Origin of the sequence: Thermonema sp. (assembly GCF_026003375.1) — a bacterium.
Classification (GTDB): domain Bacteria; phylum Bacteroidota; class Bacteroidia; order Cytophagales; family Thermonemataceae; genus Thermonema; species Thermonema rossianum.
This window is the reverse complement of sequence record NZ_BPHD01000001.1, coordinates 806,052-921,394: the sequence shown is the minus strand read 5'-3', so window position 1 is coordinate 921,394 and position 115,343 is coordinate 806,052. Positions and strand designations below refer to the sequence as shown.

Sequence of the window (115,343 nt, the reverse complement as noted above, 5' to 3'; positions counted from 1 at the left end):
CTGCTTGGAGTGGCTGTTGGTTTTCCATGGTGCATGATGATTAAAGTCCGGATAAATGATGTTTGTATTGTTTTTAAATGCGGAACAAACCTACATTCTCTTTTAGTTCTTGTGCCACTTGCTTGAGTTTATTGCCTGTTTCGGCAATTTCGCTCATCTGTTCGCGCAAGGTAGTAGATGAATGCGCTATTTCTTTGGTGCCTGCGGCTGTTTCTTCCGATACCACCACTATTTTTTCGATGTTGCGCACCACAGAGTCGAGGCTTTGTCTTTGCTTACGGGTATCTTCCAAAATAGCACCTGCCAAGGCGAGGGTGCGGCTGCTCGATTCCTTAATCTCATGAAAGACTTGCTCCACTTCTTGGGTGGAAGCTATACCGCTTTGTACATTCCCTTTCATTTGTGAGATGGCTTTGGTAGCTGCCTGGGTATCTTTTTGTACTTTTTTGATTACACTCTCAATATCATCGGCCGACTGCTTGGATTGCTCGGCCAGCTTGCGTATTTCTTCTGCTACGACGGCGAAGCCACGCCCTGCGTCACCGGCGCGTGCAGCTTCAATGGCTGCATTGAGCGCCAACAGGTTGGTTTGTGACGCTATATCGGTAATGACGCGCAGGGTCTTGGTGATTTCTTCCGAGCTGTTGTTCAGAATATCAATGGTTTGAGCAGTCTGGTCTGCCGAATTATTGATGGCTTCCATGCTTTGGGTCAGGCGACCGATGGTTTTAATACCATTGACACAATCTTGTTCGCCTTTTTTGGCAGATTCGTGAATGAGTTCGGCTTTTTTGCCTATTTCATTGGAATCGTTATAGGTTTGTTCCAGCAGCTTGGATGCCTCGTCTGTACGGCGCACTTGGTCTTCGGCACCTTCTGACATTTGCGCTATGGCGCTAACCGTAGCTGTCAGGGCTTGTTGTGTGCGCTCGGCTTTCAGCAGCATGTCAGCCGCTGCCTGGTCTATATTACCTGCCTGCTTTTGTATGTTTCGAATGAGGTGGGCTATGTTTTGTATGGCGGTATTCAATGCTTGGGTCATCTCTTGCATGGTGCCGCGCAGGTTTTCTTCGTAGCGTATGCTCAGTTTGCCTTCAGCCACACTATGAAGCAGCTCTTTAATCTGTAAAATGGGGTTGCTGATATTATCAAGCAATTGGTTGATGCTCTGGGCAAGGGTGTGCCATACGCCTTGCAGTCCGTTCAGTGACAGGCGGGCTTGCAGATTACCTGCCTCGCCGGCTTGTGTGACTACTTCGGTAATGTTTGCCAGTATGTTGCGCAGGGTTCGCTGCAGGTGCAGGTTGGCTTCCACCATATCGCGCAGCTCCGCCTCTATGTCGCTTACGTCGAGTTTGAATTGAGCATCCAAGTTACCGGCACTCAACTCAGACAAGAAGCGGCTGGTTTCCATGAGCGCCTCCTGGAAGGCCGTAATATCCCGCCCGATGGCTATGATGCGAATAATTTCCCCGTTTTTATTATATACCGGTGAGTAAATGGCTTCTACCCAGAAGTGGCTGCCGTCTTTGCGGCGGCGGCGGGCTTTCAAACGAACCGATTCGCCCCGGATGACTCTTTGCAGGTTTTGCATGATGGCGGCACGCTCTTCTTCCGACAACTGCTCTTGGTACTTGCCCCCTTGCAGCTCGTCGGCACTGTAGCCGCTGAGCTGTTGATACACCTCGTTTACAAACAAAATATTGCCTTGCAGGTCGAATTCCACAAATACATTACCTGCATTGATGGCGCGTAATTGTGCTTCCAACTCGGCTTGTGATACTTCCAGTGCTTCACGCAGTTGTATTTCCTGCTCGCGCAGGGTTTGCAGCTCCTCCATGGCTTGCCGCATTTCTTCGTCCCGGGCTTGCAGCTCCTGATTTTTGACTTTTAGCTCTTCGGCTTGTCTTTTGCTTTTTTCTAAAGCTTTTAAAAGCACTTTTTCATTGGCTTCCATACGTTTTTTGGCAGCCTCCAGCTCTTTTTGCTTCTGCACCAGTATGTCTTGAGTTGCTTGCAGCTCTTCCAGGTTTTGCCGCAACTCTTCCTCTTGGGCAGTCAGGGCTAAATTACGCTCTTCCAGCTCTTGCTGTGCTTTAATTTCGGGTGTAATATCGTAAAGGATAACCAGTTTATAGCCTTGATTTTCAATGTCTATGGATTTTATTTGTATGCGAAAGGGCAGGGGCGAACCTTGCCCGGGCAGGCGCAATTGCTTGTTTTGGAGTGCTTCACTAAGTTCCCGGATGCTTTTTTCGCCTTCTTCAAAGAAAGGAAGCAGCGACTCTATGTTCTCTTGCTTGATTCCTTTGAGCAGGGATTCGGCTGCGCTGTTTTTGTGTATAATATGTCCTTGGGGGGTAGTGATAAGAACAGGAGCAGGCAGGGCATCAAAGATGGCTTCGCAGTGTGCCTTTAAGTCGATGGTGGTGGAGCTGTCAGAGATAGTGCGTTTCATAAGAGCCGGATATTTTAGGTTTGAACTACAATTTATAAAATATGTTATGGCGGCCGGGTTTCGTGTAATATTTAGGTGTAAAAAGTCAAGCGGCTTTGTTTGTCTTAAGCTAAGAAAAAAACAGGGAGGCTTCGAAGAAACATCCCTGTTTTTATGCATTTTTTCTGCTAAAAGTATTTATAGTTGAAACTTTTGTGCATTCTCTTTCAACTTAATAGAAATGGTTTGTAAGCGATCCCCGGTTTTGGCTACCTCTTCCATTTGACGGTTGAGTTGCAAGCTGGCACGGGCTACCTCTTGGGTGCCTGCGGCTGTTTCTTCCGATACGACCACTATTTTTTCTATGTTGCGCACCACTACATGCAGGTCTTCTTCTTGCCGGCGGGTAGCCTCCACTATCTCGGCGGCAAGGCCAAGTGTTTCGCGGCTCGATTCATTGATTTGGCTAAAGGCATGTGAGGCTTCTTCCGTGGACTTTATCCCTGCCTTTACATTGTCGCGCATGCTTTCTATGGCTTCGGTGGCAGCCAGAGTATCTTTTTGCACTTTGCGTACGACGTCTTCTATGTCATCGGCTGACTGCTTGGACTGCTCGGCCAGCTTGCGTATTTCCTCTGCCACTACGGCGAATCCACGTCCTGCTTCGCCGGCACGCGCCGCTTCAATGGCCGCATTGAGCGCCAGCAGGTTGGTTTGAAAAGCGATATCGGTGATGACGCGCAGCGTCTTTGATATTTCTTCGGAGCGTTGGGTGAGTGTTTCTATGGTCATGGCCGTTTGGTCTGCCGAGGTGTTGATGGCTTCCATATTTTTGACCAAGGTATTGATGACGGCAATGCCTTGGTTGCAGTTTTCTTGCCCGGTTTGTGCTACCCGGTTGATGAGCTCTGCTTTGGCGCGCATCTGATTGGCAGAAGACAAGATGTTTTCTATAAGCTTAGAGACCTCATCGGTACGGCGCACTTGGTCTTCGGCACCTTCTGACATTTGTGTGATGGCGCCGGTGGTGGACTCCAGCTGTTGTTTCATGCGTGTGGCTTTGTCGAGCATGTCTATGGAAGAGCCCTCAATGACCAAAGTGTGCATTTGTATGTTTTTTATGAGGTCATATGTGTTGCGAATGGCGGCATTCAATGAGTCGGCCATTTCTGCCAACACACCTTTGGCATCGCCACTGTACTGTACGTTCAGCTTCCCTTCGGCTACTTGTTTGAGCACTTCTTTGATTTCGATTACCGGCCGGCTGATGCTGTCGAGCAGGTAGTTGATGTTGTTGGCTAATTCGAGCCATACGCCTTGCAGGCTTTCGGTTTGAAGCCGCTCGTTGAGTTTGCCTTCGTGACCGGCAAGACGCATCACGCGTCCTACCTCTGCCAATATATTGGAAAGGGTGCGTTGAAGGTTGAGGTTGGCTTGAGCCATTTTTTGCAGCTCGTCGTCCAGCTCGTCGAGGTTGAGCTCAAAGTTGACATTTAAGTTCCCTTGGCTGATGGCAGTCAGGAAGTTTTGGGTAGCCAGCAGAGCTTCTTGGAAGCCGGTGATGTCTTTGCCTATCTTGATGATTTTGGCCACTTCGCCTTTTTCATCGTACACAGGCGCATAGCTGGCATCAATCCACAGAACTTTGCCGTTTTTAGCTTGCCGCTTTACTTTTTTGGATATGGCACGCCCCGACTTTACCTGCTGCCACAGCTCCATAAAGGCTTTTTTCTCTTCCTCGAAGGGAATCAAATCGAAGTAGGAGGTGTGGCGCAGCTCTTCTATGGTATAGCCGGTGATGCGAAGAAACAGCGGGTTGGCATCTACGATTTTTCCATTCAAATCGAAAGTAACGAAAATACTGCTTTGGTTGATGGCATTCAGCTGTGATTGCATTTCGGACTGCGAGCGTTCCAGCTCTTTGTACAGCTCAGCCTCTTTCTCGCGCACAGCCGTAAGTTCCTCTATGTTTTGGCGCAGCTCTTCTTCTTGGGCTTGTAGTAGTTCTGCTTTTTCCTGGCTTTCTTGCAGCAGCCGCTTGATTTCAGCCTCTTGGCGGAAGCGGTCGGTTACATCGCGCGAAAAGACAGACACACCGATGATTTCTTTGTCCTGGTAAATGGGGTTGATGTGATACTCACGGTAGTGCTTGTTCCCCTCTACAATACTTTCCATGATGAACTGCAGGCGCTCGCCTTGCAGGGCACGGTCGTAGTAGTTTTTCCATTCGTCTTTATGTTCGCCCAAAAAGTCAAGTACACAAGTGCCTTCTTGCATGCCTTCGTAAGGGGTGCCTCTGTAGCGTTTTTTTATTGCATCATTCATCAAAATGACACGGTACTCCCTGTCTAATAGTGTAATAGAGTCATCGGTGCTGTTGAAGAGGGCTTCGAAGTGGGCACGCTGACGTGCCAACTCTTTCTCTTGCTCTTTGGCTTTGGCAAGGGCTTTCTTGAGCACTTCCTCCTTTTGCTTGAGCAAGTCGTTTTGTCTCTCCAGTTCCAGCTGCTTGCTTGCCAGCACTTCTTGTGTGGTCTTGAGTTCTTCTATGTTTTGCTGCAACTGCTCTTCGCGTTGCTGCAGCTCTTTGTTCTTTTCGCGCAGGGCACTGTTCATGCGCTCGCGTGCCGTAACATCCTGAAAGACGCCGCGCAGTTGTATTACCTTGCCTTGCTTGGTTTGAGAAGGGGAAAGCGTAGAACTCAGATACATGCTGTCGCCCCCTTGCCGTATGGCTTTGAAAGTGAGGGTGCTGGATTTCTTTTTTGATTTTTTGGCTATGGCATCCTCTATATGCTCCCGGAAGGCTTGGTGGTAGTCTGTGTGTACGAACTTATCCAGCCACTGTTGAAGGGGCAGCCGGTATCCTTGTTGTTCGCGTGCGTCGGTGCGCAGCATGTCGAAAACACCGTCGCTCAGCTGCATTTCTTGTTTTTCCGTATCGAAAAACCAGGTAGCCATTTTGGCAACCTTGAAGGCTGCCCGCATATCTTCGCGCAGCTTCAATAAGCTTTCTTCAAGCTGTTTGCGCTCTTGGGCATCACGGATATGAAAAATATAGCTGCCTTGGCTTTCCAGATAGGAACCGCGCAGGATTACGCTGTGAAGTGTGTTGCCAAGGTGCAGGTCATACTCCATACCGGTGCGTAGTGGGGCTTGAAATTTCTGGTAGAAGTCGGCAATGGAACTGTAATTGCCCCCCAGCAATTGTAAGAATTGTTCGGCGCTAATATTTTTCCCTTGTAAAAAATCATCTATTGTAGCATTTTTAAAAACAAGCTTTCCTTCTTGATCGAAGACAAGAATTCCTTCCAACGAATTCTCTGCAATGAGTTGCCATAAGCTGCAATCGGCTTGTTCGCCTGCAGGCGGCGTGTTGTTTTTCCGTTTGGAAGGAATCAAGCGGTCACGTTTAATTTCTTTTCCTGATGCCATAACCGGTGGGGTTTAAATGTTCTTTTTGTTGGTTTTCAAATGGATAGGGTAGCTTTAGTATTTGATTTTTTCGGAAAATATTTTTTTGATTTTTTCTACTTTGGGTTTTACCACAAAGGTGCAATAAGGTTGTGCCGCATTGTTGTTGTAGTAGTTTTGGTGATAGTCTTCTGCAGGGTAAAAGGTAGTAAAAGGTTTGAGCTCTGTCACGATTGGGTCATTGAATATTTTGCTTTCTTCCAACCTTTGTATGAAATGCTCCGCTATTTTCTTTTGCTCTTCGTTGTGATACAGAATAATGGATCGATACTGAGTGCCTACGTCAGCGCCTTGACGGTTAAGTGTGGTGGGGTCGTGGGCTGTGAAAAACACTTCCAGCAATTCCTGATAAGAAATCTGCCGGGGGTCGTAATATATCTGACACACTTCGGCATGACCGGTAGTGCCGCTGCATACCTCCTTGTAAGTGGGGTTGGGCTTGTGTCCGCCTGCATAGCCCGATACCACTTTTTCGACACCTTTGATGCGCTGAAAGACAGCTTCTATACACCAAAAGCATCCACCACCAAAGGTGGCTATTTCCAAATGTGTGTTTTCCCGGCTCATAGTTGAAGTGTTTTGTTTTTGTGCAGGGGTTTGCCCGCAGGCAGCCCCTATAATCAAAGATAAAAAATAAAGTAGAATCGGTTTTTTGTTGAAAGGCATCATTTCTTGGCTTTTTTATTCAAAACAGCCTGCCGGAAACAAAAGTTTGCCGGCTAAGCATAGCCTTCGTAATTTTAGCGGCTGTCTAAAAGAGAATACTTATGCCTGTTTTTGACTATGCTATAGCCGCCTTGACCTTGGGTTTTATTGCTTATTTTTTCCTTAGTTTTTCGCCTGCTGTGCTTGAGCGTTGGCGTGCAAGAGGCGAAAGGGCATATGCCTATTATTTGGTGTTGTATCAGCGCTATATGGGCGTGCTGTGTTTGGGGGTGCTGCCGGCAGCAGGCTTGTGGTTTCTGAACAAGAGCCCGCTGGACTATGGTTTTCAATCGGGCATGACAGCCTATGACTTCATGTGGATTGGCGGCACTGCCTTGCTTATTTTGCCCATCAATTACTTCAATGCTCGCAAGCTCGATAATTTGGCTATGTACCCTCAAATCAGACTCAAAGAGTGGAGTTTGGCGGTCGTGTTGCATAATGCCATGAGCTGGGCTGCTTACCTGCTTGCTTATGAGTGGCTGTTTCGCGGGCTTTTCTTGATGAGTGCTGCCGCAGTATTGCCCATGTGGACGGCCATTTTGCTTACCACTTCTTTGTATGCCATCGCTCATATTCCCAAAGGACTCAAAGAAACGGTGGGGGCAATGCCCCTGGGCGTGCTCTTGGGCTACCTTACGTTGCAAACACACACCCTGTGGATTGCCTGGGGCATACATGTGGTGCTGGCATTAAGTAACTCTTATCTGTCTTTGTATTATCAGCCGGACATGCGCCTTAAACGGTGAAAGTGCACCGCTTGGCGAAAAACGTTTTGAGGGCATCAGTTGCCCTTCTGTTTTTCTTTTTGTATCATAAATGAAAAAATGAGTTTAATAAGAGCTCTTGTCAAGCCTGCATTTTACACTTGGGGTCTCGCTTTTTTGTTGTGTGCTTGCGCAAAAAAGAGGACAACGCCTTTGCCGGCGCTTGATTTGCAGTGTGTGGCGCCACCCATGGACCTGCAAGGCATAGAAGCTTGTTTTGCTGAAGATATTCCATGCGATACGCACCGGCTGACTACTTTCGACATTTTTCTGCCCGAAAGCAACGCCCCCACAGCATGCGTTGTGTATATACACGGTGGTGGGTTTTCGTCGGGCGATAAAAGCTGGATTTATGAAAGTGAAGAGCTGCGTGAAGATGTACGTGCATTTTTGAGGGCGGGGGTAGCCGTGGCTACCATCAACTACCGTTTACTCGAGTCGAATGAAAAAGAAGGAGTGCGCAAATGCTTAAATGATGCCAAGCGTGCTCTGCAGTTCATGCGTTATCACCACCGGGCTTTGAACTTAGACAAAGAAAAGTTCGTGCTTTGTGGCAGCTCGGCAGGTGGGGGCATTGCTCTTTGGCTGGCAACAAACGACGATTTGCAAGAAGTCAACCATCCTGATCCTGTTTTGCGCGAGAGTAGCCGTGTAAAGGCCGCTGCTTTGTATGCTACCCAAGCAAGTTATGACATTGAAGGGCGTTGGATACATGAAGTGTTTGCCGACTTTAATTTCTCTATGACAGATTTGACCATGCTTTTGGGGACTTCCAAACTTTTTCAAGTGTATGGCGTAGGCTCGTGGGAAGAGTACCAATCAACGGAAACCGCTTTGTATCGCACACAAGTTGACATGCTTGCTTTTTTGTCTGCCGATGACCCGCCCTTGTGGATTTACAGCACGGGCACGCCCAATGGACCGCCGGCGAATCAAAGTGCCTTGTATCATCATCCGTTTCATGCCCGTGAAATAAAGAAGTATGCCGATGCGGCAGGAGTTAAAAACATCTGCCGTTATGGTACGCCGCTTCTATACAGCGATGCTGATTTTCAAGACTATGTATCATTTTTATTGGCTTCTTTGAATGAGTAACCAAGGGCAGGTGCAAAAAAATGACGAACTTTCTGCCATCTTTTTAAATTGAAAGGCAAAAAAAATCAAGCGCTAAATTTTATTGATTGACCATGAGTAAAAAAATCATGCTTACCGGAGCCACCGGTTTTATTGGCGAACGTCTGACACGCCGCCTGTTGCAACAAGGCATGGAAGTGCGGGCGCTATGCCGGAATCCCAAAAAAGCACGTATGTTATTGCCACCGGAGGTTTCCATTGTTGAAGGCGACTTGGATGCCCCCGCTGCCCTGCAAAAAGCCATGGATGGCTGCGAGGAAGTGTATCATTTGGCCGCTTATGCCAAAGTATGGGATAAGGACCCGCAGGCTTTTTATCGTGTGAATGTGGAAGGGGCAGAGCGTGTGCTGCAAACGGCTTTGGCCTGTGGCGTGCGGCGTGTGGTGTTTACTTCCACTGCAGGTGTGTTGGGACCGTCGCCCGATGGCAAAGCCGTGGATGAATCGCAAAAGCCTGTGGTGTTATCTACTGAATATGAGCGTACCAAAGCAGAAGCCGAGCGCATCGCACAGCGTTATTTGGACAAAGGTTTGGAGATTGTCATCGTAAACCCAACGCGTGTTTTTGGACCGGGGCAACTGAACGACAGCAACGCCGTCACCAAGTTGATTGCTCTTTACAGCAAAGGCAAGTTCCGTTTTTATCCCGGCAGTGGGCATCAGTCGGGCAATTATGTTTATGTGGAAGACGTGGTGCAAGGGCATTTGCTTGCCATGGAAAAAGGGCGCATCGGCGAGCGTTACATATTGGGCGGGCACAATGTGTCTTACCGTGAGTTCTTCGACAAGGTGGCAGAAGTGTTGGGCAAGCGCTATCGTATGTTTCCCTTGCCTCTGTCTTTGATGATGGGCATTGCACGCTTTGAGCAGTGGAAAGCCGATACCTGGGGGCGCCCCCCCTTGATAACCCCGCCTTTCGTGCGGAAATACCACTACGATTGGCGGGTAAGCATAGAGAAAGCGCGTCGTGAGCTGGGCTATGAAGTAACGCCCTTGGAAACAGCCATAGCCGAAACGCTCCGTTGGCTACAAGCGGCCGTTTGAGGCAAGGGCTATTTTTTGCGTATGAGATAAATGCCGTCCCGTATAGGAAGAAGTACCTTCTCCACACGCGGATCGCAACTTACATATTCGTTGAACTCCATGATGCTGCGGGTGGCCGGATCTTTGGCTTGTGAGGCATCCACCACCTTGCCACTCCACAACACATTATCGGCAAGCAGGAAGCCACCCGGACGCATCTTGGGGAGTAAAAGGTCATAGTAAAGACGGTAATTTTTTTTGTCGGCATCTATAAAAGCCAAATCGATGGATCCGGGCAGTGTGGGAATAATATCAGCGGCATGCCCGATAAGCATTTGTATGCGGTCTTGCATACCGGCTTTTTGAAAAAAAGATTCGGCAAAACCTTTGAGTTCCTCATTGACATCAATGGTGATGAGCCGGCCGTTCTCTGCCAGTCCTTCGGCAAGGCACAGCGCCGAATAACCGGTGTAAGTGCCAATTTCTACTATCAATTGAGGTTTTATCATGTGCGAAATCAGGCTTAACAGGCGCCCTTGCAGGTGTCCTGAAAGCATACGTGGCTTAAGCACTTTTAGGTGTGTTTGCCGGTTGAGGTCATAGAGCACTTCCGGCTCGGCAGAGCTATGCCTTTCTGCATACTCTTGAATGGCTTTTGGTATGAAATCCATTGTGAATACTTGTTTTGCTTTTAATTTCTTGGAAAAGTGGAAAGATTTTTGTATATATTATGGAGTGTCGACTATCAAAATATTTTCAGAATCATGATTTACGTAGGAACCAAAGAAGAAAACTCCACTTTTATTGCTTTCATCTCCAAAAACAAAAAGCGACTGCAAGAAAAAGGCTTGAAATTCATCCGCAAATTCAACACGGAGCAGCAAGCCATTATGTGGGTAAATGAAAACTTCTTCGTTAATGAGAAACGGTATTTGTAAACTGTTCAATGTCTTTCTCTTGCAGTAAGAAACGTTTCCTGACTTCCGGGGAAGGAATCATACAGCTGTCTTTTTTGCCAAACCATCTATAGCGGTTGCGTGCAATGAGTTTGTAAACCACATCGCGCAGGGGTGCAGGAATCAGGCGCAAGATGCCCAGTGCTTTCCACCGGCCGCCCAGTCCTTCGCCTATGCGCAAGGCAGCTGTTGAGTGGGAATATATCTTGTCGTTGCTTAGCAATACCAAACTATCCAGGTAATCGTCCGGCAGGTGATAAGCCTTGAGCAGCTGTTTGCCCAATGCTTCCTGCAAGGGCACAAACAAATACCGCTTTTTTTTGTCATGGCGTATGATGAAATTGACACTGCTATTGCAAAAGTTGCATACGCCATCGAAAAGCACCAGCCGTTTGTCCGCTTGCCATAAGATACGCAGTTGTTCTTTTATCTGAGCAGGTGAATCCATCCTCTATAGGTTTTTTCAGAGTTTTGGGGGTCCACGCGCAAGAAGCGCACCTTGGCACTGTAGTAATACACGCCGGAAGGCAGCTCATTGCCGCCGTCGCTGTTGCCATCCGGATTATAGCGGCCGTCCCAGTTGATAGCCGGGTCGGAAGGAGAGTAGAAAACGCGTTTTCCCCAGCGGTTGACCACCTCAAATTCTATACTTTCCACAAACAACAGGGGCTCGAGGGGCGTGAACACATCGTTAATGCCGTCGCCATTGGGCGTGAATACATTGGGCAGCTGAAACTGAATACAGTTATCTATACATACTTCATTGCTGAAATCGCTTTCATTGCCTGATTGGTCAACGGCTGTCACCACGTAGCAGCCGGCCAGAGAGCTGAGCCCCCCATGGGTGAAGGTAAACTGTGTGCCGTTTACCTCGGCTATGGGCGTGCCATAATCGGCATCGATGGTTGGTTTATAGTAAATGCGGAAAGCCGAAATATTGGAAGGCTCATATTCGCAGCCGTTGAAGGTTTCACCACAGGTGCCGCTGCCGTTGTTGCCATTGTCGAGTGTCCATTGCAGTTGATTGCTGAAGGGAGGACCGGCAGAAAAGTCAAAGGTTTCACAATCTATGTTTTGAATAGTGAGCACAGGCGGGCAGGGCGGTATTTGGTCGTCGGGTTGCCCGTTGTTTACCTGCGAGCGATTCTGCAGGGGAACACTCAATGAGGGATATTCATTGGTGATATCGTCGTTGTAATAAGAACCGCGCGTAAGCACATAATAAAAATAGGTCGTGTTGTCTTGTCCGGCATCGGTATCGGTATAAATGCCATATTCCGTAACGGTAGGCATAAACTGCGCCAGCAGGCTAAAACTACCGCTTGTGTTCAGGCTGCGAAAAATATCATGGTTTTGCAAGGCATTGCTCCATGGGGTATTGTAGTCCCAGCGCAAGTCGATACAGTTGCTTTTGGGGGTTAAACGAAGCCACACGGTAGAAGCCACATCCGATGAATCGACGAACACGGCGCTGTTTGCATCGGTGGCATTGCCGAAAAAAGCGATGCGGTAATGATAACTTTTTTCGGCTGTGTTTAGCCCGTTGTCAGTAAAAGAGATAATATTACGGTCAGCCGGATTGACATTGTACAGGCTGAATACCGGCGTGTCTGTACTACCATCCAAGCCCTCGCCCCGGTAAACCACATAGCCAAAGGGGGCAGGAGGTGTACCGTTGGGAAACTGAAACGGCTGAATGAAGTTTACTTCTATACTGCCGTTGGTGGCATCTGTATTGAGCACATCTACTTTGGTAAACAAAGGTACATCAATGGCTAAGGCTACACACACTTCATCGGAAGCATAGCTTTCACCGCCGGCCGGTGGCGGAAAGACCGCAGAAATACGGTAGCTGTAGCGGCGTCCTATCTTCACGCTTTTATCGGTGTAAGAAGTGGCGGTAGGAGGCAGCTCGGCAATAGCCACATAACCTTGCCCATCGGGCGCACCGGTGTCGCAGTTCATGGGGTTGCCCGTAGAGCAACCGTCTTTACGCCATACAATGAGCTTTTGTGCTTTAGCAGCACACACATAGGGGTCCCATGTAAGGGTAATTTCATCGTTGGCATTGTCCACATTGGCTTGAAGGTTCACAGGCTTGGGACCTACCACTTTTATGTTCCATACTTTGATGTCCACAAGTGGGTCGCCTAAGCTGGGGGGCGGGTTGTCTTGAGCTTTGAACACTATTTGATAGGGTTGTGCGCGGATATGGTCGCAGGAAGGTGCCCACTGAAAGGTGCTACCATCGAAGGAGGCTTGTGGTGTGGGAAAGTTGCTGTCGAATACCTGTCCCGTAGCCGTGATTTGCACACTGTGGCCGTCGGGGTCGGTGGCTGTGATGGTCTCGTTGAGGGTTTCTTGTGTGGCAGCCACGCACGCATCCCCGGGGACTTGTAATAACGGGCGGCGGTTCTGTGTTTCGGTGACCACAATTTGCATGTCACGCACCACATAGCCCAAAAACACATAGCTGACCTGTCCTTGAGAGTTGACTACCTTACGCCATTCTTCAACCTTAATGGCAATATTGACACAAGAGCCGTTGGCAAGGCCGCCGGGTGCATCCCATGTGACGGTGCCGGTTACAGGGTCTATGCCGTAAAAAGGCGTGCCGCCCGATTCGGAAATAGCGCTTAAGTAATTATCCAGAGAGACGTAGTTTGCCACTTCTGTATCGAAGTCTTTTTTGGGAGTGACCAGCTTGAATGAAAGGCTGTCACCGTCGGGGTCATAGGCTGCGGGGTTGTGCAGGAATTTTTGTCCTAAGGCAGCCTGATCTACCGGAGGAGCCAGCAAGACGGGGCTGCTGTTAAGCCCCACAAATGGTTGAATAACCAGTTCGGACTCAACAAACAAATCGGTTTCCAAGGGATTGCTCATATTGACGGTACAGCCGTTGCGGAACTGCTCGCGGTAACCCAAGCGGTAGGTGCCTGCACCGGGGAAGGTATAAGTAAACACGTAGCGTACACGGGTGATGAGCGGTGCCACCTGCACTTCATCCAAGAGTGGGGCCGTCAGCGACACCCCCCCGGGCTGTATTACCAAAGTGGCTTCGGGGTCGGCGGGTACCCCGCGCGTGTCTCTATATACAATCAGGGTGATGCGGTAGGTGAGTGAGTTAGGGTCCAGTTGTGAGGCAGTGATTTGGCCCGCACGCAGGTGGGTGGCATGCAAGGTGCCCAAAGCCCCAAGCAATACAAGCCCTGTGAGAAGAAGATGGCGAAAGATGGTATGCTGCTGTTTCATAGTCGATAGTTAATACGCTGCCCAATGGAAGGGTAAAACCAAAACAAAACAAATTTACAATATGTTGCCATATTCGGAAACGAAAAAGGAGTTTGTTTAGATACATTCAAAATAAAACCATGCTTTTGCTTTCTATCGGGCAGTAGTGTAAATTTGGAGCGAACAATTAAAACAACTTTCCTAAACGGTTCATTTATACTTTAAAAAAGCTAAACAAAAAAAAACTATGAGTTGGATAGCTGAAACGCTCACGAGTTCGGTGGGGCGCAAAGTAATCATGGCGCTTACCGGCTTTTTTTTGATTCTCTTCATCATTGTGCACCTGTCGGGTAACCTGCAGCTGCTTTTGAACGATGGCGGAGAGCAGTTCAACAAGTACGCACACTTCATGGGGCACAACCCTCTGATTCAAACAGTTTCCATTCTGAACTTCACCTTCATTCTTCTGCACGTGATTACATCCATCATCTTGACGCGTCGCAACAGCGAGGCGCGCCCGGTGAAGTACCATGTGTCGCGCATGCAGAACAGCAGTACTTGGGCTTCGCGCAATATGGGCTTTCTGGGCTCTATTATTTTCATCTTCCTGGTAGTGCATCTCGCCAACTTCTGGTTCAAAATGAAGTTTGGTGGGGTACCCATGGTGGAATATGACGGAGTGCAGTATAAGGATCTGTTCACTGTAGTGAAAGAAGCCTTCCAACAAGAGTGGATAGTTATTGTTTACGTGGTGGCAATGGTAGCTTTGGGCTATCACCTCTCTCACGGTTTTATGAGCGCTTTCCGTACTTTCGGTTTGCATCACCGTAAGTACAACGGTTTTATCAAAGGACTGGGTATTGCTTTCTCTATTGCCGTAGCCATCGGCTATGCCATCATCCCTGTTATCATCTATTTCAGATACTAAGCAAACGATTAAAACAAGCAGACTATGAGCACTGTAGCAACTGATATAAAACTGGACGCTAAGATCCCCGAAGGACCCTTAGCCGAAAAATGGGAAAAACACAAGTTCAACATTAAGCTGGTAAACCCTGCCAATAAACGTAAATACGATATCATTGTAGTGGGTACAGGGCTTGCCGGTGCTTCGGCTGCCGCCACATTGGCAGAGCTGGGCTACAATGTAAAGGCATTCTGTTTTCAAGACAGCCCGCGCCGTGCTCACAGTATTGCGGCACAAGGGGGTATCAACGCCGCCAAGAACTACCAAGGCGACGGCGACAGCATCTTCCGTTTGTTCTATGATACCATCAAAGGGGGTGACTATCGTTCCCGCGAAGCCAACGTGTATCGCTTGGCGCAAGTAAGTGTTAATATCATAGACCAAGCCGTGGCACAAGGTGTGCCCTTCGCCCGTGAATATGGCGGCTTGCTTGCCAACCGCTCATTTGGTGGTGCACAGGTGTCCCGTACTTTCTACGCCAAAGGGCAAACCGGGCAACAGCTGCTGTTGGGTGCCTATTCTGCCTTGATGCGTCAGGTAGCTGCCGGCAAGGTGCAGCTCTTCCCCCGCACCGAGCTGCTGGATGTGGTGTTGGTCGATGGAAAGGCCCGCGGTATCGTTACCCGTAACCTGATTACCGGTAAGATAGAGTCTCACTCGGCACATGCCGTGGTGCTGGCAACCGGTGGATACGGCAACGTCTTCTATTTGTCAACCAACGCCATGGGGTCTAATGGTTCGGCTGCATGGCGTGCCTATAAGAAAGGGGCTTTGTTTGCAAACCCCTGCTTCACTCAGATTCACCCCACCTGTATTCCTGTGTCGGGGCACTACCAGTCGAAACTGACCCTCATGTCCGAATCGTTGCGTAACGACGGACGGGTATGGGTGCCCAAAACAGTAGAAGACGCCGAAAAAATTCGCCGGGGTGAACTGAATCCCAACGATCTGCCCGAAGACCGCCGCGATTATTATCTCGAGCGCAAATATCCTTCGTTTGGTAACTTGGTACCGCGTGATGTGGCTTCGCGCAACGCCAAATATGTGTGCGATGAAGGGCGTGGTGTTGGTTCTACCGGTTTGGCTGTATTCCTCGACTTCCGCGATGCCATCAAGCGCGACGGCAGAGCAGTGATTGAAGCCAAGTACGGCAACCTTTTCGACATGTACATGCGCATTACCGGGGAAAACCCCTACGAAGTGCCCATGAAGATTTACCCGGCCGTGCACTACACCATGGGCGGCTTGTGGGTAGATTACAACCTGATGACCACCATTCCCGGCTTGTATGCCATAGGTGAATGTAACTTCTCTGACCACGGTGCCAACCGATTGGGAGCCAGCGCTTTGATGCAAGGCTTGGCAGACGGTTACTTCATCTTGCCCTACACTATTGGCGACTATTTGGCACGCATGCCTTACGACAAAGTGCCGACTACTCATCCTGCTTTCAAGGATGCCGAGCGTGAGGTGGAAAACCGCATCAAGAAGCTGTTGAGCATCAACGGTAAGCGCACGGTAGATGAGTTCCACCGCGAGTTGGGCAAAATCATGTGGGATTACTGCGGCATGTCGCGTAATGCCGAAGGCTTGACCAAAGCCCGTGAAATGGTAGTGAAGCTGCGCGAAGAGTTCTGGTCTGACCTCAAGATGGTAGGCGTGAACGAAGAGTTCAACCAAACCCTGGAAAAAGCCTTGCGCGTGGCTGACTTCTTCGAATTGGCAGAGCTTATGATTATCGACGCCCTGCATCGCAATGAATCTTGTGGCGGTCACTTCCGTGAAGAATATCAAACGCCCGACGGCGAAGCCTTGCGTAACGACGAAGAGTATGCCTACGTGGCGGCATGGCAGTATACCGGTGACGGCAACGAGCCCGTCTTGCACAAAGAACCGCTGGTGTTCGAAAACGTGAAGCTAACCCAAAGAAGTTACAAATAACAAACCCCCAAGAGCTATGAAACTGACTCTCAAAATATGGCGTCAAAAAGATGCAAACGATAAAGGGCGTTTCGTTACCTATCAGGTGGACGACGTGTCGCCCGATATGTCTTTCCTCGAAATGCTGGATGTGCTCAATGAAAGCTTGATTCATAAAGGCGAGGACCCGGTAGCTTTCGACCACGATTGCCGCGAGGGTATATGTGGTATGTGCAGCCTCTTCATCAACGGTAAGCCGCACGGGCCTGAGCAAACCACCACCTGCCAGCTGCACATGCGTAGCTTCAAAGATGGCGATACCATTGTGATTGAGCCTTGGCGTGCCAAGCCCTTCCCTGTGGTAAAAGACCTGGTGGTGGACCGCAGCGCTTTTGACCGCATCATTCAAGCAGGTGGTTACATTTCTGTAAACACAGGTTCGGCACAAGATGCCAACAACATTCCTATTCCGAAAGACAAAGCCAGCGAGGCTTTCGACGCCGCTACCTGCATCGGTTGTGGTGCTTGTGTGGCAGCTTGTAAGAACGCCTCGGCTATGTTGTTTGTGGCTGCCAAAGTATCTCACTTGGCATTGTTGCCGCAAGGGGACCCCGAGCGGGCCATCCGGGTATCGAAAATGGTAGCCCAAATGGATGCCGAAGGCTTCGGAGCCTGCACCAACACCGGCGCGTGCGAAGCAGAGTGCCCCAAAGGCATTTCGGTGAAAAATATTGCGCGTCTGAACCGCGAATTCCTGCGTGCCAAGTTTATTGAAGAGGTGGACAAGCCTCTCGAAGAGCTGGCAGAAGGAGAATAAAAAAGTTGCAAACCATAAAATGGCGGCTTGTCTTCGGGCAAGCCGCTTTTCTTTTTTTAAGAAGGTGAAAAGGGCACTTTTGTGCTGTTGATAAAAAAATAAAAAGACAAAATGGCAGTTTTTATGCCTTTTTATAAGCGGGTATAATCTTTGAAGTTGTTTATTTACAAAAGGCAGGGTTTTCTTTAACTATTGGCTGCCTTTTGTTTACTTAAAAATAAAATACCAAAAAGGAGGAACAGGATATGGAATTTATCGATTACTATAAAGTGTTGGGGGTAGATAAAAACGCATCAGCCGACGAAATTAAAAAAGCGTACCGGAAACTGGCGCGCAAGTACCACCCGGACGTAAACCCCGACAATCCGGAGGCAGAAGCCAAGTTTAAGCAAATCAATGAAGCTTACGAAGTACTTAGTGACCCCGAAAAACGTAAAAAATACGATCAATTTGGGGCACAGTGGAAGCATGCAGACCAGTTCAATCAGCAATATGGCGGACAGGGCGGATACTACACCTATACCAATTTTGGAGACTCGGACTTTGGCGAATATTCCGACTTTTCAGACTTCTTTAAGACCATTTTCGGTGATATGTTCACGGGAGGCGGTGGGCGCCGCCGCACGCGCATGTCTATGAAAGGCGAGGATGTGCAGGCAACGGTTTCGTTGCCGCTGAGCGAAACACTAAGCACGCACAAACGCGTCATAGAGTTCAACGGAAAGAAATTGCGCATTACTGTCCCTGCCGGTATTAAAGACGGGCAGACCATCCGTATTAAGGGACAAGGCGGAGCGGGGGTGAATGGAGGTCCCAATGGTGACCTTTACATTACCTTCCATATTATACCGGATCCTCGTTTCCGCATAGAGGGCGAAGACCTGCACATGACGCATGAAGTGGATTTGTACACCTTGATTCTGGGCGGTGAAACCGAAATAGATACCCTTTACGGGCGTGTGCGGGCTAAAATAAAACCTGAGACACAAAACAACACCAAAATTAGATTGAAGGGCAAAGGATTGCCCAAATACAAACAAGAGGAGCAGAAAGGCGACCTTTATGTGACTTTACAGGCTCGATTGCCGCAGGGGTTGAGCGAGGAAGAAAAGGAGCTGTTCCGTCGATTGGCTGAGTTAAGAAAACAAAAAGCATAAACCTATGGCACGTATTCATATTCAACGCATTATAGAATATTATGAAGTGCCCGCTTCTGTGTGGGACGAGTTGGTTGATTTTGGCTTGATACCATTGGTACATACCGAAGAAGGCGATTTTGTAGAAGAGGATATGTTGGGGCATGTGGAACGGGTGTTGCGCTTGGCTTTAGATTTGGGCGTCAACAAAGAAGGTATTGAAATTATTTGCCGCATGCGGGAGGAGCTGAGCCGTGCCCGCCGCGAGCTGCTAAGCATGCGTTATCATGCCCGCTTGCCCCAAGACAACAACGGACGCCCCATGACTCATATGAATTAGCCGGTAAATGTGTTTTATGTAAAATGAAAAGAGGCTTCCCCATTCAACAGGGAAGCCTCTTTTCATTTTGTGCTCGCGGGGGGATTCGAACCCCCACGCCCTAACGGGCACCACCCCCTCAAGATGGCGTGTCTACCAATTCCACCACACGAGCTTTCTTTGGTAGCCTTTTGCGATGGCAAAGGTATAATGATTTTGCTAATCGTGCAAGCAGTTTTGATAATTTTTTAAACCAAAAGAGGCACCCGCAGGTGCCTCTTTCCGGATATGTAAGTGCTTAGTATCTGAGTACCATGGCTATGCGGTCATATTTGTCCAGCGTGCCGTCCGGCACAAAAATTACTTGCCCGCCAAACTGCAATACTGTTTCCACTATGTCATCTATCAGGTCGTCGATAACGCCCGGTGCTTTGGGGTCCACATCGAAAAACAGTTGGTTGTTTTCTATTTTGGCAGCTTGTTGGTAACTTTCTTCCACAAACAGCAAGCGCCCGCGCCCTTCTTGAGCGGTGCGATACACTTCATTGATGCCGGCAGCCGCTAACTTGTCTTTGAAGGCTTTTTCCAGTTCGCCAAGCATTTCCTGACGACGCTCTTTTAAAAACTGCTCTACGATGGCTTGGGCTTTGGGAGCTATTTCATGGGCTTTGGCATCGTCATAATTGCCTTCCACGCTGCCAATAATAAGCTGTGGATGATCGGCTACTTCTTTGTAATAGCCTATATTTTTGGCATCGCCTAAAAGTACCAAATGCCCGCTTTTGTTTTCTTTGTAGATTTCCCAGAACAGTTTATCGGCACGATTGAAGAATTCCTTGATTTTGTTTTCTACTTCATGTGCGTTGCCGCTATCAATTATTTTCTTCTCATTAAACTCGGGCTCCATCGGGAAACCGCCTTCGGTTACTTCTTGCAAATGGGTGCCTATACCTGCAAAGAGGCGCACTTTGGTTTTGCTTAGCACCATGGCATAATAGTAATCGGTTTTGTGCAGCGCACGCAGGATGTCGCGTATTTCAAAAGAGCCATCTACCACCGTGCGGGCTTCCGGGCTTACGGGCAGTCGTAGATACTCGCTTACCGAAGGGCTTACAAACAAAGCCAAGCCCTCAGTGTTGTATTGATGGTCAATTTGAGCTGCCAAGGCTTCCAGCTTATTGTAAAGCGCTTCTGCTTCTTTTTTATCCATCTCTTTTAAAAGACGCTCTTTCACCTCCTTCATGAGGTCTTTGAGCAAAACAGGGTCTTGAGCGTTGTCGGGGTGTGTGCGGTGCGTGGGCATGGTAATGGTTACACAAGGGAACTCACGCACTTGCGTTAATTCTTTCAACAACTTGGTGACTCGTTTGTTACTTACAGCAGTCATAGTAATTCCTCCTTTTTTAGTTGAACATGTTTTGTTTAAGATACCATCTGCCTTATACTACTTCAAAAAGTGTGCACAGGCGAACGGCTGTGTTATCTTGTCATTAAGCAAAAGGTTTTTTTGTCAAAATTTCAGTTTTGCTTTGGCAATAATGACAAATTTTCGTACCTTGCATAATATACAACTGCAATTTTCGATTTATATCTTCATTTCACCATTGACCAATATCATCTGCAAGTATTTTTACCCCATTTTCAATTTAATATTTATTCAATTATCATCATCAATTATTTGTTTTATGAGTCAATTCACTCCGGTTGCTTTTGCACGCAACCAAGCCAACGGATTCAGTACGGAGCTTCGCAAACGGGTGAAGCAGTACTTTCAGGAGAATCAACTGCCTAAGCAAGGTAGCTGGCCTGTGCATTTTAAAGCCATTCTCTGGCTTTCTGCCTATTTGGTTCCCTATTTCTTGATTCTTACCGTGGATATGCCTTTGTGGACAGCATGGCTATTGACCGTAGTCATGGGGATTTCCATGGCGGCTGTCGGTCTCAATACGATGCATGATGCCAATCATCAAACCTTTGCCAAAAGCAATCGCCTTAATAAGTGGGCGGGGGCAACACTTGCTCTTTTTGGGGGGAGTCCACTCAATTGGCGCATTCAGCACAATATTTTACACCACACCTTTACCAATATTCCTCATAAAGACGAGGATATATCAGTAGGGGGGCTGTTTAAGTTTACGCCTTCGGAAAAAACACGCTGGTTTCATCGCTATCAACATTTATATGCTCCTTTCTTCTATGCTTTGATGACCTTGGCATGGACTGTGCATAAGGACTTCCGCCAATTGGTAAATTACCATCGCATGGGTTTGCTGCACAGGCAGCGCACCACTTTTGCCAAAGAGCTGGTGAACAATATCTTGATTAAGCTCTTTTACTATGGCTACATGGTGGTACTTCCCCTGTGGGTGCTGGATATGGCGTGGTGGCAATGGTTGATTGGTTACTTGACCATGCATTTCGTAGCCGGTCTGTTGCTGGCACTGATATTTCAATCGGCACATGTAGTGGAAGAAACCGACAAGCCAATGCCTACCGAAGGACAGATAGAAGAAGAGTGGATGGTGCATCAGCTGCGCACGACTGCCAATTTTGCAACGAGAAGCCGCTTTTGGAACTGGTTCTCCGGTGGCTTGAATTATCAAGTAGAACACCATTTGTTCCCTAATATCAGTCATGTGCATTATCCGCGCCTGGCAAAGATAGTAAAGCAATGTGCACAAGAGTTTGGGGTGCCCTATCACGAAGCGCCTACATTTGCGCGTGCTGTCAGCTCTCACTTCCGCACTTTGAAGCAGTTGGGCAGAAGTTGAGCCTAAGGTTCAGGATATAAAAAAAGGGCTGTTCCCCGCGCGGAGAACGGCCCTTTTTTTGTACTTGTGGCTACGAATTTTTTCGCACCAACTCCACGGGGTTATCGGTGCTGAGCAGTAGTTGCAACACGTTCACTGCATGTTCTACTTCTTCGCGGGTGGTGTACCGGCTGAAAGAGAAGCGGATAGCCCCACGTTCGGCGGGATGCTTGATGGCAGCCAGCACATGAGAGCCCTTCACGGCACCGCTGGAGCAGGCACTACCGCCCGAAGCGGAGATGCCCTGCAGGTCTAAATGAAACAGCAACATGTCGTTGTGCGGGGAAGGGGGAAGCGAAATGCTCAATACCGTGTAAAGGCTGTTGTCGGTGTTGGCGCTGGTACCATTGAACGAGACGCCCGGAATCTTGGCGCGCAGCAGTTCTATCATGTGCTGCTTGACGCTTCGGATATGCCGGGCATGTGCCTGCATGTGCTCCTGTGCCAGCTCCATGGCTTTGCCTAAGGCTACAATGCCCGCCACGTTTTCCGTCCCACCGCGCATGTTGCGCTCTTGTGCACCGCCGGTAATGAGCGGGTGCACTTTAGATTTTTTGCGCATATACATGAAACCGATGCCCTTAGGCGCATGAAATTTGTGGCCGGAGCCTGCAAGGTAGTCTATTGGTATTTTAGACACATCGATGGGGTAATGTGCCATGGTCTGCACGGTATCGCAATGATAAAAGGCGCCGTAATGCTTGCATATGTCGGCAATCTCTTCAATGGGGTTCAGGGTGCCTATTTCATTGTTGCCATGCATGAGCGATACCAGTGCCTTAGGGTGCTTCTCTAAGAGTTGTTTTAACTCATGCAGCGAGATACGCCCCTGTTCGTCTACCTGCAGCAGATGCATTTTTACTACTCCTTGCGCTGCCAAGTCTTCTACGGTATGCAGCACGGCATGATGTTCGGTAGGAGAAGTAATAACGTGCTGCAAACCGTGGGTGCGCACGGCACTGCGGATGGCGCAGTTATCGGCTTCGGTGCCGCCGGAGGTGAATATGATTTCGGCAGGCGAAGCGCCCAGATATCCGGCTATTTGTTTGCGCACACGCTCGATGGCCGCCCGGGCTTGCCGCCCGTGCCAATGGGTAGAGGAGGGGTTGCCGAAGGTGTCCCGCAGAAAAGGCAACATGGCATCTATTACCTCGGGAGCAACAGGGGTGGTGGCTGCGTTATCTAAATAAATACGTTTCATGGAGTTCTTTCGTTTTTCTATTCTCTGCTGATTTGCCGGAGTTCCTTGATGTCTGCCATGAATTTTTCCACAAGATTCTCCGCAATGCTTTGTGTGGGTGCCTCCGCGTAAATACGTATGATAGGCTCGGTATTGGAACGGCGCAGATGCACCCAGGCATCGTCGAAGTGTATTTTCAGCCCATCGATGGTGCTGTGTGGTTGGCGGGCATACTTTTCTTGCAGTGCCTGCAATACAGATTCCGGATGCAAATCTTCACTTAATTCTATTTTGTTCTTTATCATGAAGAAATTGGGGTATTGTGCCCGCAAGGCAGATGCCTTTTTTCCTGATTTTGCCAAGTAAGACAAAAACAGCGCTATGCCCACCAGGGCGTCACGCCCGTAATGCAGTTTGGGATAGATGACGCCGCCGTTGCCTTCGCCGCCAATGGTGGCACCTGTTTCCTTCATTTTGGCAACAACATTTACCTCGCCCACAGCCGAGGCATAATAGGGCAGCTGTTTGCGTGCGCAAACAACTTTTAATGCCTGTGTGGAAGAAAGGTTCGATACTGCCGGACCGGGCTCGTGCTGCAGCACATAGTCGGCAACAGCCACAAGTGTGTATTCTTCACCAAAGGGGCTGCCGTCTTCGCAAAAGAGCGCCAACCGGTCCACATCGGGGTCAACGGCAATGCCTATGTCGTAATTTCCTTTGGCAAGGGTGTGGCTCAATTCACTCAAGTGCTCGGGAAGCGGCTCCGGGTTGTGGGGGAAGTGCCCGGTAGGTTCGCCGTACAACACTTTGATTTCTTTTACACCCAAGGCTTCCAGAAGGCGCGGCACGGCAATGCCACCCACTGAATGCACGGCATCAACAACGACACGGAAGCCGGCTGCGCGGATAGCCGCCACGTCCACCAAATCAAGTGCTTTGATGGCTTCTATGTGGTACTCTAAAGCCTGCTCATAGGTGCTGTAGCTCCCCAATTGATGCACTTCGGCATAATGAAAATCACCGCTGTTGGCTTTTTGAAGAACGGCTTCGCCGGTGGCTGCGTCTATGAATTCGCCTTCTGCGTTCAACAGCTTAAGGGCATTCCACTGAATGGGATTATGACTGGCCGTGAGGATGATCCCCCCTTGGGCTTTGAGGTGAGGTACTGCCATGGCTACGGTGGGCGTGGTAGCCAGCCCCAAATCGACGACATCGAGGCCCAGGGCCTGCAAGGTACCGGTTACCAGCCGGCTCAACATATCGCCCGACAGGCGGGCATCGCGCCCAATTACTACTTTGGGGTGCCGGTTGCTTTCGCGAAGAAAGCTGCCGTATGCCGAAACAAAACGAATAATGTCAGGAGGGGTCAGATTATCTACAGGCCGGCCGCCAATGGTTCCTCTAATTCCGGATATAGATGCTATTAAGGTCATAATTTACAGCTAATTTGAGAATAACACCGCAAATTACAAAAATAGGCGCTTGTGCCCAAGCAAGGAGATTGCAAGAAGGGGAAGTTTTTCAGACGGATACGTTATGGGGGATAACTTCACAAGGGCGGAGGAGGTGCCGAAAGTTTATAATGTTTATTCTGTGATAAGGAATGCAGGTTACTACTGTATAGTGCATTATAGAGTTGATGAGTCAGCATGTTCTAAATGCTATATGCACAACTTCATTCAAAGACAGCTGTGAGGCACAGGGGGAACTACCGGAAGCTCAGAAGAAAGTCAAGAAACGTTAGACGCCTCGTTCGACTAAATATCTTTCTGATGCTATTGAGTGCATAAATAATCCGAAAGCGACTACCAAATTTACTCCTGTAGGATAGGAGAGCAACAAGAGCAGGTCTGCTCTGTAAAAGGGAAATAGCTACGCTAACGACAAGTGGCACATTGCTGTAACCTATAAAAATAAAGAAAAAGCAGTTCTTTTGTCCAGGAGCTAAAGTTTCAGGTAACATCAAAAACTCATAAACGAGACATCGGCAGCAATAACTACTTTGAGGGGATGATTGGCCAGAAACTGCAAAGATGCAACGGGCAGGCACTGCCTGATGCCCAGTTAATCCATCACTGAGGCACTGCAAGACGCCGAAATAGGAAAAGGACCTTACCGGGCTGCAGAAGGATAAGAAGGCTAAAAAAATAGAGACTATAAGTGAATAGAAGATATAGAAAAATAGAGCTCTCTGGCCAGCGAGAACGAGGAGCAATGTACCCCATAGGCACATTGTGCTATAGCAGTAGCCATCGTAGATCATAGATGAGACGAATTGTATGGTAAAAGCAGTTCCTTGGAAAGCACTTGGCATGAATAAAGGCGGGTAACTGATGCTCTTCAAACATGAGTTGTCAGTTAGCAATCTTTTTAGACTCAATTATTGAATTAAAAACCGGCGAATTACAGAAGAGTAAACACCGATAGAAAACAATAATGGCGTCTTTAAACAAAACGTATGACCGTCAAAAACTGCTGGGGCAAGTATATACCCCGCGTTTTGTGGTGGAGAAGATTTTGAACGAAACGGGCTATGACGGTTCCCACATATTGGGAAAAAGCATCTTGGACCCTGCCTGTGGTGACGGTCGCTTTTTGGAAGTGGTCATTGAGCGCATCATCCGCTATTCGCCTGCGGAACAGCTGGAAAAAAACCTTGAATGTGTACACGGCTGGGACATAGACCCGCAGGCAGTACAAGACTGTCTTGCCCGCTTGGATGCGCTGGTTCGTCCTTTGGGCGTGAAGCCACGGTGGAATATAAAAGTATGTGATGCATTACGCGAAGGCCGGCACCGGAAAGCCAAACCTTTTGATTTTATTGTGGGCAATCCGCCTTATATACGCATTCAGCACCTGCACGAAGAAGACCGCCGTTTCATACAACAGCACTATGCCTTTTGCCGTAGCGGCTCAACCGATATTTACATAGCCTTCTTTGAACTGTGTTACCATCTGTTGGACGACGGGGGCGTTTGCGGACTCATTACGCCCAACTCTTTTTTGAGCAGCGAAACTGCCCGTATCATGCGCAACTACTTTCTGGAATACGGCCTTTTGCGCAAACTCACCAATTACGGCAGCATACAACTATTTGACAACGCTACTACTTACAGTGCCATTACTATTTTTGGCAGGAAGCGGCAAGACCATTTTATTTTTGAACAGGCAAAGACCGCCCGCTCTTTTGAACAGCGAAAAGTAAGCTGTGAAGAGCTGAAAGAGAAGCCCTTTTGGCAGTTGAGCGTGCGGGTTGCGGTCCACGGCATGAACGAAGGGGTACGCCTGGGCGACATCTGCCATATTCATGTGGGTATTACCACCTTATGCGACAAAGCTTATATTTTTCAACTTGAACCCATAGAGGGCGAGCCGGATTATGTGATTGCCCATACGCACTACCGCGGAAAGGTGAAAATGGAAAAAGCCATTCTTAAGCCCATTATCAAAGCATCGAAATTGAAAGATTCCCACGAGCCGGTGCGCGAATTTGTTCTGTTTCCTTATGAAAAAATCAACGGGAAGCATCAAATCATTGCCGAGGAACGGCTGAAGCGCGCCTACCCCTTGGCATATGATTATTTATTGAGCGTGAAGGAATGGCTGGACAAAAGGGACAATGGCAAGCCCAACCCGGTGGCGTGGTATGCTTTCGGCAGAAGCCAAGGGCTGGATACAAGCTTCGGTAAGAAGATATTGTTTTCGCCCATGAACAAGGTGCCCCGCTTTATATTAGTGGAAAACGAAGATACTACTTTTTATTCAGGCTACTGCATCAAGTATGCCGGCAATTACGATTTCTTGTTGCGCGAGTTGAATTCCCGGCGCATGGCTGATTTCATTGCAGTGTCAAGCCGTGATTTTCGGGGTGGCTGGAAAGCCTACAATAAAAAAGTATTACAAGAGTTTACTTTGAAGCTGCCGGAAGAGGAGCGACATTTGCTGGAGCAAAAGCAAAGAGAACGCCCCTCGCCTGCACAACAACCTTTGCCCTTTTAGGCAGGCAGGCTAATATTGCCCCGTGCGCAACATCACCAGGGTGCAGGCTTCGACCGTTTCAATGCCTTGTGCCTGTGCCCGCTCTGCCAAGGCAGGGTTTTCGGTGCCCGGGTTGAAAATGATGCGTTGGGGTTGCAAGTTCAGTAAAAAATCATACCATTCTTGTTGGCGCAGCGGGTTCACGTAAAGGGTGATGGTGTGGATGTCCCGGGGCTTGAGCATGGCTTCTGCTTCCGCTTTGGAGAGAATTTTCTGCCCAAACACTTCGCCTTTTTTGATGCCTACCGGCACAAAAGGGTGCCCATATTGCGGCAGCATGCTTGCCGCAATATAGGCATAACGGGAGGGATTGGGCGTGGCGCCTAATATGAGCGTTTTTTTATGCATGAGCGTATGGGTTTCCCTTTGTTACCAGCGAATGAGTGCCGAAGCCCAAGTGAAGCCGCTGCCAAAGGCAGCCAGGCAAACCAAGTGTCCGGGTTTTACCTTGCCGGCTTCCCATGCTTCCGTCAGGGCAATGGGAATGGAGGCGGCAGTAGTGTTGCCATACTTTTGTATGTTGTTAAACACTTGGTCATCGCGCAGATTCAAGGTTTTTTGCACATGCTGGGCAATGCGCAAGTTGGCTTGGTGAGGCACCAGCAGGTCAAGGTCTGCGGGCGTGTAACCGTTGGCTTCGAGCGCTTCAAGTATGACCTCCGGAAAGCGGGTAACGGCATGTTTGAATACGGCATTGCCTCGCATGAAGGGCAGGTGCTTGCCTTCTTCAATCATTTGTGGGGTGAGGCGTTGTTTTAGCACAGCCCCCGGGTGCTCCAGAAACAGATCCTCGGCAAAGTTGCCGTCTGAGTGCAGGTGGGTAGATAAGATGCGATGCGCCGGATCGTCGGTAGCTTCCACCACGGCGGCACCGGCACCATCGCCGAAAAGCACGGCTACGGCACGCCCCCGGTCGCTCAGTTCCATAATATTGGACTGTATTTCTGCACCTATGACCAGAATTTTTTTATACATGCCGCTGCGTATGTACTGATCGGCTACCGATAGTGCATAAATAAAACCGGAACACTGTGCCCGCACATCCAAGGCACCTATTTGGCGGAAGGGCAGCAGGCGTTGTAAAATAACCCCCGCACCGGGAAAGAAATAGTCGGGGCTAAGGGTAGCAAATACGATGAAGTCTATTTCTTCGGCAGTGATGCCGGCACGTTCCAAGGCTTGTGCGGCTGCGCGCGCCCCCATCTTGGCGGTGGTGTCTTTGCCTTCGGTAAAGAAACGGCGTTGCTCTATGCCGGTACGTTCCCGAATCCATTCGTCACTGGTGTCCATATACCGGGTAAGGTCATGATTGGTCACTACATTTTCCGGTACATAGAACCCCAATCCCGTAATTTTTGCGTAAGGCATGCGTTTGCTTTTTGGTTTGACATGGTGGGCAAAGTTACGAATGCCTTGCTTTCTTAACAAAAGAATGGAATATCTTTGAAGAGTTCAATTGTTATTTTTCGTTTTTTTAAATCCGGTGCAGCCTTGCCAACAGGGGGCTGCCCGGGCAGCGGTAGTGGGGATATTCCCGCTTTATTGATTAATTTCACCTTTTGAAAAACAGATTTCCTGCTTTTTCTTAGTTGGGCAGTGCTTCCTTTATTCTAAATTGAAATGGCTCTATGATTCACTTTGAGAAATTTACTTTACCGAACGGTTTGCGTGTAATAGTACACGAAGACCACACAACCCCCATGGTGGTGGTCAATACTTTATATGATGTGGGCGCCCGCGACGAGCACCCCGAAAAAACCGGCTTTGCTCATCTGTTCGAACATTTGATGTTTGGTGGTTCTGCGCATGCCGAAAGTTTTGACGAACCCCTGCAAAAAGCCGGAGGCAGCTCCAATGCTTTCACCAGCAATGACCTCACCAACTATTACGATATTTTGCCGGCTGCCAACATCGAAACAGCCCTGTGGCTTGAGTCTGACCGCATGCTTTCTCTTTCTTTTAAGCAAGAAGTGCTGGATGTGCAAAAAAAGGTGGTGATTGAAGAGTTCAAACAGCGCTACTTGAATCAGCCCTATGGCGATGTGTGGCTGCACCTGCGCCCCTTGGCATATAAGGTGCACCCTTACCGCTGGAATACCATAGGAAAAGATATTTCGCATATCGAGCGCGCAACGATGGACGACGTGAAGGACTTCTTTTTCCGTTTTTATCGTCCGCAGCAGGCCATTCTGGTAATTGCAGGCGACATCAAGGCATCGCATGCACGGCAGCTGGTCAAAAAATGGTATGGCGATATCCCTGCCGGCGAACCATACCACAGGCAATTGCCCCAAGAGCCCCCTCAAACTCAGGCCCGCTTTCAAGAAGTGAAGGCTGCCGTGCCCTTGTCTGCTATTTACAAGGCGTATCATATGGTAGGGCGTACCCATCCGGATTATTATGCCACCGACATTTTGAGCAATGTGTTGGGCGCCGGCGAGTCGTCGCGCTTGCACAAAGCCCTGGTACAAGAACAACGCCTGTTTCATGAAATATATGCTTACATCATGGGGCACTTGGACCCCGGCTTATTGGTGATTCAGGGCAAACTGAACGAAGGTGTCTCCATAGAAGCTGCCAACCGCGCCATAGAGCAAGTGGTGGAGCAGCTGCTGCAAGAAGGCGTGCAAGCGCGGGAACTGGAGAAAGTAAAAAACCAAGCCGCTACCGATTGGGCTATGGGCAACGTAGAGTTGATGAACCGTGCGCTTCATTTGGCTTATTTTGAGCTGTTGGGCAATGCAGCAAACATAGAGCATGAGCTTGAGCGTATTCGTGCCGTAAGTCTTGGCGACATAAACCGTGTAGCTGCCGAAGTGCTTAACCCCAACAATTGCAGCACCCTCTTTTACATAGCAGAACCGGGCAGTGAGGCAAAGTAGAGCAGTATCCTGTTTGATTGACTGCAGGCAGAACAATTATTTGCAGGAAAATGTTAAATTCGTTGAGAATCAACTTAAAAAGCCATGAAGACTTCCACCCTGTCACAAACACCTCCCGAAGCGGTCTCCATAGACAAGCTGCTGCAAGAGCAAAGAGCGTTTTTTTACAGTGGACAGACATTGCCCCTGAGTTTCCGTAAGAAACAACTGGTGCAATTGAAAAAAGCCTTGCAAGAAAATGAAGCGGCTATTTATGAAGCCCTCAAAAAAGACTTCCAAAAGTCACCGTTCGAAACTTTTGTGACCGAAATAGCAGTACTGGTTTCTGAAATTGACTTTGTGCTGAAACACATAGATGATTGGGCTGCTCCCAAACGAGTGGCTTCTTCTTTGTTGAACTTCCCTTCTTCTGACTACGTCTATCCGCAGCCTTTTGGCGTTTGTCTGATCATAGGCGCTTGGAATTACCCGCTTCATTTAACCATAGCACCGGCCATACCGGCCATTGCTGCGGGCAACTGTGTGGTATTGAAGCCTTCGGAGCTGTCGCCACATACCTCGGCGCTCATCAAGCAACTGACCGACCGCTATTTCGACCCCCGCTTTATGGCTACCGTAGAAGGCGGCGTGGAGGTAAGCCAAAAGCTGCTTGAACAAGCATGGGATAAAATATTTTTTACGGGCAGCACCCGCGTAGGCAAGATAGTGATGGAGGCAGCCGCCAAGCATCTTACCCCGGTTGTCTTGGAGCTGGGCGGCAAGAGCCCGGCGGTTATAGATGCTTCCGCCAACATAGAGACAGCCGCCAAGCGCATCATCTGGGGCAAGATGGTCAATGCCGGGCAAACCTGTGTGGCGCCCGACTTTGTACTGGTGCATGAAGAAGTAAAAGAGTTGTTTTTGCACCATGCCGTGAAGTATATAAAAGAATTTTACGGCGAAGAGCCCGAATTGAGTCCCGACTTTCCGCGTATAGTGAACAGCCGCCATTTCGAGCGCCTGTCGAAACTGCTGGAGCGCACCAAGGGGCGCGTCGTGCATGGCGGGCAGCTCGATGCCACGCAGCTGTATATTGCGCCCACCATCGTAGATGGAGTAGGTTGGGATGATTCTTTGATGGAAGAGGAATTGTTCGGACCTATTTTGCCGGTGCTTACCTTTACCGATATTTACGAGGTGATGCACCGCCTCCAGCGCATGCCGCACCCCTTGTCCATGTATATTTTTACCAATGACAAAAAGACCGAGCAGCTTTTGATTGAGCGGGTGCCTTTTGGGGGCGGATGTGTAAATGATGTGGTAGTGCACCTGGCTAACCATCATCTGCCGTTTGGCGGCATTGGACCCAGCGGCATGGGCAACTATCACGGCAAATATGGGTTTGATGCCTTCACTCATTACAAAGGCATTGTAAAACATGCCACTTGGCTGGATGTGCCCTTGCGCTATGCGCCTTATGAAGGCAAGTTGAATATGGTGAAAAAGCTGGTGAAGTGGATTCTGTAAAATGAAAACCTTTTATTTTATTGCCCATAAAAGCAGACAGCCCGGTGCGTTGCCGGGCTGCTTTTTTGGGAAGGCATTAGGCATCGCTCATGACCTTGTAGCTTGGGTCTTCCATTACATTGACTTCAATTACCGCATCTGCCCTTTGTAGCAAACGGCGGCAGTCCGGACTCAGATGTTTGAGATGCACTTTTTTGCCGGCTTTCCGGTAGCGTTCCGTCACTTTGTTTAAGGCTTCTATGGCAGATATGTCGGCAATACGGCTTTCGGCAAAGTCGATGATGACTTCGTTGGGGTCGTTGTGTACGTCAAACTTTTCATTGAAAGCAGTGACAGAACCGAAAAAAAGAGGACCGTAGATTTCATAATGTTTTACGCCCTGCTCGTCGATACGCTTTCTTGCCCGTATGCGTTTGGCGTTGTCCCATGCAAAAACCAGGGCTGCAATGATGACGCCTATGATAACTGCCGGTGCCGGTTGTGCGGCATTACCGTAACCACCGTGACCAATACCATAACCAGTACGTCTGATTGTGGAAACTTGGTTAATGTCTTTTGCAAAGAAATTAAAAGGGTATTAAGGTTTTTATGAAGTTTTTTTCCCCAATCGAAAACTATTTGCTTTACCACTTTCTCTTACTATAAGAAAAGACCGCAGTCGATATGAAAAGTTGCCGGCTGCGTCTAAAAAAGAAGAGATTGAACGGGAGCTATATGTTTTCTTTTTCTTCTTGTTTTTCCAAAAACTCTAAGAATACGTCACTGTTGGGCTGCATGCTTAAATTTTGGTATATCCGTTTGAGCATATGCAGAAATTGCTCTTCTTCTTCTTTGCTGAATCCCATGAACACTTCTGCATGAAGCTCGTCGATGGCTTCCAGTGCATCTTGTACAGTCTTTTCGCCTTTACGTGTAAGGCTTAGCCAGTAGGAGCGCCCGTCATGGGGGTTTTCGCGTCGTATAATCACGCCCTTTCTTTCCAAATCACGCACGATGCGGGTCATGGCTGCTTTATCTACCTTCAATAAGTCGGACAGTTGTTGCTGACTTATCTTGTTTTGGTGTTCATGAATTAACCAAAGTGTATGAAAATGCCTATCGACAGGGGCAAAATGTAATTCGTAAGCAAGGGTCCGGTTATACATTTTGTCAAGTAAATAGAAAAACAGTCCAATGGAGCGCTTCTCTTTTTGCATACTTTTATTCATATAAACACATGTTTGCTTTTGTGTACTTGCTGCTTATCTTAACAGCGAAAGTTAAACATAAAACACGATAAGAACATGAAGGAAGGCAAAAGGTGGGCTATGTAGTGCGCGAAGCATTGAGTAATATAAGTATAAATCTTTAAAAATGAAAACTGCTTTTTCGCAATTTTTTTTGTGAAAACAATGAGTTTTATGTTCTGCGGCAATCGCTTTGAAAATAGCATGTCCACCTTTTTATAATGCTTGCCGTTTGTGAAAGGATTGTATTTTTACGCTTCAGATACTCGCATATTCTCATGAACGCACAACGCTTGGTTTTTATTGTCAATCCAATTGCCGGGGGCAAAAACAAAGAGGGCTTTGCCGGGTGGATACGTGATTTCTTTTCGAAAGAAGCATGGCAGATAGACATTCACTATACGCAGGCGCCGGGCGATGCTACGGAGCTTAGCCGCCGGGCCATTGAGCAGCCTTGCCGGGCGGTGGTGGCCGTCGGGGGCGATGGCACCATCAATGAAGTGGCACAGGCATTGTTGGGCACACCGGTGCCTTTGGGGGTGGTGCCTTTCGGTTCGGGCAACGGCCTGGCCCGGCATTTTGGCATTCCTTTACGCCCCCAAAAAGCCTTGGCATTGTTGAAGCAGGGCAAAACCATTTGCATGGATGTGGGGCGCATCAACGGCAAGGTGTTTTTATGCACAACCGGCATTGGCTTCGATGCGGCGGTGTCTGAACGCTTTGCTTCCTACCAAGCCCGTGGTTTTATGACCTATGTGCGCAGCACCTTGGAGGTGTTCGCCACTTATCGCCCCGAAGAGGTAGAAATAGACTGGGGCGAAGGGCGGCATGCTTATTCCATTTTTTCGGCTACGGTAGCCAATATATCACAGTATGGGAACAATGCCTATATTGCCCCGCAGGCAACTGCCGACGACGGATATTTGGATTTGTGCCTGCTGAAACCTTTTCCCAAATGGAAAATGCCCCTTGTAGGTGGTGCCTTGTTTGTTAAAAAACTGCCTGCTTTTAGTTTTTATGAGCACCGGTGTGTGAAACAAGTTACATTTTACCGGAAACGGGCGGCAGTGAGCCATCTCGATGGCGAAAATGTGTATGAAGGCAACCGCTTGCATGTGGAAATAGAGCCCCGTGCCTTGCATTTGATAGTGCCTCGCTAAGCATTATTCCCGGGAATTTATTAGCTTTTGCACCGCTTCGCTTTTGTTCAACCTTTTAAATGAACTGTTTTTATGAAAAGACCATACGGCATTCTCGCCCTGATGCTTGTTTTTCTGTTTACGGGAGTAGCTGCCCGGGCGCAAGACAAGGCATCACAAAAGCCACACAAGAAAGGAAAAGAGCCTTTGGTTTTCATCGATACCGACTACGGGCAGATAGTGTTGCTTTTATATGATCTGGCGCCCAAACACAAGGAAAACTTTTTGAAGCTCGCCAAACAAGGATTTTATGACGGCTTGCTTTTTCACCGCGTCATTGAGCACTTCGTGATTCAGGGGGGCGACCCTGACTCGCGCAATGCAAAAGCAGGACAGCTTTTGGGCGATGGCGATGTGGGCTATCGTATCGATGCCGAATTTGATGCACGTCTCTATCACAAGCGGGGGGCTGTGGGGGCTGCCCGCGACAACAACCCCGAAAAAGCTTCTTCCGGTTGTCAATTCTATATTGTGCAGGGCAAAAAACTGACCGACGAACAAATTGCTGCCATTTCTAAGCGTACCGGTGTGCAATTTACGCCCGAACAGATAGAAACCTATAAGACGGTAGGTGGCATTCCCCATCTGGACCAAAACTATACCGTCTTTGGGGAAGTGATTGCCGGCATGGAAGTAGTCGATAAAATTGCTGCCGTAGAAACCGATGCCAACGATCGCCCCAAACAAGATGTGCGTATGCGCATGAAAGTGAAAAAAATGAGCCGGAAGAAAATAGAAAAGCGCTTTGGCTATCGCTTCCCCGATTATTTGTAGTGTTTTGATTTTCAGTATGTTTAAATGCCAAATATAAAACCTTCAAAAACCTTATGACACGCGTATTGACGGGTATTCAAAGTTCAGGGCGCCCCCATTTAGGCAATATCCTGGGTGCCATTTTGCCGGCTATTGAGTTGTCGAAAAACCCGGACACCGAATCTTTCTTTTTTATTGCGGACCTTCACTCGCTGACCACCATCCGGGATGCGGCTCAGCGCATAGAAAACACCAATGCCGTGGCTGCCGCATGGTTGGCTTTTGGCTTCGATACCAAGAAAAACTATTTTTATCGCCAGTCGCGCGTGCCCGAAGTAACTGAGCTTACTTGGTACCTGTCTTGCTTTATGCCTTATTCGCGCTTGAAACTGGCTCATTCGTTTAAAGACAAGTCCGAAAAGCTGGGCGAGGAGTTTGTAAGCACCGGCTTGTTTACCTATCCGGTATTGATGGCTGCCGATATTTTGCTTTACGATGCCAATATTGTACCGGTAGGCAAAGACCAACAACAGCACCTCGAAATCACGCGCGACATTGCCGAGCGCATCAACCACCACTATGGCGAAGAAGTGTTTGTGTTGCCCGAAGCACGCATTCAGGAGCAGGTAATGACCGTGCCCGGCACCGATGGGCAGAAGATGAGTAAATCCTACGGCAACACCATTGATGTGTTTTTGAGTGGCAAGCCCCTGCGCAAGCAAATCATGTCGATAGTCACCGACAGCACCCCCCTTGAAGAACCCAAAAACCCCGACACCTGCAATGTGTTTAAGCTGTACAGTCTGCTGGCAAGCCCCGAAGAGGTGGAAGCCATGCGCCAAAACTACCTGAAAGGAGGCTATGGTTATGGGCATGCCAAGCAGGCACTGTATGAATTGATTGAAAAGAAGTTTGAAAAAGAGCGGGAGCTGTTCAATCATTATATGAGTAACCCCCAAGAGCTGGACGCTATCTTGCGTGAAGGTGAAGAAAAAGCAAGGGAGATAGCACACAAAACCCTGCAGCGGGTGCGCCGGGTGATGGGCTTTGCTTAAAGTCGTCGATTACGAAAGCATCAAACGGAGCTTACTATGCAACGCTTCATGCATTATATCAATGGGCAATGGTGCCCGCCTGCCTCGGGTGACTTCCTGCCTGTGGTGGAGCCGGCCACCGGGCAGGTATATGCCGAAGTGGCGGCGGGTACTGCTGCCGATGTAGAAGCGGCCGTGCAGGCAGCCCGGGCTGCTTTTCCCGCTTGGGCTTCCATGCCGGTGCGGCAACGCGCCCACTATCTGATGCGTATAGCCGAAGGCATAGAAGCGCGTTTGGCCATGTGGGCAGAAGCAGAAAGCCGCGATACGGGCAAGCCTCTGTCTTTGGCACAGCAGGTAGATATTCCGCGGGCAGCCCTGAATTTCGAGTTTTTTGCCACTGCCATCATGCAGATGGCATCGGAAAGCTACCAAACCGACACACACGCTATCAATTATGTGTTGCGGCAACCCTTAGGGGTGGTTGCCTGCATTTCCCCCTGGAACCTGCCACTGTATTTGTTCACTTGGAAAATAGCACCGGCGCTGGCAGCCGGCAACTGTGTAGTAGCCAAGCCTTCGGAACTTACGCCCGTAACTGCCACCCTCTTGGCCGGATTGTGCCAAGAGGCAGGCCTGCCGCCCGGTGTGCTGAATATCGTGCATGGGGTGGGGACAGAGGTAGGCGAACCCATGGTGTTGCATCCACAAGTGAAGGCGGTTTCTTTTACCGGCGGCACGCGCACCGGTGCACGCATTGCAGAGTTGGCAGCCCCTCGCTTCAAAAAGTTGTCTTTGGAGTTGGGCGGCAAAAACCCCACCATCGTTTTTGCTGATGCCGACTACGAGCAGGCACTCGAGACCAGCGTGCGGGCAGCCTTCCGCAACCAAGGCGAAATATGCTTGTGTGGTTCGCGCGTGCTGATTGAAGCCTCTTTGTATGAGCGATTTAAAAAAGATTTTGTAGAAAGAACACAGCGCTTGCGCATAGGCGACCCGCTGGACCCCGCCACAGACTTGGGCGCTTTGATTTCCGAAGCGCACCGCCAAAAGGTGCTGTCTTATATTGACTTGGCAAAAGAGGAGGGAGGCACGGTATTGACCGGCGGTGTTGCCCTGCAGCCGGCGGGGCGTTGTGCCAATGGGTATTTTATGGCACCCACTGTCATTGAGGGGCTGGATGCCCATTGCCGCACCAATCAGGAAGAAATCTTTGGTCCGGTGGTTACGCTCATCCCTTTCGAGACCGAAGAAGAAGCCGTTCATCTTGCCAATGCCACACCCTATGGTCTTTCGGCTTCGGTTTGGACGCAAAACCTGGCACGTGCTCACCGCGTGGCGGCAGCCATAGAAGCGGGCATCGTGTGGGTGAATAGTTGGATGCTGCGCGACCTGCGCACCCCCTTCGGCGGCATGAAGGCGTCGGGCGTGGGGCGCGAGGGGGGCTTCGATGCCCTGCGTTTCTTTACAGAACCTAAAAACGTGTGCATACGCTATGAGTAAACCGCAAATAGAAACCATCTACAGCCAACGGGCTGCCGAGCCGGTTGGTCCCTACCCGCATGCCAAACGGGTAGGCAACCTGCTTTTTTTGTGTGGTATGGGACCGCGCCGCCGGGGGCAGAAAGAAATCCCCGGGGCTATTTACAACGAACAAGGCGAAATAGTGGATTACGACATAGTGGAACAGGCAAAGGCCGTTTTTGAAAATATTCGCCTTGTGCTGGAAGAGGCAGGTGCCCGTTGGGAAGACATTGTGGATGTGACGGTGTTTCTTACCAATATGAAGCGCGACTTTGCCGCCTTCAACCAAGTGTACAAGGAGTATTTCGGCGAAGTACAGCCCACACGCACCACCGTGGAAGTGGGGGCGCTGCCTACACCCATTGCGGTAGAGTTGAAGGTGATAGCGGTGGTAGAGTAATGCCATCGAGAAAGCTTTTTCACTTTGTCTTTCTCATTTCGATTGCTTTTGGCGCTTCAAGCGTCCCCCTTTGCTTATTTGTGCTTTTTCCTCGCAGCCATTTGGTGGTTTCCCTCTTGTCATTTCGAGCGCAAGCGAGAAATCTCTTTTACTTCTTGTTGCTTGGTGGGCTTTGAGATTTCTCACCTCACTGCGTTCGGTTCGAAATGACAGGCTGTGCTGCGCTCCGTTCGAGATGACAAAAAAGTTTTTTCTGCACGAGCAATTTCTTGTTTTTTGCCTTCTCTGCCTACTTTATGCCTTCCCCTTATCTTTTCGGGTCCTTCTTTTTCTTTCAACTCCCCTCTTGTCATTTCGAGCGCAAGCGAGAAATCTCTTTTATTTCTTGTTGCTTGTTGGGCTTTGAGATTTCTCACCTCACTGCGTTCGGTTCGAAATGACAGGCTGTGCTGCGCTCCGTTCGAAATGGCTGGCTACATTTTGCAGCGGCAGGGATTTCTTTGAGTGTATAAAAAAGAAGGCTGCCCGGGAAGGGCAGCCTTTGGCTTCTTATTTGAGTACTTTCACCTCTACCCGCCGGTTCAAAGCACGGCTTGCTTCGTCATCTTTCATGGTCAAGGGACGTGTGCCGCCATAGGCTTTGTATTTGATGCGTTTGGGGTCTATGCCCTTGCGAATCAGGTAGCTGCCTACAGCCTTTACCCGGTCTTCGGAAAGTTTGATGAGCGACTTTTTGTTGCCATACGGCTCGGTGTGCCCTTCCAACAGAATGACTGTGTTGGGGTTTTCTTTGAGGGTTTCAGCCAGGGCATCCAAGGTAGGGTAGGACTCGGGCAGCAGGTCGGCACGCCCCCGGGCAAAATATATGTTTTCAAGACGGATTTTATTGCCTTTTTCGAGGGGTGTCAGTTCAATATCTTTGACCACCTCCGTGTATTCTTTTTTGTCTGAAAGGTCAATGGTCACCTCGGCAGGAAAGAACCCTTTGGCACTTGCATGCACCACATACTTTTTCTGTGGCTCCAGCGATGCTTGATACATGCCCTGTGCATCGCTTTCGATGGTGAAGGTGGTGTCATCGGAGCTTATTTTCACTTCGGCAGCAATGGGGGCTTTGGTACGCTCATTGCGCACCTGTCCGGTGAGCATAATCACTACCTTCGGGCGGCTTTTTATACTGACTTGTATGCGATAAATGTCTTCGTTGGATACGAAATAAGCATATTCGCCGGAGGCTGAAATACTAAAATAGGCTTCCCAGCCTTTGGTGTTGACTGCCGGTCCCAAGTTTTTGGGAGGGGTCCAGTTGGTCCAGCTGTCATCGAGGCGGCGGCTCATGAATATATCCGACGAGCCGTAGCCGGGATGCCCGGTGCTGGCAAAGTAAAGGGTTTTGCCATCGGCAGCAAGGAAAGGCGACATTTCGTTGGCGGCGGTATTGATGACCGGGCCTAAATTACGGGGCTTGGAAAAGCGTTTTTCGCCTTTCTTAAAAGATACGTATAAATCTTTGCCCCCATGGGTGTCTGCCATCTTGATGGCCATGAGCAACACCTGCCCGTCGGCAGAGAGGCAGTATTCCGAGAACTGACTGCTGTTTTCAAACCCTTCGATGATGAGCTCTTCGGGCTGTGTCCACTTGCCGTCAATTTTTTTGGCAATAGACACCCCTTTTTTCATGCTGCCGTCAGGAAGATACACATTGTTGATGAGCATGGTGGTGCCATCGGCAGAAATGGAAAAAGAGGAGTTGTGTGATGGGTTGTTGATGGGAGGACCCAAATTGACCGGCTCGCTAAACGACAGGTCCGGGTTGATTTTGCTGTACCATACATCCTGGCGGTATTCTTTTTCGCCCCGCTCATTGACAAGTGGTATGTTTTGCGGGTGGTTTTCGCGGGTAAAATAGAGTATTGTGCCGTCGGGCGATATGTTGGGGGCTATTTCGATATAAGGGCTATTGATGGTTTCGCTGAGTTTTTCGGCGGTGGCTTTCCATTCAAATACGTCGTCGGCAACGGGAATATGTGGTTTTACGGGGGCAGTATCCGTAGAAATGCCGATGGCGTCGATGCAATTATAGCCGGGCACCTTCACCGGTGAAAGAATGACCTTTACACTTTTGACCGCATAGGAGGTGGGCGAAACGCTTACGCTGAAAAGGCGGCTTTTTTCGCGTAATGGTCCCAGATTGGTGTTTCGATAAACCAAGTAGGGGTTGTCGTCGGTATCGTAGAAATATATTTCACGGATAGCGCCCGGGCGGCTGCATTCGGCTACTACCACCTGCCGCACCCCTTTGACCGGCTTGGAAAACCCTACTTTGATGAACTCTTCATTGGCGTTGGGGGTAGAGGGCGCCCACATGACCGGACTTTCGCCACTGCCGTTGCTTAAAAAGCCGTTGGGCGGTCCCAGCACCTGTTCGGGGGCATACTGTTTGGGGTCATCGAGGCGTGTGTAATAAGAGGAATACTCCAGCACTTGGTCTGCCCAATAAACCTCCGGGGCTTGCATTTGAGCCCATAGTGCCTGTGCCCATAAACCAAACAACGCAGAAAGCAAAAAAACATACTTTTTCATGAGAAACCGTTGATGTGTACCTTCGTTTTTAATCTATAAACTTCGCCTAAAATAATCAATTTTTTGTAGAGAACCGTATGCGTTTAATCTGTCAAGTCTATAGTTTGCCATGGCAGTTCCCGTTTGAAACTCAACAGGCCACTGGCGGTATCATGTTTATAACTGTCAAATACAGGCGCTGCCAGCATGAAGCCATCCATACGTAATAAGCCCCAGTGCCCTTGCTGTTTGACCACCACTATTTGTTCATTCAGCAGCACAACCTGCTCATAATCCGTATGCAAGCGCTCAATGCCTTGAGTGTCCACAATGCCCTGTTGATTTGCTTTGCTTACCAACCACCAGCCGCCGGGCAGGCGCTCAATGCTGTCATATTCGAAAGGCACTACGGTTTTACCTTCCTTATTGATAACGCCCCACTTGTCTTGGTATTTTACAATGGCCGTACCTGCTTGAAAACTTTCGGCTTCTGCATAGCGCGGCTGTATGCGTAGTGTTTCCCATGTATCTATGAAGCCCCACTTTCCGGCTATTTGCACGGCAGCCAGCCCTTCTGAAAAGGGCTTTACATCGCCATAGCGCGTGCTGATGCGCTTGTTGCCGCGTGTGCTCACAAAACCCCAGCTGCTGCCTTCGCGCACCGGCACCAAGCCTTGCTGTGCCAGTCCCAAGGCGCCAAAAGGACGCAGCGGCAGCAGCCATTCGCCTGTGTTGCTTACCAGACCATATTTTCCTTCATGATATACAGTAAAAATGCCGTCTTGCGAAAGCCCGAGTATGCGCTCGTAAAGTGGTTCTATGATCCATTGTCCCAATCGATTGAAAACACCTTCATGTCCCCCATAGCGCACAAGGTAAAGGTCTTGATTGAGTTGCTTCCATTCATGAACTTTCCCCCCCGGCTCACCCTGTGGCAAGCGCAGCAGCTGCCAGTCATGGTTTTGCTTGATTAAGCAGGCATAACGGCTGAGCAGTAGCAGGGAATCGGCAGCAGGCTCTACCATCCACTGTTGTGCAGCTTCGGAATAAAGCCCTTGCTTTTGTTCTACTTGCACTATCCAGTAAGGGGGAACATAGGCAAGCAGGCTATCGAAGCGCGGCGCAACCACCCAGCGGCTCAGGCGGTCCATGATGCCCCATTGCCCCTTTTGCTTCACGGCAAAGCGCTCAAAGTGAAACGGGCGAATATCTTCATAGGCGCCAAAGGGAATAAGTTGCTTTTTGTTTGCATCGTAAAGCGCCCATTGGCCTTCTTTGTAAACGCTGAAAAAGCCCGGCAGATCGGTGCGCACACTGTCAGCAGGAGGGGTGATGCGCTCAAATGCCCGGTTCAGCACATAGCAGCCGCTGCTGTCGCGTACAAGACAAAGCCCGTCGCCTACCGGCTGAATGTATTCGTATTGTGGCGGTGTCAGGAGCTTGCCGCCGGGCGACAGAAAGCCACTGCGGCCGTCTAAGCTGTATGCCAATAGTTGGGCATCGACCGGGAAGATGTCTGCCAGGCAGAGCACTGCCTGTTGTTCGCCCCTTTCATCATAGAACTGCCATTCGGGGAAAGGTGCCACCCGGTAGCGTTTGTCGTGGATGGCATAAATGGCGCGGTATTGAAGTGGCAGCAGCAGCCGGCCTTGGGCATCGCATACGCCCCAGCGCCCACTTTCTTGCACGATGGCGTGGGCAGCATCTACGATATGCAGGGCGTCCCATGCACGTCCGCCAAAGTGAGGTGTCAATGTCTGCTCTTGATAGGCTTGCCAGCGGCTTTGACGGCGCACAAGCCAAAAGCCCTGTTCAAAACGCAGCCCTTGGAAGGCAATATCCCATATGACTTTCCCCTTGAAGTCAATAGCACCAAACAACCACTTTCCGCTTGCCTGACGCTTGCCCACAATCCAGTATTTGCCCCTTTCCACACTCTGCATGAAGTGGTATTGAAGGGGCAGCACTACCTTGTTTTTTAAAGTGTGCAATCCCCACAAGGTGTCTTTGCCTTGCCGTTTGCCTATTGCCAGCAGGCCGGATTGTGGATAGCGAATGGCATCATATTGAGCCGGAAGCACCACTTTGCCCGTAGGGATATGCACCAAACCCCACAGCCCGTTTTGCACGAATCCTATGAGCTGATTGTAGCTGTCTTGCTGAAGAGAGCCGTCGGCTACATTGCCATGGCGCCGGTAGTCTATCCAGTAGTAGTCGTCTGCCCAGCCGATGTAGTCATACTGTGGCGGAAGCACAAACTTCCCCTTGCTGTCGATAAGCCCCCACCGGCCTGCTTCCATGACTTTGGCATAGCCGCTGCGCATGAAAGGAAATGCTTTTTGAAAGCGTGGCGGAATAACAAAGCCATCATGGCCGGGCGTGGGGCTGTAGCCGTAAAGCCCTTGCGCAGAGCGTTGAACGAAAAGCGTTTGGGCATGCCCCCAAGATATGGCAAGCAATGACAGACAGCCGGTAAGCAGAAAACGAAAAACAAGCAGATGGCGCATGGTGTCAGGAAAGTCACTTTTTATCTTACAAAGATGCTAAGATTTTGTGTAAGAGTGAAGGACGTCAATATTTGATGCCCGGTGCGGCATTCGTAAAGAAAGCAAAGTTAAAAGGATTGTTGAAAGGCAGTACTACATTTTTATTAGAAAAATGTACCTTGCCGTAAAGAACAAAACATAAGCTACAGCCCCATGAGTGCTTCAATTCTTAGTGTCTTTCGTGCTTTACAATCAGAGATAAAAGGCGGCTTTTTTACTGATGAGACCATGCGCCGGTTATATGCAACCGACGCTTCGGCTTACAGGGAGCTGCCGGCGGCGGTGGCTTGCCCGCGCAACGAAGAAGAAGTGGCTCTGTTGGTGCGGGCAGCGCTTGAGTATGGTTTTGCTTTGATTCCGCGCACCGCCGGCACTTCATTGGCAGGGCAGGTGGTAGGCAATGGCGTGGTGGTGGATGTGTCGCGTCATATGCGGCAAATTCTGAATATAGACCCGGCGCGCAGGCGTGTACGTGTGCAACCCGGTGTGATTCGCGATAACTTGAACATGGCGCTCAAAGAATATGGATTGTTTTTTGCCCCGGAGACTTCTACCGCCAACCGGGCAATGATTGGGGGCATGGTGGGCAACAACTCGTGTGGTGCCAATTCATTGGTATATGGCAGCACACGTGACCACCTGCTGTCTGTCAAAGGATTCATGGGCGATGGGCATTACCGTCATATCCATGCTTTGTCTGACGAAGCGTTTTATGCCAAGCTGCAAGCCGGCGACCCGGAAGGGCAGATATACCGCACGCTTTACAACATATTGATAGAACCGGCAAACCGGCGGGAAATCGAGCGTCAATATCCCAAAAGCAGCATCCGGCGCCGCAATACCGGCTATGCCTTGGATTTGCTGTTGCGGCATCGCCCTTTCCAAGAAGACGGCACACCTTTTAACCTGTGCACCTTGCTTGCCGGCTCGGAAGGGACCTTGATGCTCATGACAGAGCTGGAATTGAACCTGGAGCCTTTGCCGCCTCCTCACAAAGCACTGGTTTGTATTCACTGTGAAAGTATTGACGAATCGCTGCGTGCCAATCTGTTGGCTTTGGAGCACCGGCCCACCGCTTCGGAACTGATGGACCACTATGTGCTTGAGTGTACAAAAAACAACATAGAACAGCAGCAGAACCGCTTTTTTGTAAAAGGCGACCCGGCTGCTATCCTGATGGTGGAAATTTCGGACCATAGCGAGCACAAAGCCATCGAGCGGGCAAAACAATTGGTAGCCCATTTGAAAGAAGCGGGCTACGGCTATCATCATCCTATCGTGACCGGCGATGATATTCAAAAAGTGTGGACGCTGCGCAAAGCCGGCTTGGGCTTGTTGTCCAATATGCCCGGCGATGCCAAGCCGGTGCCCGTCATAGAAGACACGGCCGTAGATGTGCGCGACCTGCCCGATTATATCCGCGAGTTCAACGACATACTGAAAAAATACGGACTGTATTCGGTACACTACGCCCATGCCGGTGATGGCGAATTGCATTTGCGTCCCATCATCAATTTGAAAACCAAAGAAGGAAATGCACTTTTCCGGACCATCTTGGAAGAAGTTGCCGCACTGGTAAAGCGCTATCGCGGCTCTTTGAGTGGTGAACACGGCGATGGGCGCCTGCGTGGCGAGTTCATTCCCTTCATGTTGGGCGAGCAGGTATATGCCTGGTTGAAAGAAGTGAAAAAAGCCTTCGACCCGCAGAATATTTTCAACCCGGGCAAAATAGTGGACACGCCCCCCATGAACACCTCCTTGCGTTTTGAGCCGGGGCAGCCCACGCCTGACATCCCCACGCTGCTGAATTTCGATAGTAGCCTGGGCATTCTGCGTATGGCAGAAATGTGCAATGGTACTGCCGAATGCCGGCGTACGCACCACCGGGGCGGCACCATGTGTCCCAGCTATATGGCTACACTCGACGAAAAAGACACCACCCGGGCACGAGCCAATATTTTACGGGAGTTTTTGACCCACTCGCCCAAGTCCAACCGCTTTGCACATGATGAAATCCACGAAGTCATGGACCTTTGCCTTTCGTGTAAAGGGTGCAAGGCAGAATGCCCCTCGAATGTGGATGTGGCAAAGATGAAAGCGGAGTTCCTTTATCAATACTATTGCGAAAAAGGCATTCCATGGCGCAGCCGCCTGATTGCTTCCATAGACAAAGTCATGCGTTGGGCTGCTTTGCTGCCATCGCTCTACAACAGGCTGGGGCGTGGGGCGCTTGTCAAACGCCTGATGGGCATGGCACCACAGCGTAGCTTGCCCCGTCTGCACCGCCGCACTTGGGCGCAATATCTCAACAAACGTTTGGCAGCGGGCCAAACCACTGCCTCGCAGCGCACGGTGGTGTATCTTTTTGTAGATGAGTTTACTAACTATCACGATGTGCCGGCCGGCATAGCCATGACCGAACTGCTGCTGGCATTGGGCTATGAAGTGCGCCGGGTAAAGCACTTTCCTTCAGGCAGAGCCTGTATTTCCAAAGGCTTGCTCAAAGAAGCACAAAACTATGCACGACGCAACGTGGAAATATTTGCCCCTTTGCTCATAGAGCAGCCGGCAGTGTTGTTGGGGGTTGAACCATCTGCCATTCTTAGTTTTCGTGACGAATATCCCGATTTGCTTTCCGGCACCTTGCAAAGTAAAGCAAAGGCAGTAGCAGAAAAAGCCCTGCTGCTCGATGAGTTTTTGGCGCAGCAAATGGAAGCAGGGGCTATTTCAAACAGTGCTTTCAAGGCACTGGACCGTACAATATGGGTGCATGGACACTGCCACCAGAAAGCATTGTCTTCGCTCACCTACACGCGCAAGGCGCTATCGTTGATTCCCGGCCTTTCTGTGCGTTTTATACCTTCGGGATGCTGTGGTATGGCAGGCTCTTTTGGTTATGAAAAAGAGCATTACGACTTATCGATGAAAATAGGGGAGTTGGTGCTGTTTCCTGCCGTACGACAGGCTGCCCCGGGTGACATAGTGCTGGCCTCGGGCACCAGCTGCCGGCATCAAATAGCCGACGGCACCGGCCGGCAGGCCATGCACTTGGCAGAAGTTCTATATGAGGCACTGAAAAAGAGTGAATAGTCTTTATTTAACGGTTAAAAAATGAATACTGTATCGAAAATCATTAACGACCGGCAACAAGCACAAGCCGTTTGCAGGCAATGGAAGCAAGCCGGCGAAATCGTGGTGTTTACCAACGGCTGCTTCGATATTCTGCATGCCGGACATGTAACCTATTTGGAGCAAGCCCGTTCTTTGGGCAACCGCTTGGTGATAGGGTTGAATACCGACGCTTCAGTGCGTCGTTTGAAAGGTGAGGCGCGTCCTATTGTGCCACAAGAGGCGCGGGCACGCTTGCTGGCTGCCTTGCAGGCAGTGGATATGGTGGTGTTTTTCGAAGAAGACACCCCTTTGGCGCTCATACAGACACTTTGTCCTGACATTTTGGTAAAGGGGGGCGATTATACAGAGGACACCATCGTTGGTGCAGATTTTGTAAAAAGCAAAGGCGGACATGTGGAAGTAATCCCTTTTCTGGATGGTTTTTCCACTTCTAAGATTATCGAAAAAATCATAAAATTACACTGTCAAAAACAAAAATAGCCTATGTATTTTGTACTGATTATTGCCTTGATGATTATAGGCGGCATTGTGCAATGGCGCTTGCGAAGCAAGTTTGCCAAATATAGCCGCATTCCTTTGGCATCGGGTATGAGCGGGGCAGAAGTGGCACGGCAGATGCTGCGCGACCACGGCATCTATGACGTGGAAGTTATCTCTGTGCCCGGGCAATTGACCGACCACTATAACCCCATGGACAAAACCGTCAACCTGAGCGAAGATGTGTATTATGGGCGCTCGGCAGCCGCAGCCGCCGTGGCAGCTCATGAATGCGGGCACGCCATTCAGCATGCCGAAGCATACAGTATGCTGCAGTTGCGTTCTGCTTTGGTGCCCGTTCAAAACGTGAGTGCCACCATTCTCAATGTTATTATGTGGGTGAGTTTCCTGGGGGGCTATCTGTTCTTCCGGCTTATTCCTATCGAAACAGTGCTGCTTATCATCATTGCAGCCTATGGCGTCATGACTTTGTTCAGCTTCGTTACCTTGCCTGTGGAGATAGATGCAAGCCGCCGTGCCATTCGTTGGATAGAATCGCGTGGCGTGGTGAGTCCGGCCGAAGCCCCTATGGCGCGTGATGCGCTTAAATGGGCTGCCTACACCTATGTAGTAGCTGCCTTGAGTGCACTTACCATGCTGCTCTATTATGTGTTGCAGTTTATGGCGGCTTCGTCAGATGATTAAAAACACTTTGCGGAGGCAAAAAAGAAAAAAGCGCCTGTTGTTGGCGCTTTTTTTGTTGCTAAAGATGAAGAGCTATTGACGAGCAACAAAACTAAAACCAAAACCAAAACCAACAAAAGCATGCCTAAATGTATGACCATACAATGGCAAGGCAAAACTTATTGCCTCGAGCTTGACAAGGCAACCCCCATTGGCATTCCATTGCGTGCGGGCGGTCAAAACCCCAACTGCTATTGGGCAGAGCCGCCACGCTTCGAAACCATACGCGTGGGCGACTTTGTGGGCAGTGTGGCAGAGGGAGGCAGTTGCAACTATCAAAAAGTAACCCTTACACCCCATGGCAATGGCACACACACCGAATGCTATGGACATATATGCGATGACCCGCAGGCTACCATTGCCCGCTGCCTTCAAGCCGGCTGGTGGGTGGCATTGCTTGTGAGTCTCGAGCCCGAAAAACAAGCATCCGGCGACCGGGTGCTTACCTTAAGCGCATTAAAAGCATCAATAAACAAACTGCCACTCACTGACTTTGAAGCTTTGGTGATTCGCACACTGCCCAATACAGCCGAAAAAATGACCAAAAACTACAATAACACCAACCCGCCCTATATGGAGCCTGCTCTTGCCGAATGGTGTGCCCGGCAAGGCATCCGGCATTTGTTGGTAGATTTGCCTTCGCTCGATCGTGAAGAAGATGGCGGCAAGTTGTTGGCACACAAAGCCTTTTGGCAGTACCCGCAGGCGATACGGCGCCATGCTACCGTAACCGAATTGATTTACGTGCCCGATGCGCTGCCCGATGGCTTATATGCCTTGCAACTGATGGCACCCTTTTGGGAAACCGACGCAGTGCCTTCAACGCCTGTGCTTTTTCCCCTGAAAGAAATTGAAGTATGATTTAGGAGATTTCACCAAAAAAACTATTTTTGTATGTATGCTGATAACCTGACCGTCTTTATGACCCCAGAAGAAAAAGAAGCCCTGCTGCTGCTTGAGTATGCCATCTTTCGCTATCATGGTTTTGATGACGAAGAGCGGGCACGCCTTGAAAGCGATGCGGCTGCCCTGAACGCCCAAAGCCAATTGGCGAAAGTGTATGCTTTTGTAGATGATATTCTGCAAAAAACCAATCAGAGTGAGGTAGCTGTTTTTGAGGCTGCGCTCACCCGTATCAAAGAGGTATTTGCCGAGCTGTCCGAAGACCGCCGCCTTGAATATGTCATTCAGGTATGGAATGCCAACAAAGCGAAAGGTTACGTAACCGAAATAGAAGCCATCGCCTTGTTGAAGGTGGCCAAAGAGTTGGGCATTCAACGGGGATTTGTGGAATACGTGCGGCAGCAGCGCTAAAAAAACCTATAGCCATTTTTTCTTTTTGAAAATGAAATAGATGACCACCGTAAGCAATACCATGACACCCCATACCCCAAAGTAGCCATAATGCATCTTTAACTCGGGCATGTATTCGAAGTTCATGCCATATACTCCGACGATGAAAGTCAGGGGCAGAAAGAATACCGAGAAAATAGTGAGTATGCGCATCACCTCGTTGGTTTGGTGGGCAGCCAACGATAAATAAAAATTCAACAGGCTGCCGGCGTCTTCTTCTGCTTGCCGGAAAGTGTTTTGCAAGTGTTGCGCCAAATCGAGCGTATCTTGCCAATAGAAGCTTTGGTGTTTTTTATCGCTGCGGAAGGCACTCAATACCTCTTGCATAAGAAAAACGATATTGCGCAAAACCCCTGCTTTCCTTTTTAGGAAATACAACCTCCTTTGCATTTGCGGTTGCAGCTCTTCTTCTTGAAACAAACGAACTTCGTACTCGTCGATCTGCTTGATGAGCTCTACTACTATGGGGCGGTAACTTTCCAAACTCTCATGAATCAAATGCACAATGATTTGCCGGGTGCTAAATGCCTTTTGCCACTGTTCGAAGCGCTTGGCTATTTCTTCAATAAATGGCAGGGGCATGCGATGAATCGTAATCAACAAATGGTCTTTGGTGTAAATGGCTATTTTGGTACTAAGGTCTTGCACCGTATGGGCATCGGCAGGGGCATCTTGTTGATAGGCTCTTAAAATAACGAAATGCCCTTCCTCGAAGGGCTCGGCTTTGGGCAGGTGTTCCGGGTCCAGGCAGTCTTGTATGTGTTCAAGGCTGAAATCATAAGTTTGGTGCAACGCTTCGAACTCGGTGGCACCGGGCGACTGCACGTCTATCCAACAAAGCGGTTGTTCATCACCGGGCGTTATGAGTTTGCGAATCATGGAAAATCTTTGTTTTTTGCTTGTAATCGCAAACAAGATAAGCAGAAGAAAGCAATGTACAAGATTGCAATGATTGGTGCCGGCAATGTGGCTTGGCATTTGGCACCCGCTTTGGAGCAGTGTGGGCATCTGGTAACTACCGTTTACAGCCGGCGGTTGCACCATGCCGCAGCACTTTGCGAGCGCCTGTATGAGGCAGAAGCCACAGATTCATTGGATTTTTCCGAGACCGCTGCCAACTTTTTTGTGCTATCGGTGAGTGATGACGCTCTGCCCGTGGTGGTCGATCGTCTGATTTTACCGGAACATCCCCTCATGGTAGTGCATACCTCCGGCAGCCGTCCCTTGGAAGTGTTGCGTGTGTTGGAGGTGCCGCATGGTGTTTTCTATCCTTTGCAAACCTTTTCCAAAACCAAACCGTTAGACTGGCACCGGCTGCCCATCTGTGTGGAGGGCAACACACCTGAAACGGAAGCCCGCCTTTTGCGCTTGGCGCGGGCGTTGAGCACTCGTGTCTATCAAGTCAACTCGGAACGCCGGCGCTATTTGCATGTGGCGGCTGTTTTTGCCTGTAATTTTACCAACCACTTGTTGGCTTTGGCAGAAGATTTGTGCGAACAATATGACCTGGATTTTGACATGCTGCGCCCTTTGGTTGGCGAAACCATCGAAAAAGCCATGCAAATAGGGGCACGCCAAGCACAAACCGGACCGGCGGCACGGGGCGATGTGGAGCTGATAGAGCAGCATTTGCGTCTTTTGGCTCACGACCCGGACAAGCAGCGCATTTACCGCTTGTTAAGCGAGAGCATCCTCAATCAACATTGAAAACATAAGTTCTATCCCTATGCCTGTTTATGTTGCCATCTTGAATATTCCCAAACACCGCGTAGTAGATGCTTTTCAGGAAGTATATACCACTTCTGAAGAAGCAGAGTATTCTTTTCTGCCCGCACTCATCGAAGGACTGGTAAATGGCTTGCGCTGGGTGGGAACCGCCCGCGCCGACGAGTTTGTGGCACAATACGAGCAAGCCGTGGGGGTGCGCTTCGAAGAAGCCGACCTTTTCGAAGACGGGCGCATAGTGGTGGAGATGGCCGACGTGGAAGGCAAGCCTCTGCGCTATTCACGTTTTCAGTTTGCCCCCGGTGAGCCGCCGCGGATGCAGATGAAGACTATCCTGCGGGCTCTGAAAGAAGCCTTGATTGAGCAGGAAGAGTACGAACTGCTGGCAGTACTTAAGCAACGCCTGCCGCAAGAGTAAACTTGCTTGCTCTCTGCTTCGCTTTTTTCTCATGTCAAAACATGCATTTTTCATAACTTTGAAGCTTCCAAAGGATTCCTTGTTTCCCGAAAAGCAGAAATGATACAGCCATATGGAATTAGCAAAGAAGTATAACCCGGCCGAAGTAGAAGACAAATGGTACCGGTACTGGCTTGAAAATAAAGTGTTTTCAGCCAAGCCCAATCCCGAAAAAGAACCTTACTGCATTGTCATACCGCCCCCCAACGTAACCGGCGTGTTGCATATGGGGCATATGCTCAACAACACTATACAGGATGTGCTCATCCGGCGCGCACGCATGCAGGGAAAAGAAGCCTGTTGGGTGCCCGGTACCGACCACGCATCCATTGCTACCGAAGCCAAGGTGGTGCGTATGTTGCGCGAGCGTGGCATCAGCAAGCACGAACTAAGCCGTGAAGAGTTTTTAAAATATGCTTGGGAGTGGAAAGAAAAATATGGCGGCATCATCCTCGAGCAGCTGAAAAAGCTGGGTGCCTCTTGCGATTGGGACCGCACCCGCTTCACCATGGATGACAAGTATTACAAGGCGGTCATCCGTGTGTTTGTGGACCTCTACAAAAAAGGCTACATCTATCGCGGCTTGCGCATGATTAACTGGGACCCCGAAGCCAAAACAGCACTTTCAAACGAAGAGGTCATCTATAAGGAAGAAGGCGAAATATCGAAGCTCTACCATGTGCGTTATCCTTTGGCTGACGGTTCCGGACATGTAGTGATTGCCACAACCCGCCCCGAGACCATTTTGGCAGATACCGCCATAGCCGTCAACCCCAACGATGAGCGCTATGCCGCCTTGGTGGGCAAGCAAGCCTTGGTGCCCTTTGTGAACCGCCCCATCCCCATCATTGCCGACGACTATGTGGACACTTCCTTCGGTACCGGTTGTTTGAAGGTAACGCCGGCACATGACCCCAACGACTATGAAATAGGACTGCGCCACCAATTGGAAGTGATAGATATTCTTAACGAAGACGGCAGCTTGAACGAAGCCTGCGGCGTGGAAAAATATGTGGGCAAGGATCGCTTCGAAGTGCGTAAGATGATAGCCAAAGACTTGGAAGAGGCAGGCTTGTTGGTGAAGGTGGAAGAAATTACGAACAAGGTAGGGCGTTCGGAACGCACCGGCGCAGTGGTAGAACCGCGCCTTTCGTTGCAGTGGTTCATCAAAATGAAGGAAATATCGAAACGGGCACTCGAAGCCGTGGAAAAAGACGAGGTGCAGCTGGTGCCTGCCAAGTTCAAAAACATTTACCGCCACTGGATGGAAAACGTGCGTGACTGGTGCATTTCGCGCCAATTGTGGTGGGGACACCGCATCCCGGCTTACTATTACGGTGAAGGTGAAAACGATTTCGTGGTAGCCGAAACCATTGAAGAAGCGGTGGCACTGGCACGTGAAAAAAGCGGCAACCCGCACTTGCAAGCAAGCGACCTGCGCCAAGATGAAGACGTGCTGGATACCTGGGCGTCGTCATGGCTGTGGCCCATTGCCGTGTTCGATGGTTTTGAAGATGAGTATTTCGACAAAGAAAAAGGGAAAATACACAAAGAGAAGAACGCGGACCTGAACTATTTTTACCCTACCAAAGTGCTGGTAACCGCCCCCGAAATCCTTTTCTTCTGGGTGGCTCGTATGATCATTGCCGGTTATGAATACTTAGACGAACGTCCTTTTGAGCATGTGTATCTTACCGGCATTGTGCGCGATAAGCTGGGGCGCAAAATGTCGAAGTCTTTGGGCAACTCGCCCGACCCACTCGAGCTGATGGCTCAATATGGTGCCGACGGCGTGCGCGTGGGCATGCTCTTTTCTTCGCCTGCGGGCAATGACCTGCTGTTCGACGAGAAACTGTGTGAGCAAGGGCGCAACTTTGCCAATAAAATATGGAATGCCTTCCGTTTGGTGAAGGGCTGGACCGTAGAGGCGGGCGCTGCCATGCCGGCACGCAACCGATTGGCTACAGACTGGCTGCGGGCACGCCTCGAAACCGTGAAACAAGCCCTGGACGAACAGTTTGCACAGTACCGCCTGTCCGAAGCCCTCATGACCCTGTATAAGTTCATTTGGGATGATTTCTGCTCTTGGTACCTCGAAATGGTGAAGCCTGCCTTTGGGCAACCCATCGATGCGCCTACCTATGAGCAGACAACTGCTTTCTTCGATGAAATATTGCGCCTGTTGCATCCTTTCATGCCTTTCATCACGGAGGAGTTGTGGCAGCATTTGAGCGAGCGCCGGAACGGTGAAACCATCTGCCGGGCACCCTATCCGCAAGTGCAGGCAGCAGCCGACACAGGGCTTATAGAAGAAATGGAGCGCATGATGGAGCTCATAGCACAAGTGCGCAATGTGCGTGCCGAGCGCCAAATACCGAACAAAGATAGCCTGCCTCTGTTCATCAAGACGAACCGCCAAGCTCTGTACGAACGCTATGCCGAGATAGTGAAAAAGATGGCTAACCTTGCGGAAATAGCCTTTGGAGAGCCTGCCGAAGGACAAAACGCCATTCCGTTCGTTTTGAAAGAAGACGAGTGCTTCCTGGTGGTAGAAGGAAGCGTGGATACGGAGCAGCTGAAAGCCGACCTGCTCAAAGAGCTCGACTATTATCGTGGCTTCAAGCAGAGCGTGGAAAAGAAACTATCGAACGAGCGTTTTGTACAAAATGCACCGGCAGCTGTGGTGGAAAAAGAGCGTAAAAAGCTGGCAGATGCAGAGGCAAAAATAGCAGCCATCGAGGAAAGCTTGGCAAAGCTTGGGCACGCAATTGACAAGTAATAGCCTGTCTCATACTTCTTTTGTTAAGCACCGCTTCGCGAAGGGCGGTGCTTTTTTCATGCCCAAAAGTAATACCGGCTATTTGCTTGTAATATCCTGAAAAACTGACTATCTTTTTGGTAGAGATTCCCGGCTTTATGCAAACAAAACAGAGCGTACGGCGTTTATATTTTATGACTTTATCAATGCACTCGTATATATGATACCAAACGTACAAGTAACCATCGACAAGGAGTCGGGATTTTGTTTTGGTGTGGTGTATGCCATAGCCATGGCAGAAGATATTTTAGACGAAGAAGGGCTGCTCTACTGCCTTGGCGACATCGTGCACAACGACGCAGAGGTGGAGCGTCTGCAGAAAAAAGGCTTGGTTATCATCACACACGAGGAGCTGAAAGGCATACGCAATGCCAAAGTATTGATACGTGCCCATGGCGAACCGCCTTCTACTTATGAAATAGCGCTTAAAAACAACCTTGAGCTGATAGATGCTTCTTGCCCGGTAGTGCTTAAGTTGCAACACAGAATCAAAAATTCTTTTGACAAGGGAGAACACATATTTATTTATGGCAAGCACGGACATGCCGAGGTGGTAGGCTTGTTGGGGCAGACCCAAGGCAAAGCCGTCGTTTTTCAGTCTTTGGATGAGTTGAAAGATAAACCACTGCCCAAGCATATTACGCTTTACAGCCAAACAACCAAAAGCACGGATAAATTTTACGAAATAAAAGCCGCTTTGGAGCAGATGGGCTATGAAGTGAACGCCAACGATACGATTTGTCGGCAGGTGTCGAACCGGGACAAGGAGTTGCGCGAATTTGCCCGCCGGTTTGATAAGATTGTATTTGTGGCAGGTACCAAATCATCGAATGGCAAAGTGTTGTATGAAGTATGCAAAAGTCAAAATCCGCATACTTACTTCGTATCGCAGCCCGGTGAAGTGCGTCCTGAGTGGTTTGCGCCCGGCGACCGCGTAGGCATTTGCGGTGCTACTTCCACGCCCATGTGGCTGATGGAAGAAGTAAAAGCGAAGATAGAATCTTTTTAAACCGCTATATTTAGAAAACAAACAAAAATCGACCGTCAAAAATGGAATACCTAAGCTTTGCTTTGATTGCTGTCGCTACCTTTTTCTTTATGGAAGGTGTGGCTTGGTTTACCCACAAGTACATTATGCATGGCATCTTGTGGTCTTGGCATGAATCTCACCATAAGCCACACCAAGGATTTTGGGAGAAAAACGACCTGTTCTTCATACTGTTCAGTGTGCCGGCCATCGCTGCTTTTTACTTCGGCTATGCCATGCAATGGTCATGGCTCACTGCCATTGGTGTAGGCATTACGGCTTATGGCATCTTTTATATTGCCTTTCACGATATCATTGTGCACCGGCGCATCAAGATTAAGTTTATGGCAAAGAACCGTTATTTGCAACGCATGATACGCGCCCATAAAATACACCATAAATATTTGGAAAAAGAAGGGGCAGAAGCATTCGGTTTTCTTTATGCGCCTAAAAAATACGATCCCTTCGCCACACGTGAAGACAAACAGCCAAAAGCATCCTGAAACCAAAAAAGGCTAAAACAGCAAAGCTGCCCGCACATTGCCAAAATGAATGATACGGCTGCCGGGCAGCTTTCTTCCTTGATAACCAAAGGTGAGCTGCAAGCCACTGCTCAGCTTCTGTTGCCATTGCAATTGCCAGCGCCAGTTGTTTCCCGGCGCCAATGACTCGAGCAATTCATAAGCCAAGGGCGTGTTCAAATCGCCTTCTGTGTAGGTGAGGCGAATAAAGCTTAACTGCCCTTGTATATTGAAATGAGGGTAGTTGGACCATTGTATGTCCATGCTGCCTTCATACCACCGGGCTTGTACGTTTTCGTTGCCTTCTTTCTGCTGGTAAATCAAACTTGGACGCAGGCGCCACCGCCTGCCGGGCTGCCAGGTGTTTTCTACTTGTGTGCGCCGTACCCGGTAGGCAAAATTCCGATTGAGGAACACGTCCGAGCGGTTGTCCACGTCTTTGATTGCCCCCGACACCACCAATTGCCATTGGCTGTGCCACTGCCACCGCACACTTATTTCGTAGTTCTCTTCGCGCCGGGTCTCGTAGCCCTGTGTGAGCAGTTGCCGCTGGCTGCTTTGCCATTGATTGATGGTAATGCCATAAACCGGATGGCTGCGGTTCCAAAATACCGTATTGCGCAACAGTTCGCGGCGTGAGAGCAGCGCTTCGTCGGCGGGGCGGAAAAAAGGAAGCCAGCGGGCAAGCCCATCGTTGCGGTTGACTTTCTGATTGAGTTGCCAATTGCTAAGCCCCGACAAGGCTTTGAACACACCGCTGCCCGGAAACTGCCATTGCAAGCGATAGTACCAATCGGAGCTGTAGGCAGTCACATACTCATCGGTGGGTGTGAATACTTTAATGTAATTTTTTTCGTCGGGGTTGAGGGCAAGGTAAAACTCATTGAGTTGGGCTACGCCGTCGCCATTGTCGTCGCGCCAAGTGTGCGTGCCTTGCCCTACGGGCACCTGTATGAAGGCAAAAGTGCGCTTGAGTTCCCGCCCGCTGCCATGTTGGTAAATCAGTCGCTGTTGCAGCTGTTTACGGCGGCTGCGGCTTTCCCATGCCAGGCGTGCTGCCCAGTTCTCTTCATTACGCAGGCTGTCGGCATAAAGCAAATGACGGTACGTAAGGCGCGCTTCTATGCTTTGTTGCTTGCCTTGCCGGTTTATGTCGGCTTGGGTGGTGTTTGTGTAGGTAAAAAGCTGCATGCTGCCTTCCTTGGGGCGGTAGTCTTCCCGGTAGGTGTGCATCAGCTGCCAGCGGAAACGCGCCGTGTCGGGCGATTGCAAAATGCCGCTCAATGCCTGATAGTGCATGGCTGAAAAGGTGATGCTGTCGTTGCTGCTTTGTATTATCTTGTTGTGGTCGAGGTCGGCAATGACTGCAGGTTGTATATGTTTCCCTTTATACTGCAGGCGTGTGTAACTACGCCACCAACGGCTTTGGCGTTGGCTTTGCAGGCTGTCGGCATAGAGTAGGGCATATAAGCCAAAAAACTGTTGTTCGAACACCCAGCGGGAAAACTCACTTTTCCAGCGGATGCGGCTTTGCCATCCTTCCAGTTGCTTATCGCGCCGGCGGTAGTTTACTTCTGCCCGGTAGCCGGTATGGTGCCCGTCGAAATGGCTATACCATTCTACAATATGCTCGCTTTGTTGGTTGAGGCGGGTGGTGTCGTAAGGCAACGACCAATCGCGGTTGAACTCTACGGGACGAAAGCGGTCGATAAAAGAAAAGGAAGGGCTGTTGTACTCATAAATAAAACCACTTTCGCGCCGGCGAAGGCTGTCGAGCGTGGGGTGTTCTATTTGGTAATGCAGGCGCCCGGTGTAGCCTGCATTGTCGCCGTCGTCAATAGGAGAGTAGAGATTACGGTCTGTGAGTGAGTGGGCAAGGTCTATGGTAATCCGCTGCCGCCGGCTTAGTTGCCGGCTATGATGCAGATGCCACATACTACGCTTTTCGGGCAGGCGCACCGGCGTAACCGGGGCATAGTTGCCTTGTGGAATGCCGTTTTGCGGCTCTACCCACTGAAACACTTGCCCGTTGGCTAAGGAACTACTCAGCACGTAGTTTCCTTTGTTGGGACCTACTTCGGAAAAACGCACCTGATAAACCGGTGCACCGGGTTCGGTCGTATATACAAAAACACCTTCATACAAGCCGGAAGCGGTCAGCGTGTCAATTTTTTTGTATAAAACCAAGTCGGGAGAGAAACTCACGGTATCGGCTGCCGTAATAAAAGCGCGTTCGCTTTGGTCGCCCACCAATGCCAATTGTTGTTTGTCTTCGGGGCGCAAGCTGAACAACAGCGGTTGGTTGGGGTTGTCGGTTTCTATGTAATAACTCAAACGGGTATGGCTGCGCCGGCTTTCCCACGTCTGTTGAACAAAGCCGGTCAAGCGGCTATAGGTGCGGTCAGTATATTGGTAATCGACGCGTATGCGGCTAAACTGCGTGATGACAATATGCGGGTTAAAGGTGATTTCGGCTTGGTTATAATCAATGACGTAGTCGCGGTCAAAGCCCCTTTCCAATAGTTTGCCGTCCAAATAGACTTTTTCAGAGCCTGCCAATACCAAAATAAATCGCTCATTTTGTCCCCCCCGCAGCCTGTATGGTCCCAAGGCGCCTTCGATAGGCTGTATAAACGCCGAATGAAACTTGCCTTTGGCAATGGCAAAGCCGGCTTTGCTTTGTGCTTTGTGTTTTCCTACGGCATAGTGGGTTTGCAGGTAGCCCCCTTGCACGTTCCGCCTGAAGCGCAAAAAATAATCATCGTTCTCGCTAAGTACTACGTCGCCCAACTGCAGGCTTCCGTTTTGATGGATGAACTCAATGAGTATGTTGTCAAAGTCCTGTATCTGCTGTGTGTTGCCTTCGGGCTCGTAGGGCAGTTGGCGGTCGGTGATGGAAGCACGCAGTTGCACTTGCTCGCTTAGTTTGCCTTCTATTTGCAGGTTGAGCGTAGAATTAAACTGTGCGGTGTTGCCGGTGCCCACACTGAGGCCGCGGGCTATGACGCCCGAAGTGTGCAGGCTGTCGCTGCCAAGCAGTGCCATGCTGTTGGCAGGCAAAGTATTTTGCCCGGCCACCGGACGGAAAAAACCGCTTGAATCGATAAGTGCCATGCTGCGTTTGGCATAGCTGTCTTGCAGGGGCAGGAGCACCACACGATAACACACCAATACCGAATCGGGTAAGCCGGGTGTAGCAAGAAAATACAGCTGTTGGGTGCGTGTATCGAAACGAAAAGGGACACCGGCGGCAGGTGAGGCAATACGTATGCTGTGAGGCAGAACAGGCAGGCTGTCGAGCCGGAGGGTGTCGTGCGTGGCTATCCACCGGCACTGTTCCTGTGCATGAGCAGGGAACAAGATGCCCAAAAGCACGCATAAGCCGCTTAGGAGAGTGGCGGCAATTCTATGAAAAAGCATGTGCCTTCGCCTTCTTTGGTTTCAAACCATATGCGCCCATTCATTTGCTCGATTCCCCGCTTGGCTACTGCCAGACCAATGCCCGAGCCGCTGGCTTTGGTGGTGAAGCTGGGCGTAAATATCCGCTTTTGTATGTGTTCGGGGATACCGCTGCCATTGTCACGCACTTCTATGCGAATCATATTTTCTTCGGTACGGTAAAGCGATACCATGATTTGCGGGGTGCGATCGTCGGGTACCGCCTGAATGGCATTCAATATCAGGTTGGTTAAAATACGCCCTGTGAGCCGGTCATCGCCCATGACCTTGAAGGAGCCGGGCGCTATGTTGGTTAAAAAGAAAACGGTTTTATTTTGACTGCGGTGCAGTTCTATAATGTTGCGCAGGGTATCGGCTATATCGAAAGGTGCCAAGCGCGGCGAGGGCATCTTGGCAAAGGTTGAGAAAGAGGTGGCAATGTCGCTGAGTGTATCTATTTGTTGTACCAGACTTGAAATGGTGCGGTGCAGCATGCGTTGCAAGTCTTCCTTGCTTACGTTGTCACTTTGCATGCGTCTTTCGAGTTGTTGAAGGGTGAGTTTCATGGGGGTCAGCGGGTTTTTGATTTCATGGGCTACCTGCTTGGCCATCTCGCGCCATGCCGATTCCTTTTCACTCTGTGCCAATGCTTTCTTACTGCTTTCCAAATTGAGCAGCATACGGTTGTATTCATTCACCAGCAGCCCTATTTCATCATCTGAATCCCAATCCAGCGGTTCATTGTAATCTTGGAAAGTGGTTTTTCTTAGTTTTTGGGCAATCATCTGCAGGGGTTCGGTCAAGGTGCGCGAGGCTACTTGCGACAAAAGCAAGAACACACTGAAGGTAATGGTGAAAATATTGATGATGATAGCCAGCAAATCGCTGAGTTTTTGGCTTTGCTCGTCTTGTGCTTCGAAGAAGGGTATGCTTAAAATGCCCAGCAGCTTGCCGTCTTCAAATGATTTCACCGCCACATACACCGACTGATAGCGCAACTTCCCGATTTGTTCTTCCAGCAATATGTTTTTAAATCGCAAGTCGCGTATGGCCACCAGCGCCTTGGGGTTGATGAGCGTCGAAATCAAGCCGTTTTCAAAAATATTGGGCTGGCTGGAGGCAATCAGGTTGCCTTCGGCAGAAAAGAGGTTGATATCCACTTGCCCATAGCGGCTTAGGATGGCCAGCTCTTGCTGAAGCGCATCCAGCTGCAGGTCTTCGTTGTCGAACAGCTGCAGACTGCCGCTCAAACTCAACATGGCATTATTGGCTTGTTGCAAGAAAGAGCGCTGCAAGTCTTCTTCGTATGAGTTCTTCATGAAACTCAGGGTGAACGCACTTACGATAAGCAGCGGCACAAAGAAGGCGAAATTAAGGTAAAGCTGTATTTTGGCAGTGAAAGACAGGCGGTTGAAAGACAGGCGGTTCCTGCTAAGCAATAAGAACAAGGCACCGGTAAAAAGAATCAATATCAACAACAGAAAAGAAAAGTTGGTAAAGCTGCGGCTAAGCTTGTAAGCCGGCGACGATACGACCACTATCTTTGGCGGTGTGTTGCTTGTGCGCTTTGCCCTGTCCAAAACAGCTACATGATGAAAACCATTACTTTCAATCCCTGTTTGATACAATGCAGCTTCGTTGAGCAGGCGCGAATTGAAATCCTTTTCGTAGTTGTACTGTCCGTAGCTATAAAGCAGCCGCCGCCCCAGCCATACCGAATAACTGTAATGTTGCACTTCCGACGGCATCCGGAAACGGCTATCGACCATCAACTCGGGATAAACGTTGTAAGGCAGGTCTTTTTTCTGCTTGAGCTCAAGCAAAACATAGCCTACCGGCACGCCCTGATGTTTGATGAGCACTTTCAGTATATAGGCGCGCAGCAGGTTGGGACTTATTTTATACTCTACGGCTTGCTGTTCGTTGATGAAATACAAATAGGGCTCTTCGGTTTGGAATTGTTTTTTCGCGTATTTGTGCAGGTAAGTGTCTAAGTGGGCGGCATCGCTTTTATCAAGTGAATTGCCTTGCGCATCAAACAGCAGAATGCGTACTTGGTAGTTGTCAAACCGGTTGTTGAGGTGTATGCGCCGTATTCGCTGCTTAATGAGTTGCTTGGGAAGAAAAGGCGAGCGCAAATGCTCCTGTATGTTATAGTCTTTTCTGATTTGCTCGTGTACTTCTTTCAACAGAAATTCGGTGTAGAGATCCCGTTCTGCCATCAACGATTCGGCATAGCGCACTTTGTTTATCAATATGCGCTGTTGGCTGTAAAGGCCTAGGGTGTAAGCCCCTGTGAAGGCACACACCACCGCGCCGGCAAAGAGGTAGAGGGTGGTGCGGTAGCGCAGCTGAAACAAATAATTGGGCAGCTTGGTAAAAGCGCTTAGCAAAAAGAAAACACCATGAATGAAAACAATCCATGGATGATAAAAATGAGCTTGATAGCTCAGCATCACAATAAATAAGGTAGCGGTGCTGAACGAAAGCATCATCCACAGAGGGTGCTGCCGTAACAGCTTACAAAAGAGACGTACGCATAAGTTGGTGAGCAGAAAATAAACAAGACAGAAAAGCAAGAAAACAAACAAGGCAACAATGCGTGCAGCAGAAAAGTTGATTTGCGTGCTTATGTCCAGTGATATGGTGGCATCTAAGTACAGAGTACTGATAAAGTACACAATCAATCCGATGGACACATAGGACAGCAGCGCCAGACAAGTAGCCCATACAAATCCAAAGATGCGGTTGACCTTGTGCAGGCGGTGGATAAAGAAGGTATGAGGCAGATGCACGCGCAAGGCAAACACCAGCCAGGTGAGCAGCAAAGCATTCACCAGCAAATCGCCCAGAGACGGACTCAGCATGGAAGAGGCGTAGAGTTTGGAATCGAACAACTCCGCCCGGGTGAGGGTGCTCAACCAACGATAGTGGGTCATCACACCGCGGCAGAGCAGCAAATACACAAAGAAGGCAGCCCAAAAGAACTCGAACAGTTGCTTTTGTATCCAATAAAACCGGCTCAACCATATTGCCCAGGCAAGCAAAACCATGCCCAGGCAAGCAATGCCAATTACAATACGCTGCACAAACGCCTGATTCAAGCTTATGCGTGCATCGGGCATGAGCATGTAACTGAACACCACCTGCCCGTTGGGGGCTTTTACTTCCACTATGTCGGTGGTTAAGGGCGGATTGATGCGTATATCTTCCTGTTGTGTTACCGGTATGATAGCGGTATTGAAGCCCGACTGCAGGTAATTGTTTTCCACCGGGTAGCGCCGGTAAATGGGAATCAGCACATACGTTTCTATGTAGGCTTTGCCACCGGTTAAGAACTCATCGTGATAGGCAAGGAAAAGACCACGGCTCAAATTCAGCAGGCGGTAACGGTACGCGCCTTTGAGGTGCTCATACGGAGGCACGAAGCTGAAATCTGACCAAAAGAAGAGTGAGCCGTTTTTGAAAACATAGAAAGGGTAGGGTTGCTCATCGAGTATTTGCGCCAATGCCGCTTGGTTGTTGTTCTGAAAGGTCAGGCGCACGCGGTCTGCTTCTTCCTGCGCTTCTTCGAAAGCATGCAACACATTTTCTTGAATCTGGCTGTCTATGCCTGCATGCGATAAAAAACGATGGGCTGTGTCAAAAGAAAGCAGCCATGCCAAAAGCAACAGCAATAGTCCGCCAGCAGATAATAAAAGGACACGAGACCGTATCTTTTGTGTAAAAACATGCATCATCACTTACAATCTACGAGAGAATATTCAATTTAGCGAAAAGCTGTGAAGTAGTAATCGAATTTTAATATATTGCTGTGGTCTATACAAAAAACAAGCCTAAGATATGAAAAAATGGATTGGGGTAGTGGCTGCTTTGTTGGCAGGCACTGCCGTTGCCTTGGGAGCTTTTGGGGCTCATGCACTGAAAGAAAGCCTGCTGCAGGCGGGCCGTTTCGATACCTATGAAACAGCCGTCCGTTATCAGTTCTACCATGCTTTGGCATTATTCATGTTATATGTAGCACAACGCCATTTACCATGGCGGCGCGTGCAGTGGGTGGCTGTTTGCTTTACGTTGGGCATTCTTTTGTTTAGTGGGTCCCTGTATGCCATCTGCTTCACCGGCATGACTACCTGGGGGGCTGTGGCGCCTTTGGGCGGATTGCTTTTCATGGCCGGCTGGCTTTTCCTGGCATTTACCGTATGGAAAAACTGAATAAATGATTCGCTATTAGTTAAAATCAGAATGATATGATACGCACACTTTCTTTTTGTTTTACCTTTTTGCTGGCAGCCTTATTGTCGTGTCAAAGCAGCCGGCACGCCAAAGGGCAGAGTCAAGCCTTGAACCAACCGAATATGAAAAACACCGTTCCGAAAGATTTCAGCATTACACTTACCGAAAACCAAGGCATGCTGCCCGTGTATTCTACCATCTTCATTTCTGCAAAAGAGTGCTATTTCGACGAATATGAGTACATGGTGCACCGCCGCACATCCTTTACCTTAAGCCCGGAACAGCTGGAACGCCTTTGGCAAACGCTGCAGGACAACGCTTTCGAGCACATCGAATCGGAAAAGCATAATATTGCCGACCGTGGTGGCGTCAGTGTGTTTGTGCAGCACAATGGCAAGAAAACCAAGCTTTACGACGTAGGAAGCTATATCTTGAAAGAGGAGTGGCGCAAACAATTCTATGAGATCGTAACGACGATTAAGGAGATGACGGACGCCGCCATGCAAGAAAAGAAGGTGACAGTGAAGCTGCGCATAGATGCTTCCATTACGACTACGCCTTATGTGTTGGGGGTGTTCGTTCGAGGGGGCGTGAACTACAACAGCGAAAAAGAGGGAAAAAAAGAAGTGCTGGAAATGAAGCTGTTGCCCGGCGAGCACATCCTTTCGGCTACCTTGCAGGAAAATACCGAGCCTGCTTATGCGCGAAAAACGGTGGCTCATGCCATGCTTAAGTTCAAGGTGGAACCGGGCGAAACGCAAACTTTTACACTGAAATACGAAAACGGAGCGCTAAAAGTGGAGTAGTGAAAAAGTTAAATGAAACAGTCAATATTACGTAACCAATTAATAGGGGGAGGCGTATGTACAGGCATGTATATCACCCTAAACAAATTTAGTATGTTTCGTTTCCTGCTTCTTCTTCTTTTGGTATCTGTTTTTGGTGCCAGTGCCCAAGGCCAAGTATTGGCATGGGGGCTAAACGACGATGGACAGTGTGACGTTCCTGTATCACTGTCAGACGCTAAGATTAGAATGGTATCTGCCGGAACCATACACTCGGCTGCTCTACTTGAAGACGGAACTGTGGTTGTTTGGGGCGGCAACAACGAAGGTCAACTGAACGTGCCCGAAGGACTTTCCAATGTAAAAAAAATAGCTTGTGGGGGATATTTTACCATTGCGCTTAAAGAAGACAGTTCTATAGTCGCTTGGGGACGTAATGGTAAGGAGGTAAACCAAGCCCCTACTTCTTTAACCGATATTGTGGATATAGCGGCCGGTGCTTTCTTTGGATTGGCATTGCGTGCCGATGGCTCATTGGTGGCTTGGGGAAGTAATGCAGAAGGGCAACTTGATATACCGGCAGATATTTCCAATGTAAAAAAAATAGCTTGTGGTGCACGTACAGCCATGGTGCTGTTGCAGGATGGTACAGTAAGGGCGTGGGGAGCAAATATTTCAGGACAAGCCGATGTACCTGCTGGCTTGAAAGATGTGATCGATATAGATGGTGGAGAAGATTTTTCAGTTGCTCTAAAGGAAGATGGCTCTTTGGTAGCATGGGGAAACACCGGTCAGGGACAGGCTTCCTTCCCGCCGTTGAGTGATGTGCAGGATGTGGAGGCAGGAGGTTTTTTTACCTTTGTCCTTAAAAAGGACGGCACGGTTGCAGTATATGGAGGCTTGGGTAAAGGTGAACCGGACATACCGCCCGCAGCTACCAATATCACTTCCATAGCAGGCGGGTATGCGCATTGTGTAGCTTTGAAAAATGGAGTTTTGACAACTGTCTCTGCCTCACAGAGTGAAATATCGGTGGTGTATCCTAACCCGGCGCAGTATGTTATTAAAGTAGAGAGTCGTCATAGAGTAGAGGAGGTGAAACTTATAGACATGAAAGGGGTAGAAGTATTGTCTATGCGTCCTCAAAGCTCTTTATTTGATATACCGGTGAAAAACTTACCCAAGGGGCAGTATATTCTTTTACTGCAAAATACCGAAGGGCAAAGCCGTCAGAAAGTATTGATAGAATAGTAAAAGGTTTGATGTAAACACAACGCCGGCCTATGTACGCAAGATTGTAGTCCATGCCATGCTTAAGTTCAAGGTGGAACCGCAAACTTTTACACTGAAATATGTCGGAGGTAGGTTGGTAGTGGAGTAAATTAAATACTTGAAGCGGTAATTAAAATCCGTGCAGCCGGTGCCGTATCGAGGTGCCGGCTTTTCCTTTTTGGCGGAGGCCGTATTCCGGGTACAGGGTCCCCATACGGGCTGTGCCCCCGCTTGTTGTTGAATGCATGAGCTGTGCCACCTGCCTTGCACAGGGGCAAATGTGTCGAAACGGAGGTGTTTTTGAGCGTTATTTCCTTTGAGTTTGAGTTTGCTTGTTGATTGTGAGATATTTAAGTATATTTTATGAAACAACAAAATGATGATACATACACTTTCTTTTTGTTTCATTCTTACAGCTGCTGTGTTGCTTTCATGCCAAGATAACGGGCATGCCCATGAGCAAGAAAAAGTGCCCCAAAACAGCTCCCCTTCCATGAATGTTGCTTTACCCCCGGATTTCAGTATTACACTCACCAAAAACGAAGGCATGTTGCCGGTGTATTCCACCCTTTTTATTTCGGCAGAAGCGTGTTTTTTCAAGGAAAAGGACCATCAGGTAGAGCGGCACACTCCCTTCAAGTTAAGCCCGGAGCAGCTGAATCGTATCTGGCAGACCCTGCAAGATAATGATTTTGAGCGTATAGAATCCGAAGAACAAAATGTTACCGATCGTGGAGGTATTAGCATATCCGTTCAGCATAACGGCAAAAATACGACTCTTGACAATTCGGGGATGCACGTATTGAAAGATAAGTGGAGAAAGCCATTTTATGAAATTGTTCGTGTCATCGAAGAGGTAAGCCGGGCAGCACTCCGGAAGAAAAAAGTGGATGTGCAAATCAATATTCATCCTTCAATTATATCCGGCCATGATTTGGAAGTGTTTGTTCGCGGAGGTGGGGTTTACAACAGCGAGAAAGAGGGCAAAAAAGGCAGTTTGGCTATGGACCTGCTGCCCGGAGATTATATGATGTCCGTTGTTTTGTATGAAAAAACGGTCCGGGCTCTTCAAGAAATACTTTGCTTCGTACTACGATGCCATTTAGTGTAGGCGAGGCGAAGGAGCAGACCTTCACGCTTAAATATGTAGATGGCAAGTTGCGGTTGGAGTAACCATCCACATGGAACGATACAAGCAACAGCAGCCGGTAGCGCGCGCCGGCTGTTTGATTTTCGAAAACAGACGTATCTTTGTAGAAAGCGCAAACAAAAGGGCAGCATGTCTATTCCCGAAGCCGTCATACAGCAGATACAAGAAACCGCCGACGTGGTCGAAGTCATACAGGACTATCTAAGTCTCAAGAAAAAAGGCAAAGATTACGTGGCTTTGTGTCCTTTTCATCACGAAAAAACGCCTTCTTTTACCGTATCGCCTGCCAAACAAATTTATAAGTGCTTCGGCTGTGGCAAAGGGGGCGATGCCATCTCTTTTGTCATGGAAATAGAAGGGCTGAGCTTCGTGGAAGCAGTCAAACGCTTGGCTGAACGCTATAAAATAGCCCTGCCCGAGATAGAAAAAGCCACCAAAGAAGAAATAGATGCTGCCGAAGAAGCACGGCGCCATAAAGAAAGCATACTGATTGCCCTGCGGTTTGCGCAACAGACCTACAGCCATTTCCTTTGGCAGACAGAAGAAGGGCAGGCAGTCGGCTTGTCTTATTTTAAACAGCGGGGGCTGCGCGAAGCCACCATTCGCAAGTTTGAATTGGGCTACGCCCCCGATGTTTGGGATGCCTTTACACAAACAGCCTTAAAAGCGGGCTATCAAGCGGCAATTCTGCAAGCAGCCGACCTGACGCACCGTTCCGACAAAAACCAAAACCTTTATGACCGCTTTCGCAACCGTGCGATGTTCCCCATTCATGACCTTTCCGGCAAGGTAATTGCCTTTGCCGGACGCACCTTCAGCACCGACAAGAAAACAGCCAAATACATTAATTCGTCCGATACGCCGGTTTATGACAAAAGCAAGGTGCTTTATGGGCTGCATCTTGCCAAGCAAAGCATACGCCAGCAAGACAAATGCTATATAGTAGAAGGCTATATGGACGTGATGAGCCTGCATCAGGCAGGCATTGAAAATGTAGTGGCTACCTCGGGCACCTCGCTTACCACAGAGCAGGTGCGTTTGCTGCGTCGCTTTACCGAAAACATCACCATCTTGTACGATGGTGACGAAGCCGGTATTAAAGCCGCTTTGCGGGGCATTGACTTGCTCTTGGAAGAAAACGTAAATGTGCGTTTGGTGTTGATGCCCCCCGGCGAAGACCCCGACAGCTACCTGCTGAAAGTGGGCGCTGCTGCTTTTGTGGACTACATCACTCAAAAAGAAGAGGACTTCCTGCATTTCAAAGCACGCCATTTGCTGCCCCCCGGCACCGAAGACCCTTTGGCGAAAACCAAAGCAGTGCGCGAGTTGGCTGCTTCCATCGCCCGCATTGGCGACCGCCTCAAAAGGCGTATGTACATACGGCAGCTCAGTCAGGAGCTGAACATAGAAGAAGAGTGGGTAGTCGATGAGGTCAATACCATTCTGTTTCGCGAAAAACGGGGCTTGCCCCTGCAGCGCGAAGCCGCCAAGCAAGTGCCCGAAGCAGCAGAGCCCGCTGCTACCGGAGCCCTTCCTTCTGCTCTTATCGATACGGCGCAGTACCGACAAGAGCGCGACCTGCTTTTCCTGCTGCTGTCTTTTGCCAAAGAGCAACTCGAAGACGAGCGCTTCTTTGCCGAATATGTGCTCGAAGAAATTGCCGACATAGACATTGAACATGAGCCCTTCAAAAGCATGCTCGACGAATTTTGCGCTGCTTTGGAACAAGGCGAAGTGCTCACCTTAGACCACTTTCTACATCACCCGCAAGAAACAATCAAGCAGGCAGCCATAGATATGCTTACTGCCTTGAGCGAGCCCTCGAAAGGGTGGGAGCGCTACGAAATATTTATAAAAAAACCGGAAGACACTTTCACCGACAACGCCTACAAAAACATTTTGCGTTTGAAGCATCGTTTTTTGAAAAAGAAAGAAAAGAAGCTGCTCGATGCCATGAAAGAAGCAGCCAAGGCGCAAGATATGGAGCAGCAAATGGTTTTGTTGAAGAAAATGCAGGAAAACAAAGCCCTGTTAAGCCATCTTTCCGATATCTTGAAAAATGTTACCGGTTGATGGAGCGGCTTGCTATGGGGCTGTTTTCCGCAGGCGTGCCATATAAAATCCGTCCCAGCCGTGATAAGAAGGCAAGAGCAGCTCTTCGGCTTCCAGTTCAAAATGCGGATTCAGCGCTAAAAAGTGCTCTATTTGCCGGCGGTTTTCCTCAGGAAACACACTGCAGGTAGCATACACCATCTTACCGCCTGTCTTAAGCATCTGTGGATACAGTTCCAGTATCTTTTGTTGTTTGGCTTTCACCTCATCGGCAAATGTTTGCGTGATGCGCCATTTGGCATCCGGGTTACGCCGCAGTACCCCCGAGCCGGTGCAGGGCACGTCCAGCAGCAGGCGGTCGGCACTGCCACGCAGGCGTTTGATGGTTTGATTATCGATAAGGCGTGTTTCTATGTTGAACACTTCATTGCGGCGGGCACGCTTGCGCAGCTCTTTTAGCTTCCACTCTTCCACATCCATGGCAATGATGTGCCCTTTGTTGCGCATGAGCGTAGCCAAGTGAAGTGTTTTGCCGCCGGCACCGGCGCAGGCATCAATGACCCGCATGCCCGCTTTCACTTCCAAAAAAGGCGCAATCAACTGCGAGCCGGCATCTTGCACCTCAAAAAGCCCTTCTTGAAAAGCTTTCGTGCGGAATATATTGCCGCGTTCCGTAAGCCTCAATGCCGAAGGCACCTCTTCTACAGGCTCAGTGGCGAAGCCTTCCTGCAGCAGGCGTTCCCGCAAGCCATGTATGTCGGTTTTGAGCGTATTGACCCGCAAATAAACATCGGCTTGAGTATGCATGGCTGCCAGTTCGCGCTGCCATCCTTCGCCCATTTGCCGGGTGCCGTACTGCCACAGCCAATCGGAAACGCTGTAGGCAATCGATGGGTGAGGGGGGCGGTCATAGCGCTCTTGTAGTTGAGTATAAGCAGGAATGTCGGTAAACAAATCCCACGAAGGCAACTCTTTTAAAAGCAATAAAAAATAGCCTGCTGCCAGGCGACGCAGGGCATCGGTATGTTGCTCTTGGGCGCCGTCTTCGGTGGGCATGCCCAAAGCGTAGCGCAAACGCTTGTGATTCCTGATGAGATTGTAGCTGTGTTCGGCTACAAAAGCCCGGTCGCGGGCGCCCCATCGCTTGTTTTGCTTGAATACACTTTCTATAGCTTTGTCGCTGTAGGCATGCTCTTGAAATACCTTTTGAAGCACCTCTATGATGCCCTCGATGAGATTTCTGTGCAGTTTCACCGGATAATTTTGTTTACCTTTGGCAAAGGTAAGCATTGAAACAAGAATGGAAAAAAGCTATGCTCTCATTACAGGTGCCAGCCAAGGAATAGGACTTGCCATTGCCCATGAGTTGGCAGCGCGTGGCGTATCGCTTCTGCTGGTCGCCTTACCCGATGTGCATCTTGAACAAAGTTGTGCCGAACTGCAACGCAAGTATCCTCACATAGACGTGCAAGCCTTGCCCGCTGACCTTACCCGTGAGGAAGATATCAGAGCGGTGGCAGAACGCTGTTACCGGGAACAGTGGCGCTTGCGTTATCTTATAAACAATGCGGGTATGGGCTTTACCGGACCCTATGAGTCTTACAGTTATGAGTTTTACGAAAAGGTGCTGCATTTGAATGTGATGGCAACGGCACGCCTGACGCGCTTGCTGCTGCCTTTGCTGCGTGACCATACGCCCGCTTACATTCTGAACATGGCGAGCATGGCCGCTTATTTTCAAATGCCCTATAAAGTACTTTATTCCTCTTCCAAGGCTTTTGTCTATCATTTCTCTTTGGCATTGCGCGAAGAGCTGCGGGGCAGTGGCGTATCGGTCACGGTGGTTTGCCCCGGCGGAGTGCTTACCAACCCCGACGTGCGCCGGACTATTGAACGCCTGGGACGCTTAGGGGTAGCCTTTTCACTTGAGTCGCAGCAGGTGGCGCGCAGCGCCGTGCGTGCTATGTTGCAAGGCAAAAGCGAGCATGTCCCGGGCTTCTGGGTAGCGATGTATGCACGTTTGCGCCATCTGTTTCCCAAGGGATGGATACGCCGGGCATTGGGGTGGGTGTTCAGAAGGAAGTTTGCCGAAAAAACGTACAAAAGGGCATGAAAAAGGTTTTCAAAAAAATTCCGTTGTGGCTGATTGTTGTGCTCGTCTTTCTGCTTTTGCGCTTCACCGGGGCGTTCCCCGAAGTGATGGGCAGCATGCAGCGGGTACTTTTATGGACAGGTCTGTTCAATGCCCGTCCGCAAGCAGCAGCTTCGGCGCCCCGCTTGCAAGAGCATTGGTTACTGGAAGACCTTGACGGCAAACGCATCGACATACAAGACCTGCGGGGCAAGGTGGTGGTCATTAACTTATGGGCTACCTGGTGCCCCCCCTGTGTGGCAGAGCTGCCAAGTTTACGCAATCTGCAGGCACGCATCGAAGCAGAAGGCAAAGACAATATCCGCCTTTTGCTGGTCAATGTGGAAGGCACCGGTGAGCGTGAAAAGGTGCTGCGCTTTGCCACACGGAAAGGCATAACATCCGCTACTTATTTCCCGCTTTCGCCCGAGCCACCCTTGTTGCACTCAAAAGCCATCCCCGCCACTTTTGTGCTGTCGCCTTCGGGACAGGTGGTTTACCGGAAAAAAGGAATGGCAAATTACGACACACAGGCTTTTTGGGCGTTTTTGCAGTCGCTGCAATAAGCTTCCATGGGCTAAACGCCTGCTTGTTTTACGAACATTCCCGCTTGGCAATGCTTTTCAATCAAAACATCCTCCGGTAGAGGAGTGTTTTGGCTTTGTTTGGTGAAAAAAATTAAAAAACCAAACTTTATTACAATTAAAATCCTTTTGTATATTTACACCTCACGACCGCTTACTTTATATAAACGCTTGTTTTTAAAGCTTAAAATGGAAACAAAATGAAAAATACCTTTCTGCTACTATTGCTATTTTTTGCTTTTATTACTTGTAGCGAAGAAGCCATGGCGCAGAGCTATGGCGTGAGAGTAGAGGCTCCCCGCGCCTTGGTGCGTCCTTCGGAAGAAATTATCAGCTGGACTACGCGGGGCGAAAAACTGAAAAAAGTAGAGCTCTGGTTGGAAGATGCCAACAGGCAGAAAATAGAAGACTTGCCTCTGGAAGGCACCAAAAAGCTTTTTTTCGATGGGAAAAACGGGTACTACATTGCATTGCGAGCCGGCAAACAAGTGTTCAAGCGCTATGGTATTCAGCCGCGTTTGATAGACACTACCGAGCAAGCTTTGCAAGTGGAAAAGCAAGTATTGGTAGAAGGCGAAGAATTGCGTTATCAATGGTATCAACCCTATTTTCGCCGCTGCCGCTTGTTTTTGGGCGATTCCGTGATGATTGCCAACGAGCTGCCCAACTCTTACCGCAACCAATTGAAACTGCCGGCCGGTGCTTACACACTGCGCCTCGAGTGCTGGAACGACGACTACCCTCATCATAAGCTGGTGAGTACGGTGTCCGTGCGTGTGTTGCGTGAACCTTCTTTTTCCGTAGAACCCGTGTATTTACATTCACCGCTCGATTCGCTCAACCGGCCTTATGTTGCCCGTTGGGAAGTAGATAGCAGCTTGGAGGTCAACCTGTACCGTGTCAACGAACGACTCAACTATGGATATGTGCGTGCCGGCATGCCACACAACGATACTACCCGCTTGGCAAGCCATTTGCCTGCGGTGGGCAGCATTCCGCTCGACACCCCTTCGAAGCACCAGGTGATTTATTACATGCTCGAAACCCGTATCCCTTCCATGCAGTATGCTCATTACCTGTATGCCAAAGGCGAAGTGGTGCAGACCTACAAGGACACTACCAAGGCTTGGTCATTCAAGGTATCAATCAATGGGCAGGCCGTTGAAAAGAAGGCAAACATAGAAGCCTTCAGTGGCGACGTGGTGCGCATTGAGTGGCAGTCGAAGGGCTACGTCCGGGCAGCCTTTTTTGACCCCGGATGGAATGCCATAGAGCCTAAAATGCCCGCCAAAGGACGCTATACTTTCATTCCCACCGAATCGGGCATTTATCATTTTGTTTTTTACGATGAAGAAAAAAAAGCTACCGGAATCCCGCTGTTGCGCGTGCAAAAACCATTGGCAACCGGTGGTGTGGTGAAAATAGAAGAGCTGCCCAAGCAGCACCGCCTGCATTTTCAAATTATAGAAACCGACAAAAGCCGCTATCCCGAACAAATTTCTTTTAAGGTAGTAGTAACCGATTCCGTAGGGCGCTTTGTAAGCGGTTTGGATGCCGTGCCCGGAAAATACTTCAAGAAGGTAATAGAAGAATGGCAGGGCAAGCCGGCTGAGTACAGCATCCTGTCGGTAAAGGAAGTAGAAGAAGACCTGCTGCGCCCTAAAGTGTTCGTAACGGTTGCCGACTATAGCGGTTCCATGTATGGGCAGCCCATTATTGTACAAGAGCAGGCAATTAAGGCTTTTATAGAAGCCAAGCTGGATGCGGACTACCTTGGCTTTGTGCAGTTCGACGACCGTCTGCGACGCACGACCCATATCACGCAAAGCCGGGACACCATAGCCGGTACTTACCGCTTTGCGGGACTCAAAGAGTTTGGCGGAAATACCGCCCTTTACGCAGCCATAGATGAAGCGGTGAAGATGCTTGAAGAGATGCCCGGAAAAGACAAGTACGAAAAATACATCGTACTCTTAACCGACGGCTACGAAAACAGCTCTTTTGCTTATTGGCGCACCCATGCTTTCGACCTCAAGCAGTTGGCTATTCATGCCGGGAAGGCAGGCGTGAAGCTGCTGATTTTCCCGATTGGGGAGGGCGTGAACTTTTTTACACTTTCCCGCCTTGCCGAATTGCTGGATGGCTTGTTTTTTCCCGTCGTGAACCGCTACGAACAGCTGAAGGAGGTGTACCGGAACGTGCCGCGTCTGCTGCGCCGCTATTACCTGGTGTCTTTCAAACCACTGCGTAAAGACGACTGGCGCGAGTTTCAGCTCGAGGTGTGGAACCAAGTGAATACCCAAAGACTACGCCGCAGCGTGGCTACTATCCCCTTGGACCAACTGCCCAAACTCGATGACTTCCGGGCGCAGGAGCAAGAATTCGTGCCCTCTGAATCGAAGACTGCCCATTTGTTTAATGGCAAGCAGGTGATTGTGCCGCCACAAGTCATCGTGCATTTCGATTACAATTCAAGTAAATTGTTGCCTCAGGCACTGCCCGCACTCGACAGTTATGCGGAGTTTATGAAAAAAGATCCGTTGGTGGTTGCGGAGTTGTATGGCTACACCGACCTGAAAGGCGACGATGAGCAGCAAATCAAACTAAGCGAGCAACGTGCCAAGGCCGTTTTTGATTATCTTGTGAAAAAAGGCATTCAAGCCGAACGCATTCGGTACAAAGGCTTTGGCAAAGCACACCCCGTGTGGAAGGAAGAAAAAGAGCCATGGCAGGCAGCGGAAAACCGCCGTGTGGAAATTGTGTTGCTGCGTTGATGGCATTGGCCGGCAGCAATCAAATGCCGAAAAAACGCTCGATGAAATTCTAAAATTCCAAAATTTACCGTTGCTTTGTAGCGTCAAAGCAAACAACAAACCGGTTTTATGGCAAAAGCAAACATACAAACACCCGTATTGAATTACTCAAAGGAAGGCTTCGATAAACCGCTGTTGGTGGAGTTGTACAAACGCCTGCTGAAACCCCGCATGATTGAGGAGAAAATGCTGCTTTTACTGCGGCAGGGCAAATTGTCAAAGTGGTTTTCGGGCATTGGGCAAGAAGCCATTGCCGTGGGGGTGGCTTCGGCGCTGCACGACGATGAGTTCATACTGCCCATGCACCGCAATTTGGGCGTATTTACCACCCGTCAAGTGCCTTTGCAACGCTTGTTTGAACAGTTTCAGGGCAAGGCGGGCGGCTTCACCAAAGGGCGCGACCGCTCTTTCCACTTCGGAAGCATCGAGCACCATATCGTGGGCATGATTTCACATCTGGGACCGCAACTCTCAGTGGCAGATGGCATTGCTTTGGCAACTAAATTGAGCAAGGAAGGCAAGGTAACGGTTGCTTTTACCGGTGAAGGGGCTACAAGCGAAGGCGAATTTCATGAAGCCCTCAATGTGGCAGCCGTGTGGGACCTGCCCGTAATTTTCGTCATTGAAAACAACGGCTATGGACTTTCCACGCCCGTCAACGAGCAATACCGCTGCGAGCGCCTTGCCGACCGCGGCATAGGTTACGGTATGGAAGCCGTGCAAATCGAAGGCAACAATATACTGGAAGTGTACCGCACCATACGCCACTATGCCGAAGAAATACGCCAGAACCCACGCCCGGTGCTCATAGAAGCCATGACTTTCCGCATGCGGGGACATGAAGAAGCTTCCGGTACCAAATACGTACCCAAAGAGCTCATGGAAGCATGGGCTCAACGCGACCCCGTGCTCAACTATGAAGCTTGGTTGCTCGAAGAAAAGCTCATCACACAAGAAGAAGTGCAGACTATCCGCAAAGCAATCAAGAAAGAAATAGACGACGCATGGAAAAAAGCCGATGCGGCACCCTATCCCGAAGCATCGGTAGAGCGTGAGTTGGCAGATGTTTATGCGCCTTTTCAACAAGAAGTAATAAAGCCAAGAAGCGAAGCCAAGAGCCGCCGCCGCTTTGTAGATGCCATTTCCGACGCCCTGCGTCAAAGCATGGAGCGTTACCCCAATCTCGTGCTCATGGGGCAGGATATTGCCGAATACGGGGGCGTGTTTAAAATCACCGAAGGTTTTGTGGAGCAATTTGGCAAAGAACGCGTGCGCAATACGCCCCTTTGTGAGTCGGCCATTGTAGGCGCCGGCTTAGGTCTTTCTATCAAGGGCTACAAAGCCATGGTGGAAATGCAATTTGGCGATTTTGTTACTTGTGCCTTTAACCAAATCGTAAACAACCTGGCAAAACTGCACTACCGCTGGGGACAAAACGCCGACGTGGTGGTGCGCATGCCCACCGGTGCCAACACGCAGGCAGGTCCTTACCACTCGCAATCCACCGAAGCATGGTTTTTCCATACCCCCGGCCTGAAAGTCGTTTATCCTTCCACGCCTTATGATGCCAAAGGATTGCTGAATGCCGCCATCGAAGACCCTAATCCCGTCATGTACTTCGAGCATAAGTATCTTTACCGCTCGTTGGCAGAAGACATTCCCGACGATTACTACACCGTGGAAATAGGCAAGGCGCGCACCGTGCAAAGTGGCGACGATATTACCATTATTACCTATGGTTTGTGTGTGCACTGGGCGGTGGAAATCATGCAGCAGATAGAAGGAGCCACGGCCGAAATCCTTGACTTGCGTACCCTGCTGCCTTGGGATAAAGAAGCGGTGGCGGCTGCCGTACGCAAAACCGGCAAGGTGCTTGTTGCCCACGAAGACTGCCTGACCGGCGGAATTGGCGCAGAAATTGCAGCATGGATAACCGAGCACTGTTTCGAGTCTTTGGATGCCCCCGTTATGCGTGTGGGAGCACTCGACACACCGGTGCCCTTTGTGAAACCCTTAGAGCAACAGTTCCTGCCTTATTCCCGTATGAAAGAAAAAATACAAGAACTGATTGCCTACTAAAAAAAAGACAGTCCCTGTGAAATGGTTGATACGAAACTTATGGAGCGCATGTGCAGGTCTTTGCTGCCTCTTGTTGTTGATGGCCTGCAACAAACGCCTGCAGTGCGCTACCTATCGTGAGGTGGAGACGGTCAGTGTGGCTGAGGGCGACTATGACCCCACTGCCAATGGTTACATACGAGTGAAGCGCAGCACGGCTACCAACTTGGTGAAAAAGAAAAAGCTGTCAAAAAAGAAAGCCAAGCGTAGCCGGCAAATGCAAACGGATAAGGATTTTAAGAAAGATCCGAGCTTGTTTTACGATAAGAAAGACAAGAATGTAAAACGGCAAAAAGTAAAAAGTAAGAAAACCAAAGAGGAGGATTGTGTTGACCCACCCTGTCCACAAGGAAGAAAGTAGAGTATGAAGTCATTGCTAAGCATTTTATACGTTTGTTGTTGCTTGTTGTTTTTGCCCGCCACCGGGCTGCATGCTCAAAAGTTGTCGAAAAAAGACAAAGAGCCCAAGAAACGCACGCAACAAGAATATGGGCCTTTTAAGGGCAGCAAATGGCGTGGCGATCGGGAGCCGCACCGCATGGCGCCTCCTGCTATGATTTCGCAATTCCGTGGACCGGTGGGCGTCATTCTCAAAGAAGGCGATGAACAAGACCTCACCACCAAATACCCACAGCGCATCCCTTATCGTGTGTTGAAGAAAATACGCCAACGGGCCGCCGCATCAAGCAAGGCAAGAGCGAACTACCGGGGCACCATCAAGCGAAACTATGCCTTTGAGCGTAGCCGCCTGCGCAACAACCGCCGCATGGCTGCCTATCGAGGCACTATCAAGCTGTCCGGCAAGCTGGAACGTTTCCGCCAAAGCAACCGCCGCGCGATGGCAAGCTATCGCGGAACTATTAAAGTGAAGCGCAATCGTGCCAAGTCCTATGCCGACCGCTACACGGGAACACCCAAGAGCGCTACTTTGAGCCGCTATCGCGATCCACGTTATACACGCAAGGGACGCTTGCTGCTGCCGTGGCAGCGCAAAGGGTTGCCCAACTGGCAGCGTGAAAAGCCACCTAAGCTGCGCTATGACCGCAAGGAAAATAAAATATGGGCGAAGCCGCGGCCTATGCCGGAAGCCAAGCCCAAAGAGCAACGCTCTGCGCCACAAGACGGCGGCGAGTAAAACCAAAGCCCGTTCCGGCCCGGACGGGCTTTATTCGTCTCCATTCGCCTTGTTGCCTGTTTGCTTTTGTTGTCTTTCCCTTCACTTTCTTTTAGCTCTTTTTTTAACCTACTTCTTGACGTTTCGAGCGTAGGCGAGGAATCTCTTTTGCTTCTTATGGCTTGCTTTGATGAGATTTCTCACCTCACTACGTTCGGTTCGAAATGACACTCTACGCTTTGCTCGTTCGAAATGACAGGCTGTGTGAACTTCCGGAATGGCATGCAACAAGCTTGTAAAAAAGCCTTTTGCATGCCCGGTTTATGCTTATTGCGATTGAGTTTTATGTTTCACGCAAAAGCATGATAGCCATGACGACAAAGCACACACACGAGTCTGTCAGCGTTGTTGACCAAGAGACTGCGAACGATCTGCCTACGCTGCAACCTGCATCATGGCGTGCCCGTTTATTGGGACGCATCATTGATTATTTGGTTTCGTTTTTTTTTAGCCATTTTCCTCACTCCATTGCTTGGATTAAATGACTTTGTAAGGCACGGCGGGGGGAGCATGCTCGTGCATCTCATCTGTCTTATTTACGTATGGTTAAGCGAGTATTTCTTTCAACGTACCATAGGCAAAAAACTGATGGGGACAGTGGTGGTAGATGCCCGGACTGGTGGACGCATCTCCTTCCTTAGGGCATTGGGGCGCACTTTGGCACGCTTGATACCCTTTGATGCGCTTACTTTTCTGTCTGAGCATCCACGTGGTTGGCACGATTCACTGTCTCGCACCATAGTACTGAGGGCAGAGGATGCGGAACGCTACCGTAAGTTAAAGCAGCAATAGAAGAGAGAGTGAAGCCGTAGGGAAGAAAAAACCTTGCGGCTTTTTTTATTTGCTTTGGCCTTTGGTTCAATTTTGATTAAATTGTAGTTTAATCAAGCATGGATTTTGTAGCGTGATATTTTAATTTCCTGACTTTAAACATATCAGCCCATGAAACGCCTATCTCGTCTTTGGGGGCACTTTTTGTAGCAGGCTGCTTGCTTTCTTGTGACCCCATGCTTTTCGATACTTTCGAGCGTGTTACTAAAATAGTTACTCTTGAGCCACGCCAACAGGCAGACTCGATAGAGCTGCGAGGGCAATTCGTAGATGTAAGCCCCCGGGATGAAGGACGCTCTTATGGCTTCTATTATGTTATTAAAGACGCAACAGGCAGCATTGTTTTCGAAGATACTACCATTGTCGATAGTGTAAGACTGGGTGAAGTAGGGGGCGGTTTTGAGTTTCGTCACAGCGTGAGCTTACCCTCGGGCGGGCGGATCGAATACGCGGCTGCTGTTGATCAAGCTAATTATTTGCTTATTGCCGAAGTGCAAGCCTATGAAGTGCAACCCGACAAAACACCGGCTCTTTACATTCAGTCGGTAAGTAATATCACCCATAATGATGCCCGCATCATAGGGATAGTGGAGCGCCCCCCGGTCGATGGTTTGGATGTAACTGCCGTCGGGCTGGAAATCAAAGCACCGGATGGCAGTGTGGCTTCCTTTGAAGACCCGGGGACAATTTCAACTTATCCGCTCATACTGGAAGACGAATATTCTACTTTGCAGGCAAACTACGGCATGCCTGCTTTGGTGCCCGATACAGAATATACTTTGGTGTTGCTGGCACGGCTGAGTGACAACTCCTTGCGTCGTAGTGCAGAAGTGCGTTTTCGTACTTTGCCTGCCCCGCCCGCCCCTTAAACTTAAGTAAGACAATCATTGCTTTATGAAACAAAGAGTAAAAAAGAGAAATCCTATGGTGCGTGTATTGAGGCAAATGGTATATGGCTTTGTGTTTTTGATAGTCGCAGGCGTTGCTGCCCGGGCGCAGATCGTAGAGCGTGAATGGCTGCAGATATTTGCCAATGCCGCCGGCGATGAAGTGATTTACGATGTGGCATTCACTGCTTCCGGCGACATAATTGCGGTAGGGAAAAAGGCAGTTTCAGGAGCAGGTACAGATATATTGGTAAGAAAATTGAGCGGGACAGATGGGAGTTTGGTAAGGGAGTATATTGCAACTGGCTCATCGTCTGATTACGCAACGGCGGTGGCCATTGCCCCGGATGGAAGCATACTGGTAGTGGGAACGACCTCAGGTGGTGCGGATTTCGGCGGAGGGTCCTCAACAGATGCAGGTGGTTTTATTCTTAAATTAAACGCAGACCTCTCTTATGGAAACGTGAAAATTATAAAACCCGTCCCAGGCGGGACAGTCGAATTAAATGATATTCAACTTACATCATCTGGTTTTTATGTAGGCGGCATTTCACTGAATAATAATCACTTTGATTGGAACGGTTCTACACCTTTGACTCCTACTACTACAGGAACACTTGCTTTTGTAGCAAAAGGGCAATTGAGTGATATGAGCTATCAAGGGCATATAATAATAGCCGACCCGGGGACAGGCAATGTGGTTTACTTGCGGACACTGTCAACGGACAATGCGGGTAATGTGTATGCGGCGGGTTATTTTAACGGTTCTTCTGTTTCTTTTGGTGGTATTACTTTATCGTCTGCTCTATTGGGCGGTTCAAGTGGTTGGGTGGCAAAAATAGACTTTTCGGCTACTCCTTACGTTGCCTGGGTGGGTAGCTTTGGTGGCGATATATCGTCTGGTAACACAGGAGGATATGGTTATGCCCTCGCCTGGGATGCTTTTCGGAACATATTATGGTTGGGTGGCAGGGTAGCAGGTAGTAATATAGATATAGACCCCGGGACAGGACAGACAAATATTACTGCATCGTATGAGGCGGGGGTGCTGCTGCCCTTGGACCCCTCTTCCGGTGCTTTAGATACTTCTATCCCATATTATGGATTGGACAGGAATGACGGTGGGGCGCCAGATAGTGAATTTATAACCAACATTACCATAGGAGCAAACGGAGAAATATATGTGGCAGGTTATTATCATGATGCTAATCCTGACTTTGACCCTTCTTCTACTGATTTTTACAATCCTTATCCTACTGATTCAGACGGGGCTTTTCTGGCAGAAATCTACGAGGATGGTAATTCACTTCGCATGCTCTATGCCCGCTGTTTTATCGGTGGCGACAATTATGCGTGGACACTTGCCCTTGCCCAACAAAACGATAAAGTAGTGTTTGCCGGAGGCTTTTATAGTACCGTCGATTTCGACCCCACTCTTTCAGGCACCTACAATCACACATCGGCAAGTGGTGCCGATGCTTTTGTATATCTGCAAAAGCCACTGGCTCGCTATGACTTTACCATCAGTGACGGTATCACTGCCAATCCCATAGCGGGTGCCGAGGTGAACATAGAGACCGAAACGGTGACTACCTCTGCCTCGGGCGTGGCTACTTTTGCCCTGCCGGCAGGCACTTTCAATTATGTAGTTTCCGGACCCGCCTCTTCCAGCTACATTCCTTATTTCAGTGCACTTACAGTGTCTGCGGTGTCGAACGCGCCCAATTATGAAGCAATCACTTTATGCCCGCTTGAAACGCCTTCCTTTGAGATATATGTGGTGAGTCCCAATGTGGTTGCCGAGGTCGAAATCTATGCATCAAGCCCTTCTTGTGACTATACGGCTACCGAATACGAGGTGGAGCTAAGTGAAACATTGGACTTTGCCGCCGTTCAGACAATCGTGGCACCCAATAACCCTGCTGCCGACCCCACCATCGCATCGCTTTCGCCTTTATCGTTGTTGCCCAAAAAGCAGTATTATGTGCGTGTAAAAGCCAAAAATACGGCAGAGGGCAAAGAAAGTAATTATGCCCCGCCAAGGGCATTTGTATATACCGAAAAACCCACGGCTACCGAGCCGGCGCGTTTTGTTCGCATTTTTCCGGTTCCTGCTCATGATTATCTGCAAATAGAGCTGCTACGTCCGGCACAGCAGCTGCGCGTCTATGATATAACCGGCAGAGAGTGGGCAAGCCGTAAGTCATGGAGCGCAACGCCGCTAACAATAGATATGCAGCCATTGCCGCAAGGTGTCTATTTTGTAGAGGTGATTTTTGAAGACCTGCCCCCCCTTGTACAAAAGGTGGTGAAGTGGTAAGCGGCAGGCGGAAACCATTCGCAAAGCGAACTCTTTACCACTACGGTTTTGTTTTTAGCCTGAACCTTTATTAAATGCACAATCATGGGATTTTTTGAAAAAATCTTTGGCAGCGAAAGCGCAAACAAAGAAGGGCTGACTCGCCCGGCATGGCAACAGTTCCCCAATGAGGAAGCCTTGGTGCATGCCATAGAACAAACATCATTCGAAAAGCCGGTGCTTATTTTTAAACACAGCACCCGCTGTTCCATCAGTGCCACTGCCTTGAATCGTCTGGAGCGCACATGGAACGAAACCTTTCAGCAGGCTTTGCATCCTTATTTGGTGCGTGTCATAGAAGAACGCCCTTTGTCCAACGCCATTGCCCGCTTGTCGGGAGTGGAGCACCAATCGCCGCAGCTGTTGATATTTAAAGATGGCAAGTGCGTGTATCACAGCTCTCATTTGGCTATTGATGTTGAAAACATAAAGCCTTATTTATAATCTTTTTTGCCCGGAATAATAAACGAAGCGCACAGCAACCACCAGAGTGCCCAATAGATTAGCCTGTAACGACTCAGGGCTGAAATATTGGGCGCTGCTATTCCCAACAACACGGCATTGCCTGCAATAAACAGCAGCAAGAGCCACCAATAGGCAGGAAGGGCAGAAAACAAGCGCTTTCTTTTTTTCAATAAAAAAAACATGGCAGCGACGGGCAACAAACATTCTGTTCCCAAAACGAGTCCTGCCCACAGCGTACCATCCCATGGGAAGGGGCGAAACAAGGCATTGAACAATGCCGGAAGCACGCTTTGAATCAACGAGCCGGGATGGCCGTCGAAAGGCAGCGGGTACACATTGGCCGGGTTGCTCAACCGCACAATGTCGCGATGGTTTTGCCACAGGGCTGCCATGAAAGCATGCAGCGAAAGGTTGGGATGAATAAAAGGCAGCAGATACACAAAAACGGCCGGTATGACCACGGCAAGAATAAGCAGAGCCGTTTTGGGCAAACGGCGGCAGCACAATACGAAGCATGCCGCCACCAAGGGGGCAAGTGTGGCAAAGTAGTAGTACTTTGTTTTCCAAAGCAAAAACAACACAAAGCCCGTGCCCAAAAAATGAACGAATGCCAAACGCCTGCGATGGCAATAGTGTAGCAAGCAAGCATAGACATAATAAATCGCCGGAATCACAAGACTTTCTTTTAAGGGCGGTGTTGTCCATATGGCCATGGAAGGCAGCAAAAACAAAGCAATAAAGGCAGGCAGTGCCAAGTGAGGGTAATAGCATTTGATGCTTGTAAAACAACGGTAAAGCAAAACATTGCCAATGCCCACCACCACAGCCACAAACAGCGGCTCTATGCCCCCGGAGAGTAACCACAGCGGCAGCAGGCATAATACGAAGGCATAGGCCCGGGGTTGGGTATATAGCCACAATTGAATACTGACGGCTTGCGGTAAGGGGGCAAAAGACAGTAAATCCTGCCATGGCAGAAGCCCCGTTTGCAAGGCGCTTTGCAGGACTTGTAAATCGTGGAGGTAGACCAAAATATCGCCTTCTTGCAGGTGCTTGTAGTAGGCAATCACTGCCATGGCTACGGCATAACGCCAGCCCCAACTCAGGATGAAGAGCGTGCGCTCTTGCGCAACAAATGGTTTCCAATGACGCATGAAAGGCATTCTTTTTTTAAGCAGGCTTGCTTATACTGCCCAATGAGCGCTTGCGAGTCGTAAGCACTTTGAGGCTCTACGAATCCTGCCCACAGGCGGGTGATGCGGTTATGCTCGGGCGGCAGCGCCTGCAACAATTCCATTGCGCTTTGAATATACGATTTCTTGCCGCTATGCAAGCCATAAGCCACACGATAAGGCACCACGGCGTTGATCAACAGGGTGTAAATCATTTGTTTGCCCATGCCGCTTGGTGTGGGGCGTGCCCCTTTCTTTCCGAAGCGGTAACGCCATTGCCAATAGTCGCTTACCGGCAGCGAGGCAAATGTTTTTTGAAGCGTTTCCGCCGGGCTTTCAAGCAACAGATTGTGCAGTAAATCTTGTTGAACAAGCAAAGCAGCCCATTGTGCCAGCCGGAAGGTAGGGAAGCTGCCGGGGCGCATGCGCAAGAACTTCCACTCTGTTGCCGGCAGCGCTTTCAAAGAGAACTTATGCTTATAAAAAGCATACTCTTGCGCCAGTTGTTGGCAGTAATCATCGAGTGGGGGCGTGGGGAGCAAACCACTTTGTCCAAACAGCATGGCTTCTATGGCTATGGAGTTGTTGCGGTGTTTGCGCAGTACTTTAAGTGGGGTTTGACGGCTAAGCTTCAAAAAGGCGGTGGCATTTTGGGCAAGCCCCCAAGCATAGGCAAGCGCCCGGTAGGCAGTTTCTTCCCATAATGTGCAGCTTTCATACTCTTGCAGTATGCGTTGTGCCTTTTCTTCCATGCGTCGCATCACGGCCTTTTCGAGCATGTCTATCTTATGCAGCGGCAATACTGCTTGCCACTGCGGGGCACACAGTGGGCGCCGGTGAATGGGCGACAGCACCAGCTGCCGGTAAGTATTGAGCACCTGCGGATTTACATAATGGCGCAACTCCAACACCGGGATGCCTTCGGTATGGGGGGCGTCCATGTCGTGCTGCCACACCACATGAAGCACTACCTGCCGGTAATGGGCTTGCAGCTCGTGTTTATGTTTAAACCAGTCAGAGCTGCGGAGGTGTATTTCTACATCACCTTGCAGGCTTTGGTTGCCTATCTGCAGCTGCGCTTGGCTGAAATCAGCGCCTTGGTGGGTGTTGTGCGTGCCGGGGTGTACAATCATCAAAGGGCGGCCGTCCACCAAAAACAAGCCGGGGGTGCGAAAATAACGATAATGCCAGATGTGATGTAGCAGCGCTTCTTGCATGGGATTTTATGGTGAAAAATATTTTTTGTTGCACTTTTTCAACTATTTTTGTGCCAAGCCTTAGTGAATGTATCAAAACTCAACCAAAATATCAAGACTATGAGTCAAAACTATGACGTGATTGTAATAGGGAGTGGTCCCGGTGGTTATGTAGCAGCCATCCGTGCAGCTCAGTTAAATATGAAAGTAGCTGTGGTGGAAGCCGCCGAATTGGGAGGCATCTGCCTGAATTGGGGTTGTATTCCCACCAAGGCGCTGCTTAAAAGCGCCCAGGTATTCGAATACATTCAACATGCCGAAGACTATGGCATCAAAGTAAGCTCGGCAAAGCACGACTTTGAAGCCATGATTAAGCGCAGCCGTGAAGTAGCCAACGGCATGAGCAAGGGGATTCAGTTCTTGTTCAGAAAAAACAAAATCGACCTGATTCAAGGATGGGGCAAGCTCACCAAAGACCGCAAGGTGGAAGTAACCGACAAGGAAGGGAAAAAGAAAGTATATGAAGCCAAGCATGTCATCATAGCTACCGGCGGGCGTGCCCGTGAACTGCCTCATATCAAGATAGACAACGAAAAGGTCATTGGCTACCGCAAGGCAATGACGCTTGAAAAGCAGCCCAAGAAAATGGTGATTATGGGCTCGGGCGCCATCGGCGTGGAGTTTGCCTACTTCTATCATTCCATTGGCACGGAAGTAACCATCGTGGAATACCTGCCGCGCATTGTGCCCAACGAGGACGAGGAAGTGTCGAAGCAGTTGGAAAAGATATACAAGAAGAAAGGCATTAAGATTTACACTTCTTCGGAAGTAACGGCCGTCGATACCAAAGGCAAAGGCTGCAAAGTGACCGTAAAAACGCCCAACGGCGAAGAGGTGCTTGAATGTGACGTGCTTCTGTCGGCAGTGGGCGTGGTTGCCAACATCGAAAACATAGGCTTGGAAGAAGCCGGCGTGAAAGTAGAAAAGGGCAAAATTGCCGTAGATGAGTTTTACCGCACCAATGTGCCCGGTGTGTATGCCATCGGCGATGTGACGCCCGGTCCTGCTTTGGCACACGTGGCTTCTGCCGAGGGCATCATATGCGTGGAAAAAATTGCCGGCTTGAATCCGCATCCGCTCAACTACGGCAACATTCCGGGCTGTACTTATTGCCAGCCCGAGATTGCCTCGGTAGGTATGACCGAACAGCAGGCACGCGAAGCCGGTTATGAAATCAAAGTAGGCAAGTTCCCCTATACGGCTTCGGGCAAAGCCAGCGCTGCCGGCGCCAAAGACGGTTTTGTGAAGGTCATCTTCGATGCCAAATACGGCGAATGGCTGGGGGCACACATGATTGGTGCCAACGTTACCGAAATGATAGCCGAAGTGGTGGTTGCCCGCAATCTGGAGACCACCGGACACGAAATCATCAAATCGGTGCATCCGCATCCCACCATGTCGGAAGCCATCATGGAAGCCGTAGCCGCTGCCTATGGCGAGGTGATTCACCTGTAAGCAGCCCACAATACAAGCCCTCTAAGCCCTTGTGCACTTCCACAAGGGCTTTTTTTCTTTTGCTGCCCTTGCTTGCATGCTACCGCCGGTACGGCTCGCAGGCATAGCCTGTCATCTTGAACGGGTGAAGCACGGCTTGTCATTTCGAGCCTCACGTAGTGAGGTGAGGCATCTCTTCAAACCAAGCCTACTTTTGTCATGTAGAACGAAGTGAGACATCTCTTCAAACCAAGCCTTTTTTGCAAAAGAAATTGCCGCTGCGCTCGAAATGACAAGAAGAAGATAACAACAGCAGAAAACGGTTGACATGAAAGTTCAAATGTTGTGTGACAAAAAAGGCACAACAAAAAGCAAAGCAGCCCCACCGGGAGAGGCGGGGCTGCTTGTGTTTCAATAGACGGGTGTGTTGCTTATTGCTTGCGTTTATTTCTTTTCTTTTTCTTCTTCCCTTTCTCTTGACTCTCAACAGGCAGTGCGTTTTCTCCGGTGGAAGCGGGCACTTCTACTTCTGTAGCGTTTTGCTCAGCTACGGGTTTGCCGTCTTTGTCGAGCTCTACGATGTCGTAGCCCAAACGCTTCAAGCCGTCGAGGATGCGGGCTTTGTCGCCTACTACCACGATGAACGAATGCTCGGGGTCCAGATATTTACGCGCATATTCATGAGCTTTGGCAGGCGTAAGCTGTTGCAATATTTCGCTTTGCTTCTTCACATAGTCGCCTTCCAGGTTGTACTCAAGCAAGCGGCGCAGGAAGAAGGCTTTCTGGAAGCCCGTTTCATAGTTCAGGGCATCGCGCTGACCAATAGACATTTTTGTGAAAGTAATCTCTTCTTCGGTGGGTCCGTTTTGTTTGTATTCGCTTATCTCGCGCACGATTTCATAAACGGCGCTGTCGGTAGCGGCAGCTTTCACACCTGCCGAAGCTACGAAATAGCCGCTGTAGCGGGTGCCGCCAAAACCGGCACGGGCGCCATAGGTCCAGCCCTTGTCTTCGCGCAGGTTCAGGTTAATCCGGCTGTTGAAAGCGCCGCCCAAGGGGTATGCCATCAAATAGGCGTGATAGTATTCGCCCAAGGGGTGGTAAGGCATGGCCGGATGCCCCACGCGTATTTCAGACTGTGCGGCATTGGGTACGTCCACCAGGAAAATACGGCTTTGCCCGGGACGTTTCCCTTCACGCAATACGGGGATGCGCCCGTTTACTTTTTCGCCTTTCCATGTGTTCAGGAAAGTGAGGGCTTGGCGTGTCTCTTCTTCGGTGATGTCGCCCACTATCACCACATTGGCATATGCCGGATTGATGGCTTGCCGGTAGAATGCTTCCACGTCGGCAAGGGTGAGGGCAGCCACACTGCTTTCGGTGCCGTCGGTATCGTAGGCGCGCACGTCGTCTAAGCCATAGAGCAGCTTATCGAAGATGCTCGAAGCCAGATAACGGGCTTGCGCCTTGGCATTCTTGATGCCTTCGATTTGTTGTTTTTGAATGCGCAAGAAGTCTTCTTCTTCGAACTTAGGGCGCAGCAGGCGCTCTTCAAGTAAGCGCATGGTGGGTTGCAGGTTCTTCTTCAAACAACGGACTTGCACATAGAAGCCCGTTTCATCGCCGTAGATGCTGATGCTGCTGCCCAGGCGTTTGAGTTCGTTTTCAAAGTCTTCGGCACTGTAGTTTTGGGTGTCTTCGTTCAACAAGGCAGCGGTGAGCCCAACCAAGCCTACCTTTTCCGTGTTGCCATGCAACAACAATTGCCCGCCCTCTATGCTAATCAGCATGTTTACCACGGGAATTTCGTCGTTGCGGGTGCCTATGGCAGGCATCCCGTTGGCAAAGGTGTTTTTCCAGTAGGGGGGCACTTCCACCAGCTTGGCCGGCTTGGGTTGCGGGCGGCGGCTGCGGTCGAAGTTGTCTTTGGGTTCGCGATAACTCAAGCCTTCATAACCATAATCAGGGGCTTTGTATTGCGTGTTGTCTATGGTGTAGTTGTCTTCGGCAGCGCGTAAGTCCAGTTTACCTTTGGGGCATACGCTTACATATACGGCCGGTTTGTTTTGTATATACTTCTGATAGGCTTTCCATACGTCTTCTTTGGTGAGGCGCTTTAGCATCTTCAGCTCTTCGGCTAAAAAGTTGGGGTTCTTTAAGAAGGTTTGGTAAGCTGCCAGACGGGTAACGCGTCCTCTTACGCTTTCAAGCCCGTAAATCAGCTCGGCTTCGCGCTGTGCTTTGAAGCGCTCCACGTCTTCATCGCTGATGCCTTTGGCTTCGAACTCTGCCAGTGCTTCTTTGTAGAGATTTGCCATGTCGGCCAGCGAAAGGCCGGGGAAGGGCAAAATATAAGTAGAAAATTCACCGGCAAGCTCATAGCCTGCATTGGAAGTGCTTACTTGTACGGCTTTTTGTGCTTTCACCAGTTTTTGGTAGAGGATAGAGTTTTTGCCGCCCCCTAAGAGGTCTGCCACGCAGTCGAGCGCCAGCTCGTCGTAGGTGTAGCGGGGTGCTGCGGGATAGGTGATGGAAAGCAGCGGGAGTTTGATATAAGGGTCTTCATACGATACGTAGCGGTCTTGCTCGAGTGTGGGGATTTGCTTGGGCAAATCTTGCACTTCCGGACCGCGCGGAATGGAACCGAAGTATTTCTCTACCAAACGGACCACTTCTTTGGGGTCCACGTCGCCGCCCACGGTCAGTGTGGCATTGTTGGGTCCATACCAACGCAGGAAAAAGTTTTTCAGGTCTTCCACGCTTACACGGTCAAGGTCTTCCACATAACCAATGGTAAGCCAAGAGTAGGGGTGCCCATAAGGATAAAGCGTTTTGTCTTTGTACTCACGCACCAAGCCATAGGGGCGGTTGTCGTAGTTCTGCCCCCGCTCGTTTTTCACGGTAGCACGCTGCACTTCGAATTTCTCTTGCGTGACGGCCGGCAACAGGAATCCCATGCGGTCGGCTTCCAGCCAGAGCGCTATTTCCAATTGATTGGAAGGCACCGTTTCGAAATAGTTGGTGCGGTCACGGTTGGTGGTGCCGTTGAGTGTTCCCCCCGATTCGGTGACGATTTTAAAATGCTCTTCGTCTGCGACATGCTTCGAGCCTTGAAACATCATGTGCTCGAAGAAGTGGGCAAAGCCCGACTTGCCAATTTCTTCCCTTGCCGACCCTACGTGATAGGTGACGTCCACATGCACGAGCGGGTCAGAGTGGTCTTCATGAATGATAAGCGTAAGCCCATTGTCCAGTACGTACTTCTCGTAAGGAATAACCAACTCGCCTTCTTTTTTAGTTACTTTCTCTACCAGGCGGGTTTGTGCCCGGAGAGAAAATGCCCCGGTCAGCAGGGCAATCAGTAGTAGAAACGTTCGTCTCATTTGGGTATGTTTTTGGTTCAACTTCCATAAAAACGACGTGGATGGGCTGCTATTGTATTTTTTATGTGAAAGTGTATCAATCATACCATGCAAGCAGGCAATGTAAGTTTGTGGCCGCAAAGAGTGAAGGCATCCGGCCTTTGGAGTGCACCAGGGCAAAGCCTACACGACGGCGGGATGTCTTATTTTTTATGTCTGTTCAAAGATGCTATATTTTGAATAGGACATAACCCTGATAGTATGAATTTTTTGAATTGGTTGACAGGTGAGCATCAAAGAAAGTTGAAAAGCATGGTGCGCATGGCTTTGGTTGACGGTGAATTGGCCAATGCCGAGTATGAATACCTGTTGGCTTGGGCGCACAAGGAAGGAATCGACGAGGCTTTGCTGCACCATATGTTGGAGAAAGAGGAAGAAGAGGAGGAGCCTTTAGGGCGTATGTCTGTAAAAAAGCGCTTTCACCACCTGCACGAAGTGGCATTGTTGATGTTGGCCGATTATGTTGTGCACCCCAAAGAAATAGAATATTGTGCCCGCTTGGTGGAGCATTTTCAACTGAGTGAAGCCCCCCTGCTGTTGGTACGGCGCTTGCTTGACTGTGTGCGCTCGGGGCTTTCGGCCGATGCGTCTTATCGGCTTTTAAAGGCAGAAAAATTACTCAAGTAATAAAGGGATTTTGTATCTTCAAGGCAATTTTCCTTGAAGTCGAAAACATGAATTTACATCCTTACATTCTCTCTTTCTTTTTTGTATTGATGTCCTGTGGGCTTGCCATGTGCCAGCAGTTCCCCGCGGCGGCAGGGGGGCGTGCTTTCGCTATGGGCAATGCCGTAGCCGCTTTGTCCGATACTTGGGCTGTTTTCAATAATGTGGCGGGGCTTGCTTCGCAAGAGCGTGTGGAAGTAGCCGTTGCCGCACAACAGCCTTATGGGCTTGGTGCCCTGCAAACAGCCTATTTGGGAGCAAGTGCGCCACTGCCTTGGGGCGGGGCAGTGGGCGTGTCGGCCATGCGCTTTGGCGATAAGCTCTTCAATGAACAGGCCTTCGGGCTTGCTTTTGCTCATAAAATAAGCATGGTGAGCGTGGGCGTGAAGGCTTCTTATTTCCAACGGGCTGTACAAGACCCTACGGGCGTCACTTCGCGCACGCAAGGGGCTTTTTTGTTTGAAATAGGGGGAATAGCCCGGCTGCTTCCTACGCTTTATTGGGGCATGCATGCCTATAATTTAGGGCAAGCCCGCATGGTTTCCGACTACAGGGAAGAGTATCTGCCGGTGGTGCTGAAAACCGGCATTGGCTACCACCCTACCGAAAGCCTGTGGTTGAATATAGAAGCAGAAAAAGACACAGAACAGCCGGCACGTGTAAAGGCGGGCTTTGAGTACCGTTTGGCAAAGCCTTTCTATGTGCGCACAGGCGTGCAAACACAGCCTTTTGTAAACACTTTTGGCATAGGCATTCGTCCGAAGAAACTATCGGTAGATTATGGTTTAATGATTCACAACCCCTTGGGCTTGGTTCATCATATATCTGTGTCCTATGCGTTCCGTCAGTAGTATTTTTTGCCTGCTCTTTTTTTGTTTGTGCGCTTGGCAGAGCGTAGGGCAACGCCCGGCGCAAGATATCGACCTGCAGCAGTTCATTGAAGATAACTTTGCACTTCAAGACCCTGAATCAGGCGCCAATTACGAAGATATTTACGAAGCCCTGTATCAGCTTTATCTTGAGCCTTTGGACTTGAACACCGCCGGACGCGACGAGTTGGCATCGCTGTTTATTCTCCAGGAATATCAAATCAACAACTTTCTGGCCTATAGGGCACGCTACGGCCGGCTGATTTCTATTTATGAGCTGCAAGCCATTCCCGGTTTCGACCTTGAAACCATTCAAAAGTTGCTGCCTTTTGTAACCGTAGCCGAAAAAAGCATCCACGAAGGCGATGGCAGTCTTTTGTCGCGTATTTTGCATGAGGAAAACAACTACCTGGTATGGCGCATGACGCGCACGCTGGAAACGCAAGAGGGCTACACGCCCCCCACGCTCAAAAGCGACAGCAGCTACACGCAGCGTTATGCCGGCTCGCCTTACAACCTGTATGCCCGTTTCCGGGTAAGCCATATTCGCGATTTCAGCTTGGGGTTTACGGCTGAAAAAGACGCCGGCGAAGCTTTTGCATGGAATCCCGCCCAAAAGCAATACGGAATGGATTTCTATTCTTACCATCTGGTATTGTGGAATAAAAAACGTTTTAAAGCCATTGCTTTGGGCGATTATCAAATTCAAATAGGGCAAGGATTGCTTTTAGGCGCCGGCTTTCGCATAGGCAAGGGGGCAGAAACAGTACAGACCATCCGGCGCAGCAGCACGGGCATCCGGCCTTTTACTTCGGTACTCGAAACCGGTTTTTTCAGGGGGGCAGCGGCTACTTATGAGCTGCTGCGCTTGGATAAAGGCAGCATAGACCTGACCGCTTTTGCTTCCTGGCAGCGCCAAGATGCCAATGTGCAGACGCTTGGCGACACACTGGACGAGCAAACAGAGACTTTCATCAGCAGCATACAGACCGCCGGCTTTCACCGTACGCCAACGGAGCTGGCAGCCAAAGACGCCATTGATGAGCAAGTAGGGGGTGCCAATGTTACTTACAAGTCCAAAGACAGCCGTTTGGAAGTGGGACTCACGGGCATCTACACGCGCTTTGGGGTGCCGTTGAAGCGCACGCCCACTACCTATAATCAGTTTGAATTCAACGGGCAGCAAAATTACAATGTGGGCTTGCACTACTCTTACAACTGGCAAAACTTTAATTTCTTTGGTGAAGCGGCGCGTTCGCAAAGCGGCGGCATGGGCATAATAAGTGGCGTGTTGGGAAGCTTGACGCCCACACTTGAAATGGCGCTGCTGTACCGGAACTATGCCCGCGATTTTCATTCTTTTTACGGCAATGCTTTGGCAGAAAACAGCCGCCCTATTAACGAAAGAGGCTTTTATTGGGGCATGAAGTTCATGCCATTCAAGCAACTGAGCTTTGCTGCTTATTATGATAAGTTTGCCTTTCCCTGGTTGAAATACAAGGTGGATGCCCCTTCGCAAGGCTATGAATACTTGTTTCGAGTAACTTATGCCCCCACACGGCGCATTTCCATGTACGCGCAATACCGCGAAGAAAACAAAGAGGAAAACGTACCGGACAACGATACGGCCATGGACTTTCTGGGGGCACGCATCCGCCGCAATTACTGGCTGGTGGTGCGCTACGCTGCCGAAAAATATATCGGCTTGCAAAGCAGGCTTCAGTTTTCTTCTTTTACCCAAAACCAAAAAACCACGCGCGGCTTGGCTTTGGCACAAGACATAAACCTGAGCTACAAGCAATGGGAGCTTGCCACGCGCTTTGTGGTGTTCGATACCGACGACTATCAAAACAGACAATACATGTATGAGCGCAATGTGCTTTACACCTTTTCCTTGCCGGCCTACCAAGACCAAGGGTATCGCTATTTTGTGATGCTGCGCTATAATGTTACCCGGCAGCTGCACCTTTGGATTCGCTATGCGCAAACGCGCTACCTTAACACAGATACCATAGGCAGCGGACTGGAAGAAATCCGGGGCAACCGGCGTTCGGAGTTGAGGTTACAAGTGCGCTATCGTTTTTAGCAGTGACGCCTATGGCGCTGTTCTGTCTCTGCTATTGATGAAAAACTGTTAAACAACCTGCCTATGGAATATATTATCGAGCTTTTCCGGAAGTACTTTGATTTTCACGCCGCAATTGAAAGTATTGTGGCTTTTTTGCCTAAGTTGTTGAGTGCCATTTTGGTATTTGCATTTTTTGTTTTTCTGTGGAAGCTGGTGCGCCGTTTATTCCGTATGCTTTTCCGGCGCTTTACCGTGGACAGAACCTTGCAAAACTTTTTGGTGAATGTAGGTAAAACGGTCGTCTATGTCTTTGGCTTCTCGGCGGCCCTTACTCAAATGGGGGTAAATCCGGCATCTATTTTGGCGAGTTTGGGAATTGCCGGCTTGACCTTGGGTTTTGCTGCCAAAGATGCACTTTCCAACATCATATCCGGACTTTTTATATTTTGGGACCGCCCCTTCGTAGTAGGTGATTTGATTGAGATTGGGGGACAATATGGGCGTGTGGAGGAAATATCGTTGCGTTCTACGAAAGTGACGACAGTAGATGGCAAAATGATTTCCATTCCCAATACGCAGATAGTAAACTCAATGGTTGTGTCTTATACCAATTTCCCGCACTTACGCCTTGATATACCTTTTACGGTAGCCCCCGATGAAGATTTGGCTAAAATTCGCAGCCTTCTGTTTGCTTTGGTGCAGGATACAAACACTTACTTGAGCACGCCTCCGCCCGAGTTGGTGCTCAACAGCATCAACGATTACAATATAGAACTGGTTTTCAGAGTGTGGATCCGGGATGAGAAGCAGCATATTGCGCTTCGTTTCCAGCTGAGGGAAGCAATCCTGAAGACACTGCTCGAGGCAAAGGTGAATATGCCTTACGAAACGCTCTCTGTGATTATGAACAAACAGCAGGCAGACACCTGAGCCCGGCAATGAAAAAGCCCCGCTGCTTGGCGGGGCTTTCTATTGGCTTATGGTTGATGCCGCTTGCGGTATTCTTCCAGACCTTTTTCCAAAAACTCTATAAAGTTATCCACGTTCAGGTCATATCCCTTCGGTGGAAGCAACAAGTTTTCTTTTGGGGTTTTGCCGGGGTCGGTATCCAGAAGCGAGTAGTAGGGCTGGGCATTGGCACCAAATTCAGTGATTTGAAAATCGAAGAATTTGCGCCCGATGGTATTCTTTAGTTTGCCGTCATAGGACGATACATACTGCTCGCTTTCGGGCAGCGGGGTCTTGTCATCCACGTAAAGGGCAACTACCACGTATTGGTCGCGTAGCAACTTTAACACTCGTGGGTCGCTCCATACTTTGGCTTCCATCTCGCGGCAGTTCACACAGCCGTGTCCGGTAAAATCAATGAACAGTGGCTTGTTTACCTTCCGGGCATAAGCCACGGCTTCTTCATAATCGAAAAAGCCTTGCAAGTTATGAGGAAGCTCGAACAAATCGCCATATTTTACTTTGGCAGGAAAGTTCGAATCTGTAGCCGCCTGTCCGCCATTGCCTGCACTTTTTACTTCTATTTTGTCGAAGGTGGACATGGGCGGCAAGTAGCCCGACAGCGCTTCGAGTGGCGCGCCAAACATGCCCGGAATCAAATAAATCACGAAACTAAGGGTGACCAAGGCTAACAACAGGCGGGGCACCGACAGGCGCTCTACGGGGCTATCGTGGGGTAGTTGTATCTTCCCTAAAAGATAGAGCGTAAGGGCTATGCCAATGGCAATCCATATTGCCAGATACACTTCGCGGTCCAGCAGGTGCCAGTGATATACCTGATCGGCCACACTTAAAAACTTGAAAGCAAATGCCAGTTCAATAAAGCCCAGTACCACCTTGACCGAGTTGAGCCATCCGCCGGAGCGGGGCAGCTTATTCAAGGCAGTAGGAAATGCCGCGAAAAAAGTAAAAGGGATGGCAAATGCCAGTGAAAATGCCAACATACCTACAATAGGTTTAAGCACTTCGCCCCCCGCAGAAGCAATCAACAGGCTGCCGGCGATGGGCACAGTACAAGAAAACGACACCAACACCAGGGTGAGTGCCATAAAGAAGATGCCCACCAAGCCCCCTTTGTCGGCTTGCTTATCTACCTTGGTAAGGAAAGAAGAGGGAAGCGTGATTTCGAACATCCCCAGGAAAGAAAGCGCAAAGATGACAAATACAAGGAAGAATATCAGGTTGGCCAGCCAGTGGGTACTTACTTCGTTGGCAAATTCAGCCCCTAAAAATACGGCAGCCAAGGTGCCCACAAGTGTATAGATGCCGATAATAGAAAAACCATAGAAAAAGGCTTTGCTAATGCCCTGACGGCGTGCGGCGCGCAACCGCTGCTGATAACGCTCTTCATCTTCTCCTTCTTTGCGTGCTATGTTGCCTTTCATGAAGTAGGAAACCGTCATGGGAATCATGGGGAACACGCAGGGGGTAAAGATGGCCGCCAGGCCGGCCAGAAAAGCCGTAAGGGCAAACAGCCACAAGCTTTGTTTCTTTTCGGGGGAGGTGGGAGTGGCAGGTGAGGGTGTTTGTGTGGTTTCTGTGCCGTCTTGAACGCTTTTTACCACTTGGGCGCCACTGCTTACCACACTGTCGATGGCTTGCGGAAGGGTGTCTGCCGTAGTATTTACCGTGCTTTCTTCTTTCTCTTTTTCTTTATGCCCGCTTTCCTTCGCCCGGGCTTGTACACTCACCGAAAAATCGTAGCTGCCCGGTACGCACATGCCCGTTACATTGGAGCACACTTGAAAGTTGATGCTGCCTTTTATATTGACTTCGGGCGCCGTAACTACAAATTTTTGAATAAAAGTGCCTTCTTTTTTGAAGATGGCCACTTGCCCTTCAAAAATCTCATCATATTTTTTGATGGAGTTGACCGAAAGGAGCGGTCCTGCTGCTTTCGCCCCCTGTATTTGGGCAATTTCTATTTCGGTAACCATAGGTCCCAACTCGGGGTCGAAGTCCGAAGCATACAGATACCAATCGTTATCTATTTTGGCTTTGAATACAAGCTCGAGCGTGTCGCCTACGTGGAGGGGTTGGGGGGTACGAAGGTTATGAGTCCAATGGGCGTGCTCTTCGATTTGTGCTTGTGCCCCGCCGGCGGCAAGCCACAGGCAGAGGATCAGTAAAAAATAAAGTTTTCGTGTCATGACTGTGTTTTATTTTATGGCTTATTCGACTGTGAAAATAAGCGATTCAATGTAAACAAAACCAAAGCTAATGGTTATGAAATGATAAAGGCGTCAGGAAACTGACAAATGACGTTTGACAAAATCGGCTATGTGAAGATAGGCTTTTTGTCCTTCCGGCATGCGGTGGGCAAACAGGTGCCACACATGCGGCATACCGTGCCATATTTCCAACTCTACGTGCACACCTTGCTGTGCCATGCGCTCGGCAAGCGCTTTGCCTTCATCGAAAAGGATGTCGTGTGTGCCCACTTGAATGAGGGTGGAAGGAAAGCCGGCATATTCTTCCGCAAAAAGAGGTGATAAAAAGGGTTGGCGGCGGTCCTGTCCGGACGCATAGAGTTCGGCAGCCATAGCCAGGCGCTTGGGGTGCAAGATGCCGTCAAGCCATGCTTTCTTACGAATACCGGGCATCGATAGGGTCAAATCTGCCCAGGGTGAAATCAGCACAAGCGCACGCGGCATGGGTTTGCCTTCCCGCTTGGCTTGCAAGAGTGCAGATAAAGCCAGGTTGGCACCTGCCGAGTCGCCCATCACAATGATTTGTGCGGGGTCATAACGTGTTATCAGCCAGCCGTAGGCCTGCAATATTTGGTCGGGTGGGGTGGGGAAAGGGTGTTCCGGTGCCAACGAATAATCTACGGCGAGCAATGGCAAACCGGTGGCGTTAGCCAAGCGGTAGGTAAGAGGGCGGTAGCCTGCTACACTGCCTACGACAAAGCCGCCACCGTGTACATAAAACAACACGGGTGGGGGTTCAGTGCCGGCAGGCAGCTGCCATTCGCAAGGGATACCGTTGGCGCCCGTGCGCCGCTGCTCTATGTTTTCCGGGAGTGGAATGCGGGCGCATAAGTATTCAAAGGTGCGACGCTCTTTTTTTAATGAAGTGGGGCGGTTGTGGCGCCACAGCTTATAAAACTGCAGCGCAATGGGGGCAATGAATGCTTGCCAGCTGCGGCGGCGAATGTGCCTTACGGTAAGTGTTTTTTGCGTGTCTTGCATGTCGTGTTGAGTGTGCATACTTATTTTTGTACTTTTGAAAGTGCGCTATGTTTTTAAACTTGTACCTGAAAATAAACGTTCATATGCCACTTTTTGGTTTAATTGGCTATCCTTTATCGCATTCGTTTTCCAAGCGCTACTTCACTGCCAAGTTTGAGCAAATGGGCTTGAAAGCGCATCGCTATGATTTGTTTGAATTGCAAGATATTGAACTTTTCCCGGCTTTATGGAAGACTTATCCCGCTTTGAAAGGGGTGAATGTAACCATTCCTTACAAGCAAAAAGTAATTGCTTTTTTAGATGAGTTGGCAGAAGGGGCACAAGCCGTGGGGGCAGTGAACACCATAAAAAAAATGCCGGATGGGCGGCTTGTTGGGTATAATACTGACGTGGAAGGTTTTAAGCAGGCGCTTTTGCGCTGGCTGCCTCTGTCTTATTTTAAGGAATCGGGTTATGAAGCCCTGGTTTTGGGAACGGGGGGCGCTTCCAAGGCGGTAGCCTATGTGCTGGGGCAGTTGGGGGTGCCTTACCGTATGGTGTCGCGCGACAAAACCAAAGGCGATTTGACCTACCGGGACATACAAAGGGAGGGGTGGGGGAATGCCCGGCTTATTGTCAATACCACCCCCTTGGGGATGAGTCCACAAACGGAAACGGCACCGGCTTTGCCTTACGAGCAGATAGACACAACCTTCTATCTTTATGATTTGGTATATAATCCGCCACTGACCCGTTTCCTGAAAGAAGGCATTGAACGAGGGGCTAAAATACAAAACGGCTTGGAGATGCTTTACCTCCAAGCCGAAGCCGCATGGGCAATATGGAATCAATAAGCGCTTACGCTTGGGGACGATACATCTCGACCATGCGGAATATCATTTTTTGTGTTTGCAGGTCTTCAAAAAACTCATAGAGCGCTTCGTGCTTGTCAAAATCCAGCAGTAAAGCACGCTCTAAATAGTGAATAGCTTCTTGGAAGCGCGCATCGCGCAGCAGGTAAGCTACCATGCGATAGAGCAAATCAACTTCTTCCGGGTTGGCGTCAATGCCTTCCTGCAACACTTCTATGGCCTTTTCGTAGTCCCCCTGTTCGTAGTACACATAAGACCAATGCAGCCAGCATTCGGTATCGAAGGGCATGAGTTCGGCAGCATATTGGAAGTGCTCAAGGGCAGATACCACATGCCCTACTTTGAACTCCAGCTTGGCTAAGTTTAAATAATAGTTGCCATTGAAGGGGTCCAGCTTGCAGGCTTTTTCATAATGGTGGATGGCTTCGAACCAGCGTTCCGAGGCTTCGAAACAGCAAGCAATGCCATACCATGCTTCATCGCAGGCATCGTCTATGCGCAAAGCCTCTCGGTAGTAGTGAAGCGCTTGCGATAAATTGCCCTCTTTCTCGTAGCATGCGCCCAAATAACAGAATAGTTCGGCAGCCGGCTCGTCTTCTTTTTCAATCAGGCGTTCATAGCATTCTTTGGCTTGCCCATACTGCCCTAAGTTCATGTAGGTATTGCCCATTTTAAAAAGTGCCTGCCCGAAGTTGTCATCGATGAGCGTGGCGTATTCGAGCGCATGAAGGGCATCTTCAAAGCGTTCTATGTGGGCGTACACGTCGCCTAAATAAAACCAAGCGTAGGCATTGTAAGGGTTGCGGTCTATTTCCTTTTTATAGAAGGCAATGCCCCGCTCTATTTGATTGCGTTGGTCAAGGCAGTGAAGGTATTCATAGTGTACCAGGTCGTGCGCCGGATTTTTGCGAAATACTTTTTCGTACAAAGCGATGGCTTTTTCCGGCTTGCCCCAGTGCTGGTAAGCCCACGCCATCTGAAACCATATGTCGGTGTCGTCTTGCGCCCAATGCAGGGCGGTGCGTAAAGTATCTATGGCTTCCTCAAAGCGGCTGAGAATTGAAAGAATGTTGCTTTTGAGCAGGAGGGCGTCCGTTTCAGACGGATGAAGCATCAATACCTGTTCAATCAATGAGAGGGCTTCATCGTACTGTCCCAAGCGGGCCAGCAGGTCGGCTTTGTCGAGCAACAGGTCGGAAGAGAAAGGGTGTTGGCGAATGCCTATCTCGCAGGCATGCAGGGCTTCATCCCATTTGCCTTGCGAAGAGTAGTGGTCAATGATGGCCTCATAGGCTTCCACTTCAAAGAAAAACTGCTCTTGGTTGAGTAGCATCTCTTCGAAACGTTGCACCCATGAAGAGGAGTCGTTGTGACTATGCTTGAAATTTTGAGCCATTCAGTATAGTAATTTTACCTTAAGATAAATCCTTCGCAAATCTAAAACAAATTTGAGGGTTTTTTCATTACCGGAGGGTAATGTTATGTTTATTTAACTTTCAGTTGCGAAATAGACACTTCAAACAATTGAGTTGCCTGTTTGGTTTCTTTAAAAGTTCGAAACAATATTGAGCATGAAGCACGAAGTGAGTCGTTTTTTGGCATCCGGGCAGATGGAGTTATACATCTTGGGCCTGCTCGACGAAAAAGAAAGCCAGAAAGTGGAAAAGATGATGGAACGCCATCCGGAGCTGCAATCTGTTTATTCCGAAATGAAAAGCGCACTTGATTACTATGCTGACAAGCAGATTCAGACGCATTGTCAGAAAGAAAAGAGGCAGTCTTTACCATATCAGCAGCCGGTGCAAAGCCGTGTTTTGCCACAGGGCAGACGCCTTTGGACAGCGGCAATGGTGATAAGCGTAATATTCAACGTGCTTTTGTTTTTTTTCTATCTCAAAGAGCGTAAGGCAAATGAGGAGTTGGTTGGTCAAATGCAGTCGATGGAGCAGCGCTTTTTGGCACAGAGCGTGCAAATGCAAGATGAGTACAGAGTGCTGTTGCATGCGCATACTTACTTTGTGCCTTTGTACCGGACGCCCGGCGACGCACAGCAAAAGGCAGTGGTTGTATGGAACCGTCAAACGGGGGAAGGTTTCGTTTTTAGTGCTTGGTTGAGCCCGCCGCCTGAGGGGTATTGTTATCGCTTGTGGGCGGTAGATGCACAGGGGAGAGCCCATCAACTAACCGATTTGCAGCTGCACCGCATTTGCCGGACGAAAGCAAGCTATGAAGTAAGTAGCTGGAAGCTCACCTTGGAGCAGGAGAGCGGTAGCGGGCGCCAAGTGGTGGCACAAGCCGCTATGAAAGGCTAAGCTGCCGTATTTGCAGGAGCAGCTTGCGGCCGGCTTCGCTTAGTTGGCTGTCATCTATGTTTAGCGAGCGGATAATGTCTATCAGGCAATTGATTTTACCTTCCAAGGTAAAGAACTTATTTACAACGATGATGCGCTGTGATTTAAGAATGCAATAGCCCGCTTGGAAGTTGCCTTTTTCATAGCGTAAAATATAACCGGACTCACTGAGCAGCTCTTCCAGCTTTTGTAAAAAAGGTTTGTTGTAACGAATACTCATAGCTTATGCATGTAGAAGTGCTTCCACTTTTTGAAAAAGAGCATCAAAGTCAATGGGTTTCAAGACAACATCCTGAAAGCCCAAAGCTTGAAACTCGGCTTCGGAGTAATTGGGCGCATTGCCTGTGATGGCAATCACCGGCACTTGATTCTTGGGGGCGTCCAACTGCCTGATTTGTTTGAGGCAGGCAATACCGTCCAGTACAGGCATATTCAGGTCCAATAAAACCAAGTCGATGCTTTCCTTTTGTAATATATCCAGCACTTGTTGCCCATTTTTGGCAACCAGTATGCGATAGTCTTTCAACTCAAATACACGCTTTACAAGGTTCTGTATCACAGAACTGTCTTCACCAATCAGTATTGTTTTGCTGCTCATGCTTGTATATGTTAATGTAAATTTTATGCGAAATTAGCATTAGGAAAATACAATCTTGGGCTTGATTTTTGCTAAAATAAAAACAATAACAGAAAACACAGAAGAATCATGGAAGAAATTTTACAAACATTGCGCGACATTCTGTCTGAAAAGCTGGGTATTCAACCGGCATCCGTCACGCCCGAAGCCCACTTGGTAAAAGATTTGGGGATAGATTCGCTCGATTACATTGAGATTATTATGGAGTTGGAACAGGTGTACAATATGTCTATTCCCGAAACTGATTCCGAGCACTTCAAGACGGTGGAAGATGTGATGCTCTATATCCATGATAAGAAACTGAAAAAGACAGCCTGACTTTCAATTACCTTTTGCGCTCATATTGAGAACTGACTTACTTGCATGCCCCGGGCACCTCTTGCCGTTCATTTGAACGAGAGGTGCCTTTGTTGTTTGGTGTGGGAGAGAAAAAGAAATAAGAGAGGGGAATGCTGAAAATTTGAGCACAAGCAAAAAGAGCCACTGCCTTTTGTAGCTTGGTTTGATAGAGCTCTCGAGATGGCAAGCTGCACCTCGCTTGTTTGGGCTGAAAGGCTATGTGAAGGGCAGGCACCGGCGCGCTTTTGATATGGGGGTGTTGTTTGAGCAGCACGCACAAACCATAAAAAAAGCCCGGCAAATGCCGGGCTTTCAACGTTATGCGATGTATATGTTATACTAACTCAACATTCACAGCGTTCATTCCTCTACGACCTTCTTGCAAGTCGAAGGCTACTTCATCATCTGACCGGATTTCGTCGATAAGCCCACTCACGTGAACAAAATACTCTTGATTTGAATCCAGGTCGCGAATGAAACCATAACCTTTAGTTTCATTGAAAAATTTTACAATACCTTTGTACATGATAATAATTGATAATTAAATAAATACTATGAAACAAAGGTAAGTAAAGTAATTGGATTGTGCAACTTTATAGTCTGTATTTTTAAATATTTTTTTATTTATTTTTCGGAATGAATCAATAAAAAAGCCCCGCTCTCTGCGAGCGAGGCTTTTGTCGATGCTACTATGTATGTGTTATACTAACTCAACATTCACAGCATTCATTCCTTTGCGACCTTCTTGCAAGTCGAAAGTTACTTCGTCGTCCGACTTGATTTCGTCGATAAGTCCACTCACGTGAACAAAATACTCTTGATTTGAATCCAAGTCGCGAATGAAACCATAACCTTTAGTTTCATTGAAAAATTTTACAATACCTTTGTACATGATAATAATTGATAATTAAATAAATACTATGAAACAAAGGTAGGCAAAGTAATTGGACTGTGCAACTCTTGTGGGAATATTTCTTAATATTTTTTACTTACACTTGATGTCCGGGCAACAAAAAAGCCCCACTCTTCATGAGCAGGGCTTTGATGCCGGTGTTCTTATGTGTTACGCTAACTGAACATTCACAGCATTCATTCCTTTGCGACCTTCTTGCAAGTCGAAAGTTACTTCGTCATCCGACTTGATTTCGTCGATAAGACCGGTAACGTGAACAAAATATTCCTTACCGCTTTCGAGGTCACGAATGAAACCATAACCTTTGGTTTCATTGAAGAATTTTACAATACCTTTGTACATGATTGATAATAGATAATTATGAAACAATAAACCAAAGATACGGCTTTTTTTTAATCCGGCAAATTGAGCGACTGTTTTTTTGTGAAAAAGAAAAGAGCATGAGCAAAATTTCTTCACTCATGCTCTTTTGCGCGTATCGAAAGGGGGCACAACGACCACTTATACTTTTTCAGCGACAGCATCCAGCTTTTGAGCCAGTACAGTCTTGGGTACCACGCCCACTTGCTTGTCAACTACTTCGCCACCTTTGAAGATGAGCAAGGTAGGAATGCTGCGAATGCCAAACTGAGCTGCCAGGTTGGGGTTGGCATCTACATCCACTTTGCCGATGACTGCTTTTCCTTCATATTCGCCGGCGAGCTCTTCTATAGTGGGTGCCAACATCAAGCAAGGTCCGCACCAGCTGGCCCAAAAATCAATCAATACAGGCTTGTCGCCATTCACAATTTCATTGAAGTTTGCTTCGGTAATTTCTAAAGCTTTTCCCATGACAATAGAATATTTAAATGGTTGTTAAACGCTTTTTAAACACAGAACACATGAAAAGAGTTTAATTTTTGTTTTGCTCTTCAAAGATAAGCATAAAAGCCTATATGCGTCTGTCAGCCGGCTGACTATTTTCAATGCACGGGCAGGGCTTTGATGCCCGGCAGGCGATTGAGCGAATCCAGCAGATGCTTGCTTACCGACAGTTTGTATTTTTTAGAAAAAGCAGGCACGCTGATTTGCTTTTTGGGGTCAAACAAATGCACTTCCATCCATTTGTCGCCGGCATAATCTTGTGCCAGTTTTTCCAGCTTGGGCAGGGTATCCGGGTCGAAGTTGTCCAAATCAATGAGCAGGCGGATGCCTTTCCATGCCTGATTGCGCAACTCGCTGAGGAATTCCATTTTTTTGGGTCGGAACTCCCATTGGTCTTGGTTGTTGTAGCGCAGGCGCATTTCCCCTTCGATATAAAGCAGTTGACCATTTTCTACATAAGGCATAAACTGTGCGTAGTCTTTGCCAAAAAGCGCTATTTGCAGGCTTCCGTGGAAGTCTTCTATGCTGAAAATCATGAAAGGGTTGCCATTTTTGCCCTGCCGGCGGTTCACCTCGGTAACTACGCCCGCAATGCGAATGGGCTCACTGTGCCCGTTGTTTTGGGGTTTATACTCTGCCAGCTCGTCCAAGCGCTTGTTGCAAAGGTATTTTACTTCCAGCTCATACATATCGAGGGGGTGCCCCGACAGATAGAAGCCCACCACTTCTTTTTCTTTTTTTAGCTTATACACGGCGCCCCACGGCTCGCACTGGGGGGCTTTGGGTGGGGGCAGCGCTACATCGCCCTGCATGTCGCCAAAGATAGACTGTTGTGCTTTCAGCTTCTCAGCCTGATAGGCGTTGGCATAGCGCAGCAGCTTTTCTATATAGCTTTGTCCGTCTTCTTCGTGAAAATATTGGCTGCGGTCTAAACCGAAGCAGTCGAAAGCACCGGCCAGTGCCAAGCCTTCCATGATTTTTTTATTGACCTGTGAAAGGTTGACACGGCGCACAAAGTCGAAAATATCTTTGAAAGCACCATGCTGATTGCGCTCTTCGATGATGGAACGCACGGCGGCTTCGCCCACGCCCTTGATGGCTGCCAGACCGAAACGAATTTCTTTGTCGTTGACAGCCACAAAGTGCACATCACTTTGATTGACATCGGGACCGAGTACTTCGAGTCCCATGCGGCGGCATTCGGCAAGGAAGAAGTTGATTTTGTCGATGTTGCTCATGTTATGGGTGAGCACCGCCGCCATGTATTCGGCCGGGTAGTTGGCTTTCAAATAGGCCGTTTGGTAGGCTACGACCGAGTAGGCTGCCGAGTGTGAGCGGTTGAAGCCATACTCGGCAAACTTCGCCATGATGTCAAAGATTTCATTGGCTTTTTCTTCGGGTATGTTGTTTTTCTCTTTACAGCCCTTTACAAAGATGGCGCGCTGCTTGTCCATCTCTTCTTTTTTCTTTTTCCCCATGGCGCGCCGCAGCAGGTCGGCACCGCCCAGTGTATAGCCGGCAAGGACCTGCGCCGCCTGCATGATTTGCTCTTGGTAAACCATGATACCGAAGGTGTCGCGCAAGATGGGTTCCAGCAGCGGGTGAGGGTATTCCACCGGCTCTTTGCCATGCTTTCGGCGTATATACACCGGAATAAACTGCAAGGGCCCCGGCCGGTAAAGGGCGTTCATGGCAATGAGGTCTTCTATGTTGGTAGGCTTCAGCTGCCGCAAATACATTTGCATACCTTCCGACTCGAACTGAAAAGTGCCAATGGTTTCGCCATTTTGATAGAGCTCGAAGGTCTTGGGGTCATCCAAGGGAATGTGGTCTATGTCAATGTCTATGCCCTTGTTTTTCTTGATCATGGCAAGGGCATCTTTGATGATGGTAAGGGTCTTGAGCCCGAGAAAGTCCATTTTCAACATCCCGGCATCTTCAATCACCTTGCCATCGAACTGAGTGACCAGCAAGTTGGTATCTTGTGCCGTACAAACGGGGATATAGTCGGTCAGGTCACCGGGGGCAATGATGATGCCGGCAGCATGCACGCCCCGCGAACGCACCGAGCCTTCGAGTACCAACGCTTCGCGCAGCACCTTGGCTTTCAGGTCGTTGCTGTTGTATATTTCTTTCAACTCGGGGGTTTCTTCTATAGCCTTTTGCAGCTTGGTGCCCGGCTTGTCGGGGATGAGCTTTGCCAAAGCATCGGTTTCCTGCAGAGGCAGTTCCAGCACACGCCCTACGTCGCGCACAGCCATTTTGGCGGCCATGGTGCCATAGGTGATGATGTGCGCCACTTGGTTCCATCCATACTTCTCTACCACGTAATCGATGACACGTTGCCGTCCTTCATCGTCGAAGTCCACATCTATATCGGGCATGGATACACGTTCCGGGTTCAGAAATCGTTCGAAAAGCAGGTTGTAACGAATGGGGTCTATATTGGTGATGCCGGTGCAGTAGGCTACTACCGAGCCGGCTGCCGACCCCCGTCCGGGACCTACGGAAACGCCCAATTGGCGCGCCGCAGCTATGAAGTCTTGTACGATGAGGAAATAGCCCGAGAAGCCCATGTTTTGAATGATGTTGAGCTCGTAGTTGATGCGCTCTTCTATCTCGGGGGTGATGGTGCCGTAGCGGCGTTTCGCCCCTTCGAAAGTTAAGTGCCGCAGATACTCGTCCTGGTTTTTGAAACCGGGCGGAATAGGGAAGTGCGGCATCAAGATATCGCGCTTGAGCTGCAGGGTCTCTACCTTATCATAAATTTCATTGGTGAAGTCGAGCGCTTGCGGCACATCGGCAAAGAGCCGGTTCATTTCGGCTTGGGTCTTAAAATAAAATTCGTTGTTGGGGAAGGCAAAGCGCATGCCCTTACCTTCGCCCTTGGGGTCGCTTTGCTTGGCACCGGTGTTGATACACAGCAAAATATCGTGGGCGTTCCAATCGTCTTGGTCGAGGTAGTGCGAATCATTGGTGGCAATGACCTTGAGATTGTATTTTTTAGCCCACCGCAACAAAGTCTGGTTGATGTCTTCTTGGGAAATGCCCGTGCCGTCGATGTTTTCGAGGTGGTGCCGCTGCAGTTCTATATAGAAATCATCGCCAAAAACATCGATCCACCACTTGAGCTTTTCTTCGGCCGCTGCTTCGCCTTGCCGCAGGATAGTCTGCGGAATTTCGGCACCGATACAGCAAGAAGTGGCAATCAGCCCTTTGTGGTATTTTACAATCAACTCTTTATCTATACGCGGGTATTTCGAGTAGTAGCCTTCAATGAAGCCCAAGGAGCATAACTTTGACAAGTTTTTATAGCCTTCCGCATTTTTGGCCAACAGCAATTGGTGGTAGCGTACATCTTTTTCTTCCCGGGAAAACTGCTTTTTGTGCCGGTCTTCCACCAAGTAAAATTCGCAGCCCACGATGGGCTTTACACCTTGTTTGTGAGCTTCTGCCACAAACTTGAACGCCCCGAACATATTGCCGTGGTCGGTGAGTGCCACGGCTTTCATGCCGTCTTCTTTGGCTTTGCGCATCATGTCTTCGATGCGTGTGGCGCCGTCGAGCAGTGAGAATTGTGTGTGGCAGTGCAAGTGGATAAAAGGGATAATATCGGACATGGCTTACAGCTTGCTTTTGGTGAATACGGGTACTCAGACAATGAAGAGGAAAGTGCCGGCGTAGGGGTAAAGATACTTGGCTTTATAGGAACAGGCAAAAGTACGAAATTTTGAGCTGAAGCGTATTTTTTGAGAGGCACAAAACAAAAAAGCCCCCCGCAGAGCAGAGAGCTTTTTTCCAAAAAATTATGAAAAACCAACTGAAAAATGAAACAGTTGATGCGCTGCTTCTTTTTTAGATTCGTTCTTATTAACGAAGAGCAAGCCGTGAAAGTTTCATGCTTGCAGATTAGGCGACTTTCGTTATCTTAACGAATCAAACGCCAAAAATATTTCATCATGGAACATACACTTCGCACTTCCCGTATTCGCATAACTGACTGGGGGCAGCAATACCATCATTACATACAGCTTTTAGACGATGACCTGTTGTTGAGCCTGCGCAAGAACCGGGAGGAAGTGAACCGTTTGTTGGGCAACCTGACCGACGAGCAGGCTGCTTATGCCTATGCACCCGGCAAATGGTCTATCAAGGAGGTGCTGGGGCACATCATTGATGCCGAGCGTGTGATGAGCTACAGGGCTATGTGCATTGCCCGTGGCGAAAAGCAAACTTTGCCCGGTTTCGATGAAGACGACTATGTGGCAGAAGCACAGTTTGCGCACCGTTCTATGCGCTCACTGCTCGATGAATTCAACCATTTGCGCCATGCCAATATGTGTTTGTTTGAAAGCTTCGATGAAACTGTGCTTGCCCGGCGTGGCATAGCCAATGGGGTGGAGGTGAGTGTCTTGGCCCTTTGTGCCGTTGTGGCAGGTCATGCCATCCATCATGTGAACCTACTCAAAGAAAAATATTTACCTGTTATATAACGTTTACAAGAAAACATAATACGGAAGCTCATGAAGAGAATTTTTATCTATTTCTTGTTGGTTTTGGGGCTGTGGTCCATAACAGGACACTACAGCCAAGCGCAACAGACCAAACCACGCAACGGCGTGGCAGAGCCCAGAGAAGGATTGTATGCCTTTACGCATGCCACCTTGTGGCTCGACTACCGCACCAAGATAGAAGACGCCACCCTCTTGATACGTCAAGGGCGGGTCATTGCAGCCGGAAAAAAGGTGTCTGTGCCAAAAGAAGCCGTAGTCATCGACTTGGCAGGCAAGCACGTCTATCCTTCGTTTATTGATTTGTATTCGCACTATGGCATGCCCAAGGTAGAAGAGCGCCCCTGGCGCCGAGGACCACAGATCGAATCTTCGAAGCAAGGCGCCTATTATTGGAACGAAGCCGTGCGCGCCGAGCAAGAAGCGGCTTCCATGTTTGTAAACAAAGCGAAAGAAGCAGAAGACCTGAAAAAAGCCGGCTTCGGTGCCGTGCTTACGCACTATCCTGATGGCATTGTGCGTGGCAGCGGGGCTTTGGTCAGCTTGGCAGGGGAAGGCGAAGAGCACCTCTCTATTTTAAAAGAGCGCGCTTCCACGCATTTTGCCTTTCAACGGGGCAGCAGTCAGCAGGATTATCCCACTTCCTTGATGGGCATGGTGGCGCTCGTTCGCCAAGTGTACTACGATGCCGACTGGTATGCCAAAAGCCAAGAGCCGAACAAAGAGCACAACCTTACGCTCGAGGCTTTTAACCGCCAGCGCAACCTGCCTGCTATTTTCGAGGTAGAGCACCGCTTGCAGGCTCTGACTGCCGACAAGATAGGCGATGAGTTCGGTGTGCAATATATTATCAAGGGGGCAGGCGATGAATATATGCGCCTGAATGAATTGAAGCAAACCGGGGCTACTTTTATTGTACCGCTCAACTTCCCCAAGCCCTATGACGTGAGCGACCCCGCCGACGCACAGCTGGTAACGCTGGCGCAAATGAAACACTGGGAGCTGGCACCGTCGAATGCCGCCCGTTTGGCGCAGGCAGGCATTCCTTTTGTTTTCACGGCAGCAGGGCTCGACAAAGCCGAAGACCTCATAGCGCAGGTGCAAAAAGCCATAGAGGCAGGTCTCTCGCCCGAAGAAGCCCTGAAAGCCTTGACTTACCGCCCGGCTCAATTGCTGGGGGTGGAAAACGAGCTGGGCGTTTTGAAGCCCGGCGCCTGGGCTAATTTCCTCATTACTTCAGGGGAAATATTCGACAAAGAAACCACCATTTATGAAAACTGGGTGCAGGGCAAGCGCTATGTGTTGGCAGACATGAGCCTGAAGCCCATTGCCGGCAAGTATGAGCTGGAAATGAACGGCAAGAAGTTAAGCCTGACGGTTAAAGGCAAGCCCCATGCCCCACAAATGAGCCTGCGTGCCGAAGGCGACACCACCGACACCAAAGTCAATGTGCAGCGCCAAGGCGATTTGCTTACACTGTACTTCACCTTGGGAAGTGGCGAGGCAGCCACCTTGTATCGTTTGACCGGATGGATTAAAGACAAAGCGCTGGAAGGGAAAGGGCAAGATGCCGAAGGCAAATGGTTTGAATGGGTAGCCCGTTACCAAGGCGCGGCAGAAGAAAAAGAAGAGAAAAAAGAAGAAAAAGAGAAAAAGGTAGCAGAGGAAGAGAAAAAAGAGCAGGCAGCAGGCGAAGTGATTTATCCTTTTGTAGCCTATGGACGTGCGCAGCTGCCACCACAAGAAACCGTGCTTATCAAAGATGCGGTGGTGTGGACCAACGAAGCCGAAGGCATCATTCAAGAAGGCGACGTGCTGATTCAAAACGGCAAAATAGCTGCCGTAGGCAAGGAGCTGAAAGCCCCCAAAGGTGCCAAAATCATCGATGCAGCGGGCAAACACCTAACCCCCGGTATCATTGATGAGCACTCACACATTGCCTTGTTTAGCGTGAACGAAGCCGGGCAAGCCATCTCGGCGGAGGTGCGCATGGCCGATGCCGTCAATTCCGAAGACGTAAACATTTACCGTCAGTTGGCGGGGGGCGTTACTGCCGCACAGCTGTTGCATGGTTCGGCAAACCCCATAGGTGGGCAGTCAGCCATCATCAAAATGCGTTGGGGCATGGCACCGGCACAAATGTTGATAGAAGGGGCAGACGGCTTCATTAAGTTTGCGCTGGGCGAAAATGTAAAACAAAGCAACTGGGGCGACGACTACCGCATCCGCTATCCTCAAACGCGCATGGGCGTGGAGCAGGTGATGGTCGATGCCTTCACCCGCGCGCTTCAGTATGAAAAAGAAAAAGAAGAAGCAGCCAAGAGCAAGGGCAAAAAAGTGGTACGCACCGACCTGGAACTGGAAACGCTGCTTGAAATTCTTAATAAAAAGCGTTTTATCACCTGCCATTCTTATGTAGCTTCCGAAATTACCATGCTCATGCGTGTGGCTGAGCGTTTTGGCTTCCGTGTCAATACCTTTACGCACATTCTGGAAGGCTACAAAGTAGCTGACAAGATGAAAGCACACGGTGCCGGGGCTTCTACCTTTGCCGACTGGTGGGCATATAAAAACGAGGTAAAAGATGCCATCCCCTACAATGCCGCCATCATGCACAAAGTAGGTCTGACTGTAGCCATCAATTCCGACGATGCCGAAATGGGGCGCCGCCTGAACCAAGAAGCAGCCAAGGCGGTAAAATACGGGGGCGTGAGCGAAGAAGAAGCCCTGAAAATGGTGACTTTAAACCCTGCCAAGCTCTTGCATCTTGACCACCGCATGGGAAGCATCAAAGTAGGGAAAGACGCCGACTTGGTGATATGGTCAGACCACCCCTTGTCTATTTACGCCAAAGCAGAAAAGACCTTTGTTGATGGGCGCCTGATGTATGACATGGAAGAAGACAAACAACTGCGCGAATTCATTGCAAAAGAGCGCGCACGCTTGATTCAAAAGATGATAGAAGCCAAAAACGGAGGCGCTTCCACCCAAAAAGCAGGGCATCGCCCGCATAAAGACTTCCATTGCGAAGACCTGGAAGAAAACTTCTTGGACTTTTAAACAGGCATATAGCTTCAAGCCTTTGCCAGACCGCCTTGCGAGCATCGTAAGGCGGTTTTGTTTTTTCCTTTTTTAAAAGACGGAAAAAGGTGTTTCCACAGCTGCTTTTTGTGGCAGGAAGTGGGCAGTCTTATTTGGCTTTTAGGTAAAAAGCGTGTAGCTTTCTTTTTAAAATAAAACAAAAGGTCATGATAGAATCACGTAACCCATATAACAACGAAGTACTGGCAACGTACGAAGCAGAAGATGCCGGGCGCATAGAGCAGAAGATAAACCAAGCCCATGAAGCTTTTCTTGATTGGCGCTGCCGCTCTTTTGACGAGCGTGCCGGGCTGATGCGTAAAGTGGCTGATTTGCTGCGTGAGCGGAAAGAATCCTTGGCGCAGCTTATGACAGTTGAAATGGGCAAAGTCCGGCGCGAAGCCATTGCCGAAGTGGAGAAATGTGCCTGGGTATGCGATTATTATGCCACCTATGCCGGGCAGTTCTTGACCGAAGAAGTGGTGCGTACCGACGCCTCTCGCAGTTATGTGCGTTTTGCCCCTTTGGGCGTGGTGTTGGCTGTCATGCCTTGGAACTTCCCTTTTTGGCAGGTATTTCGTTTTGCAGCCCCCGCTTTGATGGCAGGCAATGCCGCTTTGCTCAAGCATGCGTCCAATGTGCCGCAGTGTGCGTTGGCAATAGAAAAACTGTTTGTAGATGCCGGTTTCCCGGAACATATTTTCCAAACGCTGCTCATCGGTGCCGGAGCAGTAGAAGCGGTTATCCGGCATGACAAGGTGCGGGCAGTCACACTTACGGGCAGCGAAGCAGCCGGACGCAAAGTGGCCGCTGTGGCCGGCGAGTGTCTGAAGAAAACAGTGCTGGAGTTGGGCGGAAGCGACCCCTTCATTGTGTTGCCCGATGTGGACATAGAAGCCGTGGCAGCTAAGGCAGTGCAAGCCCGTATGATAAACAACGGACAGTCTTGTATTGCTGCCAAGCGGTTTATTGTTCATGCCGGCATTTATGATTCTTTTGCGGAAGCCTTTGTCGAACATATGCGCAAACTGCGTTTCGGTAAGCCGGAAGACGAGGCCACCGACTATGCAGCCATGGCGCGCCATGACCTGCGCGATGAATTGCATGCTCAGGTGCAAGCGAGCATAAAAGCAGGTGCTACCTGCCTTTTGGGAGGCAAGCCCATGGAGCACCCCGGTGCTTGCTACGAGCCCACCGTGCTGGCCGGCGTACTGCCCGGCATGCCCGCCTTCGATGAAGAGCTGTTCGGACCGGTGGCTGCACTCATCAAAGCTTCTTCTACAGAGGAAGCGCTGCAGCTTGCCAACCGCTCGGCCTATGGCTTGGGCGGCTCTGTATGGACTGCCGACACGCTGAAAGGGGAGCAGCTGGCGCAACAGCTGGAAGTAGGATGCGCCTTTGTGAATGGCATTGTGAAGTCGGACCCGCGCCTGCCTTTTGGGGGCGTGAAGCATTCGGGCTATGGCAGGGAATTGTCTATCTTTGGCATCCGCGAATTCGTGAATATACAAACCCTGTGGATAGCTTGATGAAAAAACCACCTTTTGAACATTACGAAGAGGCAGTGGCTTGGCTTTACGGGCAACTGCCTCTTTTTGAGAAACAAGGCGCCGCTGCTTATAAGCCCGGCTTGGAGCGCATGGAAGCAATGGCGGCGCTGCTGGGGCATCCCGAAGGTCGCTTTCGTGCCATCCACATTGCCGGCACCAATGGCAAAGGCAGTGTGGCGCATTTGTTAGCCAATGCCCTGTATGCAGCAGGTTACAAAACAGCCTTGTTTACATCGCCCCATATCCACCGCTTTACCGAGAGAATCAGGGTCGATGGCAAAGAAGTGCCTGCTGCCTTTGTGTTGGACTTCGTGAACCGCCACCATGCCTTGGTAGAGCGTTTTCGCCCCACTTTTTTTGAATGGGTCACGCTGATGGCTTTTGATTTTTTTGCCCGGCAAGAAGTAGATGTGGCAGTAGTGGAGGTGGGCATGGGCGGTCGCTTGGATGCCACCAATATTTTAATGCCTGAAATGGGCGTAATTACCCGCATAGCTCTCGACCATCAGCAGTTTTTGGGCGATACCTTGGCACAAATTGCTGCCGAAAAAGCCGGTATCATCAAAAAAGGAATGCGGGTGGTGATTGGGCGCCGGCAAGCAGAAACCACTGCCGTGTATGAAGAGAAAGCTGCCGGGCAAGCAGCACGCTTGTTGTGGGCAGAAGACAAAGCCGGAATGGCATGGGGCGCTTTCTTGGCTGACGGAAGGCGCCGGGCAACCATTCAGGACCACACAACATGTTTCGATATTGAAACCCCGCTGACAGCCGCTTATCAGGCAGACAATTTGTTGACCGCCTGGGTGACTTTTAAAGAGTGGATGACCACGGAAGGGCGCAATGAAGAAGCCCAAGCCGCTTTTCGAAAGGGGGCGTGCTTGTCTGTTTTTCGTCTGAAAGGGCGTTGGCAGCGCTTGCGTACACAAGCCCTTGTTTTTGCAGATGCCGCACATAATGAAGAAGGCATACGGGCGTTGTGCCGCCAGATTGAACAGATACGGCCTGCACATTGCCGTTGGGTCATAGGATTGGCTGCCGATAAGAACTTATCACTTTTGGCTTCTTGCTTGCCTGCGGCAAAGTCTTCTTACTACTGCTGCGCTGCCCGGTCGCCACGTGCATTAGCGGCAACACAGCTGGCAGCCGAATTGCAAAAACAGGCTTTAGAGGCGCGTGCCTATACTTCGGTGAACGAGGCTTTGCAAGCTGCCATGCACGACTACCAAGAAGGCGAACTGATAGTGGTGGCAGGCAGTCATTTTATTTTGGCAGAGCTGCCCGAAGCACTTTTTGAGTGAAAGCAAGGAAGGCAGCAAGCACACTCTACTAATTGGGTGCGCTTGCCGCTCTTGTTTGAATTACATGTCTTGTACAACCTCAAGCACTTGCCGTATATACGCTTCACTAAAATCGAAGCGTATGCCTGCTGTGGCGTATATGTCTGCAATAGAGCGTGTATATCCCGGTTTCAAGGCACTCATATAGTCTTGGAGCGCTCGCTTCCGGTCTGCTTGATAGTTCTTCCATAGAGCGAGAGCACCCAGCTGGGCAATGCCGTATTCTATGTAATAGAAAGGCACTTCATAGATATGCAACTGCTTTTGCCAGAAGTAATCATGATATTCTTCGAGGTCGTGCCAGTCGGTGAGGTGGTCATGAAAGCGGGTGTATATGTCGTGCCATGCTTTACGCCGCTGTTCATGATTGTGTTTGGGGTGCGTGTAAAGCCAATGTTGGAAGGCATCGATGCAGGCCACCCACGGAAGCGTTTCTATGATTTCTTGTTTTTGGAAGGCGTAGGCACGCTGTAAGTCTTCTTTTTGGGGCAAATACACATCCCATGCAGGCATGGTGATGAGTTCCATGCTCATAGAAGCAAGCTCTGCCACTTCGGAAGGCACTTCTTTAAAGACAGCCAAGGGGAGGTCTGCCATCAAAATAGAATGCACGGCATGCCCCATTTCATGAAGCAAGGTGGTCACGTCGCGCAGGTTGCCACTGGCATTCATGAAAATAAAGGGCAAGTTCGAGACAGGCAAAGGGTAGTTATAGCCCCCCGGGGCTTTATTCTTCCGGGAAGAGAGGTCCAAGTGACCGGCTTCCCGGAGGCGTTCCAGACATTCGGCAAAGAAAGGATGGGTTTGTTCCAGGCAGGCTTTGGTCCTTTCTATCAAGTCCTTTTCGTCGCTAAACGGATGCAAGGGAGGGCGCCCCAGCGGGTCGGCTTTCCAGTCCCAGGGTTTGAGCTTGCTTACACCCATTTGCTGTTGGCGTTCGGCAGCCAAGGCATCGAGCAGGGGAACAGCATGGCGTGCCACGGCTTCGTGGAACTGCAGACAATCGCCGGGCGTGTAATCGAAACGGCACAGCTCATCCCAGATATAATCCCTGTAGTTGGCATAACCGGCTTGGGTAGCTATCTGATGCCGCAGCGCCAGCAGTTCGTCCAGCAGTTCGTCCAGCTCTTTGCGATCTTTCAGGCGCCTTTCGGCTATCTTTACATAGGCTTCTTCCCGCTTGTTCCGGTTGGGGTCAAAAAGCAGGTCTTGCGCTTGCTGCAGGGTCAATTCTTTGCCGTCGATATGCACGGTCATGCTGCCGGCTATTTTGCCATATTCCTGTTGCAGTACCTGCACTCTTGTAATAAGCGGAATGTTTTTTTCCTGAAAGAGGTCTATTTGCTTACGCAGGCGTCTGATATAAATGTCGTAAGCCGGTTCTTGTTTTAACCGGTTGATAAAAGGCGATTCAAAAGCCTTGCGGTTGAGCTTTTGTGTGTATTGCAAGCTGACGGGTTGAATTTCTTCCACAAATTGCTCAAATGCCTGCTTGGCTTCTTGGTCGGCGGTGTTGCAGGTGTAACGGATATAAAGCCAGCCCATGGCTTCGGCCAGTTGGGTTTCCAGTTCGTTGCGGTCGCTGAACCAGCGCTTCAGTGCTTCGAGGCTGTCTATGGGGCGCCGCAGCAGGTCTTCATAGTAAGGAATGATGCTTTCGGCAGAGCGCGTATCTATGTTGTCCACAAACTGAGCCATGTTATGATATGTTTGAACGTTTGTTTATTGAAAGTTGATTTCCGTGTTGTCGCCTATGTTCAGGCTTTGGCGCAGCCCTTTGAGGGCGCTGTCGTTGCCTATGATGGAGTCGTGTAAAACCACATAATCGAGGTGGCTGAAGGAGCCAATGATGGAGTTGGAAATGATGGATGACTGCACTATGGCGTCATTTCCGATGGCTACGTTGGGTCCGATGATGGAATTGCTGATTTTACAGTTCTCGCCAATACTAACCGGCGGAATGATGATGGTATTGGGAAAATGCGGGAGATCGGTTTTATACTTGCTTTGGTTCAACAAGATGGCATTGGCTTCGAGAATGGTCTCTTTCTTTCCGCAGTCATACCAATGGCGCACGGGCAGGGCGTAAATTTCTTCGTCTTTTTCTATCATGCGCTGCAGGGCATCGGTCAGGTGGTACTCACCGCGGTTTTTGAGCTGATTCTCTATCAAATACTGGATACACTCGAAAAGCAACGGTAGGTTTTTGAGCTTATAAATACCGACCAGCGCCAGGTTGGATTTCGGTATTTTGGGTTTTTCTTCCAAGCGCAAAATGCGCCCGTTGGCATCGGTTTCGGCAATGCCGAACAGCCCCGGCTGCGATACTTTTTTAACACCTACCGCCGAGGTGCGCATGCTCAACAGCGCTTTCCAGTTCAGGTGTGCGATGGTATCGCCCAAAACAACCAATATTTGCTCTTCCTGAATGAGCAGGTCTTTGGCAACCCAAAGCGCATGTGCCAGCCCTTCCCGTGGTTCCTGCACCACGAAAGTCATATTGAGCTTGCCTTCATAGCTTTCACGAATAAACAGCTCTATTTTGTCGCCCAGGTAGCCGATGATGAATACAAAGTCCTGCAAGCCCTCTTCCAGCAGGCTGTCTATAATGTGCCCCAGCAGGGGTTTGCCGGCTACCGGCACCAAAGACTTGGGTTGCGTGTGGGTGTGTGGACGAAGCCGCGAGCCTATGCCCGCTACCGGTATGACTACTTTCATAGTTTTCCTAA

Annotated in this window: 90 protein-coding genes, 1 tRNA gene and 1 pseudogene (1 of these 92 only partly in view); 56 read left to right on the top strand and 36 right to left on the bottom strand. The window is 49.5% G+C overall.

Features of this window, described 5'->3' with window-relative positions; all coding sequences use genetic code 11:
* The 4 genes from QVE43_RS03880 to msrA all read right to left on the bottom strand — a co-directional run.
* Nucleotides 1–28, bottom strand: partial view of a chemotaxis protein CheW gene (locus QVE43_RS03880; RefSeq protein ID WP_038032890.1) — the 5' end (the start) only. It extends 491 nt beyond the left edge of the window; 28 of the gene's 519 nt are visible here — the first part of the coding sequence; its start codon is at nt 26–28; its stop codon lies beyond the left edge, outside the window.
* Between the two features lie 45 nt (nt 29–73).
* Complete coding sequence (locus QVE43_RS03875) at nt 74–2,458, bottom strand: methyl-accepting chemotaxis protein (protein ID WP_288004436.1); 2,385 nt, start codon at nt 2,456–2,458, stop codon at nt 74–76.
* A 177-nt stretch (nt 2,459–2,635) separates the two neighbouring features.
* The gene (locus QVE43_RS03870; protein WP_288004434.1) at nt 2,636–5,872 is read right to left on the bottom strand and encodes a methyl-accepting chemotaxis protein; all 3,237 of its coding nucleotides are present in this window, start codon (nt 5,870–5,872) and stop codon (nt 2,636–2,638) included.
* 54 nt (nt 5,873–5,926) lie between these two features.
* Nucleotides 5,927–6,580, bottom strand: a complete 654-nt coding sequence (msrA, locus tag QVE43_RS03865) for a peptide-methionine (S)-S-oxide reductase MsrA (protein ID WP_084147238.1) — start codon at nt 6,578–6,580, stop codon at nt 5,927–5,929.
* A gap of 98 nt (nt 6,581–6,678) precedes the next feature.
* Here msrA and QVE43_RS03860 point away from each other — a divergent pair, with 98 nt between their 5' ends.
* From QVE43_RS03860 to QVE43_RS03850, 3 genes are all read left to right on the top strand, one after another.
* Nucleotides 6,679–7,365 (top strand): CPBP family intramembrane glutamic endopeptidase, encoded by a 687-nt coding sequence (locus QVE43_RS03860; RefSeq protein WP_288004432.1) that lies wholly within the window; start codon nt 6,679–6,681, stop codon nt 7,363–7,365.
* Nucleotides 7,366–7,536: 171 nt separating this feature from the next.
* On the top strand, nt 7,537–8,478 hold the full coding sequence (locus QVE43_RS03855) for an alpha/beta hydrolase (RefSeq protein WP_288004430.1): 942 nt from the start codon (nt 7,537–7,539) through the stop codon (nt 8,476–8,478).
* Between the two features lie 107 nt (nt 8,479–8,585).
* Complete coding sequence (locus tag QVE43_RS03850) at nt 8,586–9,560, top strand: SDR family oxidoreductase (RefSeq protein ID WP_288004428.1); 975 nt, start codon at nt 8,586–8,588, stop codon at nt 9,558–9,560.
* Between the two features lie 8 nt (nt 9,561–9,568).
* Here QVE43_RS03850 and QVE43_RS03845 read toward each other — a convergent pair whose 3' ends face one another.
* Nucleotides 9,569–10,264, bottom strand: a complete 696-nt coding sequence (locus QVE43_RS03845) for an O-methyltransferase (protein WP_288004816.1) — start codon at nt 10,262–10,264, stop codon at nt 9,569–9,571.
* Nucleotides 10,265–10,303: 39 nt separating this feature from the next.
* Here QVE43_RS03845 and QVE43_RS03840 point away from each other — a divergent pair, with 39 nt between their 5' ends.
* Nucleotides 10,304–10,477 carry a hypothetical protein gene (locus tag QVE43_RS03840; protein ID WP_169737661.1) on the top strand — a complete coding sequence of 58 codons (174 nt, stop codon included), beginning with the start codon at nt 10,304–10,306 and terminating at the stop codon, nt 10,475–10,477.
* Here QVE43_RS03840 and QVE43_RS03835 read toward each other — a convergent pair.
* Together QVE43_RS03835 and QVE43_RS03830 are read right to left on the bottom strand one after the other, a co-directional pair.
* Nucleotides 10,455–10,943: a thiol-disulfide oxidoreductase DCC family protein gene (locus QVE43_RS03835; protein WP_051633405.1), complete on the bottom strand. Its 489-nt coding sequence runs from the start codon at nt 10,941–10,943 to the stop codon at nt 10,455–10,457. The genes QVE43_RS03840 and QVE43_RS03835 overlap by 23 nt on opposite strands.
* Nucleotides 10,922–13,747, bottom strand: coding sequence for a gliding motility-associated C-terminal domain-containing protein (locus QVE43_RS03830; protein ID WP_288004424.1), 2,826 nt, complete (start codon nt 13,745–13,747; stop codon nt 10,922–10,924). Before QVE43_RS03830 ends, QVE43_RS03835 begins: the two co-directional genes overlap by 22 nt.
* A gap of 226 nt (nt 13,748–13,973) precedes the next feature.
* Here QVE43_RS03830 and QVE43_RS03825 point away from each other — a divergent pair, with 226 nt between their 5' ends.
* The 5 genes from QVE43_RS03825 to QVE43_RS03805 all read left to right on the top strand — a co-directional run bounded on the left by QVE43_RS03825 (nt 13,974) and on the right by QVE43_RS03805 (nt 18,906).
* Nucleotides 13,974–14,654, top strand: a complete 681-nt coding sequence (locus tag QVE43_RS03825) for a succinate dehydrogenase cytochrome b subunit (protein ID WP_038032899.1) — start codon at nt 13,974–13,976, stop codon at nt 14,652–14,654.
* A 45-nt stretch (nt 14,655–14,699) separates the two neighbouring features.
* Nucleotides 14,700–16,634 (top strand): fumarate reductase/succinate dehydrogenase flavoprotein subunit, encoded by a 1,935-nt coding sequence (locus QVE43_RS03820; RefSeq protein WP_288004814.1) that lies wholly within the window; start codon nt 14,700–14,702, stop codon nt 16,632–16,634.
* Between the two features lie 16 nt (nt 16,635–16,650).
* Nucleotides 16,651–17,430, top strand: a complete 780-nt coding sequence (locus QVE43_RS03815; RefSeq protein WP_288004422.1) for a succinate dehydrogenase/fumarate reductase iron-sulfur subunit — start codon at nt 16,651–16,653, stop codon at nt 17,428–17,430.
* Nucleotides 17,431–17,675: 245 nt separating this feature from the next.
* Entirely contained in the window at nt 17,676–18,587 is a 912-nt protein-coding gene (locus QVE43_RS03810; RefSeq protein WP_288004420.1) for a DnaJ C-terminal domain-containing protein, read from the top strand.
* Nucleotides 18,588–18,591: 4 nt separating this feature from the next.
* The gene (locus QVE43_RS03805) at nt 18,592–18,906 is read left to right on the top strand and encodes a chaperone modulator CbpM (protein ID WP_288004418.1); all 315 of its coding nucleotides are present in this window, start codon (nt 18,592–18,594) and stop codon (nt 18,904–18,906) included.
* Between the two features lie 70 nt (nt 18,907–18,976).
* Here QVE43_RS03805 and QVE43_RS03800 read toward each other — a convergent pair.
* Nucleotides 18,977–19,060: transfer RNA gene (locus tag QVE43_RS03800), tRNA-Leu, on the bottom strand.
* A gap of 123 nt (nt 19,061–19,183) precedes the next feature.
* Nucleotides 19,184–20,272, bottom strand: a complete 1,089-nt coding sequence (locus tag QVE43_RS03795) for a hypothetical protein (protein WP_288004416.1) — start codon at nt 20,270–20,272, stop codon at nt 19,184–19,186.
* Between the two features lie 298 nt (nt 20,273–20,570).
* Here QVE43_RS03795 and QVE43_RS03790 point away from each other — a divergent pair, with 298 nt between their 5' ends.
* Nucleotides 20,571–21,656, top strand: coding sequence for an acyl-CoA desaturase (locus QVE43_RS03790; RefSeq protein ID WP_038032906.1), 1,086 nt, complete (start codon nt 20,571–20,573; stop codon nt 21,654–21,656).
* A 70-nt stretch (nt 21,657–21,726) separates the two neighbouring features.
* On the opposite strand, the gene QVE43_RS03785 is transcribed toward QVE43_RS03790, so the two are convergent.
* Together QVE43_RS03785 and glmM are read right to left on the bottom strand one after the other, a co-directional pair.
* On the bottom strand, nt 21,727–22,896 hold the full coding sequence (locus tag QVE43_RS03785) for a cysteine desulfurase family protein (protein WP_288004414.1): 1,170 nt from the start codon (nt 22,894–22,896) through the stop codon (nt 21,727–21,729).
* 17 nt (nt 22,897–22,913) lie between these two features.
* Complete coding sequence (gene glmM / locus QVE43_RS03780) at nt 22,914–24,308, bottom strand: phosphoglucosamine mutase (RefSeq protein WP_038032908.1); 1,395 nt, start codon at nt 24,306–24,308, stop codon at nt 22,914–22,916.
* 1,003 nt (nt 24,309–25,311) lie between these two features.
* On the opposite strand from glmM, the gene QVE43_RS03775 reads away from it, so the two are divergent.
* Complete coding sequence (locus QVE43_RS03775) at nt 25,312–26,874, top strand: class I SAM-dependent DNA methyltransferase (RefSeq protein ID WP_288004411.1); 1,563 nt, start codon at nt 25,312–25,314, stop codon at nt 26,872–26,874.
* Nucleotides 26,875–26,883: 9 nt separating this feature from the next.
* On the opposite strand, the gene QVE43_RS03770 is transcribed toward QVE43_RS03775, so the two are convergent.
* Both QVE43_RS03770 and QVE43_RS03765 read right to left on the bottom strand, forming a co-directional pair.
* Nucleotides 26,884–27,261 carry a CoA-binding protein gene (locus QVE43_RS03770; RefSeq protein WP_288004409.1) on the bottom strand — a complete coding sequence of 126 codons (378 nt, stop codon included), beginning with the start codon at nt 27,259–27,261 and terminating at the stop codon, nt 26,884–26,886.
* Nucleotides 27,262–27,282: 21 nt separating this feature from the next.
* Nucleotides 27,283–28,281, bottom strand: coding sequence for a beta-ketoacyl-ACP synthase III (locus QVE43_RS03765; protein ID WP_038032912.1), 999 nt, complete (start codon nt 28,279–28,281; stop codon nt 27,283–27,285).
* A 260-nt stretch (nt 28,282–28,541) separates the two neighbouring features.
* Between QVE43_RS03765 and QVE43_RS03760 the strand changes: the two genes are divergently transcribed.
* On the top strand, nt 28,542–29,795 hold the full coding sequence (locus QVE43_RS03760; RefSeq protein WP_288004406.1) for a pitrilysin family protein: 1,254 nt from the start codon (nt 28,542–28,544) through the stop codon (nt 29,793–29,795).
* Between the two features lie 84 nt (nt 29,796–29,879).
* The gene (locus tag QVE43_RS03755) at nt 29,880–31,301 is read left to right on the top strand and encodes an aldehyde dehydrogenase (protein ID WP_288004404.1); all 1,422 of its coding nucleotides are present in this window, start codon (nt 29,880–29,882) and stop codon (nt 31,299–31,301) included.
* A 76-nt stretch (nt 31,302–31,377) separates the two neighbouring features.
* Here the strand turns inward: QVE43_RS03755 and QVE43_RS03750 are convergent.
* Both QVE43_RS03750 and QVE43_RS03745 read right to left on the bottom strand, forming a co-directional pair.
* A pseudogene (locus tag QVE43_RS03750) lies at nt 31,378–31,856 on the bottom strand (STAS domain-containing protein); the annotation flags it as partial.
* 155 nt (nt 31,857–32,011) lie between these two features.
* Nucleotides 32,012–32,509: a MarR family winged helix-turn-helix transcriptional regulator gene (locus QVE43_RS03745; protein WP_288004402.1), complete on the bottom strand. Its 498-nt coding sequence runs from the start codon at nt 32,507–32,509 to the stop codon at nt 32,012–32,014.
* 296 nt (nt 32,510–32,805) lie between these two features.
* Here QVE43_RS03745 and QVE43_RS03740 point away from each other — a divergent pair, with 296 nt between their 5' ends.
* The 5 genes from QVE43_RS03740 (at nt 32,806) to QVE43_RS03720 (ending at nt 37,437) form a co-directional block, all read left to right on the top strand.
* A complete protein-coding gene (locus QVE43_RS03740) occupies nt 32,806–33,687 on the top strand; it encodes a diacylglycerol kinase family protein (protein WP_288004400.1) in 882 nt (293 codons plus the stop codon).
* Between the two features lie 72 nt (nt 33,688–33,759).
* Nucleotides 33,760–34,500: a peptidylprolyl isomerase gene (locus QVE43_RS03735; protein ID WP_288004398.1), complete on the top strand. Its 741-nt coding sequence runs from the start codon at nt 33,760–33,762 to the stop codon at nt 34,498–34,500.
* Nucleotides 34,501–34,553: 53 nt separating this feature from the next.
* On the top strand, nt 34,554–35,534 hold the full coding sequence (trpS, locus tag QVE43_RS03730) for a tryptophan--tRNA ligase (RefSeq protein ID WP_038032921.1): 981 nt from the start codon (nt 34,554–34,556) through the stop codon (nt 35,532–35,534).
* Between the two features lie 36 nt (nt 35,535–35,570).
* Nucleotides 35,571–37,016: an aldehyde dehydrogenase gene (locus QVE43_RS03725; protein ID WP_288004396.1), complete on the top strand. Its 1,446-nt coding sequence runs from the start codon at nt 35,571–35,573 to the stop codon at nt 37,014–37,016.
* The gene (locus tag QVE43_RS03720; protein WP_038032923.1) at nt 37,009–37,437 is read left to right on the top strand and encodes a RidA family protein; all 429 of its coding nucleotides are present in this window, start codon (nt 37,009–37,011) and stop codon (nt 37,435–37,437) included. The genes QVE43_RS03725 and QVE43_RS03720 overlap by 8 nt, the downstream gene beginning before the upstream one ends.
* Nucleotides 37,438–37,986: 549 nt before the next feature.
* Here the strand turns inward: QVE43_RS03720 and QVE43_RS03715 are convergent.
* Nucleotides 37,987–40,020 (bottom strand): OmpA family protein, encoded by a 2,034-nt coding sequence (locus QVE43_RS03715; protein WP_288004393.1) that lies wholly within the window; start codon nt 40,018–40,020, stop codon nt 37,987–37,989.
* A gap of 83 nt (nt 40,021–40,103) precedes the next feature.
* Nucleotides 40,104–42,506: a WG repeat-containing protein gene (locus QVE43_RS03710; RefSeq protein ID WP_288004391.1), complete on the bottom strand. Its 2,403-nt coding sequence runs from the start codon at nt 42,504–42,506 to the stop codon at nt 40,104–40,106.
* A gap of 192 nt (nt 42,507–42,698) precedes the next feature.
* Between QVE43_RS03710 and QVE43_RS03705 the strand changes: the two genes are divergently transcribed.
* The 5 genes from QVE43_RS03705 to QVE43_RS03685 all read left to right on the top strand — a co-directional run bounded on the left by QVE43_RS03705 (nt 42,699) and on the right by QVE43_RS03685 (nt 48,212).
* Nucleotides 42,699–45,635, top strand: coding sequence for an FAD-binding and (Fe-S)-binding domain-containing protein (locus QVE43_RS03705; RefSeq protein ID WP_288004389.1), 2,937 nt, complete (start codon nt 42,699–42,701; stop codon nt 45,633–45,635).
* Nucleotides 45,636–45,656: 21 nt separating this feature from the next.
* Nucleotides 45,657–46,157 (top strand): D-glycero-beta-D-manno-heptose 1-phosphate adenylyltransferase, encoded by a 501-nt coding sequence (gene rfaE2, locus QVE43_RS03700; RefSeq protein WP_288004387.1) that lies wholly within the window; start codon nt 45,657–45,659, stop codon nt 46,155–46,157.
* Nucleotides 46,158–46,160: 3 nt separating this feature from the next.
* The gene (locus QVE43_RS03695) at nt 46,161–46,859 is read left to right on the top strand and encodes a zinc metallopeptidase (protein WP_288004385.1); all 699 of its coding nucleotides are present in this window, start codon (nt 46,161–46,163) and stop codon (nt 46,857–46,859) included.
* A gap of 120 nt (nt 46,860–46,979) precedes the next feature.
* Nucleotides 46,980–47,759: a cyclase family protein gene (locus QVE43_RS03690; protein WP_288004383.1), complete on the top strand. Its 780-nt coding sequence runs from the start codon at nt 46,980–46,982 to the stop codon at nt 47,757–47,759.
* 33 nt (nt 47,760–47,792) lie between these two features.
* A complete protein-coding gene (locus QVE43_RS03685; protein WP_051633410.1) occupies nt 47,793–48,212 on the top strand; it encodes a hypothetical protein in 420 nt (139 codons plus the stop codon).
* Nucleotides 48,213–48,218: 6 nt separating this feature from the next.
* Here QVE43_RS03685 and QVE43_RS03680 read toward each other — a convergent pair whose 3' ends face one another.
* Nucleotides 48,219–49,130, bottom strand: coding sequence for a CorA family divalent cation transporter (locus QVE43_RS03680; protein WP_288004380.1), 912 nt, complete (start codon nt 49,128–49,130; stop codon nt 48,219–48,221).
* On the opposite strand from QVE43_RS03680, the gene QVE43_RS03675 reads away from it, so the two are divergent.
* The 5 genes from QVE43_RS03675 to QVE43_RS03655 all read left to right on the top strand — a co-directional run bounded on the left by QVE43_RS03675 (nt 49,011) and on the right by QVE43_RS03655 (nt 54,781).
* A complete protein-coding gene (locus QVE43_RS03675) occupies nt 49,011–49,958 on the top strand; it encodes a Rossmann-like and DUF2520 domain-containing protein (RefSeq protein WP_288004378.1) in 948 nt (315 codons plus the stop codon). The genes QVE43_RS03680 and QVE43_RS03675 overlap by 120 nt on opposite strands.
* Nucleotides 49,959–49,977: 19 nt before the next feature.
* The gene (locus tag QVE43_RS03670) at nt 49,978–50,394 is read left to right on the top strand and encodes a hypothetical protein (RefSeq protein ID WP_288004376.1); all 417 of its coding nucleotides are present in this window, start codon (nt 49,978–49,980) and stop codon (nt 50,392–50,394) included.
* 112 nt (nt 50,395–50,506) lie between these two features.
* A complete protein-coding gene (locus QVE43_RS03665; RefSeq protein ID WP_288004374.1) occupies nt 50,507–53,212 on the top strand; it encodes a valine--tRNA ligase in 2,706 nt (901 codons plus the stop codon).
* A 199-nt stretch (nt 53,213–53,411) separates the two neighbouring features.
* Nucleotides 53,412–54,260 carry a 4-hydroxy-3-methylbut-2-enyl diphosphate reductase gene (locus tag QVE43_RS03660; RefSeq protein ID WP_038032936.1) on the top strand — a complete coding sequence of 283 codons (849 nt, stop codon included), beginning with the start codon at nt 53,412–53,414 and terminating at the stop codon, nt 54,258–54,260.
* 41 nt (nt 54,261–54,301) lie between these two features.
* Nucleotides 54,302–54,781 (top strand): sterol desaturase family protein, encoded by a 480-nt coding sequence (locus tag QVE43_RS03655; protein ID WP_038032938.1) that lies wholly within the window; start codon nt 54,302–54,304, stop codon nt 54,779–54,781.
* Nucleotides 54,782–54,793: 12 nt separating this feature from the next.
* Here QVE43_RS03655 and QVE43_RS03650 read toward each other — a convergent pair whose 3' ends face one another.
* Together QVE43_RS03650 and QVE43_RS03645 are read right to left on the bottom strand one after the other, a co-directional pair.
* Nucleotides 54,794–58,219, bottom strand: a complete 3,426-nt coding sequence (locus QVE43_RS03650; RefSeq protein ID WP_288004371.1) for a hypothetical protein — start codon at nt 58,217–58,219, stop codon at nt 54,794–54,796.
* Nucleotides 58,186–61,902 carry a HAMP domain-containing sensor histidine kinase gene (locus tag QVE43_RS03645; RefSeq protein WP_288004369.1) on the bottom strand — a complete coding sequence of 1,239 codons (3,717 nt, stop codon included), beginning with the start codon at nt 61,900–61,902 and terminating at the stop codon, nt 58,186–58,188. Before QVE43_RS03645 ends, QVE43_RS03650 begins: the two co-directional genes overlap by 34 nt.
* 178 nt (nt 61,903–62,080) lie before the next feature.
* Between QVE43_RS03645 and QVE43_RS03640 the strand changes: the two genes are divergently transcribed.
* The 5 genes from QVE43_RS03640 (at nt 62,081) to dnaG (ending at nt 67,753) form a co-directional block, all read left to right on the top strand.
* Nucleotides 62,081–62,452, top strand: coding sequence for a DUF423 domain-containing protein (locus tag QVE43_RS03640; RefSeq protein ID WP_038032947.1), 372 nt, complete (start codon nt 62,081–62,083; stop codon nt 62,450–62,452).
* A 35-nt stretch (nt 62,453–62,487) separates the two neighbouring features.
* A complete protein-coding gene (locus QVE43_RS03635) occupies nt 62,488–63,279 on the top strand; it encodes a hypothetical protein (RefSeq protein WP_288004367.1) in 792 nt (263 codons plus the stop codon).
* 93 nt (nt 63,280–63,372) lie between these two features.
* The gene (locus QVE43_RS03630) at nt 63,373–64,509 is read left to right on the top strand and encodes a T9SS type A sorting domain-containing protein (protein ID WP_288004365.1); all 1,137 of its coding nucleotides are present in this window, start codon (nt 63,373–63,375) and stop codon (nt 64,507–64,509) included.
* Nucleotides 64,510–64,909: 400 nt separating this feature from the next.
* Nucleotides 64,910–65,641: a hypothetical protein gene (locus tag QVE43_RS03625; protein WP_288004363.1), complete on the top strand. Its 732-nt coding sequence runs from the start codon at nt 64,910–64,912 to the stop codon at nt 65,639–65,641.
* Between the two features lie 168 nt (nt 65,642–65,809).
* On the top strand, nt 65,810–67,753 hold the full coding sequence (dnaG, locus tag QVE43_RS03620; RefSeq protein WP_288004361.1) for a DNA primase: 1,944 nt from the start codon (nt 65,810–65,812) through the stop codon (nt 67,751–67,753).
* A gap of 12 nt (nt 67,754–67,765) precedes the next feature.
* Here dnaG and QVE43_RS03615 read toward each other — a convergent pair whose 3' ends face one another.
* Complete coding sequence (locus QVE43_RS03615; RefSeq protein ID WP_288004360.1) at nt 67,766–68,986, bottom strand: RsmB/NOP family class I SAM-dependent RNA methyltransferase; 1,221 nt, start codon at nt 68,984–68,986, stop codon at nt 67,766–67,768.
* 46 nt (nt 68,987–69,032) lie between these two features.
* Between QVE43_RS03615 and QVE43_RS03610 the strand changes: the two genes are divergently transcribed.
* The 11 genes from QVE43_RS03610 to ytxJ all read left to right on the top strand — a co-directional run bounded on the left by QVE43_RS03610 (nt 69,033) and on the right by ytxJ (nt 81,073).
* Nucleotides 69,033–69,845 (top strand): SDR family oxidoreductase, encoded by an 813-nt coding sequence (locus QVE43_RS03610; protein ID WP_288004358.1) that lies wholly within the window; start codon nt 69,033–69,035, stop codon nt 69,843–69,845.
* Nucleotides 69,842–70,429 carry a TlpA disulfide reductase family protein gene (locus tag QVE43_RS03605; protein WP_288004356.1) on the top strand — a complete coding sequence of 196 codons (588 nt, stop codon included), beginning with the start codon at nt 69,842–69,844 and terminating at the stop codon, nt 70,427–70,429. The genes QVE43_RS03610 and QVE43_RS03605 overlap by 4 nt, the downstream gene beginning before the upstream one ends.
* Before the next feature lie 218 nt (nt 70,430–70,647).
* Entirely contained in the window at nt 70,648–73,221 is a 2,574-nt protein-coding gene (locus QVE43_RS03600) for an OmpA family protein (protein ID WP_288004354.1), read from the top strand.
* Nucleotides 73,222–73,329: 108 nt separating this feature from the next.
* Nucleotides 73,330–75,339 carry a dehydrogenase E1 component subunit alpha/beta gene (locus QVE43_RS03595; protein ID WP_288004352.1) on the top strand — a complete coding sequence of 670 codons (2,010 nt, stop codon included), beginning with the start codon at nt 73,330–73,332 and terminating at the stop codon, nt 75,337–75,339.
* A gap of 16 nt (nt 75,340–75,355) precedes the next feature.
* Nucleotides 75,356–75,739: a DUF3221 domain-containing protein gene (locus QVE43_RS03590; RefSeq protein ID WP_157630173.1), complete on the top strand. Its 384-nt coding sequence runs from the start codon at nt 75,356–75,358 to the stop codon at nt 75,737–75,739.
* Nucleotides 75,740–75,742: 3 nt separating this feature from the next.
* Nucleotides 75,743–76,513, top strand: a complete 771-nt coding sequence (locus QVE43_RS03585; RefSeq protein WP_288004350.1) for a hypothetical protein — start codon at nt 75,743–75,745, stop codon at nt 76,511–76,513.
* 350 nt (nt 76,514–76,863) lie between these two features.
* Nucleotides 76,864–77,037, top strand: a complete 174-nt coding sequence (locus tag QVE43_RS03580) for a hypothetical protein (protein WP_288004348.1) — start codon at nt 76,864–76,866, stop codon at nt 77,035–77,037.
* Between the two features lie 25 nt (nt 77,038–77,062).
* On the top strand, nt 77,063–77,344 hold the full coding sequence (locus QVE43_RS03575) for an RDD family protein (protein WP_288004346.1): 282 nt from the start codon (nt 77,063–77,065) through the stop codon (nt 77,342–77,344).
* Nucleotides 77,345–77,514: 170 nt separating this feature from the next.
* On the top strand, nt 77,515–78,252 hold the full coding sequence (locus tag QVE43_RS03570) for a hypothetical protein (protein WP_288004344.1): 738 nt from the start codon (nt 77,515–77,517) through the stop codon (nt 78,250–78,252).
* Nucleotides 78,253–78,277: 25 nt separating this feature from the next.
* Entirely contained in the window at nt 78,278–80,590 is a 2,313-nt protein-coding gene (locus QVE43_RS03565; protein WP_288004342.1) for a T9SS type A sorting domain-containing protein, read from the top strand.
* 84 nt (nt 80,591–80,674) lie between these two features.
* The gene (gene ytxJ, locus QVE43_RS03560) at nt 80,675–81,073 is read left to right on the top strand and encodes a bacillithiol system redox-active protein YtxJ (protein WP_288004340.1); all 399 of its coding nucleotides are present in this window, start codon (nt 80,675–80,677) and stop codon (nt 81,071–81,073) included.
* Here ytxJ and QVE43_RS03555 read toward each other — a convergent pair.
* Together QVE43_RS03555 and QVE43_RS03550 are read right to left on the bottom strand one after the other, a co-directional pair.
* A complete protein-coding gene (locus tag QVE43_RS03555; RefSeq protein ID WP_288004338.1) occupies nt 81,064–82,248 on the bottom strand; it encodes a hypothetical protein in 1,185 nt (394 codons plus the stop codon). The genes ytxJ and QVE43_RS03555 overlap by 10 nt on opposite strands.
* Complete coding sequence (locus QVE43_RS03550) at nt 82,197–83,483, bottom strand: DUF2851 family protein (RefSeq protein WP_288004336.1); 1,287 nt, start codon at nt 83,481–83,483, stop codon at nt 82,197–82,199. Before QVE43_RS03550 ends, QVE43_RS03555 begins: the two co-directional genes overlap by 52 nt.
* 99 nt (nt 83,484–83,582) lie before the next feature.
* On the opposite strand from QVE43_RS03550, the gene lpdA reads away from it, so the two are divergent.
* Entirely contained in the window at nt 83,583–84,977 is a 1,395-nt protein-coding gene (gene lpdA, locus QVE43_RS03545; protein WP_038032961.1) for a dihydrolipoyl dehydrogenase, read from the top strand.
* 410 nt (nt 84,978–85,387) lie between these two features.
* Here lpdA and QVE43_RS03540 read toward each other — a convergent pair whose 3' ends face one another.
* Complete coding sequence (locus tag QVE43_RS03540) at nt 85,388–88,339, bottom strand: pitrilysin family protein (RefSeq protein WP_288004335.1); 2,952 nt, start codon at nt 88,337–88,339, stop codon at nt 85,388–85,390.
* A 240-nt stretch (nt 88,340–88,579) separates the two neighbouring features.
* Here QVE43_RS03540 and QVE43_RS03535 point away from each other — a divergent pair, with 240 nt between their 5' ends.
* From QVE43_RS03535 to QVE43_RS03520, 4 genes are all read left to right on the top strand, one after another.
* Nucleotides 88,580–89,005 carry a hypothetical protein gene (locus QVE43_RS03535; RefSeq protein WP_288004334.1) on the top strand — a complete coding sequence of 142 codons (426 nt, stop codon included), beginning with the start codon at nt 88,580–88,582 and terminating at the stop codon, nt 89,003–89,005.
* A gap of 47 nt (nt 89,006–89,052) precedes the next feature.
* Nucleotides 89,053–89,895 carry a hypothetical protein gene (locus QVE43_RS03530; RefSeq protein WP_038032417.1) on the top strand — a complete coding sequence of 281 codons (843 nt, stop codon included), beginning with the start codon at nt 89,053–89,055 and terminating at the stop codon, nt 89,893–89,895.
* On the top strand, nt 89,879–91,999 hold the full coding sequence (locus QVE43_RS03525) for a helix-hairpin-helix domain-containing protein (protein ID WP_288004333.1): 2,121 nt from the start codon (nt 89,879–89,881) through the stop codon (nt 91,997–91,999). Before QVE43_RS03530 ends, QVE43_RS03525 begins: the two co-directional genes overlap by 17 nt.
* A gap of 63 nt (nt 92,000–92,062) precedes the next feature.
* Entirely contained in the window at nt 92,063–92,911 is an 849-nt protein-coding gene (locus tag QVE43_RS03520) for a mechanosensitive ion channel family protein (RefSeq protein WP_288004332.1), read from the top strand.
* A 47-nt stretch (nt 92,912–92,958) separates the two neighbouring features.
* Here QVE43_RS03520 and QVE43_RS03515 read toward each other — a convergent pair whose 3' ends face one another.
* Together QVE43_RS03515 and QVE43_RS03510 are read right to left on the bottom strand one after the other, a co-directional pair.
* Nucleotides 92,959–95,139 (bottom strand): cytochrome c biogenesis protein CcdA, encoded by a 2,181-nt coding sequence (locus QVE43_RS03515; protein ID WP_288004331.1) that lies wholly within the window; start codon nt 95,137–95,139, stop codon nt 92,959–92,961.
* A 93-nt stretch (nt 95,140–95,232) separates the two neighbouring features.
* Nucleotides 95,233–96,198: an alpha/beta hydrolase gene (locus tag QVE43_RS03510; protein ID WP_288004329.1), complete on the bottom strand. Its 966-nt coding sequence runs from the start codon at nt 96,196–96,198 to the stop codon at nt 95,233–95,235.
* 65 nt (nt 96,199–96,263) lie between these two features.
* Between QVE43_RS03510 and QVE43_RS03505 the strand changes: the two genes are divergently transcribed.
* On the top strand, nt 96,264–97,013 hold the full coding sequence (locus tag QVE43_RS03505) for a shikimate dehydrogenase (protein WP_288004327.1): 750 nt from the start codon (nt 96,264–96,266) through the stop codon (nt 97,011–97,013).
* Nucleotides 97,014–97,017: 4 nt separating this feature from the next.
* On the opposite strand, the gene QVE43_RS03500 is transcribed toward QVE43_RS03505, so the two are convergent.
* On the bottom strand, nt 97,018–98,427 hold the full coding sequence (locus tag QVE43_RS03500) for a tetratricopeptide repeat protein (RefSeq protein WP_288004325.1): 1,410 nt from the start codon (nt 98,425–98,427) through the stop codon (nt 97,018–97,020).
* Nucleotides 98,428–98,602: 175 nt separating this feature from the next.
* Between QVE43_RS03500 and QVE43_RS03495 the strand changes: the two genes are divergently transcribed.
* Nucleotides 98,603–99,343 (top strand): anti-sigma factor domain-containing protein, encoded by a 741-nt coding sequence (locus tag QVE43_RS03495; protein WP_288004323.1) that lies wholly within the window; start codon nt 98,603–98,605, stop codon nt 99,341–99,343.
* On the opposite strand, the gene QVE43_RS03490 is transcribed toward QVE43_RS03495, so the two are convergent.
* Both QVE43_RS03490 and QVE43_RS03485 read right to left on the bottom strand, forming a co-directional pair.
* Nucleotides 99,330–99,602, bottom strand: a complete 273-nt coding sequence (locus QVE43_RS03490) for a hypothetical protein (RefSeq protein WP_038032430.1) — start codon at nt 99,600–99,602, stop codon at nt 99,330–99,332. The two genes, QVE43_RS03495 and QVE43_RS03490, sit on opposite strands and share 14 nt — an antisense overlap.
* 3 nt (nt 99,603–99,605) lie before the next feature.
* Entirely contained in the window at nt 99,606–99,980 is a 375-nt protein-coding gene (locus QVE43_RS03485) for a response regulator (protein ID WP_288004321.1), read from the bottom strand.
* A gap of 108 nt (nt 99,981–100,088) precedes the next feature.
* Here QVE43_RS03485 and acpP point away from each other — a divergent pair, with 108 nt between their 5' ends.
* Nucleotides 100,089–100,337, top strand: coding sequence for an acyl carrier protein (gene acpP / locus QVE43_RS03480; protein WP_038032435.1), 249 nt, complete (start codon nt 100,089–100,091; stop codon nt 100,335–100,337).
* A gap of 355 nt (nt 100,338–100,692) precedes the next feature.
* Here acpP and QVE43_RS03475 read toward each other — a convergent pair whose 3' ends face one another.
* From QVE43_RS03475 to dnaE, 5 genes are all read right to left on the bottom strand, one after another.
* Nucleotides 100,693–100,884 carry a cold-shock protein gene (locus QVE43_RS03475; RefSeq protein ID WP_038032440.1) on the bottom strand — a complete coding sequence of 64 codons (192 nt, stop codon included), beginning with the start codon at nt 100,882–100,884 and terminating at the stop codon, nt 100,693–100,695.
* Nucleotides 100,885–101,058: 174 nt separating this feature from the next.
* Nucleotides 101,059–101,250: a cold-shock protein gene (locus QVE43_RS03470; protein ID WP_038032443.1), complete on the bottom strand. Its 192-nt coding sequence runs from the start codon at nt 101,248–101,250 to the stop codon at nt 101,059–101,061.
* A gap of 171 nt (nt 101,251–101,421) precedes the next feature.
* Nucleotides 101,422–101,613, bottom strand: a complete 192-nt coding sequence (locus tag QVE43_RS03465; protein WP_038032445.1) for a cold-shock protein — start codon at nt 101,611–101,613, stop codon at nt 101,422–101,424.
* A gap of 159 nt (nt 101,614–101,772) precedes the next feature.
* Nucleotides 101,773–102,102: a thioredoxin gene (trxA, locus tag QVE43_RS03460; protein WP_038032447.1), complete on the bottom strand. Its 330-nt coding sequence runs from the start codon at nt 102,100–102,102 to the stop codon at nt 101,773–101,775.
* A 131-nt stretch (nt 102,103–102,233) separates the two neighbouring features.
* Nucleotides 102,234–105,755, bottom strand: a complete 3,522-nt coding sequence (gene dnaE / locus QVE43_RS03455) for a DNA polymerase III subunit alpha (RefSeq protein ID WP_288004318.1) — start codon at nt 105,753–105,755, stop codon at nt 102,234–102,236.
* Nucleotides 105,756–106,094: 339 nt separating this feature from the next.
* On the opposite strand from dnaE, the gene QVE43_RS03450 reads away from it, so the two are divergent.
* The 4 genes from QVE43_RS03450 (at nt 106,095) to QVE43_RS03435 (ending at nt 112,575) form a co-directional block, all read left to right on the top strand.
* Complete coding sequence (locus QVE43_RS03450) at nt 106,095–106,628, top strand: DinB family protein (protein WP_288004317.1); 534 nt, start codon at nt 106,095–106,097, stop codon at nt 106,626–106,628.
* Nucleotides 106,629–106,658: 30 nt separating this feature from the next.
* Nucleotides 106,659–109,706 (top strand): amidohydrolase family protein, encoded by a 3,048-nt coding sequence (locus tag QVE43_RS03445; protein WP_288004316.1) that lies wholly within the window; start codon nt 106,659–106,661, stop codon nt 109,704–109,706.
* Nucleotides 109,707–109,894: 188 nt separating this feature from the next.
* The gene (locus QVE43_RS03440; RefSeq protein WP_288004314.1) at nt 109,895–111,256 is read left to right on the top strand and encodes an NAD-dependent succinate-semialdehyde dehydrogenase; all 1,362 of its coding nucleotides are present in this window, start codon (nt 109,895–109,897) and stop codon (nt 111,254–111,256) included.
* Nucleotides 111,256–112,575, top strand: a complete 1,320-nt coding sequence (locus QVE43_RS03435; protein WP_288004810.1) for a folylpolyglutamate synthase/dihydrofolate synthase family protein — start codon at nt 111,256–111,258, stop codon at nt 112,573–112,575. Before QVE43_RS03440 ends, QVE43_RS03435 begins: the two co-directional genes overlap by 1 nt.
* A 60-nt stretch (nt 112,576–112,635) precedes the next feature.
* Here the strand turns inward: QVE43_RS03435 and QVE43_RS03430 are convergent, their stop codons facing one another.
* Together QVE43_RS03430 and QVE43_RS03425 are read right to left on the bottom strand one after the other, a co-directional pair.
* The gene (locus QVE43_RS03430; RefSeq protein WP_288004312.1) at nt 112,636–114,312 is read right to left on the bottom strand and encodes a M3 family oligoendopeptidase; all 1,677 of its coding nucleotides are present in this window, start codon (nt 114,310–114,312) and stop codon (nt 112,636–112,638) included.
* A gap of 24 nt (nt 114,313–114,336) precedes the next feature.
* Nucleotides 114,337–115,332 (bottom strand): sugar phosphate nucleotidyltransferase, encoded by a 996-nt coding sequence (locus tag QVE43_RS03425; RefSeq protein ID WP_288004310.1) that lies wholly within the window; start codon nt 115,330–115,332, stop codon nt 114,337–114,339.
* Nucleotides 115,333–115,343 lie beyond the last annotated feature (11 nt).

Bases quoted from the DNA above. Each gene is read 5' to 3' on its own strand.
- QVE43_RS03875 (WP_288004436.1), bottom strand. From the start codon at position 2,458: ATGAAACGCACTATCTCTGACAGCTCCACCACCATCGACTTAAAGGCA.
- QVE43_RS03870 (WP_288004434.1), bottom strand. From the start codon at position 5,872: ATGGCATCAGGAAAAGAAATTAAACGTGACCGCTTGATTCCTTCCAAA.
- msrA (WP_084147238.1), bottom strand. From the start codon at position 6,580: ATGATGCCTTTCAACAAAAAACCGATTCTACTTTATTTTTTATCTTTG.
- QVE43_RS03860 (WP_288004432.1), top strand. From the start codon at position 6,679: ATGCCTGTTTTTGACTATGCTATAGCCGCCTTGACCTTGGGTTTTATT.
- QVE43_RS03850 (WP_288004428.1), top strand. From the start codon at position 8,586: ATGCTTACCGGAGCCACCGGTTTTATTGGCGAACGTCTGACACGCCGC.
- QVE43_RS03840 (WP_169737661.1), top strand. From the start codon at position 10,304: ATGATTTACGTAGGAACCAAAGAAGAAAACTCCACTTTTATTGCTTTC.
- QVE43_RS03835 (WP_051633405.1), bottom strand. From the start codon at position 10,943: ATGGATTCACCTGCTCAGATAAAAGAACAACTGCGTATCTTATGGCAA.
- QVE43_RS03830 (WP_288004424.1), bottom strand. From the start codon at position 13,747: ATGAAACAGCAGCATACCATCTTTCGCCATCTTCTTCTCACAGGGCTT.
- QVE43_RS03825 (WP_038032899.1), top strand. From the start codon at position 13,974: ATGAGTTGGATAGCTGAAACGCTCACGAGTTCGGTGGGGCGCAAAGTA.
- QVE43_RS03815 (WP_288004422.1), top strand. From the start codon at position 16,651: ATGAAACTGACTCTCAAAATATGGCGTCAAAAAGATGCAAACGATAAA.
- QVE43_RS03810 (WP_288004420.1), top strand. From the start codon at position 17,676: ATGGAATTTATCGATTACTATAAAGTGTTGGGGGTAGATAAAAACGCA.
- QVE43_RS03805 (WP_288004418.1), top strand. From the start codon at position 18,592: ATGGCACGTATTCATATTCAACGCATTATAGAATATTATGAAGTGCCC.
- QVE43_RS03795 (WP_288004416.1), bottom strand. From the start codon at position 20,272: ATGACTGCTGTAAGTAACAAACGAGTCACCAAGTTGTTGAAAGAATTA.
- QVE43_RS03790 (WP_038032906.1), top strand. From the start codon at position 20,571: ATGAGTCAATTCACTCCGGTTGCTTTTGCACGCAACCAAGCCAACGGA.
- QVE43_RS03785 (WP_288004414.1), bottom strand. From the start codon at position 22,896: ATGAAACGTATTTATTTAGATAACGCAGCCACCACCCCTGTTGCTCCC.
- glmM (WP_038032908.1), bottom strand. From the start codon at position 24,308: ATGACCTTAATAGCATCTATATCCGGAATTAGAGGAACCATTGGCGGC.
- QVE43_RS03775 (WP_288004411.1), top strand. From the start codon at position 25,312: ATGGCGTCTTTAAACAAAACGTATGACCGTCAAAAACTGCTGGGGCAA.
- QVE43_RS03770 (WP_288004409.1), bottom strand. From the start codon at position 27,261: ATGCATAAAAAAACGCTCATATTAGGCGCCACGCCCAATCCCTCCCGT.
- QVE43_RS03765 (WP_038032912.1), bottom strand. From the start codon at position 28,281: ATGCCTTACGCAAAAATTACGGGATTGGGGTTCTATGTACCGGAAAAT.
- QVE43_RS03760 (WP_288004406.1), top strand. From the start codon at position 28,542: ATGATTCACTTTGAGAAATTTACTTTACCGAACGGTTTGCGTGTAATA.
- QVE43_RS03755 (WP_288004404.1), top strand. From the start codon at position 29,880: ATGAAGACTTCCACCCTGTCACAAACACCTCCCGAAGCGGTCTCCATA.
- QVE43_RS03745 (WP_288004402.1), bottom strand. From the start codon at position 32,509: ATGAATAAAAGTATGCAAAAAGAGAAGCGCTCCATTGGACTGTTTTTC.
- QVE43_RS03740 (WP_288004400.1), top strand. From the start codon at position 32,806: ATGAACGCACAACGCTTGGTTTTTATTGTCAATCCAATTGCCGGGGGC.
- QVE43_RS03735 (WP_288004398.1), top strand. From the start codon at position 33,760: ATGAAAAGACCATACGGCATTCTCGCCCTGATGCTTGTTTTTCTGTTT.
- trpS (WP_038032921.1), top strand. From the start codon at position 34,554: ATGACACGCGTATTGACGGGTATTCAAAGTTCAGGGCGCCCCCATTTA.
- QVE43_RS03725 (WP_288004396.1), top strand. From the start codon at position 35,571: ATGCAACGCTTCATGCATTATATCAATGGGCAATGGTGCCCGCCTGCC.
- QVE43_RS03720 (WP_038032923.1), top strand. From the start codon at position 37,009: ATGAGTAAACCGCAAATAGAAACCATCTACAGCCAACGGGCTGCCGAG.
- QVE43_RS03715 (WP_288004393.1), bottom strand. From the start codon at position 40,020: ATGAAAAAGTATGTTTTTTTGCTTTCTGCGTTGTTTGGTTTATGGGCA.
- QVE43_RS03710 (WP_288004391.1), bottom strand. From the start codon at position 42,506: ATGCGCCATCTGCTTGTTTTTCGTTTTCTGCTTACCGGCTGTCTGTCA.
- QVE43_RS03705 (WP_288004389.1), top strand. From the start codon at position 42,699: ATGAGTGCTTCAATTCTTAGTGTCTTTCGTGCTTTACAATCAGAGATA.
- rfaE2 (WP_288004387.1), top strand. From the start codon at position 45,657: ATGAATACTGTATCGAAAATCATTAACGACCGGCAACAAGCACAAGCC.
- QVE43_RS03695 (WP_288004385.1), top strand. From the start codon at position 46,161: ATGTATTTTGTACTGATTATTGCCTTGATGATTATAGGCGGCATTGTG.
- QVE43_RS03690 (WP_288004383.1), top strand. From the start codon at position 46,980: ATGCCTAAATGTATGACCATACAATGGCAAGGCAAAACTTATTGCCTC.
- QVE43_RS03685 (WP_051633410.1), top strand. From the start codon at position 47,793: ATGTATGCTGATAACCTGACCGTCTTTATGACCCCAGAAGAAAAAGAA.
- QVE43_RS03680 (WP_288004380.1), bottom strand. From the start codon at position 49,130: ATGATTCGCAAACTCATAACGCCCGGTGATGAACAACCGCTTTGTTGG.
- QVE43_RS03670 (WP_288004376.1), top strand. From the start codon at position 49,978: ATGCCTGTTTATGTTGCCATCTTGAATATTCCCAAACACCGCGTAGTA.
- QVE43_RS03665 (WP_288004374.1), top strand. From the start codon at position 50,507: ATGGAATTAGCAAAGAAGTATAACCCGGCCGAAGTAGAAGACAAATGG.
- QVE43_RS03660 (WP_038032936.1), top strand. From the start codon at position 53,412: ATGATACCAAACGTACAAGTAACCATCGACAAGGAGTCGGGATTTTGT.
- QVE43_RS03655 (WP_038032938.1), top strand. From the start codon at position 54,302: ATGGAATACCTAAGCTTTGCTTTGATTGCTGTCGCTACCTTTTTCTTT.
- QVE43_RS03650 (WP_288004371.1), bottom strand. From the start codon at position 58,219: ATGCTTTTTCATAGAATTGCCGCCACTCTCCTAAGCGGCTTATGCGTG.
- QVE43_RS03640 (WP_038032947.1), top strand. From the start codon at position 62,081: ATGAAAAAATGGATTGGGGTAGTGGCTGCTTTGTTGGCAGGCACTGCC.
- QVE43_RS03635 (WP_288004367.1), top strand. From the start codon at position 62,488: ATGATACGCACACTTTCTTTTTGTTTTACCTTTTTGCTGGCAGCCTTA.
- QVE43_RS03630 (WP_288004365.1), top strand. From the start codon at position 63,373: ATGTTTCGTTTCCTGCTTCTTCTTCTTTTGGTATCTGTTTTTGGTGCC.
- QVE43_RS03625 (WP_288004363.1), top strand. From the start codon at position 64,910: ATGATACATACACTTTCTTTTTGTTTCATTCTTACAGCTGCTGTGTTG.
- dnaG (WP_288004361.1), top strand. From the start codon at position 65,810: ATGTCTATTCCCGAAGCCGTCATACAGCAGATACAAGAAACCGCCGAC.
- QVE43_RS03610 (WP_288004358.1), top strand. From the start codon at position 69,033: ATGGAAAAAAGCTATGCTCTCATTACAGGTGCCAGCCAAGGAATAGGA.
- QVE43_RS03605 (WP_288004356.1), top strand. From the start codon at position 69,842: ATGAAAAAGGTTTTCAAAAAAATTCCGTTGTGGCTGATTGTTGTGCTC.
- QVE43_RS03600 (WP_288004354.1), top strand. From the start codon at position 70,648: ATGAAAAATACCTTTCTGCTACTATTGCTATTTTTTGCTTTTATTACT.
- QVE43_RS03595 (WP_288004352.1), top strand. From the start codon at position 73,330: ATGGCAAAAGCAAACATACAAACACCCGTATTGAATTACTCAAAGGAA.
- QVE43_RS03585 (WP_288004350.1), top strand. From the start codon at position 75,743: ATGAAGTCATTGCTAAGCATTTTATACGTTTGTTGTTGCTTGTTGTTT.
- QVE43_RS03580 (WP_288004348.1), top strand. From the start codon at position 76,864: ATGACGACAAAGCACACACACGAGTCTGTCAGCGTTGTTGACCAAGAG.
- QVE43_RS03575 (WP_288004346.1), top strand. From the start codon at position 77,063: ATGCTCGTGCATCTCATCTGTCTTATTTACGTATGGTTAAGCGAGTAT.
- QVE43_RS03565 (WP_288004342.1), top strand. From the start codon at position 78,278: ATGAAACAAAGAGTAAAAAAGAGAAATCCTATGGTGCGTGTATTGAGG.
- ytxJ (WP_288004340.1), top strand. From the start codon at position 80,675: ATGGGATTTTTTGAAAAAATCTTTGGCAGCGAAAGCGCAAACAAAGAA.
- QVE43_RS03555 (WP_288004338.1), bottom strand. From the start codon at position 82,248: ATGCGTCATTGGAAACCATTTGTTGCGCAAGAGCGCACGCTCTTCATC.
- QVE43_RS03550 (WP_288004336.1), bottom strand. From the start codon at position 83,483: ATGCAAGAAGCGCTGCTACATCACATCTGGCATTATCGTTATTTTCGC.
- lpdA (WP_038032961.1), top strand. From the start codon at position 83,583: ATGAGTCAAAACTATGACGTGATTGTAATAGGGAGTGGTCCCGGTGGT.
- QVE43_RS03540 (WP_288004335.1), bottom strand. From the start codon at position 88,339: ATGAGACGAACGTTTCTACTACTGATTGCCCTGCTGACCGGGGCATTT.
- QVE43_RS03535 (WP_288004334.1), top strand. From the start codon at position 88,580: ATGAATTTTTTGAATTGGTTGACAGGTGAGCATCAAAGAAAGTTGAAA.
- QVE43_RS03530 (WP_038032417.1), top strand. From the start codon at position 89,053: ATGAATTTACATCCTTACATTCTCTCTTTCTTTTTTGTATTGATGTCC.
- QVE43_RS03525 (WP_288004333.1), top strand. From the start codon at position 89,879: ATGCGTTCCGTCAGTAGTATTTTTTGCCTGCTCTTTTTTTGTTTGTGC.
- QVE43_RS03520 (WP_288004332.1), top strand. From the start codon at position 92,063: ATGGAATATATTATCGAGCTTTTCCGGAAGTACTTTGATTTTCACGCC.
- QVE43_RS03515 (WP_288004331.1), bottom strand. From the start codon at position 95,139: ATGACACGAAAACTTTATTTTTTACTGATCCTCTGCCTGTGGCTTGCC.
- QVE43_RS03510 (WP_288004329.1), bottom strand. From the start codon at position 96,198: ATGCACACTCAACACGACATGCAAGACACGCAAAAAACACTTACCGTA.
- QVE43_RS03505 (WP_288004327.1), top strand. From the start codon at position 96,264: ATGCCACTTTTTGGTTTAATTGGCTATCCTTTATCGCATTCGTTTTCC.
- QVE43_RS03500 (WP_288004325.1), bottom strand. From the start codon at position 98,427: ATGGCTCAAAATTTCAAGCATAGTCACAACGACTCCTCTTCATGGGTG.
- QVE43_RS03495 (WP_288004323.1), top strand. From the start codon at position 98,603: ATGAAGCACGAAGTGAGTCGTTTTTTGGCATCCGGGCAGATGGAGTTA.
- QVE43_RS03490 (WP_038032430.1), bottom strand. From the start codon at position 99,602: ATGAGTATTCGTTACAACAAACCTTTTTTACAAAAGCTGGAAGAGCTG.
- QVE43_RS03485 (WP_288004321.1), bottom strand. From the start codon at position 99,980: ATGAGCAGCAAAACAATACTGATTGGTGAAGACAGTTCTGTGATACAG.
- acpP (WP_038032435.1), top strand. From the start codon at position 100,089: ATGGAAGAAATTTTACAAACATTGCGCGACATTCTGTCTGAAAAGCTG.
- QVE43_RS03475 (WP_038032440.1), bottom strand. From the start codon at position 100,884: ATGTACAAAGGTATTGTAAAATTTTTCAATGAAACTAAAGGTTATGGT.
- QVE43_RS03470 (WP_038032443.1), bottom strand. From the start codon at position 101,250: ATGTACAAAGGTATTGTAAAATTTTTCAATGAAACTAAAGGTTATGGT.
- QVE43_RS03465 (WP_038032445.1), bottom strand. From the start codon at position 101,613: ATGTACAAAGGTATTGTAAAATTCTTCAATGAAACCAAAGGTTATGGT.
- trxA (WP_038032447.1), bottom strand. From the start codon at position 102,102: ATGGGAAAAGCTTTAGAAATTACCGAAGCAAACTTCAATGAAATTGTG.
- dnaE (WP_288004318.1), bottom strand. From the start codon at position 105,755: ATGTCCGATATTATCCCTTTTATCCACTTGCACTGCCACACACAATTC.
- QVE43_RS03450 (WP_288004317.1), top strand. From the start codon at position 106,095: ATGGAACATACACTTCGCACTTCCCGTATTCGCATAACTGACTGGGGG.
- QVE43_RS03445 (WP_288004316.1), top strand. From the start codon at position 106,659: ATGAAGAGAATTTTTATCTATTTCTTGTTGGTTTTGGGGCTGTGGTCC.
- QVE43_RS03440 (WP_288004314.1), top strand. From the start codon at position 109,895: ATGATAGAATCACGTAACCCATATAACAACGAAGTACTGGCAACGTAC.
- QVE43_RS03435 (WP_288004810.1), top strand. From the start codon at position 111,256: ATGAAAAAACCACCTTTTGAACATTACGAAGAGGCAGTGGCTTGGCTT.
- QVE43_RS03430 (WP_288004312.1), bottom strand. From the start codon at position 114,312: ATGGCTCAGTTTGTGGACAACATAGATACGCGCTCTGCCGAAAGCATC.
- QVE43_RS03425 (WP_288004310.1), bottom strand. From the start codon at position 115,332: ATGAAAGTAGTCATACCGGTAGCGGGCATAGGCTCGCGGCTTCGTCCA.